This window comes from Acidovorax delafieldii, from assembly GCF_007993815.1.
Classification (GTDB): Bacteria; Pseudomonadota; Gammaproteobacteria; order Burkholderiales; family Burkholderiaceae_C; genus Acidovorax; species Acidovorax delafieldii.
This window is the reverse complement of the sequence record NZ_VJWE01000011.1, coordinates 1-110828: the sequence shown is the minus strand read 5'-3', so window position 1 is coordinate 110828 and position 110828 is coordinate 1. Positions and strand designations below refer to the sequence as shown.

Sequence of the window (110828 nt, the reverse complement as noted above, 5' to 3'; positions counted from 1 at the left end):
GCATCAGCTCGCAGGTGCTCAACGAGCTGTACAACCAGGCCATCCAGCGTTTTGATGGCCCCCACGTGCTGCAGCAGGTGCGCGCCCAGGTGCGCCGCCTGCGCGTGTGGCTGCCGCCGCACCTGGACTCCTACACCGTGGACGGCGCCTGGGACCTGCAGGACCGCTACCGCCTGGGCTACTGGGATGCACTCATCCTCTCGTCCGCCCACCAGCAAGGCTGCCGCTACCTGCTGACCGAGGCACTGCCGCACGATCAGCCGATGGACGCCGTGCGCCCCATCAACCCTTTCCTTGTCACCCCCAACGAACTGGACACCACCGAATGACTACTCCCGCGTCGTCCCCCCTCCAGGCCCTGGCCCGCATCCGCCCTGACGTGCGCGCGATGCATTCCTATGTCGTGCAGCCCTCCACCGGCATGCTCAAGATGGACGCGATGGAGAACCCCTTCCGCCTGCCCGCGCATTTGCAGGCCGCGCTGGGCCAGCGCCTGGGTTCGGTGGCACTCAACCGCTACCCCGGCGACCGCATTGCCGACCTGAAGGCGGCCCTGGCGCAGTACGCGGGCATGCCCGAGGGCTATGGCATCGTGTTGGGCAACGGGTCGGACGAACTCATCACCCTGCTGGCCCTGGCCTGCGCACAGCCGGGCACGGGACAGCGCGCCACCATGCTGGCACCCATGCCCGGTTTTGTGATGTACCCGCTGTCGGCGCAGCTGCAGGGCCTGGACTTTGTCGGCGTGCCGCTCACGCCCGACTTCGAGCTGGACGAGCCCGCCATGCTGGCTGCCATCGAACAGCACCGCCCGGCCATCACCTACATCGCCTACCCCAACAACCCCACGGCCACGCTGTGGGACGAGGGCGCGGTGCAGCGCATCATCGATGCCGCAGGTGCGCAGGGCGGCATCGTGGTCATGGACGAGGCCTACCAGCCCTTTGCCAGCCGCACCTGGATCGACCGCATGCGTGCCGAGCCTGCGCGCAATGCGCACGTGCTGCTCATGCGCACGCTCAGCAAGTTTGGCCTCGCGGGCGTGCGCCTGGGCTACCTCATCGGGCCCTCGGCGTTCGTGAGCGAGATCGACAAGGTGCGCCCGCCCTACAACGTGAGCGTGCTCAACTGCGAAGCCGCCCTGTTTGCGCTGGAACATGCCGAGGTTTTTGCCGCCCAGGCCGCCGAGATCCGTGTCGAACGCGCCACGCTCATCGCCGCGTTGCGCCAGATGCCGGGAGTCGAAAAGTGCTGGGACAGCGAGGCCAACATGGTGCTGATCCGTGTGGCGGATTCCGCCAAGGCCTACGAGGGCATGAAAAACCGCAAGGTGCTCGTCAAGAACGTTTCTACAATGCACCCATTGCTGGCCAACTGCCTGCGCCTGACGGTAGGCAATGCCGAAGACAACGCGCAGATGCTGGCCGCACTCCAAGCCTCCCTATGACTTCCTCCGCACTCGTACCTTCCGCCCCATCGGCCGACCCGATGGCCGACCGCATTGCCGAGGTCAGCCGCAACACCGCCGAGACGCGCATCAGTGTGCGCATCAACCTCGACGGCACCGGCCAGGCCAAGCTGCACACCGGCATCGGCTTCTTTGACCACATGCTCGACCAGATCGCCCGCCACGGGCTGATTGACCTCGACATCGACTGCGAAGGCGACCTGCACATCGACGGCCACCACACGGTGGAAGACGTGGGCATCACCCTGGGCCAGGCCTTTGCACGCGCCGTGGGCGACAAGAAAGGCATCCGCCGCTACGGCCACGCCTACGTGCCGCTGGACGAAGCGCTGTCGCGCGTGGTGGTCGATTTTTCGGGCCGCCCCGGGCTGCACATGGACGTGAAGTTCACGGCCGGGAGCATCGGCCAGCTCGACACGCAGCTGGTGTTCGAGTTCTTCCAGGGCTTTGTGAACCACGCGGGCGTGACGCTGCACATCGACAACCTCAAGGGCGTCAACGCACACCACCAGTGCGAAACCATTTTCAAGGCGTTCGGACGCACGCTGCGTGCGGCGCTGGAGCGTGATCCGCGCTCGGTCGGTGTCATCCCCTCCACCAAGGGTTCTCTGTGAATTTTTCAGTCAAATCAGGCGCAAGCGCTTGATTTGTATGCGCTAGCAGCTATGAATATGGAAGCAAAAACAGTGGCGGTCGTGGACTACGGCATGGGCAATCTGCGCTCGGTGTCGCAGGCCGTGCAGGCCGCCGCCGAGGGAACGGGCTGGACCGTGGTCGTCACCCAGCGCCCCGAAGACGTGCGCGCCGCCCAGCGCATAGTGCTGCCAGGGCAGGGCGCCATGCCCGACTGCATGCGCGAGCTGCGCGAGTCCGGCCTGCAGGAGTCGGTGCTCGAAGCCGCTGCCACCAAGCCGATGTTTGGCGTGTGCGTGGGCATGCAGATGCTGCTGGACCACAGCGCTGAAGGCAACACGCCCGGCCTGGGCCTGATCCCTGGCGATGTGCTCAAGTTTGACCTGGCAGGCCGCACCCAGCCCGATGGCAGCCGCTTCAAGGTGCCCCAGATGGGCTGGAACCAGGTGCGGCAGATGCCCCACGCCCACCACGGCGGCGGCGTGCACCCGGTGTGGGCCGGTGTGCCCGACAACAGTTACTTCTACTTCGTGCACAGTTTCTACGCTGTGCCGCAAAATCCCGCCCATTGCGCCGGGCAGGCCGACTACGGCGGTTTGTTTGCTGCCGCGGTTGCACGCGATAATATTTTTGCCACCCAGTTTCACCCGGAGAAAAGCGCGGAGCACGGCCTGGCCCTGTACCGCAATTTTCTGCACTGGAATCCCTGATCCCTTAACCCCCACCCGTTCGGGCCGAGCTGCGTCTCGCCCTTTTTCACCCGAACTTCACCACCATGCTGCTCATCCCCGCCATCGACCTCAAAGACGGCCACTGCGTACGCCTCAAGCAAGGCGATATGGACCAATCCACCACCTTTGGTGAAGACCCTGCCGCCATGGCGCGCAAATGGGTGGATGCCGGCGCACGCCGCCTGCACCTGGTGGACCTGAACGGTGCGTTTGCGGGCGTGCCCAAGAACTACAGCGCCATCAAGTCCATCCTGAAAGAGGTGGGTGACGACATCCCCGTGCAGCTGGGCGGCGGCATCCGCGACCTGGACACCATCGAGAAATACATCGACGGCGGCCTGCGCTACGTGATCATCGGCACGGCGGCCGTGAAGAACCCCGGCTTCCTCAAAGACGCCTGCAGCGCGTTCGGCGGCCACATCATCGTGGGGCTCGACGCCAAGGACGGCAAGGTGGCTACCGACGGCTGGAGCAAGCTCACCGGCCACGAGGTCGTGGACCTGGCCAAGAAGTTCGAGGACTGGGGCGTCGAATCCATCATCTACACCGACATCGGCCGCGACGGCATGCTGTCGGGCATCAACATCGACGCCACGGTGAAGCTGGCCCAGGCTTTGAGCATCCCTGTGATCGCCTCGGGCGGCCTGTCCAACATGGCCGACATCGAGCAGCTGTGCGCCGTCGAAGACGAGGGCGTGGAGGGCGTGATCTGCGGCCGCGCCATCTACAGCGGCGACCTGGACTTTGCGGCGGCACAAGCACGTGCCGACGAACTGAACGGCTAAGGACCGCATGCTCGCCAAACGCATCATCCCTTGCCTGGACGTCACCGGAGGCCGTGTGGTCAAGGGCGTCAATTTCGTCGAGCTGCGCGACGCAGGCGACCCGGTCGAAATTGCTGCGCGCTACAACGCACAAGGCGCTGACGAGCTGACCTTCCTCGATATCACCGCTACCAGCGATGGCCGTGACCTCATCCTGCACATCATCGAGGCCGTGGCCAGCCAGGTGTTCATTCCGCTCACCGTGGGGGGGGGCGTGCGCACCGTGGACGACGTGCGCCGCCTGCTCAATGCCGGCGCGGACAAGACCAGCTTTAACTCGGCCGCGATTGCCAACCCTGAGGTGATCAACGCGGTGTCGGCCAAGTACGGCGCACAGTGCATTGTGGTGGCCATCGACGCCAAGCGCCGCTCGGCCGAAGACGCCTTGCGCCTGGGTGCCAACGGCCAGCCCGTGGGTGCGGGCTGGGACGTGTACAGCCACGGTGGGCGCAAGAACACCGGCCTGGACGCCATTGCCTGGGCCACCGAGATGGCGCAGCGCGGTGCGGGCGAGATCCTGCTGACCAGCATGGACCGCGACGGCACCAAGGCGGGTTTTGACCTGGAACTGACCCGCGCGGTGAGTGACGCTGTCAGCGTGCCCGTGATCGCCTCGGGCGGTGTGGGCAACCTTGACCACCTGGCCGACGGCATCCAGACCGGCGGCGCCGACGCGGTGCTGGCCGCCAGCATCTTCCACTACGGCGAATACACGGTGGGCCAGGCCAAGCAGCGCATGGCAGAGCGTGGCATCCCCGTGCGGATGTGATCGGCATTTGCTCCTGATTTGATAGCTGCTGGCGCATGTGATATGTGCGCCAGCAGCCAAAAACACTTGAAAAGTGCAGGTGCGCGCCCTGGTTGGCACTGGCGCGCCACACGGATCACCGACAATGGCCCCCATGAACTGGCTCAACGAAGTGAAATGGGATGCGCAGGGTCTGGTGCCCGTGATTGCGCAAGAGCAGGGCACGGGCGACGTGCTGATGTTTGCGTGGATGAACCGCGAGGCCCTGGCGAAAACCGCTGAACTGGGCCGCGCCGTGTACTTCAGCCGCTCGCGCAAAAAGCTGTGGTTCAAGGGCGAAGAGTCCGGCCACGTGCAGACGGTGCACGAGATCCGCTTGGACTGCGACAACGACGTGGTGCTGCTCAAGGTCACCCAGCAGGGCCACGAGCCCGGCATCGCCTGCCACACGGGCCGCCACAGCTGCTTTTTCAGCGTGCTCAAGGACGGTGCCTGGCACGCGGTCGATCCGGTCTTGAAAGACCCCGAATCCATCTACAAGTAATGGCAATGGACGACAAGAGCATGAGTTCCCACGATTCCCTGGCGCGCCTGGCCGCCGTCATCGAAAGCCGCAAGCCCGCCAACGGCGGCGACCCGGCCACCAGCTACGTGTCGCGCCTGCTGCACAAGGGGCCGAATTCCTTCCTGAAGAAGATCGGCGAAGAAGCCACCGAGGTGGTGATGGCCGCGAAGGACGTGGACCATGGCGCCGACAAGTCCAAGATCGTCTACGAAGTGGCCGACCTGTGGTTCCACACCATGGTGGCGCTGGCCCATTACGGGCTCACGCCTGCCGATGTGGTGGCCGAGCTGGAGCGCCGCGAAGGCACCAGCGGCATCGAGGAAAAGGCCCTGCGCAAGGTGGCGGAACGCGCTGCCGAAGAAGGCACACCGTGAGCGACATCATCGACGTGCAGACCAACGACCAGAAGGCCGAGGACCTCAAGGCCATCGGCTGGGTCAGCTATGTGCTGCACCTGATCGTGGCGCTGGGGGCGGTCATCCCCGGCGCGCAGCCCGGCGCTGCGCTGTTGATCGTGGCGCTGGTGATCGACCTGGTGAAAAAGGGCGATGCCGAAGGCACCTGGCAGGCCAACCATTTCTCATGGCGCATCCGCACCGTGATCTGGGCCGGCGTGCTCTACATCGTCACGGCGCCGCTGTGGCTGCTGTTCTTCCTGCCCGGCTGGATCGCCTGGGGCCTGATCTCCATCTGGTTCCTGTACCGCATCGTGCGCGGCATGGTCGCCATGAACAAGAGCCAGACCGTGGATGCATGAAGCAGTCCGTCCCCGCCCGCGTCTGAACCTGGCGCTGCAGGGCGGCGGCTCGCACGGCGCGCTCACCTGGGGCGTGCTGGATGCGCTGCTGGAGGACGGCCAGTGGCAGTTCGACGGTGTCAGTGGCACCAGCGCAGGCGCCATGAACGCGGTGGCCCTGGCGCACGGGTTTGCGCAGGCCGCGCAGCAGCACAAGGCCCCCGAAGACGCCCACCTCGCAGGCTGCACCCTGGCCCGCGAGTCGCTCACCCGCCTGTGGGAAGGGGTGGGCGCGCTGGGCAGCCTGACGTGGGGAACGCCGTTGTCTGCCGCCAATCCGCTGGTGGGCATGATGTCGCAGTGGTTCTCGCCCTACCAGACCAATCCGCTGGGGATCAACCCCCTGCGCAAGCTGCTGGAGCGCGAGGTGGATTTCAGCCTGCTGTGCTCCGCCCGCACCGGCGTCGTCGGCCCCAAGGTGTTTGTGTGTGCCACCAACGTGCGCACCGGCCGGGGCGAGATTTTTTTTGGGCCCCGGCTCAGCGCGGATGCGGTGATGGCGTCGGCCTGCCTGCCCATGCTGTTCAAGGCGGTCGAGATCGAGGGTGAGGCGTACTGGGACGGCGGCTATTCCGGCAACCCCGCGCTGCACCCGCTGATCTACCAGACCGATACCTCGGACATCCTGCTGGTGCAGATCAACCCCGTGGAGCATCTGGACGTGCCCAGCAGCGCCTCCGAGATCATGGAGCGCATGAACGAAGTCACCTTCAACGCCAGCCTGCTGGCCGAGCTGCGCGCCATCGAATTCGTTCGCCGCCTGCTCGCCGAGGGCAAGCTCGACGCCCGCCGCTACAAGAGCGTGCGTATGCACCGCATCGATGGTGGCTCGGTGCTGGCGCCCTTCGGGGCCGACAGCAAGCTGCGTGCGGACCTGGCCTTTGTGCGCAAGCTGTTTGCGCTGGGTCGCACAGCGGGGCAGGAGTGGCTGCACGCGCACCGCAAGGACGTGGGCGTGCGCCCCAGCATCAAGATCGCTGACAATGCCTAGGGATGTCCTGCATAACTCCCTGCGGTCCGTGATAGCGCGGTCTGGGGCGGTCCGCTGCGTTGCTTTTTTGGCCAATAGCACAGCTATTGGCTGCAAAAAGACGCCTTGCGGCCCATCCCGATCCGCACTACACCGACTCGCGAGGGTTATGCAGGACATCCCTCGCTTGCGCGCGAGGCACCCTCAGGGTTGATCCGCGCCTGTACCCCTGATTCCCTTTGCTCCGATCCCTCCCATGCACGATCCGAACTGCCTTTTCTGCAAAATCATCGCGGGCCAGATCCCTTCCAAGAAGGTTTATGAGGACGAAGAAATCTTCGCCTTCCACGACATTCACCCGTGGGCGCCAGTGCATTTCTTGATGGTGCCCAAGCTGCATATCCCTTCCATGGCACAGGTCACCCCGGAGCATGCCGGGGTGTTGGGGCGCATGATGGCGCTGGCGCCAAAGCTGGCACTGGAGCAGGGCTGCAACCCGTACCCGAATGGTGGCTTTCGCGTCGTGGTAAACACGGGGCTTGAAGGTGGGCAGGAAATTCACCACCTGCATATCCATGTCATGGGCGGCCCCCGTCCGTGGCTCAAAGGCTGAACCAGGCTGACGATCGTGCCATGTTGAGAGGTGTCGGCTTGCCCCGGCACTGAACTCCTGTCACGCCCCCCGTCTAAAATGATTGCAATTCGTTAGGAGATATTTCATGGGCTCTTTTTCCATCTGGCACTGGCTGATCGTGCTGTTGATCGTTGTGATGGTGTTCGGTACCAAGAAGCTCAAGAACATGGGCTCTGACCTGGGCGGCGCCGTCAAGGGCTTCAAGGACGGCATGAAGGATGGCTCGTCTGATGCACCAGCTGCTGCCACGCCCCCCGCTGGCCAGGTGGCCAACAGCCAGGCCGCAGACAAGACCACCATCGATGTCGAAGCCAAACAAAAGAGCTGAGCTGGTGCTGCCGACCCGCTGCCTTGGCCTGCATTGCGCTGGCGCCTGATCCATGATTGATATTGGCCTGTCCAAAATGGCGCTGATCGGCGCCGTGGCGTTGATCGTCATCGGCCCCGAGAAGCTGCCCCGTGTGGCCCGTACCGTCGGCACCTTGCTCGGCAAGGCGCAGCGTTATGTGTCCGACGTGAAAGCGGAGGTCAACCGGTCCATGGAGCTCGATGAGCTCAAGAAGATGAAGGACACGGTGGAGAACGCCGCGCGCGACGTGCACAACACCATCCAGACCAGCGCCAGCGAGTTCGAGAAAGACTGGACCGATGCCATCGATTCCAGCAACAACGCCGACCTGCGGGAGCAGGCGGCCGTGGTGCCTGCCTACAAGCACCCCGGCAAGAACTGGCGCCTCAAGCGTGGTGCGGTGCCCCAGTGGTACAAGGCTCGCAGTGGTGTGCGCTCCAAGGCACAGTCTGGCGCAGCCCGCGTAGCACGTTACCGCCCCCAAAAATTCCACTGACGCAGCCTGCGGCGCCCTGTGCGCTGCATGGGCGGCCCTGACGCCCACGAAAACCCACCATGTCCGAAACCCCCACCAAAGAAGACGAACTGGCCGGCACTGAGCAGCCGTTCGTACAGCACCTCATGGAGCTGCGCGACCGGCTGGTCAAGGCCATGATCGCCATCGCCATTGCGGCAGCGATCCTGTTCTTCTTCCCGGGTCCTGGCGCGTTGTATGACTTTCTGGCCGCCCCTCTGGTAGCCCACCTGCCCAAGGGGGCCACGCTGATCGCCACTTCGGTGATTTCGCCGTTCATGGTGCCGCTCAAGATCTTGCTGATGTCGGCGTTCCTGCTCGCGCTGCCTTTTGTGCTGTGGCAGATCTGGGCTTTTGTGGCGCCCGGCCTGTATTCGCACGAGAAAAAGCTGGTGCTGCCGCTGGTGGTGTCCAGCACGCTGCTGTTCTTCATCGGGGTGGCGTTTTGCTACTACCTGGTGTTTGGCCAGGTGTTCGCGTTCATTCAGAGCTTTGCACCCAAGAGCATCACGGCCGCGCCTGACATCGAGGCCTACCTGAGTTTTGTGCTGTCCATGTTCCTGGCGTTCGGCATGGCGTTTGAAGTGCCGATTGCCGTGGTGGTGCTGGCCCGCATGGGCATCGTGAGCGTGCAAAAGCTGCGCGAGTTTCGCGGCTACTTCATCGTGCTGGCCTTTGTGGTGGCCGCCGTCGTGACACCGCCCGATGTGGTGTCGCAGCTGTCGCTGGCCGTGCCCATGTGCCTGCTGTACGAGGTGGGCATCTGGGCCGCGCAGATCTTCATCAAGCACACCCAGGCGCCCGAAGAGCCCGGGGAATCCGCTTCTGCATCCTGACCTGCCAGCCCCGCAGGCTGGTGGGGTTGCGTTGGGGGTGATGCACAGATCGCGTCCGTGGGGCTCCACCTGGGCGATGAGACAGAAAAAACAATACAAATAGCTGCAAGCGCTAGTGTGATATGCGCTGGCAGCTATGTTTTTTATAGTGGTATGAGGACTGCAGCCCGTCAGAGGAAGGGACACGGCTCACCCGCATCTGGCCCCTTCCGATTGGCCTGTTCCTCACCCCGGCTTGGCCCTGCCAGAGGGGCCCCAAAGCCGACGACCTTCGCCTGCTTCGCCCCCAATCGGCAGTGGTGATGGCTTGTACCCGCCCGGCGATTACCGCGCAGAGCCGGGCTCGCTGAAGGGGCTCAGCGCCTCACATTGCGCTGTGGCCGGGGGCGCACGCCTGGGTTGATGCTCAGCTCCACGCGCTTATCGGCCCGTTGCACGTCAAACGCCGCAGCCTGGCCCGGCTTGAGTGCCGCCACGGCGGTCAGCAGCTGCGACACATTGCCCACGCTCTTGCCGTCCACGCTCACGATCACATCCCCCGGGCGCATGCCAGCCTGGGCAGCGGGGCCGTCCTGCAGCACGCCGGTGATGATCACGCCCTCGGTGGCCTTTTTGACGCCAAAGGTTTCTGCCAGTTCGGGCGACAGCTCGTTGGGCTCCACGCCAATCCAGCCGCGTGTGACCTGGCCGTCCTTCACGATGCCATCGAGCACCATGCGGGCTGTGGACACCGGAATGGCAAACCCGATGCCCATGCTGCCGCCCGAGCGCGAGTAGATCGCGGTGTTGATGCCCATGAGGTTGCCGTTCACATCGACCAGCGCACCGCCCGAATTGCCGGGGTTGATGGCCGCGTCGGTCTGGATGAAGTTTTCAAACGTGTTGATGCCCAGCTGGCTGCGGCCCAGCGCGCTCACGATGCCGCTGGTCACGGTCTGCCCCACGCCGAAGGGGTTGCCGATGGCCAGCACCTGGTCGCCCACATCCAGGGCGTCGGAGTTGCCCAGCACGATCACGGGCAGCTTGTCCAGTTCGATCTTGAGGATGGCCAGGTCGGTGTCGGGGTCGGTGCCGATCACGCGCGCACGGGCGCGGCGGCTGTCGGTGAGGGTCACCTCGATCTCGTCAGCACCTTCCACCACATGGTTGTTGGTGAGGATGTAGCCCTCGGGGCTCACGATCACGCCGCTGCCCAGGCCGGCCTGCGCCTGGCTGCCTTGGTCACCAAAGAAAAATTGGAACCAGGGGTCGTTGCTGCGCGGGTGGCGCACTTCCTTGCTGGTGTTGATGCTGACCACGGCCGGCGCCGCCTTGCGCGCCGCACCGCTGAAGCTGCCCGCCGCGGGCTGCGACGGCGGCGTGGCAGGGGCCTCCAGCAGCGCAATACCGGCCCCGGAGCGCGTGGTGCCCCGGCCCAGCCAGTCAGGCTGGAGCGTGGCGACAACAAAGTAGGCCGCAACGAGGACCGTCACGGACTGGGAAAACAACAGCCAGAGTCGCTTCATGAAAGGTGCTTGCCGGTGGTAGTACAGGGTGTGGGCGATGGAGGTGGACGCTGCAGGTTTGCCGTGGCGGCCTGGGCGCTCCCTCTCACACAGGATTGTCTCCGAATGTGGGGGCGCGAACGGCGCGCCACAATAGCGGCATGAGCATTCACCGCAGTCAACTTTTGCAGGCATTTGACAGCCTGCTGCAACCCGAGCGCTTCAAGGACTACGGCCCCAATGGCCTGCAGGTCGAGGGCAAGGCCGTGATCCGGCGAGTGGTCAGTGGCGTCACTGCCAGCCGTGCACTGATCGAAGCCGCCATTGCCGCGCAGGCCGATGCCATTTTTGTGCACCACGGCCTGTTCTGGCGCGGACAGGATGGCCGCATCACGGGCTGGATGAAGCAGCGGCTGCAACTGCTGCTGGCGCACGACATCAACCTGTTTGCGTACCACCTGCCGCTCGATGCCCATGCCGAGCTGGGCAACAACGCACAGCTGGGCCGGGTGCTGGGTTTTGCCGCCGATGCGCGGTTTGGCGAGCAGGACCTGGGCTTTGCAGCGCCCGCGGCTTTCGATAATGTCGAGACTGTGGCCGACCATGTTGCCCAGGCGCTCGGCCGCACCGTGACCCTGGTGTCGCCGGGTGACGTGGGCGGTGGTGCCGCTGCACGGCGCCCCGTGCGCCGCGTGGCGTGGTGCACGGGCGGCGCGCAGGGGTATTTCGAGTCGGCCATTGCCGCAGGGGCGGATGTTTTCATCACCGGCGAAATCTCCGAGCCCCAGGCGCACCTGGCGCGCGAGACGGGGGTGGGCTTTATTGCCGCCGGGCACCATGCCACGGAGCGCTATGGCGCCCCCGCCGTGGCGGCGCATGTGGCAGACCAGTGCGGGCTGAGCCACCAGTTCATCGAGATCGACAACCCCGCCTAGCCCATGGCAAGACACCGCACGGCAAGCAATCACATCGTGCGGATATCCGGTCCATTTTGCTCATTTATTCATAGCTGATAGCGCATGAACAACTAGCGCTACAAGCACTTTTGGCTCCAAACCCATGCAACCCATCGCCATCACCCAGGGAGATCCCGCCGGCATCGGCCCCGAGATCGTGGCCAAGGCCTTTCGCGATGCGCCCGATGCGCTGCGCCACTGCTTTGTCGTCGGTGACCTGGCCACGGTGCGACGCGCTGCGGACGCCATCACGCGCCCCGGTGTGCCCGGTGTGCCCGTCGCGCAGATCGGGTCACCGGGCGAAGCAGCGGATGCTCCGCCCCGCTGCATCCCCGTGCTCCAACTGCCCGGGATCCCGGGGCCCCAGCCTTGGGGCGAGATCAGCGCCGCCGCCGGCCGTGCCGCAGCGGACAGCGTGGTCTGGGCGGCGCGTGCCGCATTGCGTGGGGAGGTGGCAGCGCTGGTTACAGCCCCTTTGCACAAGGAGGCCTTGTCGGCCGCAGGGGTGGACTTCCCGGGGCATACGGAGCTCTTGCAGGCAGAGGCTGCTGCGCACCAGGGGGTGCCACTGGCGCGGATGCCCGTGCGCATGATGCTGGCCAATGACGAGCTGCGCACCGTGCTCGTCAGCATCCATGTGTCGCTGCGCGACGCGATTGCGGCGGTGACGCAGGACAACGTGCTGCAGACGCTGCAAATCACCCACACCGCCTTGCAGCGCAGCCTGGGCCGTGTGCCCCGCGTGGGTGTGGCAGGGTTGAACCCCCATGCGGGCGAGGGCGGATTGTTCGGCCGCGAGGAGCTGGAGGTGATCGCACCGGCCATCGCGGCGGCGCGCGCGCAGGGGCTCGACGTGCACGGCCCGTTTGCGCCTGACACGGTGTTCATGCGCGCGCGCAGCACCCCGCAGCGCGCGGGCGAGTTCGATGTGGTCGTTGCCATGTACCACGACCAGGGCCTGATCCCGGTGAAATACCTGGGGGTGGAAAAGGGCGTGAACGTGACCCTGGGCCTGCCCCTGGTGCGAACCAGCCCCGACCATGGCACGGCGTTTGATATTGCAGGGCAGGGCGTTGCAGATGCCTCCAGCCTGATCGAGGCGGTGCGCATGGCGCGGGCGCTGTGTGGATGACGTCAGCTGCTGAAGCCTTGGGGCCCAGCGCTGATCGAGATCAATGAACCGCCGAAAATTGTGCCAGCCCGGACGCGGGCGTGCGGGCGGCGTGACCCCAAAAAGCCAACGCCACCGGCGGCTGGTGGAGGCAGCGCAGCGGTGGCGTTTTATGCGGCCACTAAGGCCGCTGGCCCAAGGGTTTACTTCTTCAGGCTGTCGCGAATTTCGCGCAGCAACACAATGTCTTCGGGAGGGGCCACCGGCGCGGCGGGCGCGGCAGGGGCCTCGCGCTTGAGGCGGTTGATCTGCTTGATCATCATGAAGATGATGAACGCCAGGATCACAAAGTTGACCGCCACGGTCAGGAAGTTGCCATAGGCAAACACTGGCACACCGGCTTTTTTGAGGGCGTCGAGCGTGGTGCCCGTGCCCGGAGGCACGTTGCCCAGCACGATGAACAGGTTGGAGAAATCGAGCTTGCCAAAGACCAGCCCCACCACCGGCATGATCAGGTCCGCTACCACCGAATCCACGATCTTGCCAAAGGCGCCGCCAATGATGACGCCCACCGCGAGGTCAATCACATTGCCCTTGACCGCGAACTCCCTGAACTCTTGCATCATCCCCATGTTGTTGCTCCTTGTAAAACGGTGATGGGGGAGTATTGCCCGGTTCGCACCCCTGTCAAGCCAGCAAACCACTTGGAAATAACCATTTTCACTCCGCTACAATTCGCGGTTGACCCCAATCTAGCGATGTTCATCGAGGATCCCCATGAGTGACACTCCAATCGACTCCAGCAAGCGGACGTGGATCATCACGTCAGCATGTGCTGGTGCGGTGGGCGGCGTGGCAACCGCCGTTCCTTTCGTGAGTACTTTCCAGCCCTCAGAGCGTGCCAAAGCCGCTGGTGCTGCTGTCGAGGTGGATATCTCCGCCCTCAAACCTGGAGAAAAGGTCACTGTGGAGTGGCGCGGCAAGCCCGTCTGGATCATCAAGCGCACGCCAGAGCAACTGGCAGAGCTGCCCAAGCTCGACGGCCAGCTCGCCGATCCCAAGTCGGAGCGCAAGCCCTCTGAACTCACGCCCGAGTACGCCCGCAACGAGGCGCGCTCCATCAAGCCGGAAATTTTTGTGGGTGTGGGCATTTGCTCGCACTTGGGTTGCTCGCCGTCGGACAAGTTCCAGACCGGTGCACAACCTTCGCTGCCCGACGACTGGAAGGGCGGCTTCCTGTGTCCTTGCCACGGCTCCACGTTCGACATGGCGGGCCGCGTCTTCAAGAACAAGCCAGCACCCGACAACCTTGAGGTGCCTCCGCACATGTACCTGTCCGATACGCGCCTGCTGATCGGTGAAGACAAGAAGGCTTGACGGAGAACGACATGGCCCACGAATTCAAAGAAATCTCGCCGAACGCCTCCGCAGGCGCCAAGGTCACCAACTGGTTCGAGAACCGGTTCCCGACGGCCTTTGACGCCTACAAGGTGCACATGTCGGAGTACTACGCTCCGAAAAACTTCAACTTCTGGTACATCTTCGGCTCGCTGGCGCTGGTCGTGCTGGTGATCCAGATCGTGACCGGCATCTTCCTGGTCATGCACTACAAGCCGGACGCCAATCTCGCGTTCGCGTCGGTCGAGTACATCATGCGCGATGTGCCCTGGGGCTGGCTGATCCGCTACATGCACTCCACGGGCGCTTCGGCGTTCTTTGTGGTGGTGTACCTGCACATGTTCCGTGGCCTCATCTACGGCAGCTACCGCAAGCCGCGCGAGCTGGTCTGGATCTTCGGTTGCGCGATCTTCCTGTGCCTGATGGCCGAAGCCTTCATGGGTTACCTGCTGCCCTGGGGTCAGATGTCCTACTGGGGCGCCCAGGTGATCGTGAACCTGTTCGCAGCCATCCCCTTCATTGGTCCTGATCTGGCTCTGCTGATCCGTGGCGACTATGTGGTGGGCGATGCGACGCTGAATCGCTTCTTCAGCTTCCACGTGATTGCCGTGCCCCTGGTGCTGCTGGGCCTTGTGGTGGCGCACTTGCTGGCGCTGCACGACGTGGGCTCCAACAACCCCGATGGTGTGGAAATCAAGGGCCCCAAGGCTCCCAAGGATGCCAATGGCAAGCCGCTCGATGGCGTGCCCTTCCACCCCTACTACACGGTGCATGACATCTTCGCGCTGAGCATGTTCCTGATGGCATTCACGGCCGTGGTGTTCTTTGCTCCTGAGTTCGGTGGTTACTTCCTCGAATACAACAACTTCATCCCTGCCGATCCGCTCAAGACCCCTGCACACATTGCTCCGGTCTGGTACTTCACGCCGTTCTATTCGATGCTGCGTGCCATTACCACCGAGATGATGTATGTGCTCGTTCTGTGCGTGGTCGCGGGTGCGGGCTTTGGGGTGCTCAAGGCCAAGCTGCCCAGCTTCGTGAAGGCGGGTATCGCCGGTGCGGCCGTGGTGGTCATCGCCATGATGCTGTCCATCGATGCCAAGTTCTGGGGTGTGGTGGTCATGGGTGGTGCTGTGATCATCCTGTTCTTCCTGCCCTGGCTGGATCACAGCCCTGTCAAGTCGATCCGCTACCGTCCTGACTGGCACAAGTATTTGTACGGCGTGTTTGTGATCATCTTCCTGATCCTGGGCTACCTGGGTGTGCAGCCACCATCGCCGATCGGCGAGCGGGTGTCGCAAGTCGGAACGCTGTTCTACTTCGGCTTCTTCCTGCTGATGCCCTGGTGGAGCCGCATTGGCGAAGCCAAGCCCGTGCCTGACCGCGTGACCTTTGTGGCGCACTGAGCCTGGAGATAACAACAATGAAGAAAATCATCCTCACGTTGATCGCCGCTGTGGGTCTGGTCGCCGGTGCTGCCCATGCGGCGGGTGGCGACACCATTGCCTGGGACAAGGCGCCCAACAAGACCAACGACCTGGCCTCGCTGCAAAACGGTGCCAAGGTGTTCGTGAACTACTGCCTGAGCTGCCACTCGGCGGCCTACATGCGGTTCAATCGCCTGCGCGACATCGGCCTGACCGAGCAGCAGATCAAGGACAACCTGCTGTTCACCACCGACAAGGTGGGTGAAACCATGAAGGCGTCGATCGATCCCAAGCAGGCCAAGGAATGGTTTGGTGCCAACCCGCCCGACCTCACCGTGATCGCACGTTCGCGTGCAGGCCACGGCGGCACGGGGGCTGACTATCTGTACACCTTCCTGCGCACCTTCTATCGCGACGACACCAAAGCCACTGGCTGGAACAACCTGGCTTTCCCCAGCGTCGGTATGCCCCATGTTCTGTGGCAGTTGCAGGGCGAACGTCGTCCCGTGTTTGAAGAACACGAGAGCCACGGCCACAAGACCCATGTGTTCAAGGGCTGGGAGCAGATCACGCCAGGCACGATGACGCCTTTGCAATTCGATCAGAATATTGGTGATCTGGTGAACTATCTGCAGTGGATGGGCGAGCCCGCGCAGAACACCCGTTGGCGCGTGGGCGTCTGGGTGCTGATGTTCCTGGGCGTGTTCACGATCATTGCCTGGCGCTTGAACGCTGCGTTCTGGAAGGACGTCAAGTAAACGCCAGATCCATCGCTAGCACCCTGCGGGGTGCCGTCGGATTTATTACAGAGTGGGCGCTTTTGGCGTCCCACTCTTTTGATTTTTAGGAGCCTCCCACCATGATGGTGCTTTACTCGGGTACGACCTGTCCCTTCTCCCACCGCTGCCGTTTTGTCCTGTTTGAAAAAGGCATGGACTTTGAAATCCGCGATGTGGACCTGTACAACAAGCCCGAAGACATCAGCGTGATGAACCCGTACGGCCAGGTGCCGATCCTGGTCGAGCGCGACCTGATCCTGTACGAGTCGAACATCATCAATGAGTACATCGACGAACGCTTCCCGCACCCGCAACTGATGCCTGGTGACCCGGTGGACCGCGCCCGCGTGCGCCTGTTCCTGCTCAACTTCGAGAAGGAATTGTTCGTGCATGTGAACACGCTCGAATCGCGTGCGACCAAGGGCAATGAGAAAGCGTTGGAAAAGGCGCGCGCCCACATCCGTGACCGCCTGACGCAGCTGGCCCCGGTGTTCCTCAAGAACAAGTACATGCTGGGCGACAACTTCTCGATGCTGGACGTGGCCATCGCGCCGCTGCTGTGGCGCCTCGACTACTACGGCATTGATCTGTCCAAGAATGCGGCCCCGCTGCTCAAGTACGCTGAGCGCATCTTCTCGCGCCCGGCTTACATTGAAGCGCTGACGCCGTCCGAAAAGGTCATGCGCAAGTAAGCAGCGGCCTGCAGACTTCCCTCCCTCCATAGCAGCTGTAGTACCGCCATCCATGACCGCACAGGAATCGACCTCCACGCGCCCCTATCTCATTCGCGCCCTGTACGAATGGTGTACCGACAACGGGCTCACGCCTTACGTGGCGGTGCGTGTGGACGACTCCGTGCAGGTGCCGCGCGAGTATGTGAAGGATGGCGAGATCGTTCTGAACATCAGTTTTGATGCGACCAGCGCGCTGCAATTGGGCAATGAATTCATTGAATTCAAGGCGCGTTTTGGTGGCAAGCCCCGCGAAATCCTGGTGCCAGTCGGCCGTGTGATCGCCATCTATGCCCGTGAGAACGGTCAAGGTATGGCGTTCCCGCCACCGGTGGATCTGTTGACTTCTGCGGAGGGGGCTCCCTCTGCACTGTCTGCTGCTGCGTCCCCCGCGCCGATGCAAACGGAAGAGGCGACTGCTGCCGTGCCTGCCGAAGACCGTGTCGTGCAGCTGGTGGGTGTGGAAGATGGCCACAAGGATGATGGGGGCGACGCTCCTCGGCCGCCGCCTGCTCAAGGTGGAGCACGCCCCTCGCTGAAGCGCATCAAATAGCTGCAGTTTCAAATTTCGGTCGGTTTTTACAGGATAAAATACTGCCTTCGCCGGTTTAGCTCAGTTGGTAGAGCACCCGCCTTGTAAGCGGTAGGTCGTCAGTTCGATTCCGACAACCGGCACCATTTCTCTTGCTTTTCGCATTCCCTGGCACTGACGCCCTGGCCGTCAGGTTTGAACTTTCAGGCGAATCGCGTTAACCTCCCACCCCCGACTGCGCAGATGCGCCTGCAAAGCAGGCAGCAGTTGGCGTATTTTTGCCGCCGCAGCATTGCTCTTGACCAGCAGGCACCAGCTGTCCCCGTCAATGGGGCCAGCCTGAACCGCTGGGCGCAACGCGGCGGGAATCAGCAATTCAATGGCCTTGAGCCGATCACTGGAGTCGCGTGTCAGCGCTGTAAGCTTTGCCAGCGTGGGGGATTCCTCGCTGGCTTGCTGCAGGGTGACGGCGTAGTGGCGGCGATTCATGGTGTGGCGTCTTCGGGCGTGGAGTATTGGCAGTGCATTTGATTATCACGGACGCCAGACTGGCGCGCAGCCGGGCCATTCATTTGTCTGGCACGCGCTTGGTCCTGGCGGGGCTTGCTGTGTCGCTGTGCCTGATGGTGGTGGCTGCAGGGCTCTACCACTGGGTTTTTCTGAAAGGGGCGCGTGAAGGGTGGCCTATCGTGGGCTCGCTGGTGCGCCTTGTGGTCAAGGATGAGTTTGCCGAGCGTGACCGATTCATGCGCGCCAATCTCGATGCCATGGCCCGGCGTGTGGGTGAAATGCAAGCGCGCATGGTGCAGCTGGAGTCCCTGGGGGACCGTGTGCTGGGCCTTGCGGGCATGGCACCTGCTGACATTCAGAAAGCGGATGCCCGCGGCGGCGCCCTCGTGAGCGCGCGCAACCTGTCCATGGAAGAGCTGCAAACCACCCTGGATGATCTGGAGCGCCTGACCAATCAGCGTGTGGATCTGATGACGGTGCTGGAGTCCCGTCTGTTTGACCAGCACATCCGCAAGAAGATGATTCCGACCCATGCGCCCGTCACGGGGCGTGTTGCCGGGTCGGGTTTTGGCTGGCGGGTCGATCCCATTACGGGGCAGTCGGCCTTGCACACCGGGCTGGATTTCCAGGCCGACACCGGTACACCCATCCTGGCGGCCGCCGGAGGCGTGGTTGTTACCCAGGAGTACCACCCCGCCTACGGCAACATGATCGAGGTAGACCATGGCAACCAGCTGGTGACGCGCTATGCCCATGCCTCGCGCGTCTTGATCAAGCAGGGCGACATCGTGCGCCGCGGGCAAAAGATTGCGGAGATCGGTACCACCGGCCGCTCGACGGGGCCGCATCTGCACTTTGAGGTGCTGGTCCAGGGGGTTTTCCAGGACCCACAGAAGTTCCTGAATGCGGGCGGTACGGCCACTGGCGCACAGGTAGCCGCCATTCAGTCCTCCACGTTGGCAGGACAGCCAGCCGCACCGGCACCGGGCAGGTAAAATCGCGGGTCCGGCGTTCTCTGCCCGCAGTTGCAATGCTTGCAATATCGGTCGCAGGACCCATCTGAACTCAATTCATCTTAGGGATTTCGGTCGCTTGGCGCGCTGATTGCAGCGGGGCAGGCGGTCCTGTTCGCATGGCCACCAACTTCCTCACCAAAATATTCGGCAGCCGCAATGACCGGCTCCTCAAGCAGTACCGCAAGACGGTGACCCGCATCAATGCGATGGAGCCCGATTACGAGAAGCTGTCGGACGAGCAGCTCCGGGCCAAGACGCAGGAGTTCAAGGACCGCGTGGCCAAGGGCGAGTCGCTGGACAGCATCCTCCCCGAAGCCTTTGCCGTGGTGCGCGAGGGCTCCAAGCGCATCATGAAGATGCGGCACTTTGATGTGCAGCTGCTCGGTGGCATGGCGCTGCACTTCGGCAAGATCGCCGAAATGCGCACTGGCGAGGGCAAGACCCTGACGGCCACGCTGCCGGTGTACCTCAATGCCCTCTCGGGCAAGGGCGTGCACGTGGTGACGGTGAATGACTACCTCGCCAACCGCGATGCGCAGTGGATGGGGCGCCTGTACAACTTCCTGGGCCTCACGGTGGGTATCAACCTGCCCAACATGCCCCGTGAAGAAAAGCAGGCTGCGTACCGTGCCGACATCACCTACGGCACCAACAACGAATACGGCTTTGACTACCTGCGCGACAACATGGTCTATGAAGCGCAGGACCGTGTGCAACAGGGCCTGAACTTTGCCATCGTGGACGAGGTGGACTCGATCCTGATCGACGAAGCCCGCACGCCGCTCATCATCAGTGGCCAGGCCGAAGACCACACGGCGATGTACATCGCGATGAACAAAGTGGTGCCCCTGCTGGTGCGTCAGGAAGGCGAGGCGGACCCCCGCACAGGCGAGGGTGTGACCAAGCCCGGCGACTTCACGCTGGACGAAAAAACCCACCAGGTGTTTCTGACCGAGCAGGGCCACGAAACTGCCGAACGCATTCTGGCGTCCCACGGCCTGATCGCCGAAGGCGCCTCGGTGTACGACCCGGCCAACATCACGCTGATGCACCACCTGTATGCAGCGCTGCGGGCCAATCACTTGTACCACCGCGATCAGCACTACGTGGTGCAAAACGGCGAGATCGTGATCGTGGACGAGTTCACCGGCCGCCTGATGTCGGGCCGCCGCTGGAGTGAAGGTCTGCACCAGGCCGTGGAAGCCAAGGAAGGCGTGAACATCCAGGCCGAGAACCAGACACTGGCCTCCATCACGTTCCAGAACTATTTCCGCCTGTACAACAAGCTCGCCGGCATGACGGGTACGGCCGATACCGAAGCCTACGAGTTCCAGGAAATCTATGGCCTGGAAACCACGGTCATCCCACCCAACCGGCCCAGCAAGCGCGACGACCAGCTGGACCGCGTCTACAAGACCACGCGCGAGAAGTACGAAGCCGCCATCAAGGACATTCGCGAATGCCATGAGCGCGGCCAGCCCGTGCTGGTGGGCACGACGTCGATCGAGAACTCCGAAATCATCGACCAGCTGCTGAACAAGGAAGGCCTGCCCCACCAGGTGCTCAATGCCAAGCAGCACGCCCGTGAGGCCGACATCGTGGCCCAGGCCGGTCGCGAGGGCATGATCACCATCGCCACCAACATGGCTGGCCGTGGTACCGACATCGTGCTGGGCGGCAATATCGAGAAGGATGTGGCGGCCATCGAAGCCGACGAATCCCTGTCCGAGTCCGACCGTGCCGCCAAGGTGGCCGCGCTGCGTGAGCAGTGGAAGGTGGACCACGAGAAGGTCAAGGCGCTGGGCGGCCTGCGCATCATCGCCACCGAGCGCCATGAGTCGCGCCGCATCGACAACCAGCTGCGTGGCCGTTCGGGCCGCCAGGGCGACCCAGGTTCGTCGCGTTTCTATCTGAGCCTGGACGATTCGCTCATGCGCATCTTCGCGGGCGACCGCGTGAAGGCGATCATGGACCGCCTGAAGATGCCCGATGGCGAAGCCATTGAAGCGGGCATCGTGACGCGCAGCATCGAATCGGCCCAGCGCAAGGTGGAGGCCCGCAACTTCGACATCCGCAAGCAGTTGCTGGAGTACGACGATGTGGCCAACGATCAGCGCAAGGTGATCTACCAGCAGCGCAACGACATCCTGGACGCGTCTGACCTGTCGGATGTGATTGCGGCCATGCGCGAAGACTGCATGACCGATCTGGTGCGCCAGTACGTGCCTGCCGAATCGGTGGAAGAGCAGTGGGATCTGGCCGCGCTGGAAAAGGCACTCGCAGAAGAATGGCAGGTGCCAATCGCGCTGCAGCAGGAAGTGCAGGGCGCCAATGCGATCACCGACGACGAGATCCTGGACAAGGTCTTGCAGGCCGCGCACGCTGCCTTCAATGCCAAGGTCGAGCAGGTGGGCCGCGAAAACTTCACGCAGTTTGAGCGTGTGGTGCTGCTGCAGAACTTTGACTCCAACTGGCGCGATCACCTGAGCGCACTCGATTACCTGCGCCAGGGCATCCATCTGCGCGGCTATGCGCAAAAGCAGCCCAAGCAGGAGTACAAGCGCGAGGCCTTCGAGCTGTTCCGCCAGCTCATCGACCAGGTCAAGAATGAGGTCACCAAGATCCTCATGACCGTGCAGGTGCAGTCGCAGGCGCAGCTCGACCAGGCCGCGCAAGACATGGAACAGCGCGCCGAGAGCATTGCCAACGTGACCTATACCGCACCCACCGAAACTGGCGAGGTGGAGACCACGGTGGATGCACAGACCGTGGCCCAGCAAGCGCTGCCCGAAGGTATGCGTGTGGGCCGTAACGACCCCTGTCCCTGTGGCAGCGGCAAGAAATACAAGCAGTGCCACGGCAAGCTGGCTTGATTTCCTGATCCAGACAACACGGGCTTCGGCCCGTGTTTTCATTGGCGCGCCACGGTTTTCCGGATAATCGGCCGCAGTTTTTTGAGAAAGACCTTCATGCCCGTCAATCTAGTCGCTCCCGTTGCTGCCGATCTGCACCCCATCGCCGGTGTGCGCATCGGTGTTGCCGAAGCTGGTGTCCGCAAGGCCCACCGCAAGGACCTCACCGTGTTCCTGCTGGACGAGGGCGCCAGCGTGGCTGGCGTGTTCACGCAGAACCGCTTTTGCGCAGCGCCGGTGCAGATCAGCCGCGAGCACTTGAGCAGCGGCCAGCCCATTCGCGCCATGGTCATCAACACGGGCAACGCCAATGCAGGTACCGGGGCTGACGGCCTGGCGCGTGCGCGCGCCACCTGCATTGCGCTCGCTCGTCAGCTGAGCGTGGCGCCCGAGCAGATCCTGCCGTTCTCGACCGGCGTGATCATGGAGCCGCTGCCCAACGACCGCATCGAAGCGGGACTGCCCACCGCCATCGCCGATGCGCAGCCCGGCCATTGGGCCCGTGCCGCCGAGGGCATCATGACCACCGACACACTGCCCAAGGCGTTCTCTGCGCAGGTGCAGATCGGTGGCGCCACAGTGTCCATCACGGGCATCAGCAAGGGCGCGGGCATGATCCGCCCCAACATGGCCACCATGCTGGGCTTCCTGGCCACGGACGCTTGCGTGGCGCCCGCCGTCATGCAGCAACTGGCGCGTGATCTGGCTGACGGCTCTTTCAATCGCGTCACCATTGACGGTGACACATCGACCAACGATTCGTTCGTGGTCGTTGCCACCAACAAGGCAGCGCATGCGCCCGTGACCTCGCTCGACAGCGCGGACGGCCAGGCCCTCAAGGCTGCGATGCTCTCGGTGTCACAAAAGCTGGCGCAGGCGATCGTGCGGGACGGCGAGGGGGCGACCAAGTTCATCACAGTGCGGGTCGAAGGCGGCAAGACTGGCGACGAGTGCCGCAAGGTGGCGTACGCCATTGCCCATTCGCCGTTGGTCAAGACGGCCTTTTTTGCCAGCGACCCCAACCTGGGCCGCATCCTGGCGGCCGTGGGCTATGCCGGCATTGACGACCTGGACCAGACCGGCATCGACCTGTACCTGGACGATGTGCATGTGGCGCTGCAAGGGGGGCGCAATCCTGCCTATCGCGAAGAAGACGGCCAGCGGGTGATGAAGCAGAGCGAGATCACGGTGAGGGTGCTACTGGGGCGCGGTACCGCAGCGGACACGGTGTGGACCTGCGACTTCAGCCACGAGTACGTGACCATCAACGCCGACTACCGCTCGTGAGTTGGGTTTTGCTATCTTTATGATAGCTGTTGAGGCATATTCCACTAGCGCATGTCGCCACAATGAACGAAAAATTTGAACGCTTGGTCGAACGTGCCGAGCAGCTCATCGCCCGCATCGAGTCGGTGCTGCCCCAGCCGCTGGGAGCGCCTGACTGGTCCGCCTCCATTGCCTGGCGCTACCGCAAGCGCAGCAGTGGGCATGGCACGCTGGAACCCGTGCGCCACGTGGGGGCGATGCGGCTGGCAGACCTCAAGGAAATCGATCCGCAAAAAGAAAAGATCGAACGCAATACGCAGCAGTTTGTGCAGGGCAAGCCCGCCAACAACGTGCTGCTGACCGGTGCGCGTGGTACCGGCAAGTCGTCGCTGATCAAGGCCTGCTTGAACGCTTACGCAGCCGAAGGCCTGCGCCTGATAGAGGTGGACAAGGCCGACCTGACCGACCTGCCGGACATCGTGGACGTAGTGTCTGACCGGCCCGAGAAATTCATCGTCTTCTGCGATGACCTGAGTTTTGAGGACGGCGAGCCAGGCTACAAGGCGCTCAAGTCGATCCTGGACGGCTCGGTGGCGGCCGCCACGCCGAACGTGCTCATCTACGCCACCAGCAACCGGCGCCACCTGCTGCCGGAGTACATGGCCGACAACCTCACGTACACCCACACCGAAGACGGCGAGGTGCACCCGGGCGAGGTGGTGGAGGAGAAGATTTCGCTGTCGGAGCGTTTTGGCCTGTGGGTCAGCTTCTACCCGTTCAGCCAGCAGGAGTATCTGACCATCGTGGCGCAGTGGTTGTCATCGTTCGGTGTGCCCGCGCAGGCCATTGAGGCGGCGCGGCCTGAGGCCCTGGTCTGGGCGCTGGAGCGTGGCTCGCGCAGCGGCCGTGTGGCGTACCAGTTTGCGCGTGACTATGCGGGGCGACATGGCGGCTGAACATCTCGCTCCAGACAGCGTCCCGGCCACTGCCGAACGCAAACACACCGAAGTGGCCGTGGGCATCCTGCTGCGCGCAGACGGCGCGATGCTGCTGTCCACCCGCCCGCTGGGCAAGCCCTATGCGGGGTACTGGGAGTTTCCGGGTGGCAAGCTGGAGGCGGGCGAGACCGTGGAGCAGGCACTGCGCCGCGAACTGATCGAGGAGCTGGGAGTGACCATCGGCCCGGCCAGCGTCTGGAAAGTGACCGAACACGATTACCCCCACGCACTGGTGCGGCTGCACTGGTGCAAGGTCTGGGAATGGACTGGCGAATTCGAGATGCGTGAAGGCCAGGCCATGGCCTGGCAGCAAATGCCGATCACGGTGTCCCCGGTGCTGCCCGGTGCCTATCCGGTGTTGCAATGGCTGGCTGAGGAGCGGGGTCTGCAGTCCGCGGTGGAGTGAGACTCCCGCCTGTGTGGGACTGATTTGCTATTGAATTAGTAGCTCCTCAGGCATGCAGCACTAGCGCTACCGCTGGTTTTTGGCGAAATCGCTCTTGAATGGCGCCTATGACCTTGGTCAATGCTGCTGGCGCGGGTCGCCATGGGGGGCGTCGTCTGGCGGCGCTTCGGTGGGCATGCGAAAGCTTTCGCTGGCCCACGCGCCAAGGTCTATCTGCTTGCAGCGCTCACTGCAAAACGGACGGTACACATTCGCGGCGCTGTACACGCTATCTCCGCCGCAGCTGGGGCAGGTGACGATGCGTGCCTGCGAGGAAGGGGCTGGGGAGTGGGGCATCCTGGGGTGATCCTCTTGCTCAAGTCGGCCCGCCCGATCTTTAGCGGGCTTTGGCGCGATTCAGTCTCTGGGCTTGGGCTGGCTAAGGCCTACGCGCACAGGGTCAGTTCAAACGCCGCATCTTCGTTGCAGGCGTGCAGGCGTCCATCGCCTTCCAGCCGCATGAGCCGCACCGAGACAATCAGACGGTTGCCACTGATTTCCGGTATCAGGTTCAGCGCTGGGTCGATGCGAAGCCGCAGCAGCTGGAAGGTGCGGCCCTGGGGCAGGTTTTGCTGAAACTGCCCGCGTTCTGCAGCGACCTTTTGGGGCACGCCTGAATCGCGCAGCAGCTTGAGCAGCACATAGATCGACTCGGCGAGGGGCGCCAACGTGGAGGCCCATTCCTCCAGGGCCTGCTGACGCACCGCCGGGGGGTGGTGTTGCCACGCGTAATAGGCTGGCAGGTCAAAGCCACAGGTCCCACCCGGAATGCCGATGCGGCTGCGGATGCTCATCAGCCAGTCGTTTTCCGTCAGTGCATGGCCCGACTTGCCGCTTTGGGTGTTGAGTGCCACGAAGCACCGGTCCAACTGACTGATCACCGCGTCCAGTGCGGCTTCAGAAATGGAGGGGTTGCCTCGGTACGTGTCGAGCTGGTGCTTGTGCTTTTCGATGTCCTTGAGCACATCCGACTTCAGATCGGCCCGGGCGGCCACATCCATGATCTCGAAAATCGTCACCAAGGCGAAATGGTGATCCAGCGCGTGAGGCCGGGGGATCAACTCCCCCAAGCGGCGGAACAGCTGCTCCAGCCGCAGATAGGTTCTGAGACGCTCGTTAAAGGGGTATTCGTAAAGGATCACGCTGGCGGGTTCCTGGAGGCTCAGGGAGTATTCTGACGCCGGTGGCGCACGGCATGGGGTGAAAGCACAAACGGTTTCGTACGCATCATAGCCCGAACAGTGTGGCCACTTGCCGCACCTCAGCCTGTAACTGCTCCAGTGAGCAACGTGCTTCGTTGGCAATCACCACATCGGCCACCGCCCTGCGCGCTGGGCGCGTAGCTTGTGAGGCAATGATGCCTTGCACGGCTTCGGCAGACAGACCGCTGCGCTGCATGACTCGCGCGATCTGGGTCTGCTCTGTGCAGTCCACCACGACCACGGCGTCGAGTTGGCGTGCCCACCGCCCGGATTCCGTCAGCAGCGGGATGTCGTGCACGATCCATCGGCAGCCAGACTGTATGGCCTGTTGAATCCGTTGCTGGCTTTGCAAGGCCACCAAGGGGTGCACGATGGCCTCCAGCTGGCTGCGCGCCTGCGGTTGGCTGAAGGCCAGTTGCCGCATGCGCGCACGATCCAGCGCACCCGATGCATCAACATATGCTTCACCAAAGGTAGTTCGAATGGCAGGCATGGCCGCACCGCCCGGCCCAGTCACCTCCCTGGATATCTGGTCGGCGTCGATGAGGCTTGCACCCAAGGACGCCATCATCTGGCCTACGGTGCTCTTGCCGCTACCGATGCCGCCGGTCAGACCCAGGCGCAAGGGCTGTCGGTGGGTTGCCATGAGAGTTCGTCAGAGCCCCAGAAGACCGAGCACTGTACCCAAAATGGCGTTGGGGCCGAACACCATCGCGGTGAGCCCTGCACCCACCAGGAAGGGGCCGAACGGAATGTAGCCACCCTCACGCAAGCTGCTGAAAATTTTCATTGCGATCCCGATGATGGCGCCAATCACTGAAGACATCAAAATGATCGGCACCAGCGCCTGCCAGCCAAACCATGCGCCCAATGCTGCAAACAGCTTGAAGTCGCCGTAGCCCATGCCTTCTTTGCCTGTCGCCAACTTGAAGCCCCAGTAGACCAGCCAGAGCGACAGGTAACCTGCGGCAGCGCCCATGACGGAAGCAAACAACGGTACGCTAGTCCATTGCAGGGCAGACGCCAGCAACCCTGCCCAGAGCAAAGGCAAGGTGATGTCATCAGGCAAAAGCGTGGTGTCCCAGTCAATGAACGCCAGAGCAATCAGGGCCGCCGAAAAGCCGCACCATGCCAACCCCGCAGGCGTCGCGCCCCAGCGGTGGATGCAGAAAAAGAACAGCGCTCCCGTTGCCAGTTCGACCATCGGGTAGCGGGGGCTGATGCGTGTTTTGCAGGACGAGCACCGCCCGCGCAAAAACAGATAACTTAAGACGGGAATGTTTTCATGCCACCGCACCACATGCCCACAAGCCGGGCAGCGGGACCGAGGTGTCATGAGGTTAAAGGTGGGCTGCGTGTCCTCGGGCAGCTCTTTGCCCTGATTGGATGCCTCGACTTGCGCGAGCTCTGCGGCCCATTGCCTCTCCATCATTTTGGGAAGGCGGTAAATCACCACATTCAGAAAACTGCCGAAAAGCAAACCAATCACGCCGCCGATAGCGGCATCCAACCATGCTTCCAGAGCCATTACACGACCTGACCGAGCTTGAAGATGGGGAGATACATCGATACCACGATACCGCCGATGAGCGTGCCCAGAAACACGATGATGATGGGCTCCATCAGGCTGGACAGGCCAGCCACCATGTCATCCACCTCGGCTTCATAGAAGTCGGCAGCCTTGCCAAGCATGTGGTCGATAGAGCCGGATTCTTCGCCAATCGCGCACATCTGTAGCACCATGGAGGGGAAAATATTGGCATTGCCCATGGCTGCCGTGAGGCTGGTGCCTGTAGAGACTTCCTGCTGGATCTTGTCCGTGGCTAAGGAATACACAGAGTTGCCAGCGGCTCCACCTACCGAGTCAAGCGCCTCCACCAGCGGCACGCCCGCAGCGAACATGGTGGACAACGTCCGGGTCCAGCGTGCGACACAGGATTTGTCGATCAAGGCACCAAACACCGGAATCCGCAAGAGAAGCCGGTCCATGAACATCTGCATCTTTTCATTGCGGCGCCATGCCTGCATGAAAAAGAAAAAGCCTCCACCGAGGACGCCAAATATCAGCCACCACCATTTGACAAATACTTCGCTGATGGCCATTACAAACAATGTGGGGGCCGGGAGATCGGCTCCGAAAGACGTGAAAACCTCCTTGAACGCTGGAATCACGAAGATCATGATGACCGTCACCACCACGAAAGCCACAATCACCACGGAAATAGGGTACATCAGGGCCGACTTGATCTTCGATTTGATCGCCTCGGTTTTTTCCATGTACGTGGCCAGCCGATCCAGCAGGGCTTCCAAAATACCCGCAGCCTCGCCCGCCTCTACCAAGTTGCAGTAGAGACTGTCAAAGTACATCGGGTACTTTCTGAAAGCCCCGTTGAGCGATGTCCCGGTCTCGATATCGGACCGGATGTCATTGAGCAGCTTGGTGACGCTGGCATTGGTATTGCCTCGACCCACAATGTCGAAGGACTGCAAGAGAGGTACGCCAGCCTTCATCATGGTTGCCAGCTGGCGGGTAAACAGCGCAATGTCCTTGGGCTTGATTTTTTTGCCCGAACGCATACGGCGCTTCTTGATTTTGGTGGGGAAAACCCCTTGGCGACGCAGCGTTGCCTGCACCTGGTTTTCTCCGACCGCGCGGATTTCGCCACGAACGATCTTTCCGTTGCGGTCCTTGCCCTCCCACTCGAAGACAAAATCCTTGATATCTTTGGTTGATGCTGCGGTCGCCATGGTGCCCTCGTCCGTGGATGCTATTCGTTGGTGACGGCCAGAACTTCCTCAAGGGAAGTCAGACCCAATTTGGCTTTATAGAGCCCGGATTCGCGCAGCGAACGAACACCCTCGGCGCGTGCCTGCTCTGCAATCTCCAGTGCGCTCCCGTCGCGCAAAATGATGCGCTGGATCTCCTCGGAAATAGGCATTACTTGATAGATGCCGAGTCGGCCCTTGTAGCCGTTATTGCAGGCCGAGCAACCCACAGGTCGATAGGTCACCCAGGAACCATCAATTTCGTGTTCTTCGTATCCCGCGTCCACCAGAGCCTCATGGGGGATATCGGCGGGAACCTTGCACACAGGGCACAATCGACGCGCCAAACGTTGCGCTGTGATCAAAATGACGCTGGAAGCGATGTTGAACGGCGCAATACCCATGTTGCGCATCCGCGTGAGCGTCGTGGGCGCGTCGTTCGTGTGCAGCGTGGAAAGCACAAGGTGACCTGTCTGCGCCGCCTTGATGGAAATATCTGCAGTTTCCAAATCCCGGATTTCACCCACCATGATGATGTCGGGATCCTGGCGCAGAAACGACTTCAGTGCCACAGCAAAGGTCATGCCGGCTTTTTCATTCACGTTCACCTGATTGACGCCAGGCAAATTGATTTCAGAAGGGTCTTCGGCGGTTGCGATATTGACCCCCGGCTTGTTCAGCAGATTGAGACAGGTGTACAAGGACACCGTCTTGCCAGAGCCCGTAGGGCCTGTCACCAGAATCATTCCGTAAGGACGACCAATCGCCTGGAGTAATCTTTCCTTCTCCACGGGTTCATAGCCGAGCGCATCGATCCCGAGCTTGGCGCTGCTCGGATCCAAAATACGGATCACAATTTTCTCGCCAAACAGGGTGGGCAAAGTGCTTACCCGAAAATCGATCACGCGATCCGGCCCCACCTTGAGCTTCATGCGACCGTCCTGAGGCACACGCTTCTCGGAAATATCCAGGCGCGAAATCACCTTGATACGAGACGCGAGCTTGTCCTTGATCGCGATCGGTGGTGAGGCTATTTCGCGCAACTCTCCGTCAATACGGAAACGGACGCGGTATTGGTGTTCGTAAGGCTCAAAATGCAAATCGGAGGCGCGCATATTGAAGGCGTCGAGCAGCATTTTGTGCAGGAACTTGACGATCGGCGCATCTTCAACTTCGGTTGTTCCTGTATCCGCTTCTTCAGGCGCATCTTCAATAGCAACATCGTCAAAAGCGAAGTCTCCTCCTCCGCTGATTAGCGTATCCATGGATTCGCTGGCGGATTTGGTGGTGGCTTCTACGAGTCGGCTGAGTTTGTCATATTCCGCAATAATCCAATCCACACCCATTTGGGTGGTGAATTTGATTTTCTCTGCAGCTTCTTGGTCAGTCGGATCGGCCGTTGCGACGATCAGCCGGTTGTTGCGCTTGCTCAGGACCACCACGCGATATGCTTGGCATATCTTGTTATCCAGGAGCTCCTTCGGCAGGCGCAAAGGATCAATGGCGTCCAAGTCGAGCAGGGGTGCACCGAAAACTGCAGATACTGTGTGCGCCAGATCCGCTGCAGAAACAGCTCCAGAGCCCGTCAGCTCGGCAATGAAACTGGTCCGGCTTATTTGTGATTTTTTGTAAATGTCTTCTGCTGACTTTTGGGTCAGCTTGCCCGCAGACATCAGGGCGCGGCCGAGCCCGGGCAGGGCTACTGCAGAGGCTTCTTTGAGGGCAGTATCAACAGCGGCCATGTAACCGAGAATGTGTTAGGTGTGGAAAAGAAACCATCCTATCATCACCGATCAACCATGGGCTGTACAGCGGCGCATATTGGCAACGGCGCCACAAACGGGTGGGATTTTGGTAGGTGACCATACTGCGATATATGGTCGGGGTGAGAGGATTCGAACCTCCGGCCTCTACGTCCCGAACGTAGCGCTCTACCAGGCTAAGCTACACCCCGCAGCTTGTAAAAGCACTCGCGAATGATCTAGTGCCTCTTTCAATTTCGCCGCCCCAGCAATTGGGCTGCCAATTCTAGCAAACCCTCCGAGTAGGCATTTGCGGGTAATCGTCGGGCGGCAGCCATGGCGCGGTGCGCTTCAGCGAAGGCTGCGGCGCGGGTAACGTCCAGGGCGCCTGTCGAGCGGACGATGCCCACGACTTCTTCTAATCGTTCGGTCGAACCTTTTTCGATGGCTTGGCGGACGATTTCCGCCTGGCTGGGGGTGCCTCGTTCCATGGCGGCGATCAGGGGGAGGGTGGATTTGCCTTCTCTCAAGTCGTCACCCAGATTTTTGCCCATCTCTGCGGTGTCGCCGTCGTAGTCCAGCACATCGTCAATGATCTGGAATGCGGTACCCAGTGCCTGTCCATAAGTTGCACATGCCTCTTCCACATCAGGGGAGCTGTTGGCCAGTATGGCGCCGAGGCGGGCGCTGGCTTCAAAAAGTTTGGCTGTTTTGGAGCGGATAACACGCAGATAGCCCGCTTCATCCAGTGAGGCGTCGTGCATGTTCATCAGCTGGAGCACTTCGCCTTCTGCAATCACGTTCGTGGCCTCGGAGAGGATTTCCATGATGCGCATGCTTCCAGCCTCGACCATCATCTGGAATGACCGAGTGTGCAGAAAGTCGCCCACGAGAACGCTGGCAGGGTTGCCAAAGGTTTCGTTGGCTGTGGGGCGGCCACGGCGCAGGGTGGATGCATCCACCACATCGTCATGCAGCAGTGTTGCGGTGTGAATCAGCTCGACCACTGCCGCCAGGCTGTGCCGATGTGTGCCACGGTAGCCCAAGGCTCCGCACACCATCAGCAGCAGAGCGGGGCGCAGCCGCTTGCCGCCAGCTGCAATGATGTATTGCGAGATCTGGGCCACCAAGGGGACGCTCGATGTCAGGCGCTGACCGATGACCTTGTCGACCTCGTGCATGTCTTGTGCAACGAGCGTGAGGGGGGAAGCTGCAGGGGCGGTATGGTCAGTCAAGATGGTGGTCACAGAAAGTGCCCGAATTATAGGAAGGCCCGCTACATGCCTGACGAGTGCGGTGGCGTGTTGGTCACGCCGAATTGACTGATGCGCGTGAGGCTGGCGAGGTGATGCCAGATGCGCTATACTCGCGGGCTCTGCGGAAATTCGTCTGCAGAACTCATATCAAGAGGTCAACATGTACGCGGTCATAAAAACCGGCGGCAAGCAGTATCGCGTTGCTTCCGGCGAAAAAATTAAAGTAGAACAGATTGCTGCGGACGTAGGCCAGGAAATTGTGATCGACCAGGTTCTGGCTGTCGGCAACGGCGCTGAACTGAAGGTTGGTACGCCCCTGGTGTCCGGCGCAACCGTGAAAGCCACTGTCGTGGCCCACGGCAAGCACGACAAAGTGCACATCTTCAAGATGCGCCGTCGCAAGCACTATCAAAAACGCCAAGGCCATCGCCAGCAGTTCACTGAGCTGCAAATCGGTGCGATTGCTGCTTAATCGAAGGAGCTAGTCATGGCACAGAAAAAAGGCGGCGGCTCTACGCGAAACGGGCGTGACTCCAAGCCAAAAATGCTGGGTGTCAAGGCCTTCGGTGGTGAACTGATCAGCGCTGGTTCGATCATCGTGCGCCAGCGTGGCACACGTTTCCACCCCGGCACCAATGTCGGCGTTGGCAAGGATCACACCTTGTTTGCCCTGGTGGACGGCCACGTGTCGTTCGGTACCAAGGGTGCATTGTCCAAGTCCACGGTCAATGTGACTCCCGCCTGAGGATCGCTCCTCCGGCAACCATCGAAGCCCCGCTTTGCCGGGGCTTTGTTGTTTGGTCTGCACGCGTCGCTGGTGCGCCTTTGGCCTGTGGTGCCTGGAATGGCCCCTGCTGTTCCGCCACAATTGGCCAGCAGCCGACAGTACGGCCTCTTTTGTAAACTGGATACCCCATGAAGTTCGTCGACGAAGCCTTTATTGATATTGCCGCAGGTGATGGTGGCAATGGCTGCGTGTCGTTCCGGCACGAAAAGTACAAGGAGTTCGGCGGTCCCAATGGTGGTGACGGTGGGCGCGGGGGGCATGTGTTTGCTGTGGCCGATCCCAACCTGAATACCCTGGTGGACTATCGCTACTCGCGCCGTCACGAGGCCAAACGCGGTGAGCATGGCATGGGCTCCGATATGTTCGGCGCGGCGGGTACGGACATCACACTCAAGATGCCGGTCGGGACCATCATCACCGACGCCGAGACGGGTGAAGTTCTGTATGAGCTGCTGACCCCGGGCGAGGTCATCACCATCGCCAAAGGCGGTGATGGCGGCTTCGGCAACATGCGTTTCAAGAGCGCGATCAACCGGGCCCCTCGTCAAAAAACGCCGGGCTGGCCGGGCGAGAAAAAGAATTTGAAGCTGGAGCTGAAGGTTCTGGCCGATGTGGGGCTGCTGGGCATGCCCAACGCCGGCAAGTCCACCTTCATCACGGCCGTGTCCAATGCGCGACCGAAGATTGCGGATTACCCGTTCACCACGCTGCACCCCAACCTGGGCGTCGTGCGGGTGGGGCCTGAGCAGAGCTTTGTTGTAGCCGACATCCCCGGTCTGATCGAGGGAGCTTCTGAGGGCGCTGGCTTGGGCCACCAGTTCCTGCGCCATCTGCAGCGCACGCGTTTGCTGTTGCACATCGTGGACTTGGCACCGTTTGACGATGCTGTGGACCCGGTGGCTCAGGCCAAGGCCATCGTGAACGAGCTCAAGAAATACGACCAGCAGCTTTACAACAAGCCGCGTTGGCTGGTGCTGAACAAGCTGGACATGGTTCCCGCTGATGAGCGTGAGGCGCGCGTGAAGGATTTTGTGAAGCGCTTCAAATGGAAGGGGCCGGTGTTTGAGATCTCGGCTCTCACGCGTGAGGGCTGCGAGCCACTGATTCACGCCATCTTCCGCCATGTGCAGTCCGAGCAGCGCACGGAGAACGAGCCGGTGGAGGTGGATCCCCGTTTCGCCGGCGATGCGCCAGCCTGACGCGTCGGCGCTCAGAGGATAGGAATTGCTACATTTTTAATAGCTACTCAGGCATGAAGCAGTAGCGCTATCGGCATCAAAGACATCAAAATGGTTTCCAGCGTATTGAGAGATGCCCGCCGCATCGTGGTGAAGGTGGGCTCCAGCCTTGTGACCAACGAAGGGCGTGGACTGGATGAAACCGCCATCGGTGAGTGGAGTCGCCAACTGGCCGCGCTGGTGCGCGGTGTTGGGGGTGCCCCACGCGAGGTGGTGATGGTGTCCAGCGGTGCCATTGCCGAAGGCATGAAGCGCCTGGGCTGGACCACAAGACCCCAGGAGATCCACGAGTTGCAGGCTGCTGCAGCGGTGGGGCAGATGGGATTGGCGCAAATGTACGAAACCAAGCTGCGCGAGCAGGGGATGGGCAGCGCGCAGGTATTGCTTACCCATGCCGATCTGGCGGACCGCGAGCGCTATCTCAATGCGCGCTCCACCTTGCTCACGCTGCTGCGTTTGGGTGTGGTGCCGGTGATCAACGAAAACGACACGGTGGTCAATGACGAGATCAAGTTTGGCGACAACGACACGCTGGGTGCGCTGGTGGCCAACCTTGTGGAAGCGGACGCCCTGATCATCCTCACAGACCAGAAGGGGCTCTACACCGCCGACCCACGCCGTGATCCGTCTGCGCAGTTTGTGCATGAGGCCAAAGCGGGTGATGTTGCTCTGGAAGCGATGGCGGGCGGTGCAGGCTCCAGCATTGGCAAAGGCGGCATGATCACCAAGATTCTGGCGGCCAAGCGCGCTGCAGGCTCTGGCGCATCGACCGTGATTGCCTGGGGACGCGAATCCGACGTATTGGTCCGTTTGGTGAGTGGTGAGGCGTTGGGTACTTTGCTGGTTGCCCAGACACAGAAAAAGCAGGCCCGCAAGCAGTGGATGGCGGACCATTTGCAACTGCGTGGGTCTGTGGTGGTGGACGCTGGGGCTGCTGCCAAGGTGCGCGACGAAGGCAAAAGCCTGCTGCCCATCGGCATGACGGCAGTGGAGGGGGACTTTTCGCGCGGCGACGTGATTGCCGTGCGCGACGGGTCTGGGGCAGAGATTGCACGCGGCTTGGCCAACTATGCAGCGGCGGAAGCCCGCCTTCTGTGCCGCAAGCCGTCGACGGAGTTTGAGAAACTGCTGGGCTACGTGGCAGAGCCGGAAATGGTGCACCGCGACAATCTCGTGTTGGCGCAGGGCGCATAGGGACTGGCTGCGCGCATCAATCCTTGTCGATTCAGGACTGAGCGGATTCGCCCATCAAAAAAAAACGCCTGCATCTGCAGGCGTTTTTTCATGGTGCGATGCCAGGGTCAGCGCGGTGTGTCTGATACCGATGGCATGCCGTCGAGTTCTCCCGGCATGCTGTTTTGAGGATCGGGATCAAAACTGGCGCCTGGAGGGAGCTCCATGCCAGGGTTGACCAGCATGGAGCCCGTGCGGAACATGTTGGCGACGCCCGCATGTTCGCCCTCGCGGGTGCGTAAACCGCTGCGCAAATAGCGGTTGCGCTGCTCGTGTCGCGGCAGATAGCGGGCCAGTTCGGTGAGCGCCATCTCATAAACACCGCGTTTGAACTCGACCACCACATCCAGCGGAACCCAGTAGTCGTTCCACCGCCAAGCGTCAAACTCCGGGTGATTGGTCGCACGCAGGTTCAGATCCCAGTCGTGCCCCATCAATTGCAACAGGTACCAAATCTGCTTCTGGCCCTTGTAGTGGCCGCGCGCATCGCGGCGGATGTACCGGTCAGGCACCTCATAGCGCAACCAGTCCCGGGTGCGGGCCACCACGCGAACGTGGTTGGGCAATAATCCCACCTCCTCATGCAGCTCACGGAACATGGCTTGCTCGGGGGTCTCGCCCCGGTCAATGCCACCCTGCGGGAACTGCCAGCTGTGGGTGCGTATGCGCTTGCCCCAAAACACCTGGTTTTTCTGGTTGAGCAGGATGATGCCGACGTTCGGCCGAAAGCCGTCCCGGTCAAGCATAATCAAACCCCAAATTTTTAAACTGTGTCCATTATGCACGGCGCCTAGCGCGCAGCAAGTGGACGGCCCCGTTCTGCCTGCAATCGATTCCCGATGAAAGCCTCCCAATTCTTCATTTCCACCCTCAAGGAAGCTCCGGCGGACGCCGAAGTGGTCAGCCACAAACTCATGACGCGGGCCGGGCTGATCAAGAAGCTGGGCGCTGGCATCTATAACTACATGCCTCTGGGCCTGCGCGTGATCCGCAAGGTGGAAGCCATCGTGCGTGAAGAGATGAACCGCGCGGGTGCTGTCGAGCTGTCCATGCCCGTGGTGCAGCCCGCTGAGCTCTGGCAGGAAACCGGGCGCTTTGAGAAAATGGGCCCCGAGCTGCTGCGCATCCAGGATCGCCATGGTCGCGACTTCGTGGTGCAGCCGACCAGCGAAGAAGTGATCACTGACATCGCCCGTCAAGAGCTCAAGAGTTACAAGCAGCTGCCGAAGAACTTCTACCAGATCCAGACCAAGTTCCGCGACGAGCGCCGCCCCCGCTTTGGCCTCATGCGCGGACGTGAGTTCATCATGAAGGATGCTTATAGCTTTGACCGCGACCAAGTGGCCGCCAAGGCCAGCTACCAGGTGATGGCCGCAGCCTACCGGCGGATTTTCGATCGCTTCGGCTTGACCTATCGTGCCGTGGCCGCTGACAGCGGCGCCATCGGGGGGGATCTGTCGGAAGAATTCCAGGTGATTGCTGCAACAGGTGAAGACGCTATCGTCTACTGTCCGCAGAGCGACTACGCCGCCAACATGGAAAAGGCCGAAGCGCTGGCCCCCGCCGGACCACGCGGCGCAGCCACGCAGGCCCTGACCAAAACAGCCACCCCAGGCAAGAGCACCTGTGCCGATGTGGCAGAACTGCTGGGTGTTCCGCTGAACACCACGGTCAAGTCACTGGTGCTGGCCACGGACGAAACCAACGAAGCGGGTGAGATCGTCAAGACCCAGGTGTGGCTGCTGCTGCTGCGCGGCGACCACGATATGAACGAGATCAAGGTTGGCAAGGTGCCCGGACTGGCGGGCTTCCGCTTCGCGACGCTGGGCGAAATTGAGGACCACTTTGGCTGCAAGCCGGGTTACCTGGGTCCCATCGGCCTGAAGAAGCCTTTGAAGATCGTGGCAGACCGCGAAGTCGCTGTGATGGCCGACTGGATCTGCGGCGCCAACGAAGTGGACTTTCACATCACCGGCGTCAACTGGAGCCGCGACCTGCCGGAGCCCGACATGGTGGCCGACCTGCGCAACGTGGTGGCGGGCGACCGCTCCCCCGACGGCAAGGGCGAGCTGGCGATCGAGCGCGGTATCGAAGTGGGCCATGTGTTCTACCTGGGCACCAAGTACAGCAAGGGCATGAACGCGACCTTCCTGGGCGACGACGGCAAGCCTGCGTTCTTCGAAATGGGTTGCTACGGCATTGGCGTGACGCGCCTGCCCGCTGCCGCCATTGAACAAAACCACGACGAGCGCGGCATCATCTGGCCGGACGCGATTGCGCCGTTCACCGTGGTGGTCTGCCCCGTGGGCATGGACCGCAGCGAGGCCGTCAAGGCCACGGCCGAGCAACTGTATGCCGACCTGCTGGCCGCGGGCGTGGACGTGATCCTGGACGACCGTGGCGAGCGCCCCGGAGCGATGTTTGCCGACTGGGAACTGATCGGCGTGCCACACCGCGTGACGATTGGCGACAAGAGCTTGAAAGAGGGCGTTGTCGAGTACCAGCACCGCCGTGACACCGCCGCCACCAAGGTGGCCGTGGCCGACATCCTGGCCCATGTGAAGGGCCGCATGGCCGTATGAGCATGAGCGGCGCCTCCTCCATCGCTCCATCGGCCGCGGCCTCGGGCAGCCCTGCGGGGCTGTCGCGGCGCGGCTGCCTGGTGTCGCTGGCTTCGCTGGCAGCGCCCGCCGCCTGGCTGGGCGCTCCGCAGGTGGCGCACGCTGGCGGGCAGCTGGAGGAGCCTCTGATGGACTCGGTGCGCACCGCACTCAGCTCTGCCATTGCCAACCAAGCGCCGCCCGAGCCGGAGTTTTTTACCACCGAAGCGCGCCTGCACTACCTGCGGTGGCTGGGCACGCAGAGTGATCGCCTGCGCCCGCGCAAACCGGACCTGGAAGTACGCCGCGACTTCCTGCAGACGGTCTGGTACGAATCCAAGCGCGCCGGGCTCGATGTGTCCTTGGTCCTGGGGCTGATCCAGGTGGAAAGTGGGTTCCGCAAATTTGCTGTGTCCAGCGTTGGAGCGCGGGGCTATATGCAGGTCATGCCTTTCTGGACGCGCGTGATTGGCGATGGCGACCCGGGTAAGCTGTTTCACATGCAGACCAACCTGCGTTTTGGCTGCGTCATCCTGCGTCACTACATCGATCGTGAGCAGGGCGATTTGTTCATGGCGCTTGGCCGCTACAACGGCAGCCGCGGCCGGTCGCCTTACCCGGATGCGGTCTTTGGAGCGCAGCGCAAGTGGCTGTTTGCCGATCGGCCACAGTCGCCGGCCGCGTAGAGCGATCAGCGCGGCGGTGACACGGGCCGCGCCTTGGTCACTCCACGGCGGTTCCCGTCGGTGCTGACGGGCTCGGGGCCGATGCACCAGGGGCTCCGCCCAGCCTGGAGACCATGACCTGATCGATGCGGTAGCTGTCCACGTCCAGCACCTCAAACTTGTAGCCGCCCCAGCTCACGCTGTCAGTACGGCGTGGCACGCGGCGCAGCATCACCATCAGGAAGCCCGCCAGGGTTTCGTACTCGCCGGTGTGCGGCAGCTCGTCCAGCGACAGGGCGTGCAGCACATCCTCAATGGGGGTGACTCCATCGATGAGCCAGGAGTTCTCATCCCGTCGCACGATCTGCTCTTCGTCCGCCGGGCCCACCAGGTCACCCATTACGGTGCTCATGACATCGTTGAGCGTGACCACACCGACCACCAGGCTGTACTCGTTCACGATCACGGCAAAGTCCTCGTGGACTTGGCGGAACTGCTCCAGCACCTCCGACAGGGTCAGCCGGTCGGGCACGATCAGCACCTTGCGCACCAGGCTGTCGTCGGCCAGCGAAATCGGCTGGTTGTTCAGCACACGCTGGAACAGATCCTTGGCATCCACATAGCCCACCACGTGGTCGATGTCGCCTTCGCACACCGGGTAGGTCGAAAACGGCTCGGCAGCGATGCGCAGGCGGATGACCGAGTCGGGCTCGTCGCGCAGAAAAAATGCAATGCGGTCGCGCGGCGACATGGCGCTGGACACCGTGCGCGTGTCCAACTCAAACACGTTGGTGATGACCTGCTGCTCGCGCGCCGCCAGCACCCCGGCACGCGCGCCTGCCTCCATCATGGCCAGGATATCGTCTGACGTGATGCGGTCATCGCGCAGCGATGACAACCCCAACAGGCGGAACAGCGCGTCGGCCCCCCGGCTGTAGAACCACACCAGCGGCCGCAACAGCGTCATGCACCAGGCCATGGGCTGTGCCAGCCGCACCACCAGCCGCTCGGGCTCTGCCATGCCCAGGCGTTTGGGGAACAGATCGGCAAACAGGATGAACAGCGAGGTGATGATGAGGAAAGACGCCAGGAACCCCGCCCGCTCGGCCGTGGGCCCCGACATCCACAGCGCAAACAGCTCACTGAAATGCGGGCTCAGCGCACCTTCGCCCACGATACCGCCCAGGATGGCCACGGCGTTCTGCCCTACCTGCACCACCGTGAAGTAGTCGCCCGGCTGCTCCTGCATGCGCAGCACCCGGTCCGCACGTGCGTCGCCTTCATCGGCCATTTGGCGCAGGCGCAGGCGGCGGGCGGCCGCGAGCGAAATCTCGGCCATGGAGAAAAAGGCGCTGGCTGCAATCAGCAGCCCGATCACGAAGAGGCTTTGGGACAGGGTCATGGGAAGAAGGCGGAACCGGCGTACAGCGGTACACCGGGCCACCAAGTGTATCTGGGCACCCTGCACACGGGCCCGCTGGCGCGCCTTGTGACGCATGCCACCTGACGCCCCGTGCCACTGCATGGTGTGGCAGGGGGAAGGGTGGCGCGTGCGGGCGACCGCGTCGCGCTATTTACTGCACAAAGCCAATCCGGCTGCGCCCCGTGGCGGCCTTCGGCAGGTCGGTGATCTCCACCGTGGACCGGCGGTCCAGCCGCGCATTGCCGAAACCTGTCATCAGCGCCCGCCGCATTTCGCGCGGGGGCATCTGTGCCAGGTGGTCCAGGACGTCGTCCGTCGGCTCCGGGTCCAGCAGGCGGCCCCAGTCGTGCCCCGCGCGGATGCCCTGGTACAGGTTGCGCGCAATGGTGCGGGCCTGCTCCAGCGTGGGCGCCTCCACCTCGAACACGTTCATGCGGTTCAGGATGGGATCGGGAATGCCGCGTGTGTCGTTCGCAGTGGTAATCCAGATGACCTGGCTCGCGTCGATGGCCACCTCGGCAAACTCATCGGTAAAGCTCTGGGCGGTGTCGTACTCCAGCAAGCTGTACAGCGCACCCAGCGGGTCGTACTGCGCATCGCTGCTGGCCTTGTCGATCTCGTCCACCACGATGACCGGGTTGGCATATTCGCCCTCCACCAGCGCCTCGAACACCTTGCCAGGGCGCGCGCCCTTCCACTGCGCCGACGAGCCCGACAGCAGCCAGCCTGCGGTCATGGAACTCATGGGCAGCAGGTTCATGCCCGTGCCCAGCATCTCGGCCAGGTGGCGCGCGAAGTGGGTCTTGCCGATGCCGGGTGGTCCCAGCAGCAGCATGGGTGTGACCTCCAGGCCATCGCTGCTGTCCTGCGCCAGCGCCACGTGGCGCTTCACGTCGTCCAGCACCTCGGTGAAGTTGGGCAACTGCTCGTACAGGGTGGCCATGTCGGGGATGCCCGAGGGCTTGACCTGAAAACGCTCCGGGCCGCGCTCCAGCATGCGCTCGTACACGGTGCGCAGGGTTTCGTATTCCCTCTGGTTGCCGGACTCCTGCAGGCGAGCGAGCTTGCGCTCGACATCGCCCGGGTGGAACACATTGCGCATCTGGGCCACCGGCAGGCGCAGGGCAGGTGGCTGGGGAACAAGGCTATGGCTGGTCATTGCATGCTCCTGTGAGGGTTACGTCACGCAATCATTCAAGCACACAACATGCCCGCTGCTCCATCGGAAAAGCCCCTGATTGGTGCCTCTGTTGCGGGCAAACAAAAAGGCCGCCCGAAGGCGGCCTGATGGCGGGTGAGGCAAGGGTCGCTTCGATCAGCCCTCGGTGCCCAGCACTTGCTTGAGTTCGCCCGACTCATACATCTCCATCATGATGTCCGAGCCGCCGATGAACTCGCCCTTCACATACAGCTGCGGGATCGTGGGCCAGTTGCTGTATTCCTTGATGCCCTGGCGAATTTCGTCGTCCTCAAGCACGTTGACGGTGACCACGCTCTTCGGGTCCACGCCACAGGCCTTGAGGATCTGGATGGCGCGGCCGGAGAAGCCACACATGGGGAAGCTGGCGCTGCCCTTCATGAACAGCAGGATGTCGCTGGATTTGACGAGGCCGTCGATGCGTTGTTGGGTGTCGCTCATGGGAAAACTCCTTGAAAGAGGCTGCGGGCGAATGGATGCTGAGGGCCCGCGATGGAGGGATTATTTCACTGTCGGCCATTGCCCGCCTGTGCAGCGTGCGATGTCGGCAAGGTCATTGCGGCTTTGTACCCGCACAAAGCTCTGGGCGGCAAGCAGCGCCTGCACGGCGTCTGCCTGGTCGTAGCCATGCTCCAGCAGCAGCCAGCCGCCCTGCCGCAGGTGGGCGGGCGCCTGGGCGACGATGGCGCGGATGTCTTCGAGGCCGTCCGCTCCGCTGGCCAGGGCTTGCAGGGGCTCGTGGGTCAGCGCGGCCAGGTGTGGGTCTGCGCTGGCGATGTAGGGCGGGTTGGAGACGATGGCGTCGAATGGCCCCTCCACTCCCACCAGCCAGTTGGCCTGCCGAAACTGCACGGGCAGGCCCAGCCGCTCGGCGTTGGCCTGCGCCACAGCCAGGGCATCGGCACTTGCATCTACCGCCAGCATCTGGGCGTCGGCGCGCTGGCTTTGCAGTGCCAGCGCAATCGCGCCGCTGCCGGTGCCCAGGTCCACCACGCGGGGCGATGCCAGCGGGGCGATCACCTCCAGCGCCCAGTCCACCAGGGTTTCGGTGTCGGGGCGCGGGTCCAGCACGCGCGCGTCCACCTGCAGCGGCAGGCCGTAGAACTCCTTGCGGCCGGTGAGGTAGGCCACCGGCTCGCCCGCCAAGCGGCGCTGGCACAGGGCGATGAACTGGGCGTGCATGGCTTCGTCCATGGCGTCGGTGTCGTGCGCCAGCAGCCAGGCGCGGCCGGCATCAGGCCGACCGACGGCGTGCAGCAGCAGCAGTTGCGCGTCGATACGCGCCAGGCCCAGGGTGTGTGCCTGCGCCAAAGCCTGGGCGAGGGTGGGAGAGGTGGTGTGGTTCACTATTGTTTTGATAGCTGTTCAGGCATATGAATCTAGCGCTACCAGGCAATTTGTCTCAAATTCTGGCCTGGCTCACCCGGTGGCGCCCATCTCCAGCTCTTCCAGCTGCTCGGCCTCGCGGGCATGCTGCAGGGCCTGCAGCACATCGCCCAGGTCGCCTTCCATCACGTACAGCAGCTTGTACAGCGTGAGGTTGATGCGGTGGTCCGTGAGCCGCCCCTGCGGGAAGTTGTAGGTGCGGATGCGGTCGCTGCGGTCGCCGCTGCCGATCAGGCCCTTGCGCAGCGCGGCCTCCTTGGCGGCGCGCTCGCTGCGCTCTTTCTCCTGGATGCGCGCCTGCAGTACCTGCAGCGCCTTGGCCTTGTTGCTGTGCTGGCTGCGGCCGTCCTGGCATTCGGCCACGATGCCGGTGGGCAAGTGCACCACGCGCACGGCCGAGTCGGTCTTGTTGATGTGCTGGCCACCGGCGCCGCTGGCGCGAAAGGTGTCAATGCGCAGGTCTGCCGGGTTGAGCTTGATGGCCTCGTGCTCGTCGGGCTCGGGCATCACGGCCACGGTGCAGGCGCTGGTATGGATGCGGCCCTGGGTTTCGGTGGCGGGCACGCGCTGCACGCGGTGGCCGCCGGATTCGAATTTGAGAGCCCCGTAAACATGGTCACCCTCTATGCGCAGCACGATTTCCTTGTAGCCGCCGAGCTCGGCCGCGTTCTCGCTCACCACCTCCACCTTCCAGCCTACGTTGGCGGCGTAGCGGGTGTACATGCGCGTGAGGTCGCCCGCGAACAGGGCGGATTCGTCACCACCCGTGCCCGCGCGGATTTCCACAAACGCGTTGCGCGCGTCGTCGGGGTCCTTCGGTAAAAGCAGGCGCTGCAGTTCGTCTTCCAGTTGCAGCAGCTCGGCCTCGGCACTGGTGATTTCTTCCTGTGCCATCTCGGCCATGTCGGGGTCGGCCAGCATCTCGCGCGCACCCGCCAGGTCGGCCTCGCGCTGCTGGTAGCGGGCGTAGCGGCCGGCGACCTGCGTGACCTCGGCATGCTCGACGGAGATGCGCCGGTACTGCGCCATGTCGCTCATGATGTCTTCACGCGAGAGCAGGAAGTCGAGTTCGCCCAGGCGCTGTGCGTAGCGCTCCAGCTGGCTTCGGAGAAAGGGTTTCATGGAATTCTGGAAAAATGATTTGCTACAAATTTGGTAGCTATTGGAGCATGTAAATCATGCGCCTGGGGCCGATTTGGCTCAAATCGGAACGGCTGTGGAGCGGGCGAGCGCCGCTACAGGCCGTTGTTGTTGGGCGTCTTGCTTTGCGAGCGCAGGAACAGGCGCGAGACGGTCTGGGCCGTCTGGGCGCGCATCTCGGCGTCGCCCGCGCGCAGCTCGGCCAGGGTGCCGTGCAGCATTTTCTGTGTGAGGCCGCGCGACAGGGCTTCGAGCACGGCGTCCACGTCCTCGCCCTTGGCCAGCAGCTTCTTGGCACGGGCGATTTCCAGCGCGCGCCACTCGTCCGTCTGGGCGTTGAGCTGCTGGATCAGCGGCACCACGCCACCCTCGGCGGCTGCGGGGCTGCGCAGCTCCATCCAGTGCATGAAGCTTTGCACGCCCGCGTCGATGATGGCCTCGGCCTGCGCCACGGCGGCCTGGCGGTTGGCCTGCGCGGTTTGCACCACAGTGGCCAGGTCGTCCACGGTGTAGAGGTACACGTCGCCCAGGGCCTTGACCTCGGGCTCGATGTCGCGCGGCACGGCAAGATCGACCATGAACATGGGGCGGTGGCGGCGCTTCTTGAGGGCGCGCTCCACGGCACCCAGGCCGATGATGGGCAGGCTGCTGGCGGTGCAGCTGATGACGGCGTCGAACTCGTGCAGGCGCTCGGGCAGGTCGGCCAGGCGCATTACCTCGCCGCCAAAGCGGGTGGCGAGCTTTTCGCCGCGTTCCAGCGTGCGGTTGGCAATGGCGATCTGCTTGGGGTTCTTGGCGGCAAAGTGCGTGGCGCACAGCTCGATCATCTCGCCCGCGCCGACGAACAGCACGCGGATCTTGGAGAGGTCTTCAAACAGCTGGCTGGCCAGGCGCACGGCGGCGGCGGCCATGCTGATGCTGTGTGCGCCGATCTCGGTGCTGGTGCGCACCTCCTTGGCCACGGCAAAGCTGCGCTGGAACAGCTGGTTGAGCGTGGTGCCCAAAGCGCCAGCTGTTTCCGCAGCGCGCACCGCGTCTTTCATCTGGCCCAGGATCTGGGCCTCGCCCAGCACCATGGAATCGAGTCCGCTGGCCACGCGGAAGGCGTGGCGTGCGACGAGACTGTCTTCCAGCGTGTAGGAGTGCGAGCGCAGCAGCGCGGGGCTCACGCCGCCGCTGTGGGCCAGCCAGCCCAGCGTGTGGTCCACTGCGGGCTGGTCGCCGGCACAGTAAATTTCGGTGCGATTGCAGGTGGAGATGATGGCGGTTTCCACCCCGGGGTGGCGGCTGGCAGTGCCGCCAGAGTTGCCCAGCGACTGGCGCAAACCGTGCAATGTGGGGGCGATCTGATCGAGCGCAAACGCAAACCGGCCGCGCAGATCGAGCGGCGCGGTGGTGTGGTTGATGCCGAGGGCCCAGACTGCCATAAGCTGCAATTATAAAATTGTTGGCCCGAACAGGCGGCCTTGCTTGTTCAAGCCTTGATTTGGGTCAATTCCATGGGTCCGCTGGACATCGTCAACCACCTCCTCAACTTTGTCGCACCCGCTGCCGCCATGGCGCTGGTGTTGGTGCTTTCGGGCCGTCTGGTGGGCTCCCGCAGTGCCTCTGCGATGTCTGTGTGGCTGCGTTGGGCGATTCTGTTTGCCGTGGGGGTGGCGGTGCTCGCGGCAGGGCTGGTGCTGTGGGGACGTGACGGCAAGATGCTCACCTATGCCGCGCTGGTGGTGGCCTGCGCCACTTGCCAGTGGGTGCTGGTGCGGGGCTGGAAGGCTTGAAGCTTTCAGCAAGCCGTCACGTGTTTTGAGGGTTTGCGAGAGGTGATCTGGAGGGCTGTCGCGCCCTGGTGTCTGATAGCCTCTTTACACCTTCCAGGACGGTTGCCATGGCCCGCTCTGACGGAACTAGCGAACACCCCCGTACACCCACAACCAATGCTGGAGACAACCCCATGAAGCTGCTGCGTACCTGCATCACCCTGGCCGCAGGCCTGGCCTTTGCTGCCGCCGTGCAAGCGCAGGCGTTTCCGTCCAAGCCCATCCGTATCGTGGTGGGCTTCCCCGCCGGCGGGCCGCTGGACCAGCATGCGCGCCTGCTGTCCGACAAGCTGCAGACCGTGCTGGGCCAGCCGGTGGTGATGGACTACAAGGCCGGAGCCGGTGGCACCGTGGGCGCGCAGGAGGTGATGAAAGCGCCCCCTGACGGCCACACCATCATGCTGGCCAACACCGGGGTGATGGTCATCAACCCCGCGCTGTACAGCCGCCTGCCCTATGCCACCCTCAAGGACTTTGTGCCTGTGGCGCGCACGGCCATGCAGCCGCTGGCCTTGCTGGTCAACACCAGCGTGCCCGCCAAGAATCTGCAGGAGTTCATGGCCTATGCCAAGTCGCGGCCCGGTCAGGTCAACTTTGGCTCGGCGGGCAATGGCGGCATCAGCCACCTGGTGCCCGAGATGTTCAAGACCGCCACGGGCCTGTTCATGGTGCACATCCCCTACCGGGGCAGCGCGCCGGCATTCACCGACCTCATGGGCGGGCAGGTGCAGTTCATGGCCGAGAGCATTCCGCAGGCTGCGTCGTACCACAAGCAAGGCAAGGTGCGCGCCCTGGCCGTGACCAGCAAGGAGCGCAACCCCGCGCTGCCCGAAGTGCCCACGGTGATCGAGAGCGGCATCAAGGGCTTTGAGGTGGTGGGCTTCTATGGCTTTCTGGCGCCCGCAGGCACGCCCAAGGATGTGGTCAACAAGCTCAGTGACGCCTTTGGCCAGGTGTTGCAGATGCCCGATGTGCGCAACCGCATGGTGAGCCAGGGGGCCGATCCGGCGTTTCTGGGTGCGGACGACTTTGCCAAGTTCCTGGCCTCGGAGATGCCCCGCTGGGCCGACGCCGTCAAGAAGTCTGGCGCGAAACTCGATTGACCCCCTGAGGCGCTGTGCGCCTTCGCCCTGTAGGGGGACTCCACCGGTGGCCCGGCAAACCCGGTCCCCGGTGGCGCTGGCTTGGGGCGGGGTTGGTTGGAAGATGCGCCCTACGGCGTGGCGGGCGAGAAGAAATCCACGCGGTCGGTGATGATGCCGTCCGTGCCCAGCGCGATGAGGCGCTGCGCCGCCCAGTCGTCGTTCACCGTGTAGCTCAGCGTGCGCATGCCCAAGCCGTGGACTTGCGCCACCAGGGCCGGGTCCCACAGCGCGTGGTTGCACACGATGGCCACACAGCCGAGCGCCTGCGCCTTGTCAAAGCATCCGTCCCACAGCGCGTCGATGAGCAGCGCGCGGGGCAGGTGGGGCGCGGTGGCCATGGCGCCCGCCAGCGCCTCGGGCTTGAACGACGAGAACAAGGGCGGCACGGCCTGCCCTTGCCATAGCCGTGCGGCGTATTCGCCCACCACGCGGCCGGTAACTTCTTCCTGGCCTGGTGTGGGCTTGATCTCGATGTTCAAAAAAAACCCGTTGGCAATGCAGTAGCGCGCCAGGTTCTCCAGTGTGGGAAGGGGCTCGCCCGCGTAGCTGCGGGAATGCCAGCCACCTGCATCCAGCTGGGCGAGCTGGGTCCAGGGCAGGTCGCCGCCGGTGCCGTGGCCGTTGGTCGTGCGCTCCAGCGTGGCGTCGTGCATCAGAAAAGGCACGCCGTCGCTGCTGAGCTTGGCGTCGCACTCGAACATGCGGTAGCCGTATTGGGCACCCAGCCGGAAGGCGGCCAAGGTGTTCTCAGGGGCCAGCTTGCCCGCACCGCGGTGGGCGATCCAGCGGGGGTAGGGCCAGGGGGCCAGGGTAGACGAGGGTGCGCTCATGCGGGTTCACCAAATTTCAGCAGATTGCCATGGGGGTCGATGACATACATCTCCTTCATGCCCCAGGGCTGGACAGTGGGAGGTGCCAGTTGCAGGCCGCGTGCCGTGAAATCCGCATGCAGCAACCCAGTGTCTGCACGCACGTAGCACGAAGTGTTTTCTGCAATGTGGCGCTCGGTGCAGGGCCAGAAGTGCAGCTCGCAGCCATCGCGCTGCAGGATCAGGTAGTTATCCATCTCCAGCAGTGCGGTGAACCCCAGTCGCTCGACGTAGAACTGCCGGGTCTCCGCCAAGTGTAGCGAGGCCAGCACCGGCACGGTGGCCAGAACCCCGCGCCCGGCGCGGGCGGCTTCAGGCGGCTGCACGGGCTCAGTCGGGGATGCGTTTACCGGTGGTGGCATCGAAAGCGTGCAGGCGGTCGGGACGGGGCACGACGTGGATCACCGCATCCGGCTGCGGCGCGTGGGTGCCTTCTTCTACCCGCACGATGATCTGTTCGCCGTTGATGCGGCCGTAGATCAGGCGCTCGGCACCCAGCAACTCCACAGTTTCGACGGTAACGGCCCAACCCTCGCTGCGCACATCCAGATGCTCCGGGCGGATGCCCAAAATGGTGCCCGGTTTGGCGCCTGGTGCGTTTTTGAGCAGGTTCATCGGCGGCGAGCCGATGAAACTGGCCACGAAGGTGGAGGCGGGCGTGTGGTAGACCTCTTCGGGCGTGCCGAACTGCTCCATGTTGCCCGCGTTCATCACGATCATGCGCTGGGCCAGCGTCATGGCCTCGACCTGGTCGTGTGTCACGAACAGGCTGGTGATGCCCAGTTCGCGGTGCAGCTTCTGGATTTCGAGGCGGGTCTGGGCGCGCAGCTTGGCGTCCAGGTTGGACAGCGGCTCGTCAAACAGGAACACCTGGGGCTGGCGCACGATGGCGCGGCCCATGGCCACGCGCTGGCGCTGGCCGCCTGACAGCTCGCGCGGCTTGCGCTCCAGCAGGTGGCCCAGTTCGAGGATCTTGGCGGCCTTGTCGACGCGCGCCTTGATCTCTTCCTTGGGTACCTTGGCGATCTTCAGGCCATAGGCCATGTTCTCGAAGTTCGTCATGTGGGGGTACAGCGCGTAGTTTTGGAACACCATCGCGATGTCGCGCTGGGCGGGTTCCAGGTCGTTGACCACACGGTCGCCAATGCGCAGTTCGCCGCCGGAGATTTCTTCCAGGCCCGCGACCATGCGCAGCAGGGTGGACTTGCCGCAGCCCGAGGGGCCAACGATGACGACGAACTCGCCGTCCTTGACCTCGGCGTTCACGCCGTGGATGACCTGGTTGGCCTTGGGGCCCACGCCGTAGCGCTTGACGATGTTGCGAAGAGAGAGGGATGCCATATGTGCAATGAATTTGATAGCTACAGGGGCTTATTGAACAAGCGCTTGCAGGAGTTTTGTCTTATTTTTCGGTGTCCACCAGGCCCTTGACGAACCAGCGTTGCATGACGACCACCACAAAGGCAGGCGGCAGCATGGCCAAGAGGGCCGTGGCCATCACGATGTTCCATTCGTTGCCTGCGTCGCCACCGGCCAGCATGCGCTTGATGCCGATGACCACCGGGTACATGTCTTCGGACGTGGTCACCAAGAGCGGCCACAGGTACTGGTTCCAGCCGTAGATGAACTGAATCACGAACAGTGCGGCAACCGAAGTGCGCGACAGCGGCACCAGGATGTCCTTGAAAAAGCGCATCGGACCGGCGCCGTCCACACGTGCGGCCTCCACCAGCTCATCGGGCACCGTCAGGAAGAACTGGCGGAACAGGAAGGTGGCGGTGGCCGAGGCGATCAGCGGCACCGTGAGGCCCGCGTAGGTGTTGAGCATGCCCAGGTTGGATACGACCTGGTAGGTAGGCCCGATGCGCACCTCCACGGGCAGCATCAGCGTGATGAAGATCAGCCAGAAGCAGATGCCCTTGAAGGGGAAGCGGAAGTACACGATGGCAAACGCCGACAGCAGCGAGATGGCGATCTTGCCCACCGTGATGACCATGGCGGTGACAAAACTCACCCACATCATGCGGGCGACAGGCGCAGTGGAGCCCGCACCCGCGCCGCCGCCAAACAGCGCGTCGTGGTAGGTCTGCCAGAAGTTGCTGCCGGGCACCATGGGCATGGGCACCTGAACGATGTCCTGTGCGGTATGGGTGGAGGCCACGAAGGCCAGGTACAGCGGGAAGCCGACGATGATCACGCCCAGCACCATGATGAGGTGCGAGAACGCGGTGAGATAGGGGCTGCGTTCGACCATTTTTAGTATTGAACCTTTTTCTCAACGTAGCGGAACTGAATGACGGTGAGTACCACCACGATGGCCATCAGCACCACCGATTGCGCGGCCGAGCCGCCCATGTCCATGGCCTTGAAACCATCGTGGTACACCTTATAGACCAGGATGGAGGTATCGCGCCCGGGGCCGCCCTGGGTGGTCGAGTCCACGATGGCAAAGGTGTCGAAGAACGCGTACACGACGTTGATCACCAGCAGGAAGAACGTGGTGGGCGACAGCAGCGGGAACTGAATGCTCCAGAACCGGCGCCAGGGGCCCGCACCGTCGATGGCGGCGGCTTCGATCAGCGACTTGGGGATGGACTGCAAACCTGCGAGGAAAAACAGGAAGTTGTAGGAGATCTGCTTCCACACCGCTGCAATCACGATCAGCGTCATCGCGTGGTCGGAGTTGAGCATGTGGTTCCAGTCAAAGCCCGACTGGCGCAGCATGTAGGCCACCACACCCAGCGAGGGCGAGAACATGAACATCCAAAGCACACCTGCCACCGCGGGGGCGACGGCGTAGGGCAGCAGCAGGGCGGTCTTGTAGACGATGGCGCCCTTGATGATGCGGTCGGCGAAGATCGCGAGGATCAGTGACAGGCCGATGCCCACCACCGCCACCAGGATCGAGAAGAAGGCCGTGGTCTTGAACGAGGCGAGATAGCCCGGGTCTTCAAACAGGGCCTTGAAGTTGTCCAGCCCCACCCATTCGGTGGACATGCCAAAGCTGTCCTGCATCTGGAACGACTGCACCAGGGCCTGGCCTGCGGGCCAGAAGAAGAACACGCTGATGATGACCAGCTGGGGAGCCAGAAGCACCCAGGGTAGCCACGCAGAGCGGAAAAGTACGCGTTTTTCCATGACGAAACTCTCAAAAAGAAAACCCCGCCGCCCCGTGAACCAGGTTGGTTGACGGGGCGGCGGGCTTTCGATGCCGCCCAGCCGGGTGGCCAGGTGACATCGACAGATGGTGGACCGTGCTTACTTGTTGGCGCGTGCGAAGCGGGCCAGCTGCTCGTTGCCACGTGTCACGGCGGTGTCCAGGGCTTCCTTGGGCGACTTCTTGCCCGACCAGATCTGTTCGGTTTCCTCGTCGATGATCGAGCGGATCTGCACGAAGTTGCCCAGGCGGATGCCACGCGACTTGTCAGTGGCCTTGCGGATCATCTGCGTCACGGCCACGTCGGTGCCGGGGTTCTTGTCATAGAAGCCAGACGCCTCGGTGAGCTTGTAGGCGCCCATGGTCACAGGCAGGTAGCCCGTGCGCTGGTGGCTGGCAGCCTGCACCTTGGTGTCGTTCAGGAAGTTCAGGAAGCTGGCCACGCCCTTGTATTCCTCGGGCTTCTTGCCGGCCATCACCCACAGGCTGGCGCCGCCGATGGCGGTGTTCTGTGGGGCACCCTTCACATCGGGGTAGTAAGGCAGGGTGGAGATGCCGTAGGCGAACTTGGCTTCCTTGGCCACGCGGGCGTACAGACCCGACGAGCCGGTGATCATGGCGCATTCACCAGAGGGGAAGGACGCATCGGCGGTGTTGTTGCGGCCCTTGTAGACAAAGCTGCCTTCCTTGGAGGCCTTGGCCAGGTTCTCGAAGTGGCGAACGTGCAGCGGGGTGTTGATCTGCAGTTGCGCGTCGTTGCCGTCAAAGCCGTTGTTCTTGGAGGCGAACAGGGTGTTGTGCCACAGAGAGAAGCTTTCCAGCTGCGTCCAGCTCACCCAGCTGGTGGTGAACGGGCAGCTGTGGCCGCTGGCCTTGAGCTTGGAGGCGGCGGCAAACACTTCGGGCCAGGTCTTGGGCGGCTTGTCGGCGTCCAGACCAGCCTTCTTGAAGGCGTCCTTGTTGTAATAGAAGATCGTGGTCGAGCTGTTGAGCGGGTAGCTCAGCATCTGGCCGTTGGGGGCGGTGTAGTAGCCGGCCACTGCGGACACATACTCGGTGGGTTCAAACTTGAAGCCCGCGTCGTTCAGCACCTTGGCCGCAGGCACGATGGCGCCCTTGCTGGCCATCATGGTGGCGGTGCCCACTTCGAACACCTGCAGGATGTGGGGGGCATTGCCAGCGCGGAAGGCGGCAATGGCGCCGGTCATCGATTCGTCATACTGGCCCTTGTACGTGGGCACGACCTTGTACTGGGATTGGCTGGCGTTGTATTGCTTGGCCAGGTCATTGACCCAGTCGCCCAGCGCTGCACTCATCGAGTGCCACCATTGGATCTCAATGGGTGCCTGTGCTTGCGCAGGTGCGCAGACCGACATGGCAACAGCAGCGCAGACCGCCAGAAGCTTCGTTTTCATGAATATTTCCTCCGAGGATGACGAAAAGCACAAGGGCCGGATGCTATGCAGCCTCTGTGACATTGATATGTCGTTGTCGCATGAGCCCGCGCCCTGCAACAACCGGGGAAACCCCTTGGGGTACCCGTGAGGGGTGCGATTGTGACCTTTTTGTGACAAGGTGTGGCGCATTTGCCGAGGCTTGCAAGGTTTTGTGCAATGCACCATGCTGGTGACTGTTCACATGCGTGGGCACCCTCGGTTCGTTCGCGCCGTCGCGCGCCGGACGTTTCCTTCTCCTATCCCTTCTCCTTCATCGCCATGGCCACCAATTCGCTCGACAAGAACAAGATCAAGTTTCTGCTGCTCGAAGGCATCCACTCCTCCGCAGTGGATGTGATCCGGGCGGCAGGCTATACGCAGATCGAGACGGTGTCCGGTGCGCTGCCGGACGAGGAACTGAAGCGCAAGATCGCCGATGTGCACTTTGTGGGCATTCGCTCGCGCACCCAGCTCACCGAAGAGGTGTTTGCCCAGGCCCATAAGCTGGTGGCCGTGGGCTGCTTTTGTATTGGCACCAACCAGGTGGACCTGAACGCTGCGCGCGAGCGCGGCATTGCGGTGTTCAACGCGCCGTACTCCAACACCCGCTCGGTGGCCGAACTGGTCCTGGCCGAAGCCATCCTGCTGCTGCGCGGCGTGCCCGAGAAAAACGCGGTGGCCCACCGGGGCGGCTGGCTCAAGAGCGCCGACAACGCGTATGAGATCCGTGGCAAGACCCTGGGCATCGTGGGCTACGGCTCCATCGGCACCCAGCTGTCGGTGCTGGCCGAGGCCATGGGCATGCACGTGGCCTTCTTTGATGTGGTCAACAAGCTGCCCCTGGGCAATGCCCGCCAGGTGCAGCACCTGCACGATCTGCTGGGCCAGAGCGACATTGTGAGCCTGCACGTGCCCGAGCTGCCGTCCACCGAGGGCATGATCGGCGCCGCCGAAATTGCGGCCATGAAGCCGGGCGGCATCCTCATCAACGCCGCGCGGGGCACGGTGGTGGATATTGAAGCGCTGGCTGCAGCGCTCCAGGCCAAGAAGCTGCTGGGCGCCGCCATCGACGTGTTCCCGGTCGAGCCGCGTACTAACAAGGATGAGTTTGTGTCGCCCCTGCGCGGGCTGGACAACGTGATCCTGACTCCCCACATCGGCGGCTCCACCATGGAGGCACAGGCCAACATCGGCCTCGAAGTGGCGGAAAAGTTGGTGAAATACAGCGACAACGGCACCAGCACCTCGTCGGTCAACTTTCCCGAGGTGGCGCTACCGGCCCACCCCGGCAAGCACCGTCTGCTGCACATCCACCGCAACGTGCCGGGCGTGCTGTCGGAGATCAACCGCATCTTCTCGGACAACCAGATCAACATCTCGGCCCAATACCTGCAGACCAACGAGAAGATCGGCTACGTGGTCATCGACATAGACGCCGCCTCGTCCGACCTGGCGCTGGACAAGCTGGCCCAGGTCAGCGGCACCCTGCGCAGCCGCGTGCTGTTCTGACACTGTTGCGGGGCCGGTTCCGGCTCTGTCAGACAGCCCCGGCCCGGCAAGCCGCAGGCCGGTGGCTTAAAATCGTGCCCCCACCCCAGGTAGACCCCCATGAATGTACCGATCGCGTTGGCGGCCTTGCAGACGCAGGCCGCCGAGCCTGCCCGACTGCGTGAAATTCCCTATAACTACACCTCGTTTTCCGACCGGGAGATCGTGATCCGGCTGCTGGGGTCCTCATCCTGGGAGGTGCTGGACCAGCTGCGCAAAGAGCGCCGCACGGGCCGTTCGGCCCGCATGCTGTATGAGGTGCTGGGCGATATCTGGGTCGTGCAGCGCAACCCCTACCTGCAGGACGACCTGCTGGACAACCCCTCGCGCCGCAAGCTGCTGGTGGATGCCTTGCAGCACCGCCTGGGCGAGATCGAAAAACGCCGCACCCCCGCAGACGATGCCGAGCGCGACCGTCTGGTCGGTGAGCTGGTCGTCGCCGCGCGACGCGCTGTGGCCGAATTCAACGCCACCTTCGAGCAGGCCGCGCAACTGCGCCGCCAGATCCAGAAAACCCTGGGCCGCCTCACGGCCAAGGACAACATCAAGTTCGACGGCCTCTCCCGCGTGAGCCATGTGACCGACGCGACCGACTGGCGCGTCGAATACCCGTTCGTCGTGCTCACCCCCGATACCGAGGTCGAGATGGCTGGCCTGGTGAAGGGCTGCATCGAACTGGGCCTGACCATCATCCCGCGCGGGGGCGGCACCGGCTACACCGGCGGCGCCATTCCGTTGACGTGGAAGAGCGTGGTCATCAACACCGAAAAGCTCGAAGCCATGACCGAGGTGGAAATGCGCCGCCTGCCGGGCCTGGACCGCGAGGTGGGCACGGTGTGGACCGAAGCCGGCGTGGTCACCCAGCGTGTGGCCGATGCGGCCGAGCGTGCGGGCTTTGTGTTTGCGGTGGACCCGACGAGCGCCGAGGCATCGTGCATTGGCGGCAACATCGCCATGAACGCGGGCGGCAAGAAGGCCGTGCTCTGGGGCACGGCGCTGGACAACCTGGCCAGCTGGCGCATGGTCACACCCGACGCCCAGTGGCTCGAAGTGACGCGCCTGGACCACAACATGGGCAAGATCCATGATGTGGAAACCGCCACCTTCGAGCTGCAGTACTTCGAGGCCGACGGCAAGACGCCCGTGCGCACCGAGCGCCTGGCCATCCCCGGCCGCACCTTCCGCAAGGAAGGCCTGGGCAAGGACGTGACGGACAAGTTCCTGGCGGGCCTGCCCGGCATCCAGAAAGAGGGCTGCGACGGCCTCATCACCAGCGCGCGCTGGGTGGTGCACCGCATGCCCGAGCACACGCGCACCGTGTGCCTGGAGTTCTTTGGCAACGCCAAGGACGCCGTGCCTTCCATTGTGGAAATCAAGGACTTCATGTTCGCCGAGCAAAAGCGCAGCGGCGTGTTGCTGGCGGGGCTGGAGCACCTGGACGATCGCTACCTGAAGGCCGTGGGCTACGCCACCAAGAGCAAAAAGGGCAACGGGGGCCTGCCCAAGATGGTGCTGATCGGCGACATCGCGGGCGACAACGCCGACGACGTGGCCCGCGTGACCAGCGAAGTGGTGCGCCTGGCCAACACGCGCAGCGGCGAAGGCTTTGTGGCCATCACGGCCGATGCGCGCAAGAAGTTCTGGGCTGACCGCAAGAAGACGGCGGCCATCAGCCGCCACACCAACGCGTTCAAGATCAACGAAGACGTGGTGATCCCGCTGCCGCGCATGGCCGAGTACACCGACGGCATCGAGCGCATCAACATCGAGCTCTCCCTGCGCAACAAGCTCAAGCTGTGCGACGCACTGACCGAGTTCTTCGAGCGTGGCAACCTGCCCCTGGGCAAGCACGACGCCGACGACGAAGTGCCCTCGCCCGAACTGCTGCAAGACCGCGTGGCCCAGGCCCTCGCGCTGGTGGAAGAGGTGCGCGCCCTGTGGCAGGGCTGGCTGCACGATGTGGAAACGCTCTTCCCCCAACTGCAGGATCACACCCTGCGCGCTAGCTGGAAGACCCAGCTGCGGGCGCCGCTGCAAGGCATCTTCACTGGCGCGGCGTTCAAGCCCATCCTGGACGAGGCCGTGGCCATCCACAAGCGCGTGCTCAAGGGCCGCGTGTGGGTGGCGCTGCACATGCACGCAGGCGACGGCAATGTGCACACCAACATCCCCGTCAACAGCGACGACTACGAGATGCTGCAGACGGCGCACGAGGCCGTGGCGCGCATCATGGTGCTGGCGCGCAGCTTGAACGGCGTGATCTCGGGCGAACACGGCATTGGCATCACCAAGCTGGAGTTTTTGACCGATGAAGAGCTGCGCCCCTTTGCCGAGTACAAGCGCAAGGTGGACCCGGAAGGCCGCTTCAACAAAGGTAAATTGCTCCGAAATCAGGAGCATTCAGAGCATATTCAACCAGCGCTTGGTGCCGATTTGGCTTCAAAACCGGCGCTGCATGCCGATTTGACCAACGCCTACACACCCAGCTTCGGGCTGATGGGGCATGAGTCGCTGATCATGCAGCAGAGCGACATCGGCGCCATTGCCGATTCTGTCAAGGACTGCCTGCGCTGCGGCAAGTGCAAGCCCGTGTGCTCCACGCACGTGCCACGCGCCAACCTGCTGTACAGCCCGCGCAACAAGATCCTGGCCACCTCGCTGCTGGTCGAGGCGTTCCTGTACGAAGAGCAGACCCGCCGGGGCGTGAGCATCAAGCACTGGCAGGAGTTTGAGGACGTGGCCGACCACTGCACGGTGTGCCACAAATGCGAGAGCCCTTGCCCGGTGAAGATCGACTTCGGCGACGTCACCATGAACATGCGCAACCTGCTGCGCAAGATGGGCAAGAAGACCTTCCGCCCCGGCAACGCGCTGGCCATGACCATGCTCAACGCCACCAACCCGGACACCATCAAGCTGATGCGCTCGGCCATGGTGGACGTGGGTTTCAAGGCCCAGCGCATGGCCGTGGACCTGCTGCGCAAGGTGGGCCGCAAGCAGACGGCCAAGCCGCCCGCGACGGTGGGCACGGCTCCGATCAAGGAGCAGGTGATCCATTTCATCAACAAGAAGCTGCCAGGCGGCCTGCCCAAGAAGACGGCGCGCGCGCTGCTCGACATCGAGGACAAGGACTACGTGCCGATCATCCGCAACCCGCAGGCCACCACGGCCGAGACGGAGGCGGTGTTCTACTTCCCTGGCTGCGGGTCAGAGCGCTTGTTCTCGCAGGTCGGTTTGGCGACCCAGGCCATGCTGTGGCACGCGGGCGTGCAGACGGTGCTGCCGCCTGGGTACCTGTGCTGCGGCTACCCCCAGCGCGGCTCGGGCCAGTTCGACAAGGCCGAGAAGATGATCACGGACAACCGTGTGCTCTTCCACCGCGTGGCCAACACGCTCAACTACCTCGATATCAAGACCGTGGTGGTGAGTTGCGGCACCTGCTACGACCAGCTGCAGGGCTACGAGTTTGACAAGATCTTCCCGGGCAGCCGCATCATCGACATCCACGAGTACCTGCTGGAAAAGGGCATTCAGCTGCAAGGCAAGGGCGCCTACCTGTACCACGAGCCCTGTCACAACCCCATGAAGCTGCAGGACTCGATGAAGACCGTGAAGGCGCTGGTGGGCGAGCAGGTCTTGAAGAGCGAGCGTTGCTGCGGCGAGTCGGGCACGCTGGGTGTGACCCGGCCCGACGTGTCCACGCAGGTGCGCTTCCGCAAGGAAGAAGAGATCAAGAAGGGCGAAGCCCAGCTGCGTGCCAGCGGTGCTGTCGGCGCGCAGGACAACGTGAAGATCCTCACCAGCTGCCCCAGCTGCCTGCAGGGCCTGAACCGCTACGAAGGCGACCTGAACAACGGCTTGCTCGAAGCCGACTACATCGTGGTCGAGATGGCGCGCGAGATCCTGGGCGAGAACTGGATGCCCGAGTACGTACACCGTGCCAACAACGGCGGCATTGAGCGGGTGCTGGTCTGATGACCTGCCCCTTGTGCGCTGAAGACGGCGGCGCATTGGTCTGGCGTGGCGAGCGCCTGCGTGTCATCCGTGCGCAGGAGGCGGGGTTTCCCGCCTTCTACCGCGTGGTCTGGAACGCGCATGTAGCCGAGTTCTCGGACCTGGCCGCCGCTGACCGTGCGCATTGCATGGAAGCCGTGACCCTGGTGGAGCAGGCGCTGCGCCAGCACCTGTCGCCCACCAAGGTCAACATCGCAGCGCTGGGCAACATGGTGCCGCACCTGCACTGGCATGTGATTGCGCGGTTTGACTGGGACAGTCACTTCCCGGCCCCTGTGTGGGCGACTGCGCAGCGGCCCAGCCCCGCAGCGCAAGAGGCCGCCGTGCGGGCCTTGTTGCCCGCGCTGGAAGCGCAGCTGCAGTCCCAGCTGGCGCAGTGGGCCGCCCGGTAACCTTGCTGGCAGCGTGTGCCCGGGCGGGTGGGACAATGGCAGCCGTCGTTCCTGACAACAGTTTTCTCAAGGTGATTCCATGGCAGGTTTGAAAGCGGGCGCTCCCACGCCGCAGGCCCTGACGGTGCATGAACAGTCGCGCGTGCTGGAGGTGGGTTTTTCGGATGGCGCCACGTTCCGCATTCCGTTCGAGCTGATGCGCGTGTACTCGCCCTCGGCCGAGGTGCAAGGCCACGGCCCGGGGCAGGAGGTGCTGCAGACGGGCAAGCGCAATGTGGCGCTCATCAACCTGGAGCCTGTGGGCAACTACGCGGTCAAGCCCACGTTCTCCGACGGCCACGACAGCGGCATCTTCACCTGGGACTATCTCTACGAGCTGGGCCAGAAGCAGGACGCACTGTGGGCCCAGTACACCGAGCGGCTGGCTGCGGCGGGGGCCGACCGAGATGCACCCATGGCGCCCAAGGGTGGTGCAGGGGGCCACGCCTGCGGCAGTCACTGACGCCCTTGGCAGGCCTGTTCAGGGGGCCTGCCGCCAAAAGCCGTACAAGTCCCTGTGCGTCAAGGTGCTATTGAAAATATAGCTATCAGCGCAATATTTGCTTGCGCTAGCGGCTGGTTTTGTTTCAATAGCGTTCTCCAAATTGCGACAGATGCCCCAATTCAGTGCGGGGTTGTCGCTGTACCTCTGGCGTTCACGCGCCTAGCATGATTCTTATGAGCACCACGCATTTCGGTTTTCAGTCGGTGGACGAGCAGGAAAAGGCACGCCGCGTGCGCGGTGTGTTTGACTCCGTGGCATCCAAGTACGACGTGATGAACGACCTCATGTCGGCGGGTCTGCACCGTGCCTGGAAGGCCTACACCGTGATGGTGGCCAACCTGCGCGAAGGCAGCCAGGTGCTGGACATTGCGGGTGGCACCGGTGACCTGGCACTGGCGTTTTCCAAGAAGGTGGGGGCATCGGGCCGTGTGGTGCACACCGACATCAACGAAGCCATGCTGCGTGTGGGCCGTGACCGGCTCATCAACGAGGGCGTGGTGCTGCCTACGTTGGTCTGCGACGCTGAAAAGCTGCCGTTCCCCGACGCGCATTTCGACGTGGTGAGCGTGGCTTTTGGCTTGCGCAACATGACCCACAAGGACCAGGCCATTGCCGAGATGTGCCGTGTGCTCAAGCCCGGCGGCAAGCTGCTGGTGCTGGAGTTTTCCAAAGTGGCGCAGCCGCTGACCAAGGTGTACGACTGGTACTCGTTCAAGGTGCTGCCCCAGCTGGGCAAGCTGGTGGCGGGCGACGACGCGAGCTACCGGTATCTGGCGGAGTCCATCCGCATGCACCCGGGGCAGGAAGAACTCAAAAGCCTCATGCAGAAAAATGGTTTTGGGCATGTGGACTATCACAACATGACGGGGGGCATTGTGGCCCTCCATGTTGGAATCAAGTGCTGAGCGGTTTGCTCGGTCGATAACGGAGACGGAGAAGTCATGATGAAACTGTGGTCTGTGGTGTTGGTCGCGATGCTGGCGTTTGCGCACGCCGATGCCGACGCCGCGCGGCGACTGGGTGGTGGCAAATCGGTGGGCAAGCAGTCCAGCAATGTGACGCAGCGCGAGTCGGCCACGCCGCCCGCCACGCCGGGCGCACCGGCACAGAGCGCGACCAACACGGCTGCGGCAGCCAAGCCTGCTACCGCCACGCCGGCAGCGGCTCCGGCCGCGCCGGCCAAGAAGCCCTGGGGTGCCATGTTGGGCGGCCTGGCGGCGGGTCTGGGCCTGGCCTGGCTGGCGCACTCGCTGGGCCTGGGCGCGGGCTTTGGCAACATCCTGATGATTGCGCTGCTGGCGCTGGCGGCGTTTGCCATCTTCAAGATGGTCATGCGGTCGCGCAACGGCGGTAGCAATAGCTCGGGCAATGCTGCAGGTGGTGCTCCGTTCGCCTTTCAGGGCGCAGGGGCTGCAACGCCCGCCGCTGCCCAGGTGCCGCCGCAGTACAGCCCCAACAACGTGGGCAACGACGCATCGGCCCGCCCCTGGGAGCGCAGCAGCATGGCATTTGATGCCTCGCGTGCCGGGCAGGGTGGCGTGGGTTCGGGTGTGGTGATCGGTTCGGGCCTGTCGGGTTCGCAGAACTGGGGTGTGCCCGCCGATTTCGACACCGAGGGTTTCCTGGCGGCCGCCAAGCGCAACTTCGTGACCTTGCAGGGCGCGTGGGACCGCTCGGACATCGCCACCCTGCGGTCCATGATGACGGACAACATGCTCGATGAGATCCGCACCCAGTTGACCGAGCGCGAAGCCCACCGGGGCACACAGCCCAATCACACCGATGTGGTCATGATCGAAGCGCAGCTGCTGGGCATCGAAGACCTGGGCGACGGCTACATGGCCAGCGTCGAGTTCTCGGGCATGATCCGCGAAGAACCCTCGGCCGGGCCCAGCCCCTTCCGTGAGGTCTGGAACATGACCAAGCCCAAGGCGGGCAACACCGGCTGGCTGGTGGCAGGCGTGCAAGCCCTGCAGTAAACACCGCCCACGGGGCCCCTGCGTGCCAGGGGCATTCCAGTTCAGGGAATAATCGGGGACTATGGCAACACCACAGTCCCCTTTTCCTTTTCTGGACGGCCTCTTCGAGCGCCTGGCAGCCGGCCCGCAGCCCCCGCAATGGCTGGTCCACGAGGTGCAGCAGCGCCTGGTGCTGTTTCTCAACCATGTGCTGATGCAGGAGAAAGAAGCCACGGACCGGTTGGTGCGCCAAAAGGGCCGCATCGCCAGGGTGCAGTGGCGGGCCTATTCCCTGTCGCTGGTGATCACCCCTGCGGGCCTGTTCAACCTGGCGCCCGAATCCGCGGTGCCAGACCTGCGGCTGGAAGTGACCGATACCTCCCCCATCACCCTGGCCCAGGCTGCGTTGCGGGGCGACAAGCCCTCCATCCGCATTGAGGGCGATGTGCAACTGGCGGCCGAGATCAACTGGCTGGTGGACCATGTGCGCTGGGATGTGGAGGAAGACCTGGCCCGCGTGATTGGCGATGCCCCTGCGCATACGCTGGCGCAGTTTGCCAGCCGGGCTGCGCAGGCGCTACGCCAGTTTGTGGGTTCGCGCATGGCTGCCGCCAGCGCGGCGTCTTCTGCAGTGGTCGTGTCGACGGCACCGGTGGCGCCCGGCGCGCCGGCGGCGGCGCCGCTGTCACCTTCGGCTGGTTCGGACCGGGCCGACGCATGAAGCGCTTCTTGCGGGGAGCGGCCATCCTGTGGGTGGTGTTCCGGTTCGGCCTGGATGGCTTGCTGCTCGACAGCTTTCAAAAGCCGTGGCTGCGCATGATCTCGCGCATCGTGTCCATCGGGCGCAATCTGGATGCACCGCGTGGGCAACGCCTGCGCGAGGCGCTGGAAAGCCTGGGACCTATCTTCGTCAAGTTCGGTCAGGTGCTGTCCACCCGCCGCGACCTGCTTCCGCCCGACATTGCCGACGAACTGGCCCGCCTGCAGGACCGCGTGCCGCCGTTCGACCCTGACATCGCCATCGCCACCATCGAGCGTGCCTTCCGTCGTCCGGTGGACGAGGTGTTCACCTCTTTCGACCGCACACCGGTGGCCAGCGCGTCCATCGCCCAGGTGCATTTCGCCACGCTGCGCGACCGCCAGGGCATTGAGCGCGAGGTAGCCGTCAAGGTACTGCGGCCTGGCATGCTGCCGGTGATCGAGAAGGACCTGAGCCTCATGCGCATGATGGCGGGATGGGTGGAGAGCCTGTCTGCCGATGGCAAGCGCCTGAAGCCCCGTGAGGTGGTGGCAGAGTTTGACAACTACCTGCACGACGAACTGGACCTGGTGCGCGAGGCTGCCAACGCTGCGCAGCTGCGCCGCAACATGACCGGGCTGGACCTGGTGCTGATCCCCGAGATATTCTGGGACTTCTGCCACCCCGAGGTCATGGTGATGCAGCGCATGAACGGTGTGCCCATCAGCCAGATCGACCGCCTGCGGGAGGCCGGTGTGGACATCCCCAAGCTGGCGCGCGACGGCGTCACCATCTTCTTCACCCAGGTGTTTCGCGACGGTTTTTTTCACGCCGATATGCACCCGGGCAACATCCAGGTGAGTCTGGAGCCTGCCACGTTCGGCCGCTACATCTCGCTGGACTTCGGCATCGTAGGCACGCTGACCGAAGTGGACAAGGAATACCTGGCGCAGAACTTTGTGGCGTTCTTCCGGCGCGACTACAAGCGGGTGGCAGAGCTGCACATCGAAAGCGGCTGGGTGCCGCCCGAAACGCGGGTCAATGACCTCGAGTCGGCGATCCGCGCCGTGTGCGAGCCATATTTTGACCGCCCACTCAAGGAAATCTCGCTGGGCCTGGTGCTGATGCGGCTGTTCCAGACCTCGCGCCGCTTCCATGTCGAGATTCAGCCCCAGCTGGTGCTGCTGCAAAAGACCCTGCTCAACATCGAGGGCCTGGGCCGCGAGCTGGACCCGGACCTGGACCTGTGGAGCACGGCCAAGCCCTTCCTTGAAAAGTGGATGCTGGAGCAGATGGGCCCCCAGCGCCTATGGCGCGAGCTGCGGGCCGAGGCGCCGCACTATGCCAAGCTGCTGCCCGAGCTGCCACGACTCATCTACGACGCGCTGCGCCAGCGCCCGGCAGACCACGAGCCTGCACTGCGTGAACTGCTGGAAGCGCAAAAACGCACCAACCGGCTGCTGCAAGGCATCATTTTTGCTGGGGTCGGGTTTGTGCTGGGCTTGCTGCTCATCCAACTGCTGATCAGAATCCGGCTTTTCTGACGATCTGCATGCCCGGTGCCCCGGTGTGGGGAGCGCCGGGGTGCAGGTCGGATTTCTTCACCCTGGACCGACCGAGACAAAAAGAGAGAGGAGCGCGCTGTGCTGCTGACCCTGGTTATCGTTTACCTGCTGATCACCATCGGCATCGGCTTGCTGGCAGCCCGGCGTGTGAAGAACGCTGCGGACTTTGCCATTGCCGGGCGCCACCTGCCGCTGTACATGATCATCACCACCACGTTTGCCACCTGGTTTGGGTCGGAGACCGTGCTGGGCATTCCCGCCAAGTTCATCGAGGGCGGTCTGGGCAATGTGGTGGAAGACCCGTTCGGCGCGGGCTTCTGCCTGATCCTGGTCGGCCTGTTCTTTGCCGGCAAGCTGTACCGCATGACGCTGCTCACCATCAGCGACTATTACCGCGAACGCTATGGCCGCACGGTGGAAATCGTCTGCTCGCTGATCATCATGTTGAGCTACCTGGGCTGGGTTTCTGCCCAGGTCACAGCGCTGGGCCTGGTGTTCAACCTGCTGTCTGGCGGTGCCATCAGCATTCCGGTGGGCATGACGATCGGTGTGGTCTCCATCCTGGCGTACACGCTGTTCGGCGGCATGTGGTCGGTGGCGGTCACCGATTTCATTCAGATGATCATCCTGGTGGTGGGCCTGGCCGTCATTGCCGTGTTTGCGGGCAACATGGCCGGGGGGGGCGGACAAGGTGATCGAGTTCGCGTCCAGCCGTGAGCTGTTCCGGTTCCTGCCTGAGCCCAAGTTCCATGACGTGGTGTTCTTCATCGCCGCGGGCGTGACCATGATGTTCGGCTCCATCCCGCAGCAGGACGTATTTCAGCGTGTGATGTCGGCCAACAACATCCAGGCAGCCACGCGCGGCCCCGTGATCGGTGGCATCTGCTACATCCTGTTCGCCTTTGTGCCCATGTTCCTGGTGGCCAGCGCGCTCATCATCATGCCCACGGAAACGGCTGCGCTGCTCAAGGACGACCCGCAAAAGGTGCTGCCCACGCTGGTGCTGGAGAAGATGCCTTTTGTGATGCAGGTGCTGTTCTTTGGGGCCCTGCTGTCGGCGCTCAAGTCCACGGCCTCCGCCACGCTGCTGGCGCCCAGCGTCACTTTCACCGAAAACATCTGGCGCCAGTTCCGCCCGCACAGCTCGGACAAGCAGCATCTGCGCACCATGCGCATCACTACGCTCGTTTTCAGCGCCTGCGTGTTGGCCTATGCCATCTACATGCAGGGTACTTCCATCTATGAGCTGGTGTCGGGTGCCTACCAGGTGCCGCTGGTGGGAGCGTTTGTGCCGCTGGTGTTCGGCCTGTACTGGAAGCGTGCCACCACGCAGGGCGCCATCTTTGCCATCGTGCTGGGCCTGGTGACCTGGCTGCTGTTCCTGTCCACTCCGGCGGGGGCAATCTTTCCTGCGCAGCTGGCGGGTTTGCTGGCCGCGCTGGCGGGCATGCTGATCGGCTCCCTCGGGCCACAGGCCATCCGCAACAGCCATGCCTCCCACCACAAGATGGTTGGGGTCGAGTAACGCGGGGGTCAAGGGGCATGCCGCCTATAATTGAGGGTTTTGCACTTTCCCTCAACACACTGACATGCCTATTTACGCCTACAAATGCGGCTCCTGTGGCCATGCCAAGGATGTGCTGCAAAAAATCTCCGACGCACCCCTGACGGTGTGCCCCGCCTGCGGCGCCGAAGCCTTCTCCAAGCAGGTCACTGCCGCAGGTTTTCAGCTCAAGGGCTCGGGCTGGTACGTGACCGATTTCCGTGGCGGAAACGGTGGCAACTCCGCCCCGGCCACCGAGGCCAAGTCGGAGTCCAAGACTGAATCAGCGGCACCTGCCAGTGGCGGTGATGCTCCTAAAAAGGAAGCGGCCAGCACAAGCACTGCTAGCGCTACCGGCACCACCGGTACCAGTGGCACTTCTTCCTCTTCGAGCTGAGGACCTGCATGGCTGCCCTGCGCAAATGGCTGTTGACAGGCCTTCTGGTCATCGTGCCCGGTGTCATCACGGCCTGGGTGCTCAACTGGATTGTGAGCACGCTCGACCAGACCCTGCAGATCCTGCCCGGCGCGTGGCAGCCCGACAAGCTGCTCGGAGTGCATGTCCCGGGCTTTGGTGTAGTCCTCACGCTGGCCATCTTGCTCGTGGTGGGCGCCATTGCCAGCAACTTTGCGGGCCGCAAGCTTGTGCAGTGGGGCGACGCGCTGGTACACCGCATTCCGGTGGTGCGCTCTATCTACTCCAGCGTCAAGCAGGTGTCGGACACGCTGTTCTCCGAGAGCGGCAATGCCTTTCGCAAGGCCGTGCTCGTGCAGTGGCCCCGCGAAGGGGTATGGACTGTGGCGTTCGTCACCGGCGCCCCCAATGGTGAAGTGGCTGCGTACCTGCGCGACGAGTTCGTCAGCGTATACGTGCCCACCACCCCCAACCCCACGGGGGGGTATTTTGTGATGGTTCGCAAGAGCGACTGTGTCGAGCTAGAAATGAGTGTGGACAGCGCCCTCAAGTACATCGTCTCCATGGGTGTGGTGGCTCCAGCGGACCCCACGCTGCCCCCACCCAAGTAAGAAAAGCAATCTCTTTCAACGTCAACGCGCCCTGCGGCGCCGGAAGTTTTGTCATGGCCATGCGTTCCCACTATTGCGGTCTTGTGACCGAAGCCCTGTTGGGCCAAACCGTTACCCTGTCGGGCTGGGTGAACCGCCGCCGTGACCATGGGGGCGTGATCTTCATCGACCTGCGCGACCGCGAAGGCTACGTGCAGGTGGTGTGCGACCCCGACCGCGCCGAGATGTTCAAGGTCGCCGAAGGCGTGCGCAACGAGTTCTGCGTGCAGGTCAAGGGTGTGGTGCGCGCACGCCCAGCAGGCACCACCAACGACAAGCTCAAGACCGGCCAGATCGAAGTGCTGTGCCATGAGCTGAACGTGCTCAACCCCTCCGTCACGCCTCCGTTCCAGATCGACGAGGAAAACCTGTCGGAAACCACGCGCCTCACGCACCGCGTGCTGGACCTGCGCCGCCCGTACATGCAGAACAACCTGATGCTGCGCTATAAGGTGGCAATGGAGGTGCGCAAGTTCCTCGATGCGAATGGCTTCATCGACATCGAAACCCCCATGCTCACCAAGAGCACGCCCGAAGGCGCGCGCGACTACCTCGTGCCCAGCCGCGTGCACGACGGCCATTTCTTCGCATTGCCCCAGTCGCCCCAGCTGTTCAAGCAGCTGCTGATGGTGGCGGGCTTCGACCGCTACTACCAGATCACCAAGTGCTTCCGCGACGAAGACTTGCGTGCTGACCGCCAGCCTGAGTTCACCCAGATCGATATCGAGACATCGTTCATGGAAGAGCAGGACATCCGCGACATGTTCCAGGGCATGATCAAGACGGTGTTCCAGAACACGCTGGGCGTGGACCTGGGCGAGTTCCCCGTCATGACCTACCAGGACGCTGCGCGCCTGTATGGCTCCGACAAGCCCGACCTGCGCGTGAAGCTCGAATTCACCGAGCTGACCGACGTGATGAAGGACGTGGACTTCAAGGTGTTCTCGGGCGCCGCCAACATGAAGAATGGCCGCGTGGTCGGCCTGCGCGTGCCCGGTGGCTCGGTCGAAGGCGGCGGCATCAGCCGTGGAGAAATCGACGCCTACACCGAGTTCGTCAAGATCTACGGCGCCAAGGGCCTGGCCTACATCCGCGTCAATGAACTGGCCAAGGGCCGTGACGGTCTGCAGTCGCCCATCGTGAAGAACATCCACGACGCAGCCCTGCAAGCCGTGCTGGAGCGCACTGGCGCACAGGATGGCGACCTGATCTTCTTCGGTGCCGACAAGGAAAAGATCGTCAACGACGCGATCGGCGCGCTGCGTATCAAGATCGGCCACAGCGAGTTCGGCAAGAAGAACGGCCTGTTCGAGAACCGCTGGGCACCGCTGTGGGTGGTTGATTTCCCGATGTTCGAGTACGACGAGGAAAACCAGCGCTGGAACTCGGTGCACCACCCCTTCACCAGCCCCAAGGATGGTCACGAAGACTGGATGGTCACTGCGCCCGAGAAGTGCATCTCCAAGGGCTACGACATGGTGCTCAACGGCTGGGAAATGGGTGGCGGCTCCGTCCGTATCCACCGCGCCGATGTGCAGCAGAAGGTGTTTGACGCCCTCAACATCACGCCCAAAGAAGCCCAGCTCAAGTTCGGTTTCCTGCTGGATGCGCTGCAGTACGGCGCGCCTCCGCACGGCGGCCTGGCCTTTGGCCTGGACCGCATCGTGACGCTGATGACCGGTGCTGAGTCGATCCGCGACGTGATCGCCTTCCCCAAGACCCAGCGCGCCCAGTGTCTGCTCACGCAGGCGCCCAGCCCTGTGGACGAAAAGCAGCTGCGCGAGCTGCACATCCGCCTGCGCAACCCCGACGCGGTCAAGACTGCGGCCTGATTCCGGACGCACACGTCCTTCGCGCATGCAGCCATGCATCGCACACCAAGCGGCTCGGGCCTTGCGCCCTGGCCGCTTTTTTCATGCGCGGCGCATCGGGCACTGGCTGCCGTGCACGGACTGAAAGAGGTACTTCCATGCGTTTGTTGACACGCTCCCATTGGCTGCTTGCGGCCGCATGCATCGCCCTGGCCGGATGCGGCGAGAAGAAGACCGAACTGGGGCAGGGCGGCTCGGTGGTCACGGGCTCGGCCGGGCCCCAGGGCGCGCAGAACGCGGCCCGTGAGCTGGTGCGTTGCGATGCGCCCGTGGCCACGCTGGCGCTGGCCGAGAACCCCAATGGCTACATCATGGGCTCGGGCTACCAGCTGCCCGCGTCGCCGGTGCCGCTGGTCAAGCTGCTGGCCCAGCAGAGCGGGTGTTTCCGCGTGGTGGACCGGGCAGCGGGCCTGAAGGGCACTGTGCAGGAACAGGAATTGAAGGACGCAGGCATCCTGCGCAAGAACAACTCCACCGTGGCCAAGGGCAAGGGGTACGAGGCGCAGTACACGCTCACGCCCAGCCTCACGTTCAGCGAGCAGGATGCGGGCCGGGGCCTGGCCGGGGTGATTGCCATGATCCCGGTACTGCGCGACATCGCAGGCCTGGCCGGGCTGGTGGAGCAGGTCAAGTTCAAGGAAGCACAGACGGCCTTGCTGCTGTCCGACAACGAAACCACCGAACAGGTAGCGGCGGCCACAGGCTCAGCGCGCACCACCGACCTGGGGGTGGGCGGCCTGGTGTTCGGCAAGCTGGGCGGTGCTGCGGGCGCTGGCTGGAGCAATACCAACGAAGGCAAGGTCATTGCTGCGGCGTTTCTGGACGCGCACAACCAGCTGGTGGTGCAGGCGCGTGCGTTGCAGGCCAAAGAGCTGCCCCCGCCCGTGCCCACCACCACGGCAGCCCAGCGCCCCAAGGGGGGCTGAAGGCACAGGCCATGGCAGCCGCCGGGCCACCGCGGCCTTACAAGCTTCCAGAGTCGGTGCTGGTGGTGATCCACACCCCCGCGCTGGAGGTGCTGCTGATCCGCCGCACCGGGGGCGAGGGGCATTGGCAGTCGGTCACCGGTAGCAAGGATGCGCTGGACGAGCCTTTTGCCGAGACCGCACGCCGTGAAGTGGCCGAAGAAACCGGGATAGACACCCTGGCACCGGGCTGTCTGCTGACCGACTGGGCGCTGGAGAACGTGTACGACATCTGGCCCCAATGGCTGCACCGTTATGCCCCTGGCGTGGTGCGCAACCGTGAGCGCGTGTTTGGCCTGCGTGTGCCCGCAGGCACGCCCGTGGTGCTGAGCCCGCGTGAGCACGATGCCTATGAGTGGCTGCCCTGGCAGCAGGCCGCTGACCGGTGTTTTTCAGCGTCCAATGCTGAGGCGTGCCTGTTACTCCCCCGGTTTTTGCATCTCGGGTGAGTGGACTCCGAATGGCCCGGAGGCAACAGGGGCAAGGCCGGGCGGCGTCGCCTCAAGAGGCGTCTGGAGGCCGCAAGCGCAGGGCAGCAGCAGGATCGTCCGCATCGTCTGCGGGCGACGGGCCGAGGGCCGAGCTGTCGGGCGATGGCTGCGGAGTGCGCGTGGGTGTGTTGTCGCTGCTGCCCCGCACCCTCAGCGCCACACCGCCGGGGTGGCGTTCACTGTCTTGCCCCAGGATGGCCCTCGCCGGGGTGCTACCCATGCGTGCGCGCAGTGCGTCGATGCTCTCTTGCAGCGGTTGGGGGGCGGCCATGCGCGCGCCATGGCGTAGCAGCACTTGCTGTGCCATATCGAGCAGTTTGGAGTTGAGGGTGCGTTCGGCTTCGGCCAGCAGGTTTTGCACGGCACCGCCAGGGTCGCCGCCCAGGCTTTGCGCCATGGCGACTTCGGCCGTCTTGTTGACGCGTTGCAGGCAGTCTCGCACCAGTTGGCTGTAAGGCTCATGCAGGTTGCAGGCGTTGGCCATCAGCTCGGTCAAGCCGCGTGTGTTGGCATAGCGCATGCCCAGTGCCAGCACCCAGCTGTCGCCCTCGGGCAGCTCGATAGACGTGACGGCCAATACGGCCAGCAGGCTGCCCAGGTTGCAAGCAGCCTCAAAGTCGAAGGTGCTGGACGTGATCTCGCGGGCCATGCCACGCACCGATTCAACCGCTTGCGAAAACTGCCGCTGCTGGATGAGCTGCAGCGCCCGCGCCACCTCGGCAAAACGCCGGATGCGCGCGCTGCCGTAGTGGCGCTCCAGGATGCGCGCAAAGTCGGCCATGCAGCGCTCGATGCCCTTGCGGTCGTTCTCGGCGTAATACGCAAACGTCAGCAGCACCAGCGACTGGTAGTCGAACAGTTTGGAGTCAATGCCCAGCACTGTGGCGCGTGCCAGCACCTTGGTGGCAGTGGCGCGGTCGCCCATGTAGTACGACATCATCCCCAGCTTCTGCAGCCGCACCACCGAGTCGGGCGTGAGGGTGCTGGCCGTGCGGTAGGTCTCGATGGCCTGCGAAAAATTGCCCATCTCCACCTGCGCGCGGCCCAGCACGTCGTAGGCGTCGGCGAACGACGCGTCTTCGCCAATCAACTCCTGCAAGGTGGTGATGGCGCGAGCGGCCTGGCCTGATTCGATCTGTGCGCGGGCCACGCCCAGCTTGGCCCAGGGCAGGGCCCGTGCCGCGATGACGGCCTCGAACAGGGTGCGCGCCTCGTCGTGGCGGCCCAAGCGCAGCAGCAGCTCCGACCCGATGCGGGCGGCGTACAGCCAATAGGGCTTGCGGGCCTCGAAACGCTCCACGCACAGCGCTGCAGCCTGCTCGAAGTCCTCGGCTTCGATGGCATCGAAAATGGGCTTGAGGTGGATCTTGCGCAGGCGCGCCAGGCTCAGGCGCTCGAACAGCGCGCTGGGCGTGAAGGGCTTGAGCAGGTAGCCGTCCAGGGCCGACTCGGCGGCCTCGGCCACTGCGGCGTACGACGCCTCGGCCGTGACCATGAAGAACACTGTGGAAAACGGCAGCAACTGCGCGCGCCGCAGGTCGTCCAGCAGGGTCTGGCCCGAGTAGTTGGATTCGCCAAAAAACTGGTCGCACAACACGTAGTCGAACACCGTGTGCTCCAGCCGGGCGCGCGCGTCCTGCACACGGGAGCATTGCACGATGCGGGTCACGCCGTACTCGCGCAGCTGCCCCACCAGAATGCTGCGCGATGTGGCATTGCTGTCCACGATTAGCGCCTGGGTCTGTGGGGCGGGATTGGGGCCGCTCTCGGTAGCCATGGGGGTCGGGGCCGTCCCTGCGTGCTCAAAATGTTGGAGTCTCCAGTGTAAAGCGCTGCCGCCCCCTGCCTGCGTCGGGCAAACCCCTTGCCACCACGGCTTGCGACACAATCTCCAGTCCTAGGAGCGGCAATTGACCGCTTGCCGTTTTCAAGGGCGCCTCATGGATACTGACTCTCGCTGCTTCGTTGACGTTCGCTTGTCGAGTGGGCACGCTACGCATTTGCCAGCACCGCGCTGGGCGCGCCATGCGGCGTTGCTCCTTCTTGCGGGCATGAGCCCGCCGCGTCCTCGCGCCTTGCCTGGCGCACCCATCGCGGCGCTGGCGAGCGCGTTCAATTACCCCTCCTAGGACCATGCAACACGACGACATCCTGCGCGTAGCCACCTACAACATCCACAAGGGTGTGCAAGGCATCGGGCCCGCGCGGCGGCTGGAGATTCACAACCTGGGCCTGGCGGTGGAGCAGCTCGACGCCGACATCGTTTGCCTGCAGGAGGTGCGCAAGCTGCACCGGCGCGAGGCGGCCTACTTCCAGCGCTGGCCTGATCTGCCGCAGGCCGAGTTCCTGGCGCCCGAAGGCTACGAGGCGGTGTACCGCACCAATGCGGTCACCAAACACGGCGAACATGGCAACGCGTTGCTGACCCGCTGGCCGGTGATCGGGCACCAGCATGAAGACATCTCGGACCACCGGTTCGAGCAGCGCGGGCTGCTGCATGTGGAGGTGGATGTGCAGGGCCGCAACGTGCACGTGATCGTGGTGCACCTGGGCCTGATCCCTGGCAGCCGCATCCGCCAGGTCGAGCGCCTGCAGGGCTTCATCGAGCGCGAGGTGCCCCCCGGTACGCCGCTGGTGGTGGCTGGTGACTTCAACGACTGGGGGCAGTTGCTCAAGCGCATGCTGGTAGGCTTTGGCCTGTATGAATGGGATGCGCCCCGCACCTTCACCTACCCCGCACGCCTGCCCCTGGCGCAGCTGGACCATGTGTATGCGCGCGGGCTCACGCCGCTGTCGCTGCAGGTGCCGCGTGGGCGCATCTGGTGGCGCATGTCGGACCATCTGCCCCTGATCGCGGAGTTCCGGCTGTGAGGCGCTGCCGGGGTGTGCGCGGTGGCGGGGTGACGGGATGAGGCGCAAGCCCTTTGTGCAGGCCCCGGGCACCGGGCCCGCCGACGACCACCAGGTCCGGCTGCTGCAAGGCGCCGAGGAGTTCTTTCCGGCGCTCACCGAGGCCATGGATGCTGCGATGGCGGACATCCAGTTCGAGACCTATATCTTTGACTTCACCGGCGCCGGAGCCACCGTGGCCCAGGCGCTGATGCGCGCTGCAGCGCGCGGCGTGCGCACCCATCTGGTGGTCGATGGCGTGGGCACGGGCGCGTTGCCCAAGGCCTGGGCCGATCAGTTGCAGGCCGCCGGGGTGCTGTGCAGCGTGTATTCGCCGCTGGGGCCGCTGGGGCTGCTGCTGCCGCACCGCTGGCGGCGCCTGCACCGCAAGCTGTGTGTGGTGGATGGGCGGGTGCTGTTTTGCGGCGGCATCAATGTGCTGGACGACTTTCACGACCCCAACCACGGCACGCTGGAGGCACCCCGTTTTGACTTTGCCGTGCGGGCCACGGGCAGCCTGGTGGCATCGGCCAGCGACACCATGGACCAGCTCTGGTGGCGCATGCAGGCCGTGCGCGACGCGCGCCAGCGCCGCTTGCCGGAGGCCCTGCAGGCCCTGCGCGCGGCCAGCGCGGCACGGCACGCAGAGCAGGGCGGCGACCCCGGCGCAGGCCCGCCTGTGCGCGCCACCCTGGTGCTGCGCGACAACGTGCGCAACCGCAGCCGCATCGAGAAGGCCTACCGCCGCGCCATCGGCGCAGCGCGGCACGAGGTCATCATTGCCAATGCCTACTTCATGCCCGGCGGCAAGCTGCGCCGCGCGCTGGTGATGGCCGCACGCCGGGGTGTGCGGGTGCGCCTGCTGTTGCAGGGGCGGTACGAATACTTCATGCAGTACCACGCGGCCCGTCCCGTGTACGGCGCGCTGCTGGAGGCCGGCGTCGAGATCTACGAGTACGCCCCCAGCTTTCTGCATGCCAAGGTGGCCGTTATCGATGCACAGGGCGACCGGCCCTGGGCCACGGTGGGCTCGTCCAACCTCGACCCGCTCTCCCTGCTGCTGGCGCGCGAGGCCAACGTGGTGGTGGAAGACGCTGCCTTCGCCATCGACCTGCGCCAGCGCCTGGTGCACGCCATGCAGCACGCGGGCCGCCGCATGGACCCTGCGCGCTATGCCGGCCGCCCGCTGCGCCAGCGGGTGCTGGACCGCGTGGCGTTTGGTCTCATGCGCCTGGCGCTGTGGGTGACGGGCAAGCGGTATTGAGAGCGCTTTTATCGAGTTTGCTATATTATTAATAGCTGCTCAGGCATATTCCACTAGCGCTTGCTGCCTAAAACCCTTGTAATTGATCAAACTGGGTTCGCTGGTACGATGCCAGCCATGTCCAGCCAACCTGCCGCCGATATGACGCCCACCTCACCGGACGAAGGCACGCCCGTTTCCGTCAAGATCCGAGAACGCCTTGCCGCCGCGCGCAAGCGCTTTCACGCCAACGACAACATTGCCGAATTCATCGAGCCCGGCGAGCTGGAAAAGCTGCTCGACGAGGTCGAGGTCAAGATGCAGGGCGTACTCGACAGCCTGGTGATCAACACCCAGGGCGACCACAACACCAACAACACCGCGCGCCGCGTGGCCAAGATGTACCTCAACGAGGTGTTCCGCGGCCGCTATGTGGCACAGCCGCCCATCACCGAGTTCCCCAACGCCGAGCACTTGAACGAGCTGATGATCGTGGGCCCGCTCACCGTGCGCAGTGCCTGCAGCCACCACTTCTGCCCCGTGATCGGCAAGATCTGGATCGGCGTGATGCCCAACGAGCACACCAACGTGATCGGCCTGAGCAAATACGCGCGCCTGGTGGACTGGATCATGGGCCGCCCCCAGATCCAGGAAGAAGCCGTGGTGCAGCTGGCCGACCTGATCATGGAAAAGACCCAGCCCGACGGCCTGGCCATCGTCATGGAAGCCAGCCACTTCTGCATGTCCTGGCGCGGCGTGCGCGACAACGACAGCCGCATGATCAACTCGGTCATGCGTGGCGTGTTCCTCAAGGACAGCGCCTTGCGCCGTGAATTTTTGTCTCTCATCCCTGGAAAGAACTGACCATGCTGGTACGCCTGCTTTACGCCAGTCGCGCGGTCGATACCTCGCCCGCCGCCATTGAAGCCATCCTGACGCAGTCGCGCCAGCACAACCCCGGCAGCGGCATCACCGGCGTGCTGTGCTACGGCGGCGGCGTGTTTTTGCAAGCCATCGAGGGTGGGCGCTCCGCCGTGAGCGAGCTGTACGGCCACATCCAGAAGGACACGCGCCACAAGAACGTGGAGCTGCTGCACTACGAAGAAATCGCCGAGCGCCGCTTTGGCGGCTGGACCATGGGGCAGGTCAACCTGTCCAAGATCAACCACTCCATCCTGCTCAAATATTCCGAAAAGCCCGAGCTGGATCCGTATGCGGTGTCGGGCAAGGTGTCTTTTGCGCTGCTTGAAGAGCTGATGGCCACGGCCTCCATCATCGGCCGAGCCTGAAAAGCGGGGCGCTTTGCTACTGCGCCAGCCGATTCCGGGCCTGCTGTGCTCGCCGTACGAGAGTACGGCTGCGCGCATCGACCCAGACTAGGCTGGCTCGCTACGCAAATCGCCCCACTTTTCTTCGCAGCCAGCAATCACGTTTCGCAGCCGCAGCCGCCCAGAAGGCGCTGCGGCTTTTCTGTTCAGGCCGTTCTTTTCCCCGCCCGTGACCTTCACCGCCTTCGCCCTCATCATCCTCGCCGGCCTCATCCACGCGTGCTGGAACATCGTGGCCAAGAAGGCCGGGGGGGACTCGCGGTTTGCGTTCTTCACCTCGGTGATCATGATGGTTGTCTGGGCGCCGCTGGGCTGGTACCTGGGGCGCGACGCGGTGCTGCAGTGGGGCGCGGTGGAGTGGGGCTTCGTGGCCGCCAGCGGGCTGCTGCATGTGGCGTACTTCGTCATCCTGCTGCGCGGCTACCGCGTGGCAGACCTCACCGTGGTTTACCCGCTGGCGCGCGGCTCGGGGCCGCTGTTGTCGTCGCTGGTGGCCATCACTCTGCTGGGCGAGCAGATCTCCGCGCTGGGTGCCTTGGGCATCGTGGGCGTGGTGGGGGGCGTGTTTCTGATCGCGGGCGGCCCGGGCCTGCTGCGCGCCGCGCACGACCCTGCCGCGCGGGCGCGGGTGCACAAGGGCATTTTGTATGGCTTGCTTACGGGCGCCTTCATTGCCAGCTACACGGTGGTCGACGGCTATGCGGTCAAGTTTCTGCTGATGTCGCCCATTCTGGTGGACTACATGGGCAACTTTGTGCGTGTGGGCCTGCTGGCGCCCGTGGTGCTGCGCGACCTGCCCACCGCCCGCACGCTGTGGCTGGCGCAGTGGCGTTTTGCCCTGGCCGTGGCGGTGGTGAGCCCGGTGGCCTATGTGCTGGTGCTGTATGCCATGCAGCAGGCGCCCCTGTCGCACGTGGCCCCGGCGCGCGAGGTGTCCATGCTGTTTGCTGCGCTGATTGGCGGGCACCTGCTGGGCGAGGGTGACCGCGTGGCGCGCATTTTTGGCGCGCTGTGCATTGCGGCAGGCGTCACGGCCCTGGCCTTGGGATGACGGCCGCCGCACCACAACCTCTGCTGCTGGGCTGCGACTTCTCCAGCAGCCCCACGCGGCGCAAACCCATCGTGCTTGCGCTGGGCCAGCGCCAGGGCGCGCGCGTGTCGCTCACCGCGCTGCAGCCGTTCGACACCCTGGCCGCGTTCGGCCAGTGGCTGGCGCAGCCCGGCGACTGGGTGGGTGGTTTTGACCTGCCCTTCGGCCTGCCACGCGAGCTGGTGCAGGCGCTGGGTTGGCCCACCGACTGGCATGCCTGCATGCTGCACTACCGCAGCCTCAGCCGCGAGCAGAGCCGCGCGCAGTTTGCGGAGTTCTGCGATGCCCGCCCCGTGGGCGGCAAGTTTGCCCACCGCGCCACCGACGGGCCCGCAGGCTCCAGCCCCTCGATGAAATGGGTGAACCCGCCCGTGGCCTACATGCTGCACGCGGGCCTGCCGCGGCTGCTGGATGCGGGTGTGCACCTGCCCGGCCTGCACACTGGCGACCCGCGCCGCGTGGCGCTGGAGGCCTACCCCGGCCTGCTGGCGCGCGAGGTGCTGCAGCGGCGCAGCTACAAAAGCGACGACCGCGCCAAGCAGACCCCCGACCGCCTCATCGCCCGCAAAGACCTGGTCAACGCGCTGGAGCTGGGCCAGATCCGCCTCGGCCTGCGCCTCAAGCTCAGCCATGCCCAGCGCGACACCCTGGTGGATGACGCCAGCGGCGACAGCCTGGACGCCGTGCTGTGCCTGCTGCAAGCCGCCTGGGCGCAGCAGTGCCATGCCGAAGGCGATGCGCTTTACGGCCTGCCGCCGGGGCTCGATCCGCTGGAAGGCTGGATCATCACGGCTGAAAAGCCGTGACCGACCATTCCACCGCTTTTCAGGGCATCGGCCCGGCGCAGGCTGCGTAGCATGGGCGGGACACGCTGGATGCTTTGTTTGCCCATGCCTTTCGCCCCCCGCCTTTTGTTCGCGCTGGTCCTGCTGGCCCCGCTGCTGGTGCAGGCCGCCCCCGCGCCCTGGTATTACTGGCGCAGCCTGGTCGATGGCCAGCGTGTGTGCGCACAAACCTCGCCCGGCCCGGGCTGGGAGCGCGACAGCGCACCCCACGAAGGCCCCGGCTGCCAGCCGCGCCGCAAGGTGCTGGTCGTGCCCATGCGGTAGTGCCTGTCGTTGTTTTGTTATAAAAATAATAGCTATTCAGGCATGCTGGACGGGCGGTAGCGGCCAAAAAACCTTGCAATCGTGTGTGTACATTCGATAATGACACGCATGACCGAACTCATCCTGATCCGCCACGGCGAGACCGACTGGAACCGCGAGCTGCGCTTTCAGGGCCATGTGGACGTACCCCTCAACGCCACTGGCCACGAACAGGCCCGCCGCCTGGCCGAACGCCTGGCCGCAGAGCGCCCCGTGGTGCACCACCTCATCTGCAGCGACCTCATCCGCACCCAGCAGACCGCCACACCCAGCCTGCAGGTGCTGTTCCCTGAGGCCCGCATCGACACCCTCACCGACAGCGCCCTGCGCGAGCAAAACTTTGGCGTGGTGGACGGCAAGCGCGTGGACGACGTCAAGCAGGAACATGCCGACGCATGGAACCAGTGGCTGCGTTTTGAAGCCGACTACGGCATGCCCGGCGGCGAGACCACCCGCCAGTTCCACTCCCGGGTGATGGATGCCGTGTACCGCATCGCCCAGCAGCACAGCGGCCAGACCGTGATGGTGGTCACCCATGGCGGCGTGCTCGACATGATCTGGCGCACTGCACGCGGCACGGGGCTGGATGGCCCGCGCCAGAGCGACATTCCCAACGCGGGTCTCAACCGCGTGCGGGTGAGTGGAGAAGCGGTGGAAGTGCTGGACTGGGCTGATGTGCGGCACCTGGCGGATTTGCCGGAGCAGCCGGTTTATGACCAGACGAAGCTGGTGGTGAGGTGAGGTTTAAATTTGCTGACGTTGAGACTTAGTAGTCTCTATTTCAGTCAAGGCGATCTTCAAACTAACTCAAACATTGACCGCCTCTGTTGGTCGCTGTGAAGTGGGTACTTAGCAATATGAGTCCACTGCGGAGCAATAGCCGACGACCAGAGACGCAGCATCAAGTCCTCGGTCTGCACTTCTACGGCAACTGCATTCAGGTCGACCGCATAGCACTCCTCGTACGTGGCGTGCGCAGGATTTGGAAATGAGTTTTTGTACTTAATGTTGAACTCTGGTCGAAAGTATTTGATAAGAGCACCTTCAGTGAAATTGACCTCTTGTTGTTCCGACACCGGGTTGTAAATTACTTCACGTCTGTGGCGGTCATCCTCTTCCTCAGTCGTCTGATATTTCTTTGTGATGCCATCGAAGCTCGCAAGCATGTAACGTTCAAAGCAAAGTAGAACTAGCCAGATTTCTTGGTCAGGGGATTGTCGAATGGCCTCGGCATAAATACTCTGGAGAGTCGAATGACTCTGAAGCCGTTCCACTGCTGTTCTGGAACCGCCGTCGCCGTACGATTGCCCGACATAAAGCACTTCAAGATCCAAGTGCTCCCAGTACTTTGGCCCGCAAAGTCCCAAGAGCATTGCTGACTTTGCGGAAAGCAGTGGTTTTCCATCTGACGCAACGAATGCCACTTCCGTATACGGATAGCTCGATTGCACAGATAAGTCCAAGCACCCTAGCTCGTTCATAGCAATAAATGGAATCTCAATCTTCTCGTCGCGCACATGTTTGAAGCAGCGTCCAGAAATAGTGTCAGAAGTGAACACGACGGACTGAGGATCAATTGAAATTCTCGGTCGTCGTCCGACGATGTAAATGTGAGGATCGTCCGGAAGCTCGCCGAGCTGACTAAGTCCGTCTTGTTGCAGCAGCCAGCAGTAACTTGTGCAGACGTGTAGTCCGAACTCCGAGATGAATTTGCGGGGGGAAGACATAGCTAAGCCGATGTAATGGCCGGGGCAAGTGGGCGAAACGGCGGGTCTTATCTGCGGCCACAGCCTACAGGTAATTCCAACGCGGCACACACCACCCCCACCTGCCTAGCCAGCCGCACCGACTCCGGCTGCCCATTCACCATCGGCTGTAACACGTTCTGCACCGCTGCCCACTGCCCGTTGCGCTGCAGTGCATCCAGCCAGATCTGGTGAAACAGATCCCGCTGCGCATGGCTGCCGCCAATCTCCACCAGCCGGGGCAGGGCCACGCCCAGCTTCTCCACCGCCGTCGCCCAGTCGCCCTGCGCATGCGCCAGCAGGCCGTGGGCGGCGGGCACGCACACCTGTTGCCACACGGTGCGCTCCTGCGCCTCGGTGCGGGTGGCCGCGTGGGCGGTGATGTTGTTTTGCAGCGTGCGCGCGGCCTCCATGTGCCCGGCGCGGGCCAGGCCGTAGAGGTATTGCAGGTCCAGAAAGGGCAGTACATGGTCGGCCAGGCGCAGTGCCAGGTGATCGGCCACGTCGGTCCAGCGGTCGCCGACATCCACGCCTGCCAACTCCAGCCGGGCGAGCAGTGACACGGCGTTGATCTGGTCTTGCGTGTATTCCTTGACCACGCCCCACACCTGCTGGTCGTAGAGCGCCAGCACTTCGGCATGCCGGTCCTGCTCCAGCAAAAACAGCGCCTGGTGCCACCAGTTGTGCGTGACCATGAAGGAGTTCAGGCCCGTCCAGGTGTCGCTCATGCTGGCCATGAAATCGGTACCTTCGCGGATGCGGCCCAGGGTCAGCATGACGTGGGCCAGCGCGTGGTGGGCCCAGGGCTCTTTGCGGCACAGGCTGATGGCGTGGCGTGCGGCGCTTTCAGCCTCTTGCAGGCGGTGGCATTGCTCCCAGCCAAAGGCCAGCATGCCGTGCAGGTAGGGCACCTCGGCCGCTGCGGGCAGGGCCTGCAGCGCCAGGCGCAGCATGCCGGGCGAGTCGCCCCGGTTGAACAAATGGTATTGGCCGAGCTTGAGGGAGGCGAGGTCGCGCGGGTGCAGGCGGGCTTGCTCCTCGTGCAGCGCAATGGCGCGGGGCAGGTCGCCATCCACCCAGGCGGCGATGGCGGCCACAAAGCGTTGTTCACGCTCGGTAGCCTCTGCCGCGCGAGCCAGGGCCTGGTCGATGAGGGGGCGGGCGTTGTGCGGAGCGTCGGCCGACTCGGCAAACATGTGCAGTGCGGCGCAGCTGGCCTGAACGATGGGGCTGGTGTCGGCCGCCGCGTTCAGCACGTTCACCGCGCGGGCCTCGCAGGCGATGAAGCCTTCTACAAAGTCATTCAGCGCCGTCGCGCTGGCCTCGTCATGCAGCGTGATGGGGTTGCCCAGGCTGTCGGTCATGCGGGTGTGCGTGGAGGATGGCATGGGGCATTGTTGGGTCGCTGGGCTCAGCCGCCGTTGATCAAGGTCAGGTAGGCGTTGCGGGTTTCGGCAGACACCGACGCCACGAGCTGTTCATGCGGCGTCTGGTGCCGCGCCAGCATGCGGGCGCTGGCCACGGTTTTGGACTTGCAGTACCAGTGGCAGGTGTGCTGCATCAGAAACAGCTCGGCCGTCATCATGTAGGCGCGGTCCTTGGGCGACAGGTGGCTGGTGTTCTGCACCACATGGGCAATGCCGCGCGCGTGGATGGCGAGCGCTCGGCGCACGTCAAAGGTCATGGCGGGCAGCAGCTTGTCGGCAAACGGGATCGGCACGGAGAGCCGGCTGACGCGGGCGTGGGCTTCGTCCACCTTGGCAAAGTCGGCGGCAAAGCGGCTGAACTGCTCGCTCAGTTGCGACTCGGTGGTGCTCAGCAGGCTCCAGATCTGGCTGCGGCGCTCGTCGGTGCTTTCACCCAGGGCGCGCAGGTAGCCGTCGGTCAGCGCCTCCATCAGCTTTTCGATCTGGTAGTTGGCCAGGTGTTTGCCCAGCAGCGCAATGCGCTTGCGCTGCTCTTTGGCGTTGAGCATGAAGGTGCCGGTGGCGATGAGGATCGCCAGGATGATGATGTCCATGCGGTGGTGGGATGGTGGTTTGTGAGGTGGGGGCTCCAGCGGTGGTGCCAGCGTCAGAGCGTATTCCCCCAAGGTTACCAACAACAACGCACGACAGATGCAGGGTTATGCCGCAGGCGGCTGGGGCCATGCCCGCTGGGGTTCGCGGATCAGCTCGAACGCGTGCGCGACCTGCAGCACGCCAAGGTCGTCAAAACGTGCGCCCGCAATCTGCAGGCCGATGGGCAAACCAGCGCGGGTGTAGCCGCAGTTGACCGAGGCCGCAGGTTGCTCGGACATGTTGAACGGCACGGTAAAGCCGATGTGTTCCAGCGGGCGCAGCGGGTCGTTGGTGGGCGAGGGCAGCTCGGCCTGGAAGGCGACGTTGGGCGCCACGGGCGAGATCACATAGTCGAACGCGCTGCAGGCCTTGACGGCGGCCACGCGCGTCAGGTGGAACTGGTGGCTGGCGGTGAAGACCTCGGTGCCGCTCATGCCGGCGGCACTGTCGGCCCAGGTGCGGATGTAGGGCAGCACCTTGTCGCGCCGCGCCGCCGGCAGGGCCTGCAGGTCGATGTGGGAACGCATGCGCCAGAAGTGGTCCATGCCGTCGAGCATGGCCTGGGTCATGAAAGGTGCCATGGGCACGATGGTGGCGCCGGCGGCTTCCATGAGTTGGGCTGCGCGCTCCACGGCGGCCTTCACCTCGGGCTCCACCGGCAGGCCGCAGCCTGCATCCAGCAGCAGGCCGATGCGCAGGCCGCGCAGGCGCTCGGCGCCCTTGTTGAACTGGCTCCAGGCGATGTCCTGGTAGGGCAGGCTCATGCTGTCGCGCGCGTCGGGCTGGCTCAGCACCTGCATCATCAGCGCGGCGTCGGCCACGGTGCGGGTCATGGGGCCGGCGGCGCGGCCGGTGTAGGGCGGGTCAATCGGGATGCGGCCCAGGCTGGGCTTGAGGCTGAAGATGCCGCACCAGCTGGCAGGCAGGCGCAGCGAGCCACCAATGTCGGTGCCGATGTGCAGCGGGCCGTAGCCCGCAGCGGCCGCCGCGCCACCGCCGGCGCTGGAGCCGCCCGGGCCCTTGCTCACGTCCCAGGGGTTGCGCGACAGCGGGTGAAAGGTGGACAGGCCGGATGACAACATGCCGTAGTCGGGCATGGTGGTCTTGGCGACGATGACGGCACCTGCCTCGCGCATGCGGGCGGCGGGGGGGGCGTCAGCTGCGGCGGGCACCAGCTCGACGGCGGCCGTGCCCAGCGGGGTGGGGTCGCCTTCGGTGGCAATGTTTTCCTTGATGGTGCTGGGCACGCCGTCGAGCAGCCCCTTGGGCTCGCCGCGCAGCCAGCGGGCCTCGGAGGCACGGGCCTGGGCCAGGGCGGCCTCGGGGCGCAGCAGGTAGGTGGCTTTGATATGGGGCTCCCACCGTTCGATGTGGGCCAGCACGGACTGCGTGACCTCGACCGGTGACAGCTTGCGCTGGCGGTAGGCGGCAATCAGGTCGTGGGCGGGCAGGTCGTGCAGTTCGGTCATGGCGGGGTGGGTGGTCGCCGTAGCGATGTTTATCAATAAAAAAGGCTGCAAGCGCTAGTGGGTAAAGCGCTGGCAGCTATTGTTTTAGGAGTCTTGACTCCTGCACGCACCGCGTTGCGGCGCGTGGCTTTCAGGACCAGGACAGCGCGGAGATGTCGTTCACGAACACGGGCATGTCTTTCCACAGGCCCTTGAGGTTCTTGTTGGCCACCGTGATCCACTGGTTGGAGTACAGGAAGGCGTGCACCGCATCGTTGGCCAGCAGGCGCTGCGCATCGCCCAGCAGCTTGGCGCGGTCGGCGGGGCGGGCGGCGTTCTTGATCTGGCTGAACAGGTCGTTGAACTTGGGCGAGTTGTAGGCCCAGTAGTAGTCGGGCTTGGCAAAGTTGCCCAGGTCAAAGGGCTCCACGTGGCTGATGATGGTCAGGTCGTAGTTCTTGCTGCCGTAGGTCCCGCTGAGCCACTGCGCCCATTCCACGTTCTGGATCTTGGCGATGATGCCGACCTTGGCCAGCTGGGCAGCCACCACCTCGCCGCCCTGGCGGGCGTAAGGCGTGGGGGGCAGCGTCATGGTCAGCTCCAGCGGCGTCTTGATGCCGGCCTCGGCCAGCAGCTTCTTGGCCTTCTCGGGGTCGTAGGGGTTCACGCCCGTGGTGTCCACGTAGCCAAACGCGCCGGGCACGTAGTGGCTGCCGATGGGTGCGCCGTAACCGTCGCCCGCGCCTTCGATCACGGCCTTGCGGTCAATGGCTGCGGCAATGGCGCGGCGCACGCGCACGTCGTCCAGCGGCTTCTTGCCGTTGTTGATGGCCACGATGGTTTTGGCGCGCGAGCCGCTGACCACCACCTGGAACTTGGGGTTGGCCTTGAACTGCGCCACGCTGCGCGGCGTGACGCGGGGGAATGCGTCCACGTCGCCCGCCAGCAGGGCAGCCACCTGGGCGGCTGGGTCGGAGATGAAGCGGAAGGTCGCGCGCTTGATCTTGATGGCCTTGGCGTCGCGGTAGCCGTCCCAGGCGGTCAGCACGACCGACGAGCCCTTGTTCCAGGCCTGCAGCTGGTAGGGGCCGGTGCCCACGGGCTTGTTGGCGTTGGTGTCGGCGCTCTTGGGCTCCACGATGATGGAGGTGGCCTGGCCCAGCACGAACAGCAGGTCGGGGTCGATCTCCTTGTTGAGCAGCACCACGGTGTAGTCGTCGACCACCTGGGTGGTGATGCCGGCAAAGGTGCGCTTGTCCTTATTGGTGCTCTTCTCGCCGCCTGCGCGGTCGTACGAGAACTTGACGGCCGCAGCAGTGAAGGGCTCGCCATTCTGGAACTTCACGCCACGGCGCAGCTTGAAGGTGTAGGTCTTGAGGTCGGGCGAGACCTCCCAGCTTTCGGCCAGCAGGGGCGACACGCTGCCGTCGGGGTTGATCTTGGTGAGCGTCTCGAAGATGTTGTACTGAACGATCTCGGCGATGGCAGATGCCGCACCGGCGGTGGGGTCCAGGCCTGGGGGCTCCAGCGTCATCGCCAGCGTCACCGCATCTTTGCGGCCTTGCGCCAGGGCGCCAAGCGAGGTGGTCAAGGGCACAGCGGCGATGGCGCCAGTGGCAAGGACGGTACGGCGGTTCAGCATGTTCGGACTCTCCAGACAAAAAACCAGACAACAACCATAAAGACCCCCGGTGCAATTTGTTACCGGGGAGGAAAGAAGCTTTTTACACCATCACACCTGCATGTGGTTATGCGGTTTTTGCCGTTGCCGCAGCGGCTGCCGCACGGCGCGCCCGCGCGCGGCCGGGCAACACCTGCGGCACGGCGCCCACCAGCGACTGTGTGTACGGGTGCTGCGCGTTGCGGAACAGCTCGCCCGGCGAGCCGCGCTCCACGATGCGGCCCTGGTACAGCACCACCACCTCGTCACACAGGTGGTTGACCACCGCGAGGTCATGGCTGATGAGCATGTAGGTGATGCCGAACTGCTGCTGCAGGTCCTGCATCAGGTTCAGCACCTGGGCCTGTACCGACACGTCGAGTGCGCTCACAGGCTCGTCGGCCACGATGAGGCGGGGCCGGGTGATGAGGGCGCGCGCAATGGCGATGCGCTGGCGCTGGCCGCCAGAGAATTCGTGCGGGTACTTGCCCAGGTCGTTGGTGCGCAGGCCCACTTGCGACAGCACCTGGGCGGCCTGCTCGCGCTGCTCGGCGCGCGTGGTCTGGCCTTGCGCCTGCAGTGGTTCGGTCACGATGCGCTCCACGGTCTGGCGCGGGTCCAGCGATCCGTACGGGTCCTGGAACACCATCTGAAAGTCGCGCCGCGCCTGGCGCAACTGCTCGGCTGGCAACTGGTGCAGGTTGCGGCCCAGCAGCTCCACCGTGCCGGAGGTGGGTGCATCGAGCGCCATCACCAGCCGTGCCAGGGTGGACTTGCCCGAGCCCGATTCGCCGACGATGCCGAGGCTGCGGCCAGAGGCAATCGAGAAGTTCACGCCGTTGAGCGCGTGCACCTTGCCCGGGGGGCGAAACAGGTGCTCGCGGGGCAGTGTGTATTCGCGCACCAGGTCGGTCACCTGGAGCAGCGGCGCGGTGGCTGGCGCGCCGGTGGTGTGGGGGGCCTGGGTCATGCAGCCACCCCGATGATGTTCACCACGTCCGCACTCTGCGCCTCGGCAATGGCTTCGCGCCGCAGGCAGCGCACCAGGTGGTCGCCGTCGGCATCGGTGGCCACCAGCGTGGCCTCGGGCTGCTTGTGGTGGCAGTCATCCACCGTGTAGCTGCAGCGCCCTGCAAACGGGCAGCCAGCGGGCAGGTCCACCAGCTCGGGCACCGTGCCCGGAATGGTGGACAGGCGCGGGCGTTGCCCGGGCGCGTGCACGGCACCCAGGTGGGGCCGGGCGGCGAACAGCCCGCGTGTGTAAGGGTGGGCCATGGCCGAGAAGACCGAGGCAGTGGAGCCGCTTTCGACCACGCTGCCGCCGTACATCACCATCATGCGGTCCACGTTCTGCGAGATCACCCCCAGGTCGTGCGAGATGAGGATCAGCGCCATGTTGCGCTCGGCCACCAGGTCGCTGATGAGGTCCAGGATCTGCTGCTGGATGGTCACGTCGAGCGCCGTGGTGGGCTCGTCGGCGATCAGCAGGTCGGGCCCGCAGGCCAGCGCCATGGCAATGGTGATGCGCTGGCGCTGCCCGCCCGAGAACTGGTGCGGGTAGGCGTCAAAGCGCTGTGCGGCGTTGGGGATGCCCACGCGGTCCAGCAAGGCAATCGCTTCGGTGCGTGCGGCTGCTGCATTCATGCCCCGGTGCAGGCGCAGCGGCTCCGCCACCTGGCGGCCAATGGTGTGCACGGGGTTCAGGGCCGTCATGGGCTCCTGGAACACCATGCCAATGCGGTTGCCGCGCATCTTGCACATCTGTGCATCGGTGCGGCCCACCAGCTCTTGCCCATCAAAGCGGATGCTGCCAGTGACCTGTGCACTCTCGGGCAGCAGGCCCATGAGCGACATGGCTGTGATGGACTTGCCGCAGCCTGATTCACCGATCAGGCCCAGGGTTTCACCGCGCGCCAGCGAAAAGCTCACGCCGCGCACGGCATCGGCGGGGCCCCGGTGCGTCTGCAGGCGGATGCGGAGGTTGGAGACTTCAAGCAAAGGCATGGCAGAGGATCGTCATCGTTCGCAGTAATTTCATCTCAGCTAAACGGGTCTGTGAAACTGGCGCGACCCAAGCCAGCGCCCCCGTGCAAGGGCCGTCCCGCCGCACTGGGGGTGTCCCCCTCCCGCATTGCGCAGCAATGCGAGAGAGGGGGAAGGCGCGAAGCGACTCAGGGGGTGTCATCTTTTTCTGGAGAGGCGGGGGTCGAGCAAATCGCGCAGCCCGTCGCCCAGCAGATTCAGCCCCAGTACCGCCAGCGCAATCGCCATGCCGGGCCACACCGCCAGCAGCGGGGCCTGGAACATCAGCGTCTGTGCCTCGCTGAGCATGCGGCCCCAGGAGGGCTGGGGCGGCTGGGTGCCCAGGCCCAGGTACGACAGGGCGGCCTCGGCCAGGATGGCGATGGCGAACTGGATGGTGGCCTGCACGATGAGCACCGACAGGATGTTGGGCAGCACGTGTTCCAGCGTGATGCGCCAGCTGCCTTTGCCGCAGGCACGTGAGGCCAGGATGTATTCGCGCGACCACACGGCGTTGGCCGATGCGCGCGTGACGCGTGCAAACGTCGGGATGTTGAAGATGCCGATGGCGATGATGGAATTCACTATGCCTGCACCAAACACCGCCGTCATCATGATGGCCGAGAGGATGGCGGGGAAGGCGAACGTGAAGTCTGCCAGCCGCATGATCAGTTCTTCCACCCAGCCGCGCTTGGCGGCGGCCAGCAGTCCCAGCGCCGTGCCCAGGGTCAGGCCGATGCCCACCGCGATCACGCCCACCAGGATGGAGTTGCGGGCGCCCACCAGCAGCAGCGAGGCTACGTCGCGGCCAAAGGCATCCGTGCCCAGCCAGTGGGTGCCGGAGGGACTCGCCAGCTTGTTGGCCAGGTCCATCTCGTAGGGCGACCAAGGCGTCCAGACAAAAGAGAGCAGCGCAGCAAGGATCAGCAGCGCCGACAACACCGCACCGATGATAAAACTGCGGTGGCGCAGCGCGCGGTGCAGCCAGCCGGGGGCGGAGGGCGTGGAAGAGGAGGGGGGGGATACAGCGGCGCTCATGGGGATCAGATGTCGGAAGCCTTCACGCGGGGGTCGATCACGGCGTAGAGGATGTCCACGACGAAGTTCACGATCACCACCATGGCGGCGAGCAGCATCACGCAGTTGCGCACCACGATCAGGTCGCGGTTGGAGATGGACTGGAAGATCAGGCGCCCGAGGCCGGGCAGATAGAACACGTTCTCGACCACGATGGTGCCCGCCAGCAGGTTGGCAAACTGCAGCCCCATCACGGTGACCACCGGGATCATGGCGTTGCGCAGCACATGGCCCCACAGCGCTGCGCGCTGCGTGAGGCCCTTGGCGCGGGCGGTGCGTACAAAGTCTTCACGCAGCACCTCCAGCACGGCCGAGCGGGTGATGCGCGCCAGGATGGCAGCCTGCACCACGGCCAGCGCAATGGCGGGCAGCAGCAGGGCTTTGAGGGCTTCTAGCGGGCTGCCGCCAGCGTCTTCCGTCCAGCCCGGAAAGCCGCCGGCCGAGAACCACTGCAGCTTCACCGAGAACAGCAGGATCAGCAGGATGGCGAACCAGAAGTTGGGGATGGCAATGCCGATCTGCGCCAGGCCCATCACGCCCACGTCACCCAGCTTGTTGTGGCGCGCCGCGGCGTACACACCGGCGGCCAATGCCAGCACCGTGGTGATCACCATGGCCATCAGGGCCAACGGCACGGTAAGCGCCAGGCGCTCCAGCACCAGGTCGAGTACGGGCGAGCTGTAGGCGTAGCTGTCGCCCATGTTGCCCACCACCAGGCCGCTCACCCATTGCCAGTAGCGCAGGCTGGCGGGCTGGTCCAGACCCAGCTTGGTGGCCAGAGCCGCCACCGCATCGGGAGAGGCATCGGGACCCATCAGAATCTGCGCGGCATTGCCCGGCAGGATTTCCAGCACCAGGAACACGACGATGGAGGCGCCAATCAACGTGGCCAGGAGGGTGACAAACCGCTTGAGAAAAAACAGGCCCATGGGTGGGGTGCGTTGGCAGGTGGGTCAGACGCAGGGGCGTCAAAATTAATGTGTATACACAGCATAACGGTAAAAACGTCCCCGTCAGCGGTGGTGGGTTGCAGTGTGGCACGCAAGGCACATGCCACCGGCGCGGGATAATACGGAGCATGAACTGCGCCGCTCGCTCCGTTGCCCCTGTTTTTGGCCCCGTGCACTGGGAGGCTGTATGGCGCTGATGATCACGGACGAGTGCATCAACTGCGATGTGTGCGAGCCCGAGTGCCCCAACCAGGCGATCTACCTGGGGCAGGAGATCTACGAAATCGACCCGAACAAGTGCACAGAATGTGTGGGGCATTTCGACGAGCCCCAGTGTGTGCAGGTCTGCCCTGTGGCCTGCATTCCCGTGAACCCGCAGCACGTGGAAAGCCGCGAAACCCTGTGGCAGAAGTTCCAGCGGCTGCAGGCGTCCACGCCGACGTAATTTGAGCCAAACCGACCGCTTGCGCTAGTAGGTCATGCCTTGGGTGCTATTGAATAAATAGCAATATCCACAGCACAACGGCTGGACGGGCTGGTGGCCCCTCAGTCCTCCACAGGCCGAGGGGGCTTGGGGCGGGGCGGTTTGGTGGTGTGGATGAGCAGCGTGGCTTTTTCCATGTCCCCCGCCAACAGAGCGGGGTAGGCCTTGAGCGAGTGGGCGATGCTGTCCTCGATCAGCGTGCGCTGGTCTGGCGACGGCTTCTTGAGCACCCAGTTGGCGACTTCGCTTTTGACGCCCGGATGGCCGATGCCTATGCGCAGGCGCCAGTAGTCGGGCGAGCCCAGCTGTCCGTGGATGTCACGCAGGCCGTTGTGCCCGGCATGGCTGCCGCCGCGCTTGAGCTTGACCTGGCCCGGTGCAATGTCCAGTTCGTCGTGCACTACCAGGATTTCCTCGGGCAGGATCTTGAAAAAGCGCGCCAGCGAGGCCACGGACTTGCCGGAGAGGTTCATGAAGGTCTGCGGCTCCAGCAGCCACACGTTCTGGCCGTGCACCGTGGTGCGTGCCACCAGGCCGTGGTAACTGCGCTCGGGCACCAGCGTGGTCTTGAGTTCGCGCGCCAGGGCATCAATCCACCAGAAGCCGGCGTTGTGCCGCGTGTCCTCGTAGTCTGGCCCGGGGTTTCCCAGGCCTACAAACAGCTTGATCATGTGCGGGATTATCGGTGGCTGGGGTGTGGAAAGGCCGTCGGCATTGCTGCCGCTGCATGACGATGCAGTCGGCGAGAGAGGGGTGCGGCGTGCAAAGTGCGCCACACCAATGAAAACGGCCCACGCAAGGTGGGCCGTTTCGTGGTCAACACCGCAAAGCGGGTTGACCGGGTGAAGTGATCGAGGTCGTGGACCGGCGAATTACTTCTTGCCCTTGCCCTTGCCCTTGGCATCGGCAGCAGGAGCGGCTTCCGCAGGGGTCTCGACGACCACGACTGGAGGCACCACGGACACCAGCACGGGGTTGTTGTTCTGGCCACCGCGGACCTTGGCCACCACGCCCTTGGGCAGCTTGATGTCCTTCAGGTGCAGGGAAGCACCCTTTTCCAGCTTGGACAGGTCCACAGCGATGAATTCGGGCAGGTCCGAAGGCATGCAGGTCACGTCCAGTTCGTTCACGATCGGGTTGACCATGCACTTGTCCACCTTGACGGCGTTGGACTCTTCTGCACCGCTGTAGTGCAGTGGCACCTTCAGGTGCAGCTTGGTCTTGTCGTCCACGCGCTGGAAGTCGATGTGCAGCACCAGTTGCTTGTAGGGGTGGTATTGCACGTCACGCAGCACAACCTTGGACGTGGCGCCAGCCACTTCCATGTCCAGCACGCTGGAGTGGAACGCTTCCTTCTTGAGGGCGTGCCACAGCGCGTTGTGGTCCACCTCGATCAGTTGTGGCTCGGTAGCACCACCGTACACGATGCCAGGCGTCTTGCCCGAATTACGCAGACGGCGGCTCGCACCCGTACCCTGCTTGGCGCGCTCAAAAGCGACGAAGTTCATAGTTAGCTCCTGAAAAGGGTGGACCGCGACCAGTCGTACCCCGATTAAAAAAGACCTGTGACGCCTTCATGGCGGCAGGCCTGCGCATTGCTCTCGAACAGACAAGCCTCCCGAAGGAGGCCTGCGTGCAATCCGACTGCAACGCTCCCGGGGGAGCGTGTCAGAACAGGTTGTCCTGGTCCGAGAACAGACTCATGACCGACTCACCCTTGGCAATGCGCTGGATCGTTTCGGCGATCAGCGGGGCCACGGAGAGTTGGCGAATCTTGGAACATCCCTTGGCGTTGTCGCTCAGCGGGATGGTGTTGGTCACCACGACTTCATCGAGGGCTGTGCCCTTGGCGATGCGTTCGATGGCAGGACCCGAGAAAATGGGGTGCGTGCAGTAGGCGTACACCTTCTTGGCACCGCGCTCCTTGAGCACTTCGGCAGCCTTCACCAGCGTGCCGGCGGTGTCGATCATGTCGTCCATGATCACGCAGTTGCGGCCTTCGATCTCGCCGATCACGTGCATCACTTCCGACACGTTGGCCTTAGGACGGCGCTTGTCGATGATGGCCAGATCGCAGTTCAGTTGCTTGGCCAGGGCGCGTGCGCGCACCACGCCGCCCACGTCGGGGGAGACGACGATCAGATCTTCGTAGTTCTTCTGGCGCAGGTCGCCCAGCAGCACCGGCGACGCATAGATGTTGTCCACGGGAATATCGAAGAAGCCCTGGATCTGGTCAGCGTGCAGGTCCATGGTCAGCACGCGGGCCACGCCCACGGCTTGCAGCATGTTGGCCACCACCTTGGCCGTGATGGGCACACGGGTAGAGCGGGGGCGGCGGTCCTGGCGGGCGTAACCGAAATAAGGAATCACGGCGCTGATGCGCTCAGCCGACGCGCGCTTGAGCGCATCGACCATGATCAGCAGTTCCATGAGGTTTTCGTTGGTGGGTGCGCAGGTGGACTGCACCACGAAAACATCACGTGCGCGCACGTTTTGTTTGATTTCGACGGTGACTTCACCGTCAGAGAAGCGACCCACGTCAGCCGCACCGAGGGTGGTGCCGAGGTGTTGGGCAATTTCAGCTGCCATGCCAGGATTGGCATTGCCGGTGAAAACCATGAAGTCGGGGTGGTTGGCTTGCATGAGCGTCCCAGCAGTCTGAAATAAAAGCCCGTACGCGGAAAGCGTTTGGCAGGGGAAGAAGGATTCGAACCTTCGCATGCCGGAATCAAAATCCGGTGCCTTAACCAGCTTGGCGACTCCCCTACACAGGTCAATTGCCGAGGGCAACCAACCTTAAATTTCTCCTGATGCCCAGCCTGCCAGAGGATGAACCATCAGATTTTCACATGCCTTCACTTGCCAGCCCTCGGGGGCTCCGCTCAAGTCAACTGCGTGTGATAGTTGCGCAAACACCGCACTGCCTGAGCCTGTCATTCTGCCTTTGAGGTCGCGATCTTTGAGCCATTCAATGGCTTGCAAAACATCGGGGCAAAGAGCCTGAGCAACTGGCTGCAAGTCGTTTCGACCGAAGTCAAAGTGTGCTGCAGCAAAGCCTAAGATTGTAGCACTATCTGAATCGCGTTTCAAACTTGGTGACGAAAAAATTTCTTTTGTCTCCAAACCTGCTGCGGGCTTCACGATCACAAAGCTCGCTTGCGGTAGCTGGTGCACTTTCTCAAGCGGCGTGATTGTCTCACCAATTCCCTCCACCCAAGCGTTGTGGCCGCATAAAAAAAACGGGACGTCAGCGCCCAACTGCAAACCGATCTTTGCCAATGCGTGTCTTGGCAGGTTCAGCCCCCACAGCCGGTTCAAAGCCAGCAGCGTGGTGGCGGCATCCGAAGAGCCGCCTCCCATGCCTGCCTGCGCTGGCACGCGTTTCAGAACGCCAATGTGAGCGCCCTCACGGCAGCCCGTTGCGGCCTGCAGTGCATGTGCAGCGCGAACCGAGAGGTCCACCTCGGGTAGCGCTGTGGACAGGTCTTCCCGCGAAATCAATCCATCCGTGCGGCGTTGGAAGTGCAGGGTGTCGCACCAGTCCACAAGCATGAACACGGACTGCAGCAGGTGATAGCCGTCAACACGCCGTCCGGTGATGTGCAAAAAAAGATTGAGCTTGGCCGGGGCTGGCACGTCATACAAGGCTTGCATGGGGCGAAAGAGTGGGGAGCGAGGTTTTGCTGTGCGAACGGCTCTGCTGGCCGCAGCAGTTTGCAGGCCGTCAGGGAGTCAGCGCAATGCGCAGCGTGGCGGTAGGCTGCGGGTCGCTGCGGCGTGCCGTCAGCCGCCCGTCTGCAATGCCGGTAAGGTCTGCTTGCCACCCCGTCGCACTGGCCTGGGTGCCCTTGAGCCAGCTGAACAAGGCGGTCACGGGAATGCGAGTGCCGGTCACGTCCTGGAGCAGAGTGTCCAGGGAATTGGAGGTACGGGTGTCCTGACCGCTAAGCAGCTGCGCGTGACCATCTTTCCAGTCGAGTTGCGCAATGCGATTGCCGAAGGGGCTGAGCAAAACGAGTCCACCCGCCTGGGCGGTGCCGCGCAGCTCGAACATGGCAGAAAAAGACTGCGAGGCCTGCCCGTCGATCTGCAGGGCAATGCGCCCACTCCAGCTGTCTTCGTCCAGGGGGGCTTTGGCTATCGGCTGCGCACAACCTGCGAGCCACAGCGCCCACAACACCAGCCACCATGCCCACCGGTGGGGAGGAGTCCGTGGCCGACTGTTTGAAGTGGCGCTGAAAAGGCCTTGCATCAGAGGGAGGCCCCGAGGCGTTTCAGGGTCTCTTTGAGGGTGTCGTTGTCAGGACTGGCACGCTGACCTTCTTTCCAGACGCGTGTTGCACCGTCCCTGTCGCCCATGCTCCAGAGCACCTCGCCCAGATGTGCAGCAATCTCCACATCGGGCCGTGCCTTGAAGGCTACTTCGAGGTGTTTGCGGGCGTCTGCCTTGTTGCCCAGGCGAAACTCCACCCAGCCAAGGCTGTCTAGGATGAAGGGATCGTTGGGGGCGAATTCCAATGCCTTCAGGATGAGCTGTTTGGCCTCGGCCAGCCGCACTCCGCGGTCTGCGAGCGAATAGCCAAGGGCGTTGTAGGCGTGGTGGTACTCTGGCTGGCGTGCGATCACCTGACGCAACAGCTTCTCCATCGTGTCCGGCTGGCCCGCCTTTTCTGCCAGCATGGCCTGGTCGTAGACCAGCTCGGCGTCGTCCGGGGCCAGGGCCACCAGTTCGACTTGTACCTTGTAGGCTTCCTGGTACAGGCGCTGGTCGCGTAACAGTTGCACTTCGGCCATCAGCTTCATGCGTTGGCTGTCTGCTGAATTGCCTGGCAGGTTGCGCAACAAGGCCCGCGCCTGGGCGAGCTTGCCCTGGCGTGCCAGCAATGATGCGCGGCGCGTCTGCGCACCAAAGACTTCCTCTGCGTTGTCGATCCGTGCGAGCCAGGCTTCTGCGCCCGCAAAGTCTTTCTTTTTCTCGGCAATCTGCGCGTGCAGCAGGTACGCTTGCGTGAGGCTCTTTCGCCGCAGGTCGGTGTCACCAGATGCAGATGCCAGTTCCATGAACCGTTGCAGCGATGCCTCTGCGGCAGGCAGGCGGTTGTCCTGGTACTGCAAGGTGGCGGCCACCAACCATGCCTCTGCCAGGTCAGGCTTTTCCTTGGTGACCGTCTCCAGCTGGCGACTGGCCTCTGGATAGCGCTGAAGGCCCAGCAATACCCTCGCATACGCCATGCGCAGGTCCGGGATGGGTTGTCTGGACAGCGTTTGCGTCACGATGGGCTCTGCGTCTAGCAGGCCTTCGTCCATCAGCTCCAGCGCCAGCCGGGCCGCGCTTTCGCTGGCATTGTCCAGGCCCTGTGCCCTGCGTGCTGCGTCGAGCGCACCGGCCTTGTCGCCCGCTGCAAGCCTCAATCGACCCAGCGACACCCAGGCCTCGGGTCCGGTGGCAGGGTTGGTGAGTTCATTGACCAGGGCCTGTTCCACCACCTTGGCGGCCAGCGCTTTGTCACTCGCGCGTCCATACAGTTGTGGCAAAGATGCCAGCGTTGACGCCTTGGTCCTAGGAGAGGCTTGTGCAAGTTCCTGGCGCAGCAAGTCCGGTGTTTCGGCGATGCGGTTCAATGCGATCAGGATCTGCAGCACATACTGATTGGCCTCGCGCGACTGTGGCAGGGCCTCCTTCCAGGCTCGGGCTGCAGCCAGGGCGTATTCGCCTGATCGTGATTGCAAGGCAATGTCTGCAGCCCTTTGGTAGAGCTGCCCGTCAGCGCTTCGGCGCGCGGCCTCCAGCATGAACGCGTAGCCTGCGCCTGGGTCCCCGGTTCGTGCACTGATCTCGCCCAGAAAGATTTCGTAGAACAGCTCTGCGTCCAACGCGGGGTTGGACTCTACCGGTGGGGGCTCGCTCGGGGGGCGGCTTTCACCGGCGGGCTTTTGGGCCCAAGCTGAGTGGGCGGACGCCGCAATCACGGTGACCAAGGCAACGGTACGAAAGCTGTGGGATAACACCATCGGGCCATAATAATCCATGCCTGTTAAGCCGTTGCCCGGTTGTTTGTATGCCTGAGTTGCCTGAAGTGGAAGTGACGCGGCGCAGTTTTGCTACCGCGATCGCTGGAGCCCGGATCGAGGCTGTGATGATGGGCAAGCCCCTGCGGTGGCCTCTGGGTTGTGACCCGCAGTTGCTGGGAGGCCAACAAGTGGTCGGATTGCGCCGGCGGGGCAAGTATCTGTTGCTCGATATGAACCAAGGCGTTCTGCTTCTGCATTTGGGGATGTCGGGTAGCCTGCGTTTTGCTTCAGACATGCCAGAAGCGGGGGCGCATGACCACTTTGACCTTGTCACCGACCGGGGCACGCTGCGCCTGCATGACCCACGCCGATTTGGCGCGGTGGTTTATGCGCCATCAGAGAACTCACCGGTAGCCGCCAAATTGCTGGGCGGCTTAGGTATGGAGCCCTTGTCTGAAGAGTTTCTACTTCCGACTTTTCAGGCAGGACTCAAGAAAAGCCGGATGCCTATCAAACAGTTGCTTCTGGCGGGGCGCGTGGTCGTGGGGGTCGGGAATATCTACGCCTCTGAGGTGCTTTTTTTGTCTGGCATCCGTCCTACTACCGTTGCATCACGCATTGGTCCGGCACGAGTACATAAGCTGCATCAGGCCATTCGCTCGGTGCTGGCCCGCGCTGTGGAGATGGGCGGTAGCACGCTGCGCGATTTTTCGAATGCCGAAGGAATGGCTGGCCACTTTCAGACGGCCGCGAACGTGTATGGCCGCGATGGTCAGCCCTGCCATGTGTGCGGTACAGCCATCGAGCTGATTCGCCAGGGACAGAGAAGCACTTACTTCTGCCGCCAGTGCCAGCACCCATAGATGCTGCCGTCCGATGGACGGTTTGCGACAGCTGGCGGACGGTCGATGCTATATTTTGTATATACCTGCCTCGCGGGCCATCCATAGATCTCTGGGAGCAAAGTGGGACCTTCATTCAACGAACAGTTTGACCAGCATGGCGTCTGGCGACGGGAGTTCGCCCAGCAGCTCAAGCGGCTGGCCGATTGGATGGCCACGCACGACCTGATGGATGCAGCAGTGCAAGAGCGCCTGCAGCGGCTGGAAGAGCAGGTACGCAGCGACAAGGTCATGGTGGCGTTTGTGGCGGAGTTTTCGCGTGGAAAATCCGAACTGATCAACGCGATCTTTTTTGCTGACTATGGTCGCCGCATCATGCCTGCCAGTGCGGGCCGCACGACCATGTGTCCCACCGAACTGGGGTATGACGCCAATGTTGCACCCAGCTTGCGGCTATTGCCCATTGAGACTCGACTTCAGATGCAGAGCCTAGCGGAGTGGCGGGTCAAAACCGACCGTTGGCAGGAGATCCCGCTGGATGTTAGCAACGCCGACCAGATTGCCAAAGCACTGGAAAAAGTGGCGGAGGTTCGCAAGGTCAGTCTGGACAATGCGCGTGCGCTGGGTTTCTGGCATGACGATCTGACAGATGAAAACCCTGTGCCTGACGCGCAGGGCTTGGTAGAGGTGCCCATGTGGCGCCACGCCATCATCAATATCCCTCATCCGCTCCTGAAGCAGGGTTTGGTGATTCTGGATACGCCTGGCCTGAACGCAGTGGGTGCAGAGCCCGAGCTGACGGTCAACCTCATACCCCAGGCGCATGCAGTGGTGTTCATCCTGAGTGCCGACACCGGCGTGACGCGCTCGGACCTGTCGATCTGGCGCGAGCACCTGGCCATCTCGCCCGAGAGCATAGAAGCGCGTTTGGTGGTGTTGAACAAGATCGACACCCTCTGGGATACGCTCAACACCGCCGAGCAGGTCCAGGCGCAGATGGAGCGGCAGTGCGCGACCTCGGCTGAGATGCTCGGCGTGTCTCTAGACCGTGTGGTGCCTGTGTCTGCGCAAAAAGGCCTGGTGGCCAAGATCACTGCGGACGACGTTTTGCTGGAAACCAGTGGACTGCCAGCGTTGGAAGAGGCCCTTGCCAAAGGCATCATGGGCAGACGGCAGTCCATACTGCGCGCTGCGGTAGCGGCAGGGGTGGCGAGCCTGCGTACAGAAACGTCGCGGGTCATCAATATCCGACGCCGCGACCTCGATGACCAAATGGCCGAGTTGCGCAGTCTGCGGGGTAAGAACGCATCGGTGATCGAATCCATGCGCCATCGCATTGAGCAGGAGCAGCGTGAGTTTGATCTCAGCACTGCCAAGATCCAGGCGGTGCGTGCGGTTCACCTCAAGTTGCTGCGTGACGTTTTTCAGCAGTTGGGCGCCAAGGCGCTCAAAGCAGAGCTGGCTGAGCTGGCCCAGACACTGCAGCAAAAGGGGCTCAAGCTGGGCGTGAAGAAAATATACGTCCAGACCTTTGACAAACTGCGCGGCACCTTGGACAAGGCGCAAGCCTCTGGTACCGAGATTCAGGCCATGCTCAGCGGGACCTTCAGGCAGCTCAATGCAGAGTTCGGCTTTTCTTTGCAGGTGCCCACGCCGCCGCAGCTTGAACACTTTGCGCAAGACCTGCACCAGATCGAGCAGAGTCATTTGCAGTACCTGGGTATGGGCAATGCTCTCAAGTTGGCGCAACCCGAGTTTGCGGAGCGCCTGGTGCGCGCGCTGGCCATGCGTTTGCGCACGGTGTACGAGTCAGCGGCCAATGATCTGGAACTGTGGAGCAAATCAGCCACTGCGCAATTGGACGCACAGCTGCGAGAACGGCGTCGCAGCTTCGCTCGCCGCATGGAGGCCGTAGACCGCATACAACAGGCTGCCAGCGGCTTGGTGGAACGCATCTCGGAGATCGAGGCTGGCGAGGAGGAACTCGGCCAGTTGGAGAACAAGTTGCATGAGCTGACTTCCAAGTTGGTGGCTCTGCCAGGGGCTGCACCGGCATTGACTGACGCGCATCCGGTTTCCGCATGAGTGCTGAATCCCGGGAGGGTGTGGCCGCGCGGGTAGTCGCTTGGCAAGCTGTACATGGGCGCAACCATCTGCCCTGGCAACAGACCCGCGATCCATACCGGGTTTGGCTGTCGGAGATCATGTTGCAGCAGACCCAGGTCACCACTGTGCTGGACTACTACGACCGCTTTCTGGGCCGATTTCCTGATGTGAGCGCACTGGCGGCAGCCCCTCAAGATGAGGTCCTCGGCTTGTGGAGTGGTTTGGGCTACTACAGTCGTGCACGCAATCTCCATCGCTGCGCTCAGCAGATCATGACCGACCATGGTGGCGCCTTCCCGCGAACGGCGTCGCTATTGGCGTCTTTGCCGGGCATTGGGCGTTCAACCGCAGGCGCTATTGCCGCGTTTTGTTTTTCAGAGCGTGTGCCCATTCTGGATGCCAACGTGCGGAGGGTGCTCACGCGCCTGCTGGGCTTTGGCCAAGATCTGGCTTCTGCCAAAAACGAACGCCTTCTATGGGAGCATGCCGATGCGCTGTTGCCAGTGCGCGATCTTGACGTGGCGATGCCCCGTTACACCCAGGGCCTGATGGACTTGGGGGCGTCCCTGTGCACACCCCGCTCTCCAAAATGCTCCGATTGCCCTTTGATGGGCGATTGCGCAGCTTTCAAGGAGGGGGATCCTGAACGCTATCCCGTCAGAACCCGCAAACTGTCACGCCGGGCTGAATCCTGGCAATTGGTGATCCTGCGCGATGGTGAGGGGCGCATCTGGCTGCAACGCCGCCCACCCACTGGGATCTGGGCCGGAATGCACTGCGTGCCCGTGTTCGCTGACCTGGAGTCGCGGGATATCTTTGTGAGTGCTTTGGGTAGCGATGGGCAGTATGCGCAGCAAGAGTTGCAGCCATTTGTGCATGTCCTCACGCACCGGGACTTGCATCTTCACCCGTTGTTGATACAGACCGACGGAATGGTGCCTCCTGTGGAGGGCGGAGAGTGGCTGGGGCAAGATCAGTGGTCCTTGGTGGGGTTGCCGGCGCCCATTCGTAAGTTGCTGGACAACACGCAATCTTCGCTATGGTGAACCCAAACGGCGGCGCTCTCTCAGTCGCGGGGGGCTCGTCTCGTTTCGTTGGCGCCAAGCTCCACAACTTGTTCCCCAGAAGTTTGGCTCCAAGAGCTCGCTTGTGAAGGCAATGGTCAGCGCCCATCCAGTTCACGATGCCGCTTCAATGCAGTCCATCGGTCGCTGAACGCTTGCGCCAGTTTCTCCACCAGATAGACAGAGCGGTGTTGTCCACCGGTGCAGCCGATGGCTACAGTGACGTAGCTTCGGTGATTGCGATCCAGCATGTCCAGCCAGTGTGCTAGAAATTTTTCAATGTGGGCCCGCATCAGGTCCACCTCGGGTTGCAGGTCCAGAAAGTCAGCCACCGGCTGGTCCAGTCCTGTGAGGTCCCGGAGCGCGATCTCATAGTGTGGGTTGGGCAGCATGCGGACGTCGAAGACGTAGTCGGCATCCATGGGAATACCGCGTTTGAAAGCAAATGACTGAAAAACCAAGGTTAATTGCCCTTGCGCCGTGGACATCAGGCCTTTGACATAACTTTGCAACTGGGAGGCGCGGATGGTGCTGGTGTCGATCACGTGTGACTGTTCGCGCAGTTCAGCCAGCAGCTCACGCTCCAGCTCAATGATCTGAACTAAGGCCCTGCGTCCTTGCTGGAGGTCGTCGTGCGACAGGGGATGGCGGCGGCGCGTCTCGGAGAAACGCCGCACCAGGGTATCAATCGTGGCATCCAGAAAAAGGGATTTGACGGCCACGCCCTGACTGCGCAAACGGCTCAACTCTTGAGGCACTTGATGCAAGGACGTTGCGCTGCGGACATCCACTGCAATGGCTACGCGGTTGCCATGGTGTTTGTGTTCGAGCGCTACGAAGGCTGGCAGTAGCTCCGGCGGCAGGTTGTCTACGCAGTAGTAGCCAGCATCTTCCAGTGCGTGCAAGGCGACGGATTTTCCAGATCCCGACATGCCCGTGATGACAACAATTTCAAGGGCCATCAGCGTTTCCTAGCGGCGTTAGAGGAGGGAGCGGGTGGGGTAGGCGCCGCGACCAACTCCGGTGTCGCAGTGCCCAGCATTTCGCGCGCGTGCGCCAGCGTGGTCTCGGTAGCGCGCTCCCCACCCAGCATGCGGGCGATTTCTGCCACACGCTCGTCTTGCTGCACAACCAGCACGGTGCTGGTTGTGCCTTGAGCGCTTTTGTTTTTTGCCACCTTGAGGTGGTGATGCGCACATGCTGCTACTTGGGGCAGGTGAGTTACTGCCAGCACTTGGCGGTCGCGTCCCAGCTGCTGCATCAAACGTCCCACGGTTTCGGCGACTGCGCCACCCACGCCGGAGTCCACCTCGTCAAAAATGAGTGTGGGGGCGGAGCCTAGTTCACTGGTTGTGACTGCGATCGCCAGCGAAATGCGGGACAACTCCCCGCCGGAGGCGACTTTGCCGACCGCCTTGGGGGTCATACCGGGATGTCCTGCCACCAAAAACACGACATCATCGATCCCGTCTGGAGAGGGCTCCGACGCCTTCGTCACTGACACCTCGAATTTGCCGCCCTCCATCCCAAGACCTTGCATGGCCTGAGAGATGGACACAGAGAGCTTTGGTGCTGCTTTGGCGCGAGCCAGAGACAGCGCGCGCGCCGCCGCATGGTACGCCTTGGCGCTGACGGATTCGTTGGCTTGCAGCTTTTCCAAATCGGTGGCGGCATCAAGCTGGCGCATGGACGCTTTCCAGTCCTTGAGCAGAGCGGGTAGTTCTGCAGGAGGGCGTTTGTACCTGCGAGCCAGTCCCATCCACAAGGACATGCGTTCGTCCAGTTCTGCCAAACGGTGGGGGTCAATGTCCGCATGGCGTAAATAGGTGTGCAGAGAATGCACCACGTCTGTCGTCTGCGCCAGACTCGACGCCAGGATATCGGCCAGATTGGCGAACTCTGGCTCAATGTGTTCTTGCGCCTGAAGCAGCGAATGTGCGTGGGTCAGTGCGGAAACGGCTCCCGCGTCGTCTTCTTGCAAAGCTTGAAGCGCTCCATGGGCCCCATCCAGCAACGCTTGCGCATGCGATAGGCGCTTGTGTTGCGCGTCAAGATCCTCCCACTCCAGGTCGCCTGGCGCGAGTTTGTCCACTTCGCTGATTTGCCACTGCAGGCGCTCGCGCTCTTGCTGAAGCGTTGCCTGTGCTGCGCGTGCCTGCTGCAATGCCTTGAGGTCAGCGCGCCATTGCGTCCAACGTGATGCTGTATCGCGGGTATTCACACCGGCAAAAGCGTCCAGCAAGCCGCGCACCGACCCTGGGCGGGTCAGGCTTTGCCATGCGTGCTGACCATGGATGTCGAGAAGCATCTCGCCCAAGGCACGTAACTGTGAAGCTGTCGCTGGCGTCCCATTGATCCAACCGCGGCTTTTGCCCTGTGTGTCGACGGTACGGCGCAGTAGCAGCCAGTCATCGGTTTCAAATCCGGCTTCTTCCAGCCATGGGCGGGCATGGGCAGGGCAGTCGAATTCCGCGCAAATGTCGGTTTTGCTGCATCCTTCCCGTACTACCCCGGCATCTGCGCGTGCTCCCAGTGCCAGTTGCAATGCGTCAATCAGAATAGACTTGCCCGCCCCGGTTTCACCGGTCAACACGGTAAAGCCGCTGCGCAAGTCAAGTTCCAGCGTTTGAACGATCACAAAATCCCGCAGGGTTATCCGCCGCAGTGCCATGGTCATGAGCCCCCTTCGTTCCAGCGCAGCTTCTTGCGCAAGGTCGCGAAGTAGTTCCAGCCTTGAGGGTGTAGAAATCGCACGCGGTGCTCAGAGCGTTTGACGAGGATGCGGTCGCCATGCAGCAAGGATGCAAGGGACTGCATGTCAAAGTTCGCGCTGACATCGCGCCCGCTCACCACTTCGACAGCCACTTCAGTCGCATCGGAGAGCACGATAGGGCGGTTGGACAGGGTATGTGGCGCTATAGGAACCAGCACCCAGCCCGGGATGGATGGGTGAAGCATGGGGCCGCCCGCAGACAACGAATATGCGGTCGATCCGGTGGGGGATGCAATGATGAGGCCGTCGGCCCTTTGATTGGCTACAAACTGCCCACCAACTTCGACACGCAATTCCACCATGCCCGATGTCGCGCCACGGTTGACCACCACATCGTTCATGGCCAAGGCTTCGAACACCACACGTTCATCGCGAACGACTGTTGCGTGCATTAAAGGCCGCTGGTCTTCTTCGTATGCACCTCGCAGCATCGGTGGCAATGTGGTCTGATAGGTGTCGAAGGGAATGTCAGTGATGAATCCGAGCCGGCCCTGATTGATGCCGATCAGCGGCGTTCCAAAACGCGCCAAGCGTCGGCCAATGCCGAGCATCGTCCCATCCCCCCCCACCACCAGCCCCAAATCGCACCGTGCACCGATCTGGTCTACATTCAGGGAAGGGTAGTGTGTCAATCCGGTATTGCTGGCGGTCTCCGCTTCCAGCACCACCTCACATCCCTGGCGCTCCAAGAAATGCGCAATATCCTCCAAAGCCCGGCGAGAGCCATCACCGGGGGCGCCTGAAGCTGAAGTCTGGTACTTGCCTATAAGTGCGACATGGCGGAAATTGGACGTCATCGCGAAATTACATCATTAAAATCATTCCATGCTCGATGACCGTGCCAAGTTGTTGCTCAAAGCCCTGGTCGAGCGTTACATCGCTGATGGGCAGCCCGTAGGGTCCCGTACCCTTTCCCGTGCGTCCGGGTTGGATTTGTCGCCCGCTACGATACGAAACGTGATGGCGGACCTGGAAGAGCTGGGGCTGATTGCGAGTCCACATACCTCCGCTGGCCGTATTCCCACAGCGCGTGGATACCGTTTGTTTGTGGACACGATGCTCACGGTGCAGCGGGAGTCTGTCATGCCGCCCCAGCTGGCACCTGAACAGCCGCAAAAAGTCATCGCCAACGCCGCACAGCTGTTGTCCAACCTCTCCCAGTTCGTTGGAGTGGTGATGGCACCTCGGCGTACCTCGGTATTTCGCCACATAGAGTTTCTTCGACTCTCCGAAAAGCGCTTCCTCGTGATCATCGTGTCGCCGGAAGGTGACGTACAGAATCGCGTGATCTTCACCGAGGTGGATCACTCCCAGTCGCAACTGGTAGAGGCCTCCAACTTCCTGAATGCCCACTACGCCGGACTCGCAATGGAGCAGGTGCGAGAACGTTTGAAGTCCGAGGTCGATGTATTGCGCGGAGAGATTGCATCGCTTATGCAGGCGGCAGTCAACGTAGGCTCAGAGGCACTGTCCGAGGCGCAGGACGAGGTGGTGATTTCTGGAGAGCGCAACCTGCTGTCCGTCAGTGATTTCTCCAGCGACATGGGCAACCTGCGTAGGGCATTTGACTTGTTTGAGCAGAAGACACAAATCCTTCGCCTTCTGGACATCTCCAGCCAAGCGGAGGGGGTGCGCATCTACATCGGTGGCGAGAGCCAGGTTGTGCCCTTTGAAGAGCTTTCGATCGTCAGCTCCCCCTATGAGGTTGATGGCAAGGTGGTGGGGACTTTGGGCGTGATTGGTCCTACGCGCATGCCATACGACCGCATGATCCAGATTGTGGACATCACCTCCAAGCTGGTGTCCAACGCGCTCAGCCACCGCAAGTAAGCCCCTACAATACGGCGCTTGCCCCGTTGTATAGCGCTGGAGCATGGCTTGGGGGCGTTAGCTCAGTTGGTTAGAGCAGAGGACTCATAATCCTTTGGTCGTTGGTTCAAGTCCAACACGCCCTACCAAGTAGATAAAGGAAACCCTGCTATCAATACGGTAGCGGGGTTTTTTGTTTGCCGTGCCATGTAGCCACTATGTAGCCAGCGGCGCAGGGTTTTGTTCCAAGTAGCCTGCATGTGGCTACCGTTCCCGGAAACAAAAAAAGCCCCGCTTCTGGGGCGCAGGCCTGGTCATCGGGAGTGTGCTCGGTCAGGAATTTGGGCGCATCAGTCATCCTCAAACCCGCTGAGCAAGGTTGTACGCGGCGGCCTCTCGTCGGGTCGAAACTGAAATTCGCTGAATGGATTGCTCGGGCTGTAAGGTTTGGTGGATGTGTACAAAGTCCAGCCATCGCCTAAATGACGGCTGGCACAGTCCATTTCCGGGCGATGCCCAGCGACGAGCAAGTGATGACATGCCTTGTTCACATTTGCAGCGGCCAGGGTTCCGTCTTCTCCCATACCCCGGCTGGGGATGAACCCTCGCCAGCTTGGCTTAACGAACAGGTCGGCAGCGCATATACCCTCATACGGTGTGTATACCCAGCCGCCCCAATCGGCAGGGTCAAAAGGCAATCCACTGTCCGGCCCACATAGCCCGAAGGCGTGCTGAGGATGCATGCCCGTTGCGCTGGCTCGCCTGATTTGCTCGTCAACCAGCATGCGCCATATCCGCTCGTCGTCGTGCGGAAAGGCCACGGATTGCACGGTTGGTTTTTTGATGAGTTCAGCGATAAGCTCAACCAGCGCCGGTGTGATTGGGAAATCGTGCTTCATGTCTGAGAGTATGAAGGCACGCTCAAATATGCCCACGAGTTTTCTGCAGGCAGCAGCACGAGCTGTCAGAGTAGGATTTGAGGCTGTGGGGCTCATTCACTTGCGCCTGCTCTGCTGCGCATCACCTACTTCCTGTGGTAACCGGCTTGGTAACCAGTTCATGAATGCAACCACCGTTTTCATGGATACCCTAGCTTGGATACCAGTCTCGCGCGCGAAGTGCGAAGCAAAGTCTGCCAAGCAGCGAGTTTCGGGACCAGTACGCGCGTGCGCGCGAACTGCACGGCGAAGTGTGGGCTTCGCCCTAGTTGTGTTTTTTTGCGCGTTCGTTACCCAGCAAATGTCGGCGTTGCAGTCCCCCGGCGCTGAACACTGCCATCAGTCTGCCCATGCGCTGGTGTCGTGGGCGTGTTCATCCCGCTCCCTGGTCAGTCCGTTATCACCCTTGCGCACAGCCGTTGCTTTGTGAGGTTTTGTGAGGTTTTGCTTCCTCCTCACATGCCGCTGAACAGCATTCAGCAAGGCAGCTTTTGCCCGTTGCTGTTTCTGCATCTTTGTGCAGTGCGGCGCTGGACCCACGCCAATGGCCGAGCAAGTTGCACCGACATGCCACAGCCGTTCGGAGGTTCCGCCGATGGCAAGCCAAATCCCAGTCAGGCTTTCGTGTGCCGCTTGCTGCGTTGCCGGTGCATTCCATTTGCTGTCAGTAGATGGCTTCTCTAGAAGGTGTCCGTGTGGCGGTGTAGGCGAGCCCTGAAAACTGCCCTTCATTGCACCGTGGGACGGTGCAGTAGCGGTTCTCTCTACACCGTGGGACGGTGCAATAGCCTTGCTCTCTACACCGTGGGGCGGTCTAAGGCTCGCGTTTTTGTAGGCGCTGCGTGTGAAGTTCGGCAGTGCCTCGGGGTCGAATCCCGGATGCACATCAAGCGGCGCCCACGTCACTGCAAACCAGCTTGCGCGATTGGGTCTGTGCCCTTTGACGGTTTGGTAGAGGAACCCCGCTGCCTCCAGTTCGCGCCGTGCCTTGGTCAGCATGTCGTTCGACTTCCAGCCGCGTGCGGCCATGCGTTCGCGGGTCAGCAGCAATCGCCCGTTGTTGTCTCGCACATATTGCCGGGCCACTTCCAGCAACAAGGCTCGGGCGTGCATGCTCAAGGCGGCAAAGGCTGGACTATCTATCACTGCCCATGGCAGCGCGATAAAACCTCCGGCATCTCGATGCGCTGCATTGCCCTTGCGGCGGTTGGCGTTGCGTGCGTTAGCCATGGCTTCCCTCCTTTCTGCATGCCATGCGGCGCAATACGCTGCCCCTGTCGGCCGGTTGCTGCATGGTCGGATGCACTGGTGCACTCATGCCGTGCCTCCGTCAAACAATCCCTGCTGCCTAGGATGCGGTGCGGGGCGCTTGTGGGCCTTGTTCATCGCAGCGGCGCGGCGGTAGGCGTCAGGGGCTCTTGCACGCAATGCAGCACGGGCGGCCTTAACCTCGGCAATCCAGCCGTGAGAACCAGCTGCGCGGGCAGCATGGATGCAATCGGCGGGCAGTTTGTAGGCGGACACGGTGGCTAAACGGCCAACCTCGCGCTTCGCTCTTTCAACGTCGGCTTCGACAACATCAGTGGGAGCGAAAAAAGGAGGGCCGGCGTCCACAACTGCTTGTCTGAGCGCTAGTTTTGACTGCGCTGTCTCCCGTCGCTCGAAAACCGCATCGGCGACTAAATTCGACTTTTTGTATTCGTCGCTTTGCATCTCTTCGAGTCTCCGCGCGATGTAGCTGCGGCGACTGTCAGCCCGCAATAGCTGGCGCACCATGGCTTTGCGCCACGCTTTCCACTTTTCGGCTACTGTGGCCTGCGCCCTCTCTGCTTGGGCTTTCAGGTCGGCCACTGACGCTACAGCACGCGCACGGCGCGCACTCGCTTCATTGCTGGTGATTCCCTGCTCAAACACGCCCTCGCGGTCATTGGCTTGTTCGTTTGCTTCTTCGAATTGTTGAACCATCGCATGAGCGCGTGCTTGTTGGTCATGGTCAAACTCGCCAACAACCGATTGCGCAGCAGTGCCCACTGCGTAGGCTTCGGTCAGGGCATCGCGCATCCACCTCATGCGGTCTGGAAACTTGTTCAGGGCGTCATCGTTGAGCGGATAGCCGAGGCGATGCTCCATTGCATAGGCAATGGATTGGCCTGCGCCGTCAATCATGGCTGCTGCAAGCTGTTTCGCGTCGAACGGGATGGGCAGGAACGGTGCCGTATCTGGATTGGGGCTGCCAGGCCATCCCATGTCGTCGGCAGGCGTCCAGTTAAAGATAGTTCCAGGCTGGCACACGTCTCGAAATGCCTCGGTGGCGTACACCCCGTTCTCTCTTATTTCGTAGGGCTTGAGGTCCAGCTCCCGATACTCTGGGTAAGCGAACTTCCTCAAAGCTTCGGCGGTGGCCGAGTCGTACAAGCGTTGGCTCAATGCATCCTCCCGAATGCGCCTCCCCAGGCAGGAGCCCCAGCAGGCCAGCGGGAGGAACCGGCTTTTCGGCAGGATTGCGGCCCTGCCTAGCTGGGGCGAATCTTGGCTATTCGCGCTGCTGTGCGTCCGTGTCAGGCAATACGGCGGGCTCCGGACCACTCCACGGGCCTACCTTGTGCGACCAGCTTGTCGGCCTCAATGTCGGCGGTCTTGTTCGCGGCGGCGTACGTCAGGCTCCGGTTTGCTTCACGGTCTAGCCAGACTTCAGACCCACGACGGCGGCCCAGATTGCGGGGGCGTCATCTTTACAGATTGCGGGTGTCATGTTCATGGTCGGTTCCTTCGGTTTGGTTTGTTCTGTGCCTTGGTCATACAGCGCTAGGGCTTCGCGTGTTTTCACGTCTAAGTTTCTTTTCCTTCGCGCGTACTCGTGAATCCGTGAGCTTCTAGCTGTTTGTGGATGTATCGGTCTGGGTAGTCCGCGCCGCATAGCTCAAACGAGCTGACGTAGCTCTCATGATGCTCACCCACCGTCAATCCGCTTTTGCCAGAAAGGCCTAGGCTGAAGCCGTTGGGCATCTCGTAATAGAGGGGCCTTTGCAGCAGTTTGCTACCTGCCTCCAGCGAGAGGTGCGGTAGGTCGGAATCCATCGAAAAATCTGAGCAATCCCCGCAAGTGCAGCGCCGCGTAATGAAGAGGTGAGGCAACTGCTCGGCTAAGTAGTCATCTTCCAGCGTTTCTAGCCACTTCTTTGTTTCTTCGTAGAGACGCGGCAAAACATCTTTGAGGTATTTGCGTTCTTGCATATCTTCCCTTTTGTGATTCATGTCACAGCGTGTAGCTTGCGCGGCTCGGCCTGGGTATCAAACTGCACCCCGGCCTCCTCCAGAATCCAGGCCTCGATGCGCTCATGGTGTACGCGCAGCAGGTCAAGCGGTCGCACGCGATAATGCTTTTCTGCGGTCGCGCTGGGCTTGTGGCCTTGAATCTGCGCCACCACGCCAGCAGGCACCTCCAGCCACTCAGACAAGGTGCCAAAACTGCGCCGCAGGCCGTGCAAGGTTAGGCCATCAATGGCGGCCACCTTGCACGCCTTGTCGTGCGCATGGTTCGGCTCGGTCTGTGCGGTGTCTTTGTTGCGGGTGCTGGCGAACACCCACTCATTGCGGCGGGGCAGGGCGGCCAGCAGGCTGTGTACATAGGGCGTCAGTGGAATCACGCGCTCGCCTTCCACCTTGTCGCGGATGGTTAAGCCCTTCCATTGGGTGTTTAGGTCGTCCCAGCGCATCGCCAGTACCTCGCCGGGGCGTGCGCCAGTCAGCAGCAGCGTTTGCAGGTAAGCGGATACGGCAGGGTTGCCGATGCTGCGCACAGCGGCAAACCAAGCGGGCAATTGCTCTTTCAATAGTGAATCGTCTTTCGCCTTCGCCTTGCCCAGTGCCTCGCGCGCTCTCTTCGTCTTGGCAGGGTTCGTGCTGGGCAGAACCAGCGCATATTCCTGTTGTTCTGCGCACCAGCCCAAAAACGCTTTCAGCAGTCGCCATGCCAGCCGGGCGGCAGTGGGGCGGGTCTGTGCCTCGCGTGCTGCCCATGCCTCGATAACGGCGGGCGTTAGGTCACGCAGGGGCAAGGCCAGCAGCGGATGTAATGGCCCGGCAATGGTCACACCTCGGCCACGGGTGCCGCGCTTGGCAGTTTCGCCACCGGCTCGGGTCAGGCGCTCATGGTCTTTGCGGTGGAGGTCGCCCCAGTGTGGGGTGCGTTCGGTCACGTAGGCGGCCCATGCTTCGCCCACTATTACGGCTTGCATGGTTGCGGCTGTCTTGGCTGCAGCCTTGTCAGCCTGTTGCTGGCGCTCAAGCTCTCGGGGGTCTTGCCCGTTGTCTAGCACTACGGCAAGGCGGCGGGCTTCGGTGCGGGCCTGTTCAATGCTCCACAGCTTCACATCCCCGATGGTGCGGCGGATGGTTTGCCGGTTCAGCTTCGCCTCATAGACAAACGATTTGGCACCAGCGGCAGTTACTCGCACGCGCAGGCCGGGCGCTTCGCTGTCACGCATGAATGCCTGTTGCTTGCCGGTGGGGCAGGTCAGGCGCTCGATTACCCCTACTGTCAGATTCACTCGGTCGGATAGGTCTGGTGCGTCGGTCTTGCGCGGTCTTGCCATGCTGATTGCTCCGGCGGTTTTGGCTACACAGACAATCCATGTAGCCACCATGTAGCCAAAAAACCCCAATTCTGAGGAATTTCAATCAACGCTAAGACTGTTCACTTGTCCAGTGATGTGCTCATAAGTTGTTGATTTGTATTGATTTTATCATTATAAATCAACACCATGAAATACGGGATTGGTGGGACTCATAATCCTTTGGTAGTTGGTTCAAGTCCAACACGCCCTACCACCCTCGCTCGCAGGGTGAATCCATCAACAAACGATGTGTTTTGTGATCCAAATCGCTCAGTTTGTTTTTGGAGCCTTCATCGTGCATTACAATCTCGGCTTGCGTTGAATTGACTGTCTGTTTGCATGGCCTGATCCAGGAAAGCAATCAGAAAGAAAGCAAATTTCAAGGGTTGCCAAGAAATCATGCTATAATTCGAAGCTTAGCGGCTGTAGCTCAGCTGGATAGAGTACTTGGCTACGAACCAAGGGGTCGTGGGTTCGATTCCTGCCAGCCGCACCAACAGGTAAGCCCTGCAAGTCTATGATTTGCAGGGCTTTTTCCTTTGCCTGGAGCTGATAAGCTGTTTTTCCACAAGCCAGTTGTGGGGGACTTTGTGGGGGACTTTTGGGTAGAAAAGCCAAGCGGTCTTGCCCTACCTTCCCGTTGCGCAAGTACCGTTCGAGTTGCCCGAGCTGGTGAGGCAACTGTCGGCCAGGAGCTGTCGCTCAGACGACTCAGTTCACGTAATGCTCGCAGGTCGTGGATCAAGGAGGTTTCAATGTTGCAGCAATATGAAGAACTCGCAGTACTAGATCAGGGCGAGGATGGTGCAATCGTCTCGATTCGCGGCCAGGATGGCCCCTCGATTGTTTTAGGAGCGGGATATCTACATCACTTGGATAAAGTCTTGGCCGCCGCTATGTGTGACATCGAAGTAGAGGCGACGGGTCAAGGAGTTAAGTTGCTGTGCGCGGAGATTCACACCTTGCTTGCCGCGTATGAAGAGACCCAAAACAAGTTCTATGGCAAGGGGGCGCCCAACTCTTCTCACTCCGTAGCAGAGGCCATCCGCGAGCTTCGAGAAATGCGCGAGCAACTTGATCAGTTGCATTAGGACGGGCCATAGAGAGCAGCACGATTGAATTGCAATCTAGTTCTCACTATCTGGAGGTGCTTTGGTGTCTGCCGTGGGCCTGATAGCGTCCTTCGCCGTCGGGCAGAATTCGGCCACTACCGGCTGCTGGCTGATGCCGTTCAACTCGACCAGAAGAAGCCGCTATGACCAAGTATCAAGTCGCAATAATTCTGCTCATATTTGCCGTTGTGCAGCTAGTCATGGCGGTAAAGATCGCCAGGCTAAGCAAGCGAAAGTCTTCAGAAAAATCTGCGCAACTCGATGTAGAAATTGACCGTCTGAATGCAATTAGCAAGCGTATTCAGGTGGCGGCTTTCAGCGCACTTCTTGTTTGGCTGGGAATTCAATACTTCGCATAGCGGCCACAAACGGACATCTGTAAGACCAAATGACAGAAAAATTTGGAAGTGCAATCTATCTAGTGCTTGCGCTGCATGCGTACATGCTGTTTGTTGCGCTGTACTGTGGCTGGATAGGTTGGCGCGTCCGATTTCTAGGGGACTTAAAGTTGGTTCGCGACGCCAGTCACGCTCCACTCCCGCACGGGGCAGCTATTGCTAAGCGGTACGGAACCTCTTACATGGTTGTTGCGACCATGCTTGCCTTGCTCGCGGCCGGGACTCCCCTCGGTCTGCCGTTTGCGGTGTGGCTTGTGCTGAGCATCGTTGTAGTGATCGCTCAGCGGCTCTACCGCAGTGAGCTCGAAAGCCAAGCAAAAGGGCATAAATCGCCCTAGCACTGAGAGACTGCTCAGGGCCCTGAGCTGTCTTTCGGGAGTGCCACCCGGAAGCTGCCCTTGATTTGCTGCACGCTGCTGCTGGAAATCCTGGTGTCTGCCTACCGCAAGCTATAGTTTGCTGGCTTAACGCTTGCGGGGTTTTACGGCGTTTTATACCTGGATGCTTGAACAGGTCATCCCTTGCAAACCCATGCTGCAAGCCACTTCCAGGAGGAAACAGTGTCCAGAATATCCCACACGATCCAGTTTATCTCGCAGGTTTTGCGGTCTAAATTTCATTGGACGTCACTTGGAGGAGCTTGTGAGTAGCTGGCTAAGAGTTCTGTTATTCGGATTTGTCGCCGCTTTCGGGGTTTTGGCGGCTTTCCTTTTCGTAAAAGGGGAACTGAAAGCTGCGGTGGGAGCATGTATTCCCGCGGCCCTTGCCGTCCCCTTGCTACTGGAAGCCTGGCGCCCTGGTAAATACGTGTTGCGCAAACCAGATGATGGTTCTCCCGACAACCTGTTTACCCGTCTTAGGCAATTCCGCATCGATCACCCCGGAATCGATGGCGCCCTCATTTCGTGGGGGTTATCGGCACTTGCGCTCACGCTGGTTGGTGCTTTACTACTGCGTCTTGTTCGAGCGTTTTCTTCGTGGTGATCGAATGACTTTGTGCCGGCCAACCCATCATTCCACCGGACCTGCGCAGGGAGCCTCGCTGGCGGGTGAATTCAAACGTTGAGCTCCGCTTTTACCTGCCACCACCGACAGCTCTTGGCCGGAACATGCCGTTGACAGAGGGTACATGCTGCCTGTGTTTAGGGTGCTGAACTGAATGGTCCCCAGCGCACGAATGTGTATCCCAAATATCCCGTACGCTACAGGTAGTCCCGCATGTATTGAGGATTTGAGATTCCCCAAAACTCATGTCAATCGCCCTTCGAATTTCCTCCGCTCTCCTCGGCATAGCATTGGCGGCAGGCTTCTTTTGGGGGTACGTAGGCTTGGCTAACGTTGGAAGCGCCGGAAACCCCATGGAACCTGGCCGCTCAGAAGCGATGTTCAGTGGCCCACTTTACTTGCTGCTACTACTGGTACTTGCTTGGGTGTGCCGAAACTCGAAGGATCCCGGAGTGATCGCTTACGGGATGGCAACTCAGAAGAACTTGATGAAGACAGGTATTTCGCTGCTGCTGTGTGTTCCTGCTGCATTCCTCTTCATCGGTTTCGTTGCCCCACCTTTCATCATCGCAACTTCATCGGTATATCTGCTGATGTCAGCAGTCAAGGTTGAGCGGGGCG

111 protein-coding genes, 5 tRNA genes and 1 pseudogene (1 of these 117 running past the window's edge) are annotated in these 110828 nt (G+C 62.7%); 68 read left to right on the top strand and 49 right to left on the bottom strand.

Features of this window, described 5'->3' with window-relative positions; genetic code table 11:
* The 14 genes from ATF69_RS03260 to tatC form a co-directional block, all read left to right on the top strand.
* A protein-coding gene (locus ATF69_RS03260) for a PIN domain-containing protein (RefSeq protein WP_056060234.1) crosses the window boundary here: on the top strand, positions 1-329 show its 3' portion. 124 nt of this gene lie to the left of the window's left edge; the window shows 329 of its 453 coding nt (coding positions 125-453); its start codon lies beyond the left edge, outside the window; the stop codon is at positions 327-329.
* Entirely contained in the window at positions 326-1447 is a 1122-nt protein-coding gene (hisC, locus tag ATF69_RS03255; RefSeq protein ID WP_146869873.1) for a histidinol-phosphate transaminase, read from the top strand. The genes ATF69_RS03260 and hisC overlap by 4 nt, the downstream gene beginning before the upstream one ends.
* A complete protein-coding gene (hisB, locus tag ATF69_RS03250) occupies positions 1444-2082 on the top strand; it encodes an imidazoleglycerol-phosphate dehydratase HisB (RefSeq protein ID WP_146869872.1) in 639 nt (212 codons plus the stop codon). The genes hisC and hisB overlap by 4 nt, the downstream gene beginning before the upstream one ends.
* 51 nt (positions 2083-2133) lie before the next feature.
* Positions 2134-2811 carry an imidazole glycerol phosphate synthase subunit HisH gene (hisH, locus tag ATF69_RS03245; protein WP_108497078.1) on the top strand — a complete coding sequence of 226 codons (678 nt, stop codon included), beginning with the start codon at positions 2134-2136 and terminating at the stop codon, positions 2809-2811.
* A gap of 65 nt (positions 2812-2876) precedes the next feature.
* Positions 2877-3617, top strand: coding sequence for a 1-(5-phosphoribosyl)-5-[(5-phosphoribosylamino)methylideneamino]imidazole-4-carboxamide isomerase (hisA, locus tag ATF69_RS03240; protein WP_056060243.1), 741 nt, complete (start codon positions 2877-2879; stop codon positions 3615-3617).
* 7 nt (positions 3618-3624) lie between these two features.
* Positions 3625-4425: an imidazole glycerol phosphate synthase subunit HisF gene (gene hisF / locus ATF69_RS03235; protein ID WP_056747261.1), complete on the top strand. Its 801-nt coding sequence runs from the start codon at positions 3625-3627 to the stop codon at positions 4423-4425.
* Positions 4426-4549: 124 nt separating this feature from the next.
* A complete protein-coding gene (gene hisI / locus ATF69_RS03230; RefSeq protein WP_082522382.1) occupies positions 4550-4948 on the top strand; it encodes a phosphoribosyl-AMP cyclohydrolase in 399 nt (132 codons plus the stop codon).
* A 20-nt stretch (positions 4949-4968) separates the two neighbouring features.
* Positions 4969-5343 (top strand): phosphoribosyl-ATP diphosphatase, encoded by a 375-nt coding sequence (locus ATF69_RS03225; RefSeq protein ID WP_146869871.1) that lies wholly within the window; start codon positions 4969-4971, stop codon positions 5341-5343.
* The gene (locus ATF69_RS03220) at positions 5340-5726 is read left to right on the top strand and encodes a DUF4870 family protein (protein WP_060984277.1); all 387 of its coding nucleotides are present in this window, start codon (positions 5340-5342) and stop codon (positions 5724-5726) included. The genes ATF69_RS03225 and ATF69_RS03220 overlap by 4 nt, the downstream gene beginning before the upstream one ends.
* The gene (locus tag ATF69_RS03215; protein WP_146869870.1) at positions 5719-6756 is read left to right on the top strand and encodes a patatin-like phospholipase family protein; all 1038 of its coding nucleotides are present in this window, start codon (positions 5719-5721) and stop codon (positions 6754-6756) included. Before ATF69_RS03220 ends, ATF69_RS03215 begins: the two co-directional genes overlap by 8 nt.
* A gap of 235 nt (positions 6757-6991) precedes the next feature.
* The gene (locus ATF69_RS03210; protein ID WP_146869869.1) at positions 6992-7348 is read left to right on the top strand and encodes a histidine triad nucleotide-binding protein; all 357 of its coding nucleotides are present in this window, start codon (positions 6992-6994) and stop codon (positions 7346-7348) included.
* A 106-nt stretch (positions 7349-7454) separates the two neighbouring features.
* Entirely contained in the window at positions 7455-7697 is a 243-nt protein-coding gene (tatA, locus tag ATF69_RS03205) for a Sec-independent protein translocase subunit TatA (RefSeq protein WP_056060256.1), read from the top strand.
* Between the two features lie 52 nt (positions 7698-7749).
* Positions 7750-8214 (top strand): Sec-independent protein translocase protein TatB, encoded by a 465-nt coding sequence (tatB, locus tag ATF69_RS03200; RefSeq protein WP_146869868.1) that lies wholly within the window; start codon positions 7750-7752, stop codon positions 8212-8214.
* Positions 8215-8273: 59 nt separating this feature from the next.
* Positions 8274-9068, top strand: coding sequence for a twin-arginine translocase subunit TatC (gene tatC / locus ATF69_RS03195; protein ID WP_056060263.1), 795 nt, complete (start codon positions 8274-8276; stop codon positions 9066-9068).
* A gap of 356 nt (positions 9069-9424) precedes the next feature.
* On the opposite strand, the gene ATF69_RS03190 is transcribed toward tatC, so the two are convergent.
* Positions 9425-10573, bottom strand: coding sequence for a trypsin-like peptidase domain-containing protein (locus ATF69_RS03190; RefSeq protein WP_056060267.1), 1149 nt, complete (start codon positions 10571-10573; stop codon positions 9425-9427).
* Positions 10574-10713: 140 nt separating this feature from the next.
* On the opposite strand from ATF69_RS03190, the gene ATF69_RS03185 reads away from it, so the two are divergent.
* Together ATF69_RS03185 and pdxA are read left to right on the top strand one after the other, a co-directional pair.
* On the top strand, positions 10714-11487 hold the full coding sequence (locus ATF69_RS03185; RefSeq protein WP_146869867.1) for a Nif3-like dinuclear metal center hexameric protein: 774 nt from the start codon (positions 10714-10716) through the stop codon (positions 11485-11487).
* A gap of 124 nt (positions 11488-11611) precedes the next feature.
* Entirely contained in the window at positions 11612-12640 is a 1029-nt protein-coding gene (gene pdxA, locus ATF69_RS03180; RefSeq protein ID WP_146869866.1) for a 4-hydroxythreonine-4-phosphate dehydrogenase PdxA, read from the top strand.
* Positions 12641-12822: 182 nt separating this feature from the next.
* Here pdxA and mscL read toward each other — a convergent pair whose 3' ends face one another.
* Positions 12823-13251 (bottom strand): large conductance mechanosensitive channel protein MscL, encoded by a 429-nt coding sequence (gene mscL / locus ATF69_RS03175; protein WP_056641077.1) that lies wholly within the window; start codon positions 13249-13251, stop codon positions 12823-12825.
* Positions 13252-13396: 145 nt separating this feature from the next.
* Here mscL and petA point away from each other — a divergent pair, with 145 nt between their 5' ends.
* The 6 genes from petA (at position 13397) to ATF69_RS03145 (ending at position 17632) form a co-directional block, all read left to right on the top strand.
* On the top strand, positions 13397-13996 hold the full coding sequence (petA, locus tag ATF69_RS03170) for a ubiquinol-cytochrome c reductase iron-sulfur subunit (RefSeq protein WP_056060279.1): 600 nt from the start codon (positions 13397-13399) through the stop codon (positions 13994-13996).
* Between the two features lie 11 nt (positions 13997-14007).
* Positions 14008-15423: a cytochrome b gene (locus ATF69_RS03165; RefSeq protein WP_056747267.1), complete on the top strand. Its 1416-nt coding sequence runs from the start codon at positions 14008-14010 to the stop codon at positions 15421-15423.
* A 17-nt stretch (positions 15424-15440) separates the two neighbouring features.
* Positions 15441-16202, top strand: a complete 762-nt coding sequence (locus ATF69_RS03160; protein WP_099731102.1) for a cytochrome c1 — start codon at positions 15441-15443, stop codon at positions 16200-16202.
* A gap of 101 nt (positions 16203-16303) precedes the next feature.
* Positions 16304-16915: a glutathione S-transferase N-terminal domain-containing protein gene (locus ATF69_RS03155; RefSeq protein ID WP_005794209.1), complete on the top strand. Its 612-nt coding sequence runs from the start codon at positions 16304-16306 to the stop codon at positions 16913-16915.
* A gap of 52 nt (positions 16916-16967) precedes the next feature.
* Complete coding sequence (locus tag ATF69_RS03150; protein WP_146869865.1) at positions 16968-17507, top strand: ClpXP protease specificity-enhancing factor; 540 nt, start codon at positions 16968-16970, stop codon at positions 17505-17507.
* Between the two features lie 49 nt (positions 17508-17556).
* Positions 17557-17632 (top strand) — tRNA-Thr (locus ATF69_RS03145).
* Positions 17633-17675: 43 nt separating this feature from the next.
* Here the strand turns inward: ATF69_RS03145 and ATF69_RS03140 are convergent.
* The gene (locus tag ATF69_RS03140) at positions 17676-17975 is read right to left on the bottom strand and encodes a hypothetical protein (RefSeq protein WP_056060290.1); all 300 of its coding nucleotides are present in this window, start codon (positions 17973-17975) and stop codon (positions 17676-17678) included.
* 32 nt (positions 17976-18007) lie between these two features.
* On the opposite strand from ATF69_RS03140, the gene ATF69_RS03135 reads away from it, so the two are divergent.
* The 5 genes from ATF69_RS03135 (at position 18008) to ATF69_RS03115 (ending at position 24594) form a co-directional block, all read left to right on the top strand.
* On the top strand, positions 18008-18991 hold the full coding sequence (locus ATF69_RS03135) for a M23 family metallopeptidase (protein ID WP_146869864.1): 984 nt from the start codon (positions 18008-18010) through the stop codon (positions 18989-18991).
* Positions 18992-19128: 137 nt separating this feature from the next.
* The gene (gene secA, locus ATF69_RS03130) at positions 19129-21885 is read left to right on the top strand and encodes a preprotein translocase subunit SecA (RefSeq protein WP_056747269.1); all 2757 of its coding nucleotides are present in this window, start codon (positions 19129-19131) and stop codon (positions 21883-21885) included.
* A gap of 96 nt (positions 21886-21981) precedes the next feature.
* Entirely contained in the window at positions 21982-23211 is a 1230-nt protein-coding gene (argJ, locus tag ATF69_RS03125) for a bifunctional glutamate N-acetyltransferase/amino-acid acetyltransferase ArgJ (RefSeq protein ID WP_099731099.1), read from the top strand.
* A gap of 62 nt (positions 23212-23273) precedes the next feature.
* Positions 23274-24146, top strand: coding sequence for an ATP-binding protein (locus tag ATF69_RS03120; RefSeq protein WP_146869863.1), 873 nt, complete (start codon positions 23274-23276; stop codon positions 24144-24146).
* Complete coding sequence (locus tag ATF69_RS03115) at positions 24136-24594, top strand: NUDIX domain-containing protein (protein WP_146869862.1); 459 nt, start codon at positions 24136-24138, stop codon at positions 24592-24594. Before ATF69_RS03120 ends, ATF69_RS03115 begins: the two co-directional genes overlap by 11 nt.
* A 117-nt stretch (positions 24595-24711) precedes the next feature.
* On the opposite strand, the gene ATF69_RS03110 is transcribed toward ATF69_RS03115, so the two are convergent.
* From ATF69_RS03110 to ATF69_RS03075, 8 genes are all read right to left on the bottom strand, one after another.
* Positions 24712-24930: a DNA gyrase inhibitor YacG gene (locus ATF69_RS03110; RefSeq protein ID WP_082522383.1), complete on the bottom strand. Its 219-nt coding sequence runs from the start codon at positions 24928-24930 to the stop codon at positions 24712-24714.
* An 89-nt stretch (positions 24931-25019) separates the two neighbouring features.
* On the bottom strand, positions 25020-25775 hold the full coding sequence (gene zapD / locus ATF69_RS03105; protein WP_056060302.1) for a cell division protein ZapD: 756 nt from the start codon (positions 25773-25775) through the stop codon (positions 25020-25022).
* Between the two features lie 85 nt (positions 25776-25860).
* Positions 25861-26481 carry a dephospho-CoA kinase gene (gene coaE / locus ATF69_RS03100; RefSeq protein ID WP_146869861.1) on the bottom strand — a complete coding sequence of 207 codons (621 nt, stop codon included), beginning with the start codon at positions 26479-26481 and terminating at the stop codon, positions 25861-25863.
* Between the two features lie 9 nt (positions 26482-26490).
* Positions 26491-27363 (bottom strand): prepilin peptidase, encoded by an 873-nt coding sequence (locus tag ATF69_RS03095; RefSeq protein ID WP_146869860.1) that lies wholly within the window; start codon positions 27361-27363, stop codon positions 26491-26493.
* Positions 27363-28583, bottom strand: a complete 1221-nt coding sequence (locus ATF69_RS03090) for a type II secretion system F family protein (RefSeq protein ID WP_146869859.1) — start codon at positions 28581-28583, stop codon at positions 27363-27365. Before ATF69_RS03090 ends, ATF69_RS03095 begins: the two co-directional genes overlap by 1 nt.
* A gap of 20 nt (positions 28584-28603) precedes the next feature.
* Complete coding sequence (pilB, locus tag ATF69_RS03085; protein WP_146869858.1) at positions 28604-30343, bottom strand: type IV-A pilus assembly ATPase PilB; 1740 nt, start codon at positions 30341-30343, stop codon at positions 28604-28606.
* A 135-nt stretch (positions 30344-30478) separates the two neighbouring features.
* Positions 30479-30555, bottom strand: a tRNA-Pro gene (locus ATF69_RS03080).
* A gap of 39 nt (positions 30556-30594) precedes the next feature.
* A complete protein-coding gene (locus ATF69_RS03075) occupies positions 30595-31524 on the bottom strand; it encodes a polyprenyl synthetase family protein (protein ID WP_146869857.1) in 930 nt (309 codons plus the stop codon).
* Positions 31525-31759: 235 nt separating this feature from the next.
* On the opposite strand from ATF69_RS03075, the gene rplU reads away from it, so the two are divergent.
* The 4 genes from rplU (at position 31760) to proB (ending at position 34818) form a co-directional block, all read left to right on the top strand.
* Complete coding sequence (rplU, locus tag ATF69_RS03070; protein ID WP_005794184.1) at positions 31760-32071, top strand: 50S ribosomal protein L21; 312 nt, start codon at positions 31760-31762, stop codon at positions 32069-32071.
* A 15-nt stretch (positions 32072-32086) separates the two neighbouring features.
* Positions 32087-32344 carry a 50S ribosomal protein L27 gene (gene rpmA / locus ATF69_RS03065; RefSeq protein ID WP_005794180.1) on the top strand — a complete coding sequence of 86 codons (258 nt, stop codon included), beginning with the start codon at positions 32087-32089 and terminating at the stop codon, positions 32342-32344.
* A 170-nt stretch (positions 32345-32514) separates the two neighbouring features.
* Positions 32515-33585 carry an Obg family GTPase CgtA gene (cgtA, locus tag ATF69_RS03060; RefSeq protein ID WP_056747278.1) on the top strand — a complete coding sequence of 357 codons (1071 nt, stop codon included), beginning with the start codon at positions 32515-32517 and terminating at the stop codon, positions 33583-33585.
* Between the two features lie 90 nt (positions 33586-33675).
* Positions 33676-34818, top strand: a complete 1143-nt coding sequence (proB, locus tag ATF69_RS03055) for a glutamate 5-kinase (protein ID WP_146869856.1) — start codon at positions 33676-33678, stop codon at positions 34816-34818.
* A 107-nt stretch (positions 34819-34925) separates the two neighbouring features.
* Here proB and ATF69_RS03050 read toward each other — a convergent pair whose 3' ends face one another.
* Complete coding sequence (locus ATF69_RS03050) at positions 34926-35603, bottom strand: RNA pyrophosphohydrolase (protein WP_056060325.1); 678 nt, start codon at positions 35601-35603, stop codon at positions 34926-34928.
* Between the two features lie 93 nt (positions 35604-35696).
* Here ATF69_RS03050 and ATF69_RS03045 point away from each other — a divergent pair, with 93 nt between their 5' ends.
* Together ATF69_RS03045 and ATF69_RS03040 are read left to right on the top strand one after the other, a co-directional pair.
* Positions 35697-37439: a proline--tRNA ligase gene (locus tag ATF69_RS03045; RefSeq protein ID WP_146869855.1), complete on the top strand. Its 1743-nt coding sequence runs from the start codon at positions 35697-35699 to the stop codon at positions 37437-37439.
* Entirely contained in the window at positions 37436-38143 is a 708-nt protein-coding gene (locus tag ATF69_RS03040) for a lytic transglycosylase domain-containing protein (protein WP_208758689.1), read from the top strand. The genes ATF69_RS03045 and ATF69_RS03040 overlap by 4 nt, the downstream gene beginning before the upstream one ends.
* A 37-nt stretch (positions 38144-38180) precedes the next feature.
* On the opposite strand, the gene paeA is transcribed toward ATF69_RS03040, so the two are convergent.
* The 6 genes from paeA to hemA all read right to left on the bottom strand — a co-directional run bounded on the left by paeA (position 38181) and on the right by hemA (position 44696).
* Positions 38181-39524, bottom strand: coding sequence for a polyamine export protein PaeA (gene paeA, locus ATF69_RS03035; protein ID WP_056060334.1), 1344 nt, complete (start codon positions 39522-39524; stop codon positions 38181-38183).
* Positions 39525-39696: 172 nt separating this feature from the next.
* On the bottom strand, positions 39697-40704 hold the full coding sequence (locus ATF69_RS03030; protein ID WP_146869853.1) for an AAA family ATPase: 1008 nt from the start codon (positions 40702-40704) through the stop codon (positions 39697-39699).
* A 156-nt stretch (positions 40705-40860) separates the two neighbouring features.
* A complete protein-coding gene (grxD, locus tag ATF69_RS03025; protein ID WP_056060339.1) occupies positions 40861-41184 on the bottom strand; it encodes a Grx4 family monothiol glutaredoxin in 324 nt (107 codons plus the stop codon).
* Between the two features lie 60 nt (positions 41185-41244).
* Positions 41245-42090, bottom strand: a complete 846-nt coding sequence (gene prmC / locus ATF69_RS03020; protein ID WP_146869852.1) for a peptide chain release factor N(5)-glutamine methyltransferase — start codon at positions 42088-42090, stop codon at positions 41245-41247.
* A 72-nt stretch (positions 42091-42162) separates the two neighbouring features.
* Positions 42163-43251, bottom strand: a complete 1089-nt coding sequence (prfA, locus tag ATF69_RS03015; protein WP_121943687.1) for a peptide chain release factor 1 — start codon at positions 43249-43251, stop codon at positions 42163-42165.
* 113 nt (positions 43252-43364) lie between these two features.
* A complete protein-coding gene (gene hemA, locus ATF69_RS03010) occupies positions 43365-44696 on the bottom strand; it encodes a glutamyl-tRNA reductase (RefSeq protein ID WP_146869851.1) in 1332 nt (443 codons plus the stop codon).
* A 72-nt stretch (positions 44697-44768) separates the two neighbouring features.
* On the opposite strand from hemA, the gene ATF69_RS03005 reads away from it, so the two are divergent.
* Together ATF69_RS03005 and ATF69_RS03000 are read left to right on the top strand one after the other, a co-directional pair.
* Positions 44769-45047 (top strand): hypothetical protein, encoded by a 279-nt coding sequence (locus ATF69_RS03005; RefSeq protein WP_056060351.1) that lies wholly within the window; start codon positions 44769-44771, stop codon positions 45045-45047.
* A gap of 173 nt (positions 45048-45220) precedes the next feature.
* Positions 45221-46189 carry a Bug family tripartite tricarboxylate transporter substrate binding protein gene (locus ATF69_RS03000; RefSeq protein ID WP_108498338.1) on the top strand — a complete coding sequence of 323 codons (969 nt, stop codon included), beginning with the start codon at positions 45221-45223 and terminating at the stop codon, positions 46187-46189.
* A 110-nt stretch (positions 46190-46299) separates the two neighbouring features.
* On the opposite strand, the gene ugpQ is transcribed toward ATF69_RS03000, so the two are convergent.
* The 6 genes from ugpQ to ugpB form a co-directional block, all read right to left on the bottom strand.
* Entirely contained in the window at positions 46300-47061 is a 762-nt protein-coding gene (gene ugpQ, locus ATF69_RS02995; protein ID WP_146869850.1) for a glycerophosphodiester phosphodiesterase, read from the bottom strand.
* Positions 47058-47426, bottom strand: coding sequence for a bleomycin resistance protein (locus tag ATF69_RS02990; RefSeq protein WP_146869849.1), 369 nt, complete (start codon positions 47424-47426; stop codon positions 47058-47060). The genes ugpQ and ATF69_RS02990 overlap by 4 nt, the downstream gene beginning before the upstream one ends.
* A gap of 4 nt (positions 47427-47430) precedes the next feature.
* Positions 47431-48441, bottom strand: coding sequence for a sn-glycerol-3-phosphate import ATP-binding protein UgpC (locus ATF69_RS02985; protein ID WP_056060362.1), 1011 nt, complete (start codon positions 48439-48441; stop codon positions 47431-47433).
* 61 nt (positions 48442-48502) lie between these two features.
* The gene (ugpE, locus tag ATF69_RS02980) at positions 48503-49354 is read right to left on the bottom strand and encodes a sn-glycerol-3-phosphate ABC transporter permease UgpE (protein WP_056060366.1); all 852 of its coding nucleotides are present in this window, start codon (positions 49352-49354) and stop codon (positions 48503-48505) included.
* Positions 49355-49356: 2 nt separating this feature from the next.
* Entirely contained in the window at positions 49357-50238 is an 882-nt protein-coding gene (gene ugpA, locus ATF69_RS02975; protein WP_015012736.1) for a sn-glycerol-3-phosphate ABC transporter permease UgpA, read from the bottom strand.
* Positions 50239-50358: 120 nt separating this feature from the next.
* On the bottom strand, positions 50359-51672 hold the full coding sequence (gene ugpB, locus ATF69_RS02970; protein ID WP_056060369.1) for a sn-glycerol-3-phosphate ABC transporter substrate-binding protein UgpB: 1314 nt from the start codon (positions 51670-51672) through the stop codon (positions 50359-50361).
* A gap of 300 nt (positions 51673-51972) precedes the next feature.
* On the opposite strand from ugpB, the gene serA reads away from it, so the two are divergent.
* The 14 genes and pseudogenes from serA (at position 51973) to nudB (ending at position 68346) form a co-directional block, all read left to right on the top strand.
* Positions 51973-53202, top strand: a complete 1230-nt coding sequence (serA, locus tag ATF69_RS02965; protein ID WP_056747288.1) for a phosphoglycerate dehydrogenase — start codon at positions 51973-51975, stop codon at positions 53200-53202.
* 99 nt (positions 53203-53301) lie between these two features.
* The gene (locus ATF69_RS02960) at positions 53302-57216 is read left to right on the top strand and encodes a DUF3683 domain-containing protein (protein ID WP_146869848.1); all 3915 of its coding nucleotides are present in this window, start codon (positions 53302-53304) and stop codon (positions 57214-57216) included.
* Complete coding sequence (locus tag ATF69_RS02955; RefSeq protein ID WP_146869847.1) at positions 57216-57647, top strand: HIT family protein; 432 nt, start codon at positions 57216-57218, stop codon at positions 57645-57647. The genes ATF69_RS02960 and ATF69_RS02955 overlap by 1 nt, the downstream gene beginning before the upstream one ends.
* A 79-nt stretch (positions 57648-57726) precedes the next feature.
* A complete protein-coding gene (locus tag ATF69_RS02950) occupies positions 57727-58149 on the top strand; it encodes a gamma-butyrobetaine hydroxylase family protein (RefSeq protein WP_099731079.1) in 423 nt (140 codons plus the stop codon).
* A 215-nt stretch (positions 58150-58364) separates the two neighbouring features.
* Complete coding sequence (ubiE, locus tag ATF69_RS02945; protein WP_056060384.1) at positions 58365-59096, top strand: bifunctional demethylmenaquinone methyltransferase/2-methoxy-6-polyprenyl-1,4-benzoquinol methylase UbiE; 732 nt, start codon at positions 58365-58367, stop codon at positions 59094-59096.
* Between the two features lie 36 nt (positions 59097-59132).
* On the top strand, positions 59133-60170 hold the full coding sequence (locus ATF69_RS02940) for a Tim44 domain-containing protein (protein WP_146869846.1): 1038 nt from the start codon (positions 59133-59135) through the stop codon (positions 60168-60170).
* 61 nt (positions 60171-60231) lie between these two features.
* Positions 60232-60870, top strand: a complete 639-nt coding sequence (locus ATF69_RS02935) for a hypothetical protein (protein ID WP_108498344.1) — start codon at positions 60232-60234, stop codon at positions 60868-60870.
* Positions 60867-62432, top strand: a complete 1566-nt coding sequence (gene ubiB, locus ATF69_RS02930; protein ID WP_056747295.1) for a ubiquinone biosynthesis regulatory protein kinase UbiB — start codon at positions 60867-60869, stop codon at positions 62430-62432. The genes ATF69_RS02935 and ubiB overlap by 4 nt, the downstream gene beginning before the upstream one ends.
* 99 nt (positions 62433-62531) lie before the next feature.
* A pseudogene (locus tag ATF69_RS02925) lies at positions 62532-63978 on the top strand (high affinity choline transporter 1).
* Positions 63979-64042: 64 nt separating this feature from the next.
* The gene (locus ATF69_RS02920) at positions 64043-64393 is read left to right on the top strand and encodes an FmdB family zinc ribbon protein (RefSeq protein WP_056060401.1); all 351 of its coding nucleotides are present in this window, start codon (positions 64043-64045) and stop codon (positions 64391-64393) included.
* Positions 64394-64401: 8 nt separating this feature from the next.
* A complete protein-coding gene (locus tag ATF69_RS02915) occupies positions 64402-65022 on the top strand; it encodes a DUF502 domain-containing protein (RefSeq protein WP_056747297.1) in 621 nt (206 codons plus the stop codon).
* A 53-nt stretch (positions 65023-65075) separates the two neighbouring features.
* Positions 65076-66893 carry an aspartate--tRNA ligase gene (gene aspS, locus ATF69_RS02910; protein ID WP_146869845.1) on the top strand — a complete coding sequence of 606 codons (1818 nt, stop codon included), beginning with the start codon at positions 65076-65078 and terminating at the stop codon, positions 66891-66893.
* A gap of 137 nt (positions 66894-67030) precedes the next feature.
* Positions 67031-67858, top strand: a complete 828-nt coding sequence (locus ATF69_RS02905) for a CsgG/HfaB family protein (protein ID WP_056060409.1) — start codon at positions 67031-67033, stop codon at positions 67856-67858.
* 11 nt (positions 67859-67869) lie between these two features.
* Positions 67870-68346 carry a dihydroneopterin triphosphate diphosphatase gene (nudB, locus tag ATF69_RS02900; RefSeq protein ID WP_146869844.1) on the top strand — a complete coding sequence of 159 codons (477 nt, stop codon included), beginning with the start codon at positions 67870-67872 and terminating at the stop codon, positions 68344-68346.
* A 52-nt stretch (positions 68347-68398) separates the two neighbouring features.
* On the opposite strand, the gene ATF69_RS02895 is transcribed toward nudB, so the two are convergent.
* The gene (locus ATF69_RS02895) at positions 68399-70165 is read right to left on the bottom strand and encodes a response regulator (protein WP_056060415.1); all 1767 of its coding nucleotides are present in this window, start codon (positions 70163-70165) and stop codon (positions 68399-68401) included.
* Positions 70166-70521: 356 nt separating this feature from the next.
* Between ATF69_RS02895 and ATF69_RS02890 the strand changes: the two genes are divergently transcribed.
* The 8 genes from ATF69_RS02890 to ATF69_RS02855 all read left to right on the top strand — a co-directional run bounded on the left by ATF69_RS02890 (position 70522) and on the right by ATF69_RS02855 (position 76827).
* Positions 70522-71259 (top strand): endonuclease/exonuclease/phosphatase family protein, encoded by a 738-nt coding sequence (locus tag ATF69_RS02890; RefSeq protein WP_146869843.1) that lies wholly within the window; start codon positions 70522-70524, stop codon positions 71257-71259.
* Between the two features lie 37 nt (positions 71260-71296).
* Entirely contained in the window at positions 71297-72541 is a 1245-nt protein-coding gene (clsB, locus tag ATF69_RS02885) for a cardiolipin synthase ClsB (protein WP_146869842.1), read from the top strand.
* Positions 72542-72658: 117 nt separating this feature from the next.
* Positions 72659-73384, top strand: coding sequence for a GTP cyclohydrolase I (gene folE, locus ATF69_RS02880; protein ID WP_056060424.1), 726 nt, complete (start codon positions 72659-72661; stop codon positions 73382-73384).
* A 2-nt stretch (positions 73385-73386) separates the two neighbouring features.
* Positions 73387-73809, top strand: a complete 423-nt coding sequence (locus ATF69_RS02875) for a BLUF domain-containing protein (RefSeq protein WP_056060427.1) — start codon at positions 73387-73389, stop codon at positions 73807-73809.
* A gap of 208 nt (positions 73810-74017) precedes the next feature.
* On the top strand, positions 74018-74899 hold the full coding sequence (locus tag ATF69_RS02870; protein WP_146869841.1) for a DMT family transporter: 882 nt from the start codon (positions 74018-74020) through the stop codon (positions 74897-74899).
* Positions 74896-75744: a DUF429 domain-containing protein gene (locus ATF69_RS02865; RefSeq protein ID WP_146869840.1), complete on the top strand. Its 849-nt coding sequence runs from the start codon at positions 74896-74898 to the stop codon at positions 75742-75744. Before ATF69_RS02870 ends, ATF69_RS02865 begins: the two co-directional genes overlap by 4 nt.
* Before the next feature lie 84 nt (positions 75745-75828).
* Positions 75829-76047, top strand: coding sequence for a hypothetical protein (locus tag ATF69_RS02860; protein ID WP_146869839.1), 219 nt, complete (start codon positions 75829-75831; stop codon positions 76045-76047).
* Between the two features lie 108 nt (positions 76048-76155).
* On the top strand, positions 76156-76827 hold the full coding sequence (locus tag ATF69_RS02855; RefSeq protein WP_146869838.1) for a histidine phosphatase family protein: 672 nt from the start codon (positions 76156-76158) through the stop codon (positions 76825-76827).
* Between the two features lie 56 nt (positions 76828-76883).
* Here the strand turns inward: ATF69_RS02855 and ATF69_RS02850 are convergent, their stop codons facing one another.
* The 9 genes from ATF69_RS02850 to ATF69_RS02810 form a co-directional block, all read right to left on the bottom strand.
* Entirely contained in the window at positions 76884-77813 is a 930-nt protein-coding gene (locus tag ATF69_RS02850; RefSeq protein ID WP_146869837.1) for a hypothetical protein, read from the bottom strand.
* Between the two features lie 47 nt (positions 77814-77860).
* Positions 77861-79219 (bottom strand): tetratricopeptide repeat protein, encoded by a 1359-nt coding sequence (locus ATF69_RS02845; RefSeq protein WP_146869836.1) that lies wholly within the window; start codon positions 79217-79219, stop codon positions 77861-77863.
* A gap of 23 nt (positions 79220-79242) precedes the next feature.
* Positions 79243-79851 carry a hypothetical protein gene (locus ATF69_RS02840; RefSeq protein WP_015012762.1) on the bottom strand — a complete coding sequence of 203 codons (609 nt, stop codon included), beginning with the start codon at positions 79849-79851 and terminating at the stop codon, positions 79243-79245.
* Between the two features lie 105 nt (positions 79852-79956).
* On the bottom strand, positions 79957-81360 hold the full coding sequence (locus ATF69_RS02835; RefSeq protein ID WP_146869835.1) for an amidase: 1404 nt from the start codon (positions 81358-81360) through the stop codon (positions 79957-79959).
* A gap of 130 nt (positions 81361-81490) precedes the next feature.
* Positions 81491-82981 carry an ABC transporter substrate-binding protein gene (locus tag ATF69_RS02830; protein WP_056747308.1) on the bottom strand — a complete coding sequence of 497 codons (1491 nt, stop codon included), beginning with the start codon at positions 82979-82981 and terminating at the stop codon, positions 81491-81493.
* 106 nt (positions 82982-83087) lie between these two features.
* Positions 83088-83969 carry an ATP-binding cassette domain-containing protein gene (locus ATF69_RS02825; protein WP_146869834.1) on the bottom strand — a complete coding sequence of 294 codons (882 nt, stop codon included), beginning with the start codon at positions 83967-83969 and terminating at the stop codon, positions 83088-83090.
* Positions 83966-85003 carry an ABC transporter ATP-binding protein gene (locus ATF69_RS02820; protein WP_146869833.1) on the bottom strand — a complete coding sequence of 346 codons (1038 nt, stop codon included), beginning with the start codon at positions 85001-85003 and terminating at the stop codon, positions 83966-83968. Before ATF69_RS02820 ends, ATF69_RS02825 begins: the two co-directional genes overlap by 4 nt.
* 177 nt (positions 85004-85180) lie before the next feature.
* Positions 85181-86059 carry an ABC transporter permease gene (locus ATF69_RS02815; protein ID WP_146869832.1) on the bottom strand — a complete coding sequence of 293 codons (879 nt, stop codon included), beginning with the start codon at positions 86057-86059 and terminating at the stop codon, positions 85181-85183.
* A 5-nt stretch (positions 86060-86064) separates the two neighbouring features.
* The gene (locus tag ATF69_RS02810; RefSeq protein ID WP_056060468.1) at positions 86065-87027 is read right to left on the bottom strand and encodes an ABC transporter permease; all 963 of its coding nucleotides are present in this window, start codon (positions 87025-87027) and stop codon (positions 86065-86067) included.
* Between the two features lie 208 nt (positions 87028-87235).
* Here ATF69_RS02810 and ATF69_RS02805 point away from each other — a divergent pair, with 208 nt between their 5' ends.
* Positions 87236-87493 carry a YfhL family 4Fe-4S dicluster ferredoxin gene (locus tag ATF69_RS02805; protein ID WP_056060470.1) on the top strand — a complete coding sequence of 86 codons (258 nt, stop codon included), beginning with the start codon at positions 87236-87238 and terminating at the stop codon, positions 87491-87493.
* 101 nt (positions 87494-87594) lie between these two features.
* Here the strand turns inward: ATF69_RS02805 and pth are convergent, their stop codons facing one another.
* From pth to ATF69_RS02770, 7 genes are all read right to left on the bottom strand, one after another.
* Positions 87595-88203 carry an aminoacyl-tRNA hydrolase gene (gene pth, locus ATF69_RS02800; RefSeq protein WP_056747313.1) on the bottom strand — a complete coding sequence of 203 codons (609 nt, stop codon included), beginning with the start codon at positions 88201-88203 and terminating at the stop codon, positions 87595-87597.
* A 201-nt stretch (positions 88204-88404) separates the two neighbouring features.
* A complete protein-coding gene (locus ATF69_RS02795; protein ID WP_056060476.1) occupies positions 88405-89040 on the bottom strand; it encodes a 50S ribosomal protein L25/general stress protein Ctc in 636 nt (211 codons plus the stop codon).
* A 160-nt stretch (positions 89041-89200) separates the two neighbouring features.
* Positions 89201-90175 carry a ribose-phosphate pyrophosphokinase gene (locus ATF69_RS02790; protein ID WP_056060480.1) on the bottom strand — a complete coding sequence of 325 codons (975 nt, stop codon included), beginning with the start codon at positions 90173-90175 and terminating at the stop codon, positions 89201-89203.
* Positions 90176-90221: 46 nt separating this feature from the next.
* A tRNA-Gln gene (locus ATF69_RS02785) sits at positions 90222-90298 on the bottom strand.
* A gap of 30 nt (positions 90299-90328) precedes the next feature.
* On the bottom strand, positions 90329-91186 hold the full coding sequence (gene ispE, locus ATF69_RS02780; RefSeq protein ID WP_146869831.1) for a 4-(cytidine 5'-diphospho)-2-C-methyl-D-erythritol kinase: 858 nt from the start codon (positions 91184-91186) through the stop codon (positions 90329-90331).
* A 70-nt stretch (positions 91187-91256) separates the two neighbouring features.
* Complete coding sequence (locus tag ATF69_RS02775; RefSeq protein ID WP_244303643.1) at positions 91257-91712, bottom strand: lipoprotein insertase outer membrane protein LolB; 456 nt, start codon at positions 91710-91712, stop codon at positions 91257-91259.
* 71 nt (positions 91713-91783) lie between these two features.
* Positions 91784-93562: a tetratricopeptide repeat protein gene (locus ATF69_RS02770; RefSeq protein WP_146869830.1), complete on the bottom strand. Its 1779-nt coding sequence runs from the start codon at positions 93560-93562 to the stop codon at positions 91784-91786.
* Positions 93563-93591: 29 nt separating this feature from the next.
* Between ATF69_RS02770 and mutM the strand changes: the two genes are divergently transcribed.
* From mutM to mutY, 3 genes are all read left to right on the top strand, one after another.
* Positions 93592-94407 carry a bifunctional DNA-formamidopyrimidine glycosylase/DNA-(apurinic or apyrimidinic site) lyase gene (mutM, locus tag ATF69_RS02765; RefSeq protein WP_146869829.1) on the top strand — a complete coding sequence of 272 codons (816 nt, stop codon included), beginning with the start codon at positions 93592-93594 and terminating at the stop codon, positions 94405-94407.
* 102 nt (positions 94408-94509) lie between these two features.
* Positions 94510-96471: a dynamin family protein gene (locus ATF69_RS02760; RefSeq protein WP_146869828.1), complete on the top strand. Its 1962-nt coding sequence runs from the start codon at positions 94510-94512 to the stop codon at positions 96469-96471.
* A complete protein-coding gene (mutY, locus tag ATF69_RS02755; RefSeq protein ID WP_146869827.1) occupies positions 96468-97538 on the top strand; it encodes an A/G-specific adenine glycosylase in 1071 nt (356 codons plus the stop codon). Before ATF69_RS02760 ends, mutY begins: the two co-directional genes overlap by 4 nt.
* Positions 97539-97654: 116 nt before the next feature.
* Here mutY and rapZ read toward each other — a convergent pair whose 3' ends face one another.
* From rapZ to ATF69_RS02740, 3 genes are read right to left on the bottom strand one after another with little or no spacing between them, the layout of a single operon-like run.
* On the bottom strand, positions 97655-98518 hold the full coding sequence (rapZ, locus tag ATF69_RS02750) for an RNase adapter RapZ (protein WP_056060499.1): 864 nt from the start codon (positions 98516-98518) through the stop codon (positions 97655-97657).
* Positions 98518-100227: a DNA repair protein RecN gene (gene recN, locus ATF69_RS02745; protein WP_146870700.1), complete on the bottom strand. Its 1710-nt coding sequence runs from the start codon at positions 100225-100227 to the stop codon at positions 98518-98520. The genes rapZ and recN overlap by 1 nt, the downstream gene beginning before the upstream one ends.
* 2 nt (positions 100228-100229) lie before the next feature.
* Complete coding sequence (locus ATF69_RS02740) at positions 100230-101126, bottom strand: NAD kinase (protein WP_146869826.1); 897 nt, start codon at positions 101124-101126, stop codon at positions 100230-100232.
* A 28-nt stretch (positions 101127-101154) separates the two neighbouring features.
* On the opposite strand from ATF69_RS02740, the gene hrcA reads away from it, so the two are divergent.
* Positions 101155-102159 carry a heat-inducible transcriptional repressor HrcA gene (hrcA, locus tag ATF69_RS02735; RefSeq protein ID WP_056060538.1) on the top strand — a complete coding sequence of 335 codons (1005 nt, stop codon included), beginning with the start codon at positions 101155-101157 and terminating at the stop codon, positions 102157-102159.
* Between the two features lie 51 nt (positions 102160-102210).
* Positions 102211-102287, top strand: a tRNA-Ile gene (locus tag ATF69_RS02730).
* Between the two features lie 201 nt (positions 102288-102488).
* On the opposite strand, the gene ATF69_RS02725 is transcribed toward ATF69_RS02730, so the two are convergent.
* From ATF69_RS02725 to ATF69_RS02705, 5 genes are all read right to left on the bottom strand, one after another.
* Positions 102489-103037: a hypothetical protein gene (locus tag ATF69_RS02725; RefSeq protein ID WP_146869825.1), complete on the bottom strand. Its 549-nt coding sequence runs from the start codon at positions 103035-103037 to the stop codon at positions 102489-102491.
* 378 nt (positions 103038-103415) lie between these two features.
* Positions 103416-104306 carry a hypothetical protein gene (locus ATF69_RS23180; RefSeq protein WP_208758688.1) on the bottom strand — a complete coding sequence of 297 codons (891 nt, stop codon included), beginning with the start codon at positions 104304-104306 and terminating at the stop codon, positions 103416-103418.
* Between the two features lie 84 nt (positions 104307-104390).
* Positions 104391-105491, bottom strand: a complete 1101-nt coding sequence (locus tag ATF69_RS02715; RefSeq protein WP_158641477.1) for a coiled-coil domain-containing protein — start codon at positions 105489-105491, stop codon at positions 104391-104393.
* Between the two features lie 414 nt (positions 105492-105905).
* Positions 105906-106310 carry a hypothetical protein gene (locus ATF69_RS02710; RefSeq protein WP_146869823.1) on the bottom strand — a complete coding sequence of 135 codons (405 nt, stop codon included), beginning with the start codon at positions 106308-106310 and terminating at the stop codon, positions 105906-105908.
* A gap of 17 nt (positions 106311-106327) precedes the next feature.
* On the bottom strand, positions 106328-107671 hold the full coding sequence (locus tag ATF69_RS02705; protein WP_146870699.1) for a tyrosine-type recombinase/integrase: 1344 nt from the start codon (positions 107669-107671) through the stop codon (positions 106328-106330).
* Between the two features lie 440 nt (positions 107672-108111).
* On the opposite strand from ATF69_RS02705, the gene ATF69_RS02700 reads away from it, so the two are divergent.
* From ATF69_RS02700 to ATF69_RS02680, 5 genes are all read left to right on the top strand, one after another.
* Positions 108112-108188 (top strand) — tRNA-Arg (locus ATF69_RS02700).
* Between the two features lie 259 nt (positions 108189-108447).
* Positions 108448-108783 (top strand): hypothetical protein, encoded by a 336-nt coding sequence (locus ATF69_RS02695; protein ID WP_146869822.1) that lies wholly within the window; start codon positions 108448-108450, stop codon positions 108781-108783.
* A 164-nt stretch (positions 108784-108947) separates the two neighbouring features.
* Complete coding sequence (locus ATF69_RS02690; protein ID WP_146869821.1) at positions 108948-109163, top strand: hypothetical protein; 216 nt, start codon at positions 108948-108950, stop codon at positions 109161-109163.
* Positions 109164-109844: 681 nt separating this feature from the next.
* The gene (locus ATF69_RS02685) at positions 109845-110186 is read left to right on the top strand and encodes a hypothetical protein (protein WP_146869820.1); all 342 of its coding nucleotides are present in this window, start codon (positions 109845-109847) and stop codon (positions 110184-110186) included.
* 374 nt (positions 110187-110560) lie between these two features.
* The coding region (locus ATF69_RS02680; RefSeq protein WP_146869819.1) for a hypothetical protein at positions 110561-110828 on the top strand (268 nt) is incomplete at its 3' end.

Excerpts from the sequence above, each read along its gene's own strand:
- ATF69_RS02805 (WP_056060470.1), top strand. The coding sequence starts at position 87,236 with ATGGCGCTGATGATCACGGACGAGTGCATCAACTGCGATGTGTGCGAG.
- clsB (WP_146869842.1), top strand. The coding sequence starts at position 71,297 with ATGAGGCGCAAGCCCTTTGTGCAGGCCCCGGGCACCGGGCCCGCCGAC.
- ATF69_RS03215 (WP_146869870.1), top strand. The coding sequence starts at position 5,719 with ATGCATGAAGCAGTCCGTCCCCGCCCGCGTCTGAACCTGGCGCTGCAG.
- ATF69_RS02695 (WP_146869822.1), top strand. The coding sequence starts at position 108,448 with ATGTTGCAGCAATATGAAGAACTCGCAGTACTAGATCAGGGCGAGGAT.
- ATF69_RS03165 (WP_056747267.1), top strand. The coding sequence starts at position 14,008 with ATGGCCCACGAATTCAAAGAAATCTCGCCGAACGCCTCCGCAGGCGCC.
- ATF69_RS02790 (WP_056060480.1), bottom strand. The coding sequence starts at position 90,175 with ATGCAAGCCAACCACCCCGACTTCATGGTTTTCACCGGCAATGCCAAT.
- hisA (WP_056060243.1), top strand. The coding sequence starts at position 2,877 with ATGCTGCTCATCCCCGCCATCGACCTCAAAGACGGCCACTGCGTACGC.
- ugpQ (WP_146869850.1), bottom strand. The coding sequence starts at position 47,061 with ATGAGCGCACCCTCGTCTACCCTGGCCCCCTGGCCCTACCCCCGCTGG.
- ATF69_RS03155 (WP_005794209.1), top strand. The coding sequence starts at position 16,304 with ATGATGGTGCTTTACTCGGGTACGACCTGTCCCTTCTCCCACCGCTGC.
- ATF69_RS03000 (WP_108498338.1), top strand. The coding sequence starts at position 45,221 with ATGAAGCTGCTGCGTACCTGCATCACCCTGGCCGCAGGCCTGGCCTTT.
- ATF69_RS03190 (WP_056060267.1), bottom strand. The coding sequence starts at position 10,573 with ATGAAGCGACTCTGGCTGTTGTTTTCCCAGTCCGTGACGGTCCTCGTT.
- ATF69_RS03110 (WP_082522383.1), bottom strand. The coding sequence starts at position 24,930 with ATGCCCCACTCCCCAGCCCCTTCCTCGCAGGCACGCATCGTCACCTGC.
- ATF69_RS02960 (WP_146869848.1), top strand. The coding sequence starts at position 53,302 with ATGAATGTACCGATCGCGTTGGCGGCCTTGCAGACGCAGGCCGCCGAG.
- paeA (WP_056060334.1), bottom strand. The coding sequence starts at position 39,524 with ATGACCCTGTCCCAAAGCCTCTTCGTGATCGGGCTGCTGATTGCAGCC.
- ATF69_RS02710 (WP_146869823.1), bottom strand. The coding sequence starts at position 106,310 with ATGCAAGAACGCAAATACCTCAAAGATGTTTTGCCGCGTCTCTACGAA.
- hisC (WP_146869873.1), top strand. The coding sequence starts at position 326 with ATGACTACTCCCGCGTCGTCCCCCCTCCAGGCCCTGGCCCGCATCCGC.
- grxD (WP_056060339.1), bottom strand. The coding sequence starts at position 41,184 with ATGAGCGACACCCAACAACGCATCGACGGCCTCGTCAAATCCAGCGAC.
- ugpB (WP_056060369.1), bottom strand. The coding sequence starts at position 51,672 with ATGAAAACGAAGCTTCTGGCGGTCTGCGCTGCTGTTGCCATGTCGGTC.
- ATF69_RS02895 (WP_056060415.1), bottom strand. The coding sequence starts at position 70,165 with ATGGCTACCGAGAGCGGCCCCAATCCCGCCCCACAGACCCAGGCGCTA.
- ATF69_RS03210 (WP_146869869.1), top strand. The coding sequence starts at position 6,992 with ATGCACGATCCGAACTGCCTTTTCTGCAAAATCATCGCGGGCCAGATC.
- hemA (WP_146869851.1), bottom strand. The coding sequence starts at position 44,696 with ATGGCAGTCTGGGCCCTCGGCATCAACCACACCACCGCGCCGCTCGAT.
- ATF69_RS02820 (WP_146869833.1), bottom strand. The coding sequence starts at position 85,003 with ATGCCTTTGCTTGAAGTCTCCAACCTCCGCATCCGCCTGCAGACGCAC.
- ATF69_RS02840 (WP_015012762.1), bottom strand. The coding sequence starts at position 79,851 with ATGGACATCATCATCCTGGCGATCCTCATCGCCACCGGCACCTTCATG.
- ATF69_RS02935 (WP_108498344.1), top strand. The coding sequence starts at position 60,232 with ATGGCAACACCACAGTCCCCTTTTCCTTTTCTGGACGGCCTCTTCGAG.
- ATF69_RS02890 (WP_146869843.1), top strand. The coding sequence starts at position 70,522 with ATGCAACACGACGACATCCTGCGCGTAGCCACCTACAACATCCACAAG.
- ATF69_RS02740 (WP_146869826.1), bottom strand. The coding sequence starts at position 101,126 with ATGACGTCCAATTTCCGCCATGTCGCACTTATAGGCAAGTACCAGACT.
- ATF69_RS03225 (WP_146869871.1), top strand. The coding sequence starts at position 4,969 with ATGAGTTCCCACGATTCCCTGGCGCGCCTGGCCGCCGTCATCGAAAGC.
- ATF69_RS02855 (WP_146869838.1), top strand. The coding sequence starts at position 76,156 with ATGACCGAACTCATCCTGATCCGCCACGGCGAGACCGACTGGAACCGC.
- ATF69_RS02795 (WP_056060476.1), bottom strand. The coding sequence starts at position 89,040 with ATGAACTTCGTCGCTTTTGAGCGCGCCAAGCAGGGTACGGGTGCGAGC.
- hisB (WP_146869872.1), top strand. The coding sequence starts at position 1,444 with ATGACTTCCTCCGCACTCGTACCTTCCGCCCCATCGGCCGACCCGATG.
- hisI (WP_082522382.1), top strand. The coding sequence starts at position 4,550 with ATGGCCCCCATGAACTGGCTCAACGAAGTGAAATGGGATGCGCAGGGT.
- ispE (WP_146869831.1), bottom strand. The coding sequence starts at position 91,186 with ATGCAAGCCTTGTATGACGTGCCAGCCCCGGCCAAGCTCAATCTTTTT.
- ATF69_RS02770 (WP_146869830.1), bottom strand. The coding sequence starts at position 93,562 with ATGGATTATTATGGCCCGATGGTGTTATCCCACAGCTTTCGTACCGTT.
- hisF (WP_056747261.1), top strand. The coding sequence starts at position 3,625 with ATGCTCGCCAAACGCATCATCCCTTGCCTGGACGTCACCGGAGGCCGT.
- mutY (WP_146869827.1), top strand. The coding sequence starts at position 96,468 with ATGAGTGCTGAATCCCGGGAGGGTGTGGCCGCGCGGGTAGTCGCTTGG.
- ATF69_RS02815 (WP_146869832.1), bottom strand. The coding sequence starts at position 86,059 with ATGAGCGCCGCTGTATCCCCCCCCTCCTCTTCCACGCCCTCCGCCCCC.
- pilB (WP_146869858.1), bottom strand. The coding sequence starts at position 30,343 with ATGGCCGCTGTTGATACTGCCCTCAAAGAAGCCTCTGCAGTAGCCCTG.
- ugpE (WP_056060366.1), bottom strand. The coding sequence starts at position 49,354 with ATGGTCGAACGCAGCCCCTATCTCACCGCGTTCTCGCACCTCATCATG.
- ATF69_RS02915 (WP_056747297.1), top strand. The coding sequence starts at position 64,402 with ATGGCTGCCCTGCGCAAATGGCTGTTGACAGGCCTTCTGGTCATCGTG.
- ATF69_RS02725 (WP_146869825.1), bottom strand. The coding sequence starts at position 103,037 with ATGAAGCACGATTTCCCAATCACACCGGCGCTGGTTGAGCTTATCGCT.
- pth (WP_056747313.1), bottom strand. The coding sequence starts at position 88,203 with ATGATCAAGCTGTTTGTAGGCCTGGGAAACCCCGGGCCAGACTACGAG.
- ATF69_RS03005 (WP_056060351.1), top strand. The coding sequence starts at position 44,769 with ATGGGTCCGCTGGACATCGTCAACCACCTCCTCAACTTTGTCGCACCC.
- ATF69_RS02705 (WP_146870699.1), bottom strand. The coding sequence starts at position 107,671 with ATGGCAAGACCGCGCAAGACCGACGCACCAGACCTATCCGACCGAGTG.
- rapZ (WP_056060499.1), bottom strand. The coding sequence starts at position 98,518 with ATGGCCCTTGAAATTGTTGTCATCACGGGCATGTCGGGATCTGGAAAA.
- argJ (WP_099731099.1), top strand. The coding sequence starts at position 21,982 with ATGCCCGTCAATCTAGTCGCTCCCGTTGCTGCCGATCTGCACCCCATC.
- ATF69_RS03160 (WP_099731102.1), top strand. The coding sequence starts at position 15,441 with ATGAAGAAAATCATCCTCACGTTGATCGCCGCTGTGGGTCTGGTCGCC.
- coaE (WP_146869861.1), bottom strand. The coding sequence starts at position 26,481 with ATGGCAACCCACCGACAGCCCTTGCGCCTGGGTCTGACCGGCGGCATC.
- ubiB (WP_056747295.1), top strand. The coding sequence starts at position 60,867 with ATGAAGCGCTTCTTGCGGGGAGCGGCCATCCTGTGGGTGGTGTTCCGG.
- ubiE (WP_056060384.1), top strand. The coding sequence starts at position 58,365 with ATGAGCACCACGCATTTCGGTTTTCAGTCGGTGGACGAGCAGGAAAAG.
- hisH (WP_108497078.1), top strand. The coding sequence starts at position 2,134 with ATGAATATGGAAGCAAAAACAGTGGCGGTCGTGGACTACGGCATGGGC.
- nudB (WP_146869844.1), top strand. The coding sequence starts at position 67,870 with ATGGCAGCCGCCGGGCCACCGCGGCCTTACAAGCTTCCAGAGTCGGTG.
- petA (WP_056060279.1), top strand. The coding sequence starts at position 13,397 with ATGAGTGACACTCCAATCGACTCCAGCAAGCGGACGTGGATCATCACG.
- ATF69_RS02865 (WP_146869840.1), top strand. The coding sequence starts at position 74,896 with ATGACGGCCGCCGCACCACAACCTCTGCTGCTGGGCTGCGACTTCTCC.
- mscL (WP_056641077.1), bottom strand. The coding sequence starts at position 13,251 with ATGGGGATGATGCAAGAGTTCAGGGAGTTCGCGGTCAAGGGCAATGTG.
- ATF69_RS03030 (WP_146869853.1), bottom strand. The coding sequence starts at position 40,704 with ATGACCAGCCATAGCCTTGTTCCCCAGCCACCTGCCCTGCGCCTGCCG.
- hrcA (WP_056060538.1), top strand. The coding sequence starts at position 101,155 with ATGCTCGATGACCGTGCCAAGTTGTTGCTCAAAGCCCTGGTCGAGCGT.
- pdxA (WP_146869866.1), top strand. The coding sequence starts at position 11,612 with ATGCAACCCATCGCCATCACCCAGGGAGATCCCGCCGGCATCGGCCCC.
- ATF69_RS02810 (WP_056060468.1), bottom strand. The coding sequence starts at position 87,027 with ATGGGCCTGTTTTTTCTCAAGCGGTTTGTCACCCTCCTGGCCACGTTG.
- tatA (WP_056060256.1), top strand. The coding sequence starts at position 7,455 with ATGGGCTCTTTTTCCATCTGGCACTGGCTGATCGTGCTGTTGATCGTT.
- ATF69_RS03050 (WP_056060325.1), bottom strand. The coding sequence starts at position 35,603 with ATGCTTGACCGGGACGGCTTTCGGCCGAACGTCGGCATCATCCTGCTC.
- ATF69_RS02955 (WP_146869847.1), top strand. The coding sequence starts at position 57,216 with ATGACCTGCCCCTTGTGCGCTGAAGACGGCGGCGCATTGGTCTGGCGT.
- aspS (WP_146869845.1), top strand. The coding sequence starts at position 65,076 with ATGGCCATGCGTTCCCACTATTGCGGTCTTGTGACCGAAGCCCTGTTG.
- tatC (WP_056060263.1), top strand. The coding sequence starts at position 8,274 with ATGTCCGAAACCCCCACCAAAGAAGACGAACTGGCCGGCACTGAGCAG.
- proB (WP_146869856.1), top strand. The coding sequence starts at position 33,676 with ATGGTTTCCAGCGTATTGAGAGATGCCCGCCGCATCGTGGTGAAGGTG.
- ATF69_RS02825 (WP_146869834.1), bottom strand. The coding sequence starts at position 83,969 with ATGACCCAGGCCCCCCACACCACCGGCGCGCCAGCCACCGCGCCGCTG.
- ATF69_RS23180 (WP_208758688.1), bottom strand. The coding sequence starts at position 104,306 with ATGGCTAACGCACGCAACGCCAACCGCCGCAAGGGCAATGCAGCGCAT.
- ATF69_RS02690 (WP_146869821.1), top strand. The coding sequence starts at position 108,948 with ATGACCAAGTATCAAGTCGCAATAATTCTGCTCATATTTGCCGTTGTG.
- ATF69_RS03040 (WP_208758689.1), top strand. The coding sequence starts at position 37,436 with ATGAGCATGAGCGGCGCCTCCTCCATCGCTCCATCGGCCGCGGCCTCG.
- ATF69_RS02860 (WP_146869839.1), top strand. The coding sequence starts at position 75,829 with ATGCCTTTCGCCCCCCGCCTTTTGTTCGCGCTGGTCCTGCTGGCCCCG.
- tatB (WP_146869868.1), top strand. The coding sequence starts at position 7,750 with ATGATTGATATTGGCCTGTCCAAAATGGCGCTGATCGGCGCCGTGGCG.
- ATF69_RS03120 (WP_146869863.1), top strand. The coding sequence starts at position 23,274 with ATGAACGAAAAATTTGAACGCTTGGTCGAACGTGCCGAGCAGCTCATC.
- ATF69_RS03095 (WP_146869860.1), bottom strand. The coding sequence starts at position 27,363 with ATGGCTCTGGAAGCATGGTTGGATGCCGCTATCGGCGGCGTGATTGGT.
- recN (WP_146870700.1), bottom strand. The coding sequence starts at position 100,227 with ATGGCACTGCGGCGGATAACCCTGCGGGATTTTGTGATCGTTCAAACG.
- ATF69_RS02835 (WP_146869835.1), bottom strand. The coding sequence starts at position 81,360 with ATGACCGAACTGCACGACCTGCCCGCCCACGACCTGATTGCCGCCTAC.
- ATF69_RS03140 (WP_056060290.1), bottom strand. The coding sequence starts at position 17,975 with ATGAATCGCCGCCACTACGCCGTCACCCTGCAGCAAGCCAGCGAGGAA.
- ATF69_RS02830 (WP_056747308.1), bottom strand. The coding sequence starts at position 82,981 with ATGCTGAACCGCCGTACCGTCCTTGCCACTGGCGCCATCGCCGCTGTG.
- ATF69_RS02920 (WP_056060401.1), top strand. The coding sequence starts at position 64,043 with ATGCCTATTTACGCCTACAAATGCGGCTCCTGTGGCCATGCCAAGGAT.
- ATF69_RS02905 (WP_056060409.1), top strand. The coding sequence starts at position 67,031 with ATGCGTTTGTTGACACGCTCCCATTGGCTGCTTGCGGCCGCATGCATC.
- mutM (WP_146869829.1), top strand. The coding sequence starts at position 93,592 with ATGCCTGAGTTGCCTGAAGTGGAAGTGACGCGGCGCAGTTTTGCTACC.
- ATF69_RS02850 (WP_146869837.1), bottom strand. The coding sequence starts at position 77,813 with ATGTCTTCCCCCCGCAAATTCATCTCGGAGTTCGGACTACACGTCTGC.
- ATF69_RS03090 (WP_146869859.1), bottom strand. The coding sequence starts at position 28,583 with ATGGCGACCGCAGCATCAACCAAAGATATCAAGGATTTTGTCTTCGAG.
- ATF69_RS02940 (WP_146869846.1), top strand. The coding sequence starts at position 59,133 with ATGATGAAACTGTGGTCTGTGGTGTTGGTCGCGATGCTGGCGTTTGCG.
- prfA (WP_121943687.1), bottom strand. The coding sequence starts at position 43,251 with ATGAAACCCTTTCTCCGAAGCCAGCTGGAGCGCTACGCACAGCGCCTG.
- folE (WP_056060424.1), top strand. The coding sequence starts at position 72,659 with ATGTCCAGCCAACCTGCCGCCGATATGACGCCCACCTCACCGGACGAA.
- ATF69_RS03150 (WP_146869865.1), top strand. The coding sequence starts at position 16,968 with ATGACCGCACAGGAATCGACCTCCACGCGCCCCTATCTCATTCGCGCC.
- ATF69_RS03185 (WP_146869867.1), top strand. The coding sequence starts at position 10,714 with ATGAGCATTCACCGCAGTCAACTTTTGCAGGCATTTGACAGCCTGCTG.
- ATF69_RS02950 (WP_099731079.1), top strand. The coding sequence starts at position 57,727 with ATGGCAGGTTTGAAAGCGGGCGCTCCCACGCCGCAGGCCCTGACGGTG.
- secA (WP_056747269.1), top strand. The coding sequence starts at position 19,129 with ATGGCCACCAACTTCCTCACCAAAATATTCGGCAGCCGCAATGACCGG.
- ATF69_RS02845 (WP_146869836.1), bottom strand. The coding sequence starts at position 79,219 with ATGCCATCCTCCACGCACACCCGCATGACCGACAGCCTGGGCAACCCC.
- ATF69_RS03115 (WP_146869862.1), top strand. The coding sequence starts at position 24,136 with ATGGCGGCTGAACATCTCGCTCCAGACAGCGTCCCGGCCACTGCCGAA.
- cgtA (WP_056747278.1), top strand. The coding sequence starts at position 32,515 with ATGAAGTTCGTCGACGAAGCCTTTATTGATATTGCCGCAGGTGATGGT.
- ATF69_RS03045 (WP_146869855.1), top strand. The coding sequence starts at position 35,697 with ATGAAAGCCTCCCAATTCTTCATTTCCACCCTCAAGGAAGCTCCGGCG.
- ATF69_RS02875 (WP_056060427.1), top strand. The coding sequence starts at position 73,387 with ATGCTGGTACGCCTGCTTTACGCCAGTCGCGCGGTCGATACCTCGCCC.
- ugpA (WP_015012736.1), bottom strand. The coding sequence starts at position 50,238 with ATGGAAAAACGCGTACTTTTCCGCTCTGCGTGGCTACCCTGGGTGCTT.
- ATF69_RS03075 (WP_146869857.1), bottom strand. The coding sequence starts at position 31,524 with ATGCACGAGGTCGACAAGGTCATCGGTCAGCGCCTGACATCGAGCGTC.
- rplU (WP_005794184.1), top strand. The coding sequence starts at position 31,760 with ATGTACGCGGTCATAAAAACCGGCGGCAAGCAGTATCGCGTTGCTTCC.
- rpmA (WP_005794180.1), top strand. The coding sequence starts at position 32,087 with ATGGCACAGAAAAAAGGCGGCGGCTCTACGCGAAACGGGCGTGACTCC.
- ATF69_RS02985 (WP_056060362.1), bottom strand. The coding sequence starts at position 48,441 with ATGGCATCCCTCTCTCTTCGCAACATCGTCAAGCGCTACGGCGTGGGC.
- serA (WP_056747288.1), top strand. The coding sequence starts at position 51,973 with ATGGCCACCAATTCGCTCGACAAGAACAAGATCAAGTTTCTGCTGCTC.